We start from the raw sequence: 115,343 nt of genomic DNA, 5'->3' as shown, positions 1-115,343 counted from the left end.
CCGGCGGCGGAGCTACCGACACTGGCGCGGGCGACCGCCGACTGCACGGCCGTCAGCTTGGCCGAACGATCCGTGGCCGCAGCGGTGCCGGCGCGGTACTTGACGATGATGCGCTCTGCGCCCTGGGCGGCAGCCGGCTGGCGCACCGGCTCCTTGGCCGGCAGGCCCGCTGCATAGGCGCTGGCGCCTGCGGACAACGACAGCACGGCGGCTGCCAGCACATTGATGCGAAGGTTCTGCTTACTGGTCACGTTGACGTCCTCTTCAAGGTCATGGATCAAACGACTGTTCAGGCCAACACTCCATGCGAGCTCCCTGGCCGGCCCTGGCCAGGGTTCCCGTGACCCGCCCCCTCAGGCCTTGCATTGCGTTGCAGCGGGGCCGCGCACGGCCCCGCGTTGGAACGGCTTACCAGCCAAAGCCGGCGCCCACGCCGACCGAGCTGTCATCACTGCTGAAGGCACCGCCCAGGGTCACCGTGGCGCGATCACTGAGCGCGCGCTGGTAGCCCAGCGAGAGCGCCGATTCGCCGCCCTGGAAGCCGACGCCGACACCGACGCGGTTCTGGGTACGCACACCGGCGGCGCTGGTGGCCATGTTGAGCATCGCCGCGCTCATCGCCCCCTGGCGATCAATGCGACGGTCCTGGTGACGCAGGCGCTGATCGATCTCGCCCTTGTAGATGTCGAAGCTGTCGGCCATCGAGGTGAAGCGCTGGTCGGTGTAGCTGTTGGCGGTCGCGATGCCGCCGTCCAGCTGGCCCTTGTTGACCGCATCGGTGGCCTGGGTGCCGGCCGCCACGTTGGCGACCTGGCGCTCGTTGCCGACGCTGCCGACCGAGACCGTATCGGCCCGATCGGCGACCGAGCCCTGGCCCAGTGCCACCGAGTTGGCGGCCGAGGCGGTCGCGCCCTGGCCGATGGCCGTGGCCGAGGCCCCGCTGGCCACTGCACCGTCGCCCATCACCACCGCGTTGACGGCAGCCGGTGCGGCGGCTGGTGCGCTGAGCGGCTGGCTGCCGCCCACGCTGGCGGCGGTGGGCGTGCCCTGCACCGAGGCGATGGCGTCGTCGCTGGTGGCGCTCATGACGCTGGCGTCCGGTGCAACGCTGGCGGTTGCCAGCGCGGCGGTGCGTGCCCGTGCACCGCCACTGCTGCCACCGGCCACGCGCTGATCGAGGTCGCTGACCTTGCGGTCGAGCGCGCCCAGTGCATCGCCCACGTTGCTGTACGTCGCGCCCTGGATCACATAGTTCGGCGCAACGAATACGCCCTGCATGCCGACGCTGGCACCGCCACCGAGGAAGGTGGCGACATCGGTGAGCGATTGGAACAACTGCCCACCGTTGATGGCCTGGCGGCTGCCGGACGCGATCGAGCCGCTGCCGACGTTGTCCAGCGTGGTGCCCTGCAGACCCGACAGGGTCAGCGTGTCGCGACTGCTGTCGTCATAGGTCAGCGCATTGGCGGTGACGTTCTCGACCGAGCCGATGCGGGTGTCGATGTCGCCCACCTGGGTTTCCACCGCGCCGACCCGCTGGTTGGTGGTGTTGAGCTGGCCGCCGGTTACGGCATCCGTGCTGCCCGCGGCGATGCGACCGGCACCGACATTGACGATGCGGCGCGTGGCCGGGCCGTCCGTGCCGTTGCCGCCACCGACCGACACCACATTGGCTTCCACCGCGCGCGAACCGGCACCCAGCGCCACCGCGTTGGCACCGGAGACACCTGCCGCCGAACCGATCGCGATGCTGTTGGCCCCGTTGCTGGCGAACGCACCGTTGCCGATCGCCACACCGTTGGTCGCATTGGTCGATGCCTGGCGGCCCAGCACGGTGCTGTTGGCACCGCGTGCCGAGGCATCGGCACCGACCGCCGTGGCCCCGGTCGCCGAGGCGACGGCCGCGGTCCCCAGCGCACTGCTGCGTGTCGCACTGGCGGTGGCACCGGAGCCGGCGGCAAGTGCGTCACTGCCGCTGGCCGTGGCGACACCGCTGCCGCTGGCCTGGAAGTGCTTGCCCACCGCATCGGCAGTGGCAGCGACCGAATCGAGCTGCGACTTGGTCACCGCGTCACTGCCATTGACCGCGTCACCGACATTGGTGATGCGGCGCGTGGCCGGGGCGGTGGTGCCGTTGCCGCCGCCGACCGAGACCACATTGGCCTCGCTGGTGCGGGCACCGGCGCCGAGCGCAACGCTGCCTGCGCCACTGGCCGACGAACTGGTACCGACCGCCGTGGCGTTCAGGCCGCTGTAGGCGTAGCTGTCCTGGCCGATGGCCGTCGCGCCCTGCGAGGTTGCCCACGCCAACTGCCCTACCGCGGTGGTGCGTGCGGCGGTGGCCCAGGCGTTGGAACCGGCCGCGACGCTGTTGTCGCCACTGGCCTGAGATGCGTAGCCGATCGCATTGGCGTAGCTGCCCGACGCGGCACTGCCCCAGCCCAGTGCGGAGGCGTAATCACCACTGGCCTCGGCCCCGTAGCCCAGCGCCGTGGTGCGGACGCCACTGGCCGCGCTGAAGGTACCGACGGCGGTGCTGTAGTCACTGCCAGCCTCGGCGCTGTAGCCGAAGGCCGAGGACTGCAATCCTGCGGCAGTCGCGCCGGCGCCGGTGGCGGTGCTGAAGCTGCCCTCGGCCTGTGCGCCGGCGCCCAGTGCCGTCGCACCCACACCACTGGCGCTGGTGGCCTGGTCGAGCAGCACGTTGCCGTTCTCATCCTCGTAGTACAGCGCCCCGCCGATCGCGGTGGCCGAATCCGCCGTGGCCGAAGCGTTGAAGCCCGATGCCGAGGCATTGCGACCGGAGGCAAGCGAACCGCTGCCATAGGCCGAGGCCCCGGTGCCGAACGCGTTGGCGGCCTCACCCGCGGCGGTGGCATACGCACCGTCGACATAGCTGCCGACGTCGTCGCCGTTACCGCTGCCCGACGCCTGGAAGAAGCGGCTGGTGGTTTCGGCGACATCGGCGACTGCAGTGAGCTGATCGACATTGACCGCGTCGGTGCCTTCCGTACCCGCGGCGACGTTGGTGATCTGGCGTTGTGCGGTGGCCGTGCCGACGGAGACGGAATTGTCACGGTCGGCGACGGACCCGGCACCCAGTGCCACGCTGTTCACGCCTTCTGCGCTGGCGCTGGCGCCCAACGCGGTGGCACTGCCTGCATCGGCCCACGAGTTCCAGCCGATCGCGGTGGCGTAGTCATCGGTCGCCCAGGCGCCTGCACCGAAGGCCGATGCCCCCGTACCCGAGGCGCGCGACGGCAGCAAACCGAAGAAGGTCGTGCCACCGATCGCCACGCTCTCATCGCCGGTGGCTTCGGAGTACTCGCCGACCGCCACCGCACCCGAACCGGACGCAGTCGAGGCCGCACCGACCGCTACGGCGTAGGCATTGGAGGCCACCGCACCATAGCCCAGCGCCGACGAGAGCTGGCCGGTTGCTTCGCTGTAGCTGCCGAAGGCCGAGGCACCGGCTTCGGACGCGCTGGCGCGGAAGCCATTGGCGGTCGCCTGCTGGCCCTCTGCGGTGGCCTGGCTGCCGGTGGCCGTGGCGTAGGCGCCCGCGGCCTGCGCGCCTGCACCCGTGGCAGTGGCGCCGATATCGCTGGCGCTGGCGCCGTTACCGATGGCGACGCTGTCTTCGCCGGTGGCCTGCGCGTCGCTGCCCAGTGCTGCGGCACCTTCGGCGCTTGCCAACGCGTTGAAGCCGACCGCGGTGGCATTGTCGGCGATGGCGGTGGCGCCACTGCCGAGCGCGCTGGCGCCGTCGCCGATGGCGTTGGCGGCCTCACCGGCAGCCAGCGCGTTGTCGCCTTCCACATACGCACCGGCATCGCTGTCTGCGCTGCCGCTGGCCTGGAAGTACTTGCTGGTGGCCTCGGCGGTGGCCGCCACCTCCTTCAGCTGCGCGACGTTGACCGCATCGGTGTCGTCAGTACCGGCACCGACGTTGGTGATCTGCCGGTCGATGGCCTGATGCACCACGCCCGCCGCATCGGTCCAGGCCTGTGCGGCGCCCACCGACACCGCATTGGCACGATCGGCCAGCGAACCGGCGCCGAGCGCGACGCTGTTGTCGGCGTCCTTGGTGGTCCAGGTGTTGCTGCCGACCACGGTGGAATTCACCGCCTGCGCGTAGCTGTTGTAGCCCACCACGGTGGCACCATCTTCGGTCGCCCAGGCTTCACTGCCGATGGCAGTGGTCTGGATGCCCTGGGTCGCGCTGCCGGCATCCGCACCGGCCAGCGCATTGAAGCCCACGGCCACGCCATCCTCGGCGGTGGCGGCGTTGTTGCCCACGGCCACGCCGTACAACCCGGCGTTGGCCTGCACGCCAAAGGCGGCGCCAGCGGTATCCGCACGCGTGCCCTGACCCACGGCGGTGGCAACATCGGCGGCCTGCGTATTGCTGCCCAGTGCGGTACCGAAGAAGCCCGCGTTGGCGTTGGCACCGAACGCACTGGCCTGCCAGCCGTCCGCCGTGGCGAAGTTGCCGATCGCGGTGGACTCGCGCCCCAGCGCCCAGGCGCCATACCCCACCGCCGTGGCGGCCAGACCGCTGGCCTCGGCGCCAGCACCGACCGCGACGGCACCAAAGCCCTGCGACAGCGAGCCGCCGCCGATGGCGACCGACGCCGCACCGGACGCCGCACTCAGATCGCCGATCGCCACCGCGCCAGCGGCGCTGCTGTTGGCATTGCTGCCGATCGCCACGGCGTGGTCTGCGGTGACCGTGGCATTGAAGCCCAGTGCCGTGGCTTCGTTGGCGATCACGGTGCTGCCACTGCCAAGCGCGGTGGCACCGTTGCCGATGGCGTTGGCGGCCTCACCGGCGGCCAGCGCGTTGTCACCTTCCACATAGGCACCGGCATCGCTGTCGGCGCTGCCACTGGCCTGGAAATACTTGCTGGTCGTCGCGGCCGCATCGGCTACTGCATTCAACTGATTCACGTTCACCGCATCGGTGCCGTCCGTACCGGCAGCGACGTTGGTGATCTGGCGCTGCGCATCGGCACTGCCCACCGAGACGCTGTCGTCGCGGTCAGCGATCGAGTCGGCACCCAGCGCCACGCTGTTGGCGCCACTGGAAGTCGCTGCGTTGCCGAGTGCGGTGCTGTTCACGCCCGACGACCACGCCCCACCACCGACGGCCGTGGAGTAATTGCCTGAGGCTTCGGTGGGCAGCAAGCCGAACAGCGCGCCACCGACGGCCACGCTGTTGGTGCCGCTGGCCAGGCTGCCCTGGCCGGTCGCGGTGCTGTACGCGCCGGAGGCTTCGGCATCGCCGCCGAGCGCGACGCTGTTGGAGCCGGTCGCCTGGGCGAAACTGCCGAGCGCGGTCGCGTTGAAGGCGGAGGCCACCGCGTAACCGCCGATCGCGGTGGTGTAATTGGCGGTCGCTTCGGAAGCGAACCCGTACCCCGCGGAGAGAGTGCCGCTGACCACGCTTTCCGCGCCGACGGCCGTCGCACCCTCACCGCTGGCGCTGCTGAAGTAGCCCAGGGCCACCGACTCCTCACCGGCCGCGTCGGACAGTGCACCACCGGCCAGGCTGCCGGCGCCGGAGGCGACGCTGGCCGCACCCGTCGCGGTGCTCTGCTCGCCGGAAGCCAGACTCTCTGCACCAGTCGCCGTCGCGTACTCGGCGGTCGCCTGTGCGTTGGCGCCCGTTGCGCTTGCATTGGCAGCGCTGGCGACGGCGTTGAAGCCGACGGCACTGGCGTTGTAGGCCAAGGCGAAGGCGCCGCTGCCGATCGCCGATGCACCGGTGCCGGCTGCGAAGCTGCTCGAACCGACCGCGGTGGCGTAGTCGCCATCGGTCGCCGCGTTTGCACCGGCGGCCACACTCTCCTCGCCACCTGCGACGGCAACACCGTCACCGCTGGCCTGGAACCGGTCCGTCGCGGCGGTCAGCTGATCCAGATTGACGGCATCGCTGCCCTCGGTACCGGCGGCAACCTGGGTGATCTGGCGCTGCCGGCCATCGTTGCCAACCGAGACGGTGTAGGCACGGTCGGCGACCGAACCCGCGCCGAGCGCCACGGTATTGGATGCGCTGGCATTGCTGCCCGCACCGATACCGATCGCGCTTTCCCCGCCGGCGACCACATTGGTGCCGATGGCGATGCTGTTGATGCTGTTGCCCAAGGCTTGGAAGCCGACGGCGACGCTGTTGTCGCCGTAGCCGAAGGCACCGCGGCCAAGCGCGGTGGAACTGCTGCCGCGTGCCCAGCTGTTGTAGCCGATCGAGGTGGACCCGGTACCGCTGGCCCACGCCGACTGACCCACTGCCGTGGCGTTGGCTTCGGTGGCCCACGCACTGGAACCGAAGGCGGTGGCGCCATCGGCAGTGGCCCACGCGTACGCGCCGGTTGCCGTGGTTTCTTCACCGCTGGCGAAGGCGTTGTCGCCCTGCGCCACACTGTAATCGCCGGTGGCGCGTGCCTTGTAGCCACTGGCCAGGCTGTTGCTGCCAGTGGCCTGTGCGCCGCTGCCGAACGCATTGCTGGTGGTGCCGGTAGCCTGTGCACCGGCACCGACCGCCACGCTGTCCGGCGCCGCGGTGGCACCGATCAGGATCGCATTGCCCTGGTCATCCACCAGCGGCTGGTTGTACTCGTCATACGCCTGGCCCAGGCCACCAATGGCCACGCTGCCGTTGCCGGTGGCGCTGCTGTTGCGGCCCAGCGCGACTGTGTCATCGCCGACCGCGGTCGCACCACCGCCGACCGCCGTTGCCCCGGCCCCCAGCGCATTGCTGGCTTCACCGGCCGCCAGCGCATCCTCGCCATCGGCGAAGGCACCGACCGCACCGCTGGCCGCACCGTTCGCCTTGAACTGCGCCGAGGTTGCCGAGGCCGAGGTCGCAACCGCATCAAGCTGCGCCTTGTTGACCGCATCCGTGGCTTCGGTACCGGCCGCGACGCTGGTGATCTGACGTTCGTTGCCGACGTCACCTACCGAGACCGTGTTGTCCCGGGTGGCGGTGGAGTTGGCGCCGAGGGCGACGCTGTTCGCGCCGCGCGCAGTGCTGTAGAAGCCCACCGCCGTGCTCAGTTCACCGCTGGCCCAGGTCTCTGCGCCGAGTGCGGTGGCGCCCTCGCCCGGAGCGTAGGCAAAGTAGCCCACGGCCGTCGCTTCGGTGCCCGAGGCTTCGCTCAACGTACCGTTGGCCACGGCGTAATCGCCGCTGGCGATCGCACCGGCCCCCACCGCGGTGGCGGCTTCGCCACTGGCCTGGGTCTGCACGAAGAAGCCCAGGCCCGGCAGCAGATCCGCCGGCCCCCCGATGGCGGTACTGCTGTTGCCGGTCGCCACGCTCTGCGTACCGACCGCCGTGGAATAGTCGCCGGTGGCATTGGCCACCGCGCCGAACGCCGAGGCCTGTGCACCGGCGGCGTAAGCGCCCACACCATACGAGGACGATGCGAAGCCTGCGGCTTCCGCACTCGCGCCGACTGCGGTGCCGCCCACGCCAGCGCTGGTTGCGCCGGTATCGACCGGCACCCCGCCATTGGTGATCAGCGGGTTGCCGTCGGCATCCACCGCCGCCCCACCCACGGCCACGCTGCCCGGGCCATTGGCCTGCGCGTTGGTGCCGAAGGCTGCACTGTTCTGACCGGTGGCGCTGGCGTTGTAGCCGACGGCCGTCGCGTTCTGCGCAGTGACCGTGGCGCCGCTGCCGAGCGCGGTCGCGCCGTCGGCCAGCGCGTTGGATGCTTCACCGATCGCGGTCGCGTTGTCGCCTGCCGCAAGCGCACCGGCATCGCTGTCGCTGCTGCCGGTGGCCTGGAAGTACTTGTTCGTGTTGGCGGCGACCGCACCGACCTCATCGAGCTGTGCCTTGTTCACCGCATCGCTGTCTTCGGTGCCATCGGCAAGGTTGGTGATCTGGCGACGCAGGCCATTTTCCGCATTGCCGACCGACACCGTGTCGACCCGATCGGCGTACGAGCCGGCACCGAGTGCCACGCTACCCACCGCAACCGCCGCCGAATTCGCGCCGAGCGTCGCGCTGAAATCCGCGACCGCGACGCTGAACGCACCCACCGCCACCGAGGCTTCGCCTGCGCTGGCCGCACCGCGGCCGAGCGAGGTGCTGCCCGGCCCGATGGCCAGTGCACCGCCACCGATCGCGGTCGCACCGTCGGCGCTGGCTTCGGCCAGACCACCGATCGCCGTTGCTGCGCCGTTCTCGCTGGCGGCCACCGCCGATGCACCTAGGGCGACATCACCCAGACCAAACGCTGCGGCGCTCTGGCCGAGCGCGATGCTGGCATCACCGAAAGCCATGCTGCCCTGCCCGAACGAACTCGCCCCGAGGCCGACGGCCAAGGCCTCGCCGCCCACTGCGGTGGTCGCATTGCCGATGGCCTGGCTGCCGCGGCCCAGTGCCGTTGCGCCGTCGCCATCGGCGTTGGCACTGGCCCCAGCGGCCAGTGCACCCTCGCCATCGATCTTCGCCGCGTCGCTGTCGTTGCCGTCACCATCGGCCTTGAAATAGCGGGTCGCGCCTTCGGCAGCGACCGCAACCTTGTCCAGCTGCGCCTTGTTCACCGCATCCGTTGCCGTGGTCCCTGCGGCCACGTTGGTGACCTGCCGTTCCTTGCCTGCGTCACCCACCGAAACCGTGTTGGCACGGTTGGTCTTCGAGCCGGCGCCGAGCGCCACGCTGTTCGCCCCGGAGGCGGTGCTGTTGCTGCCGATCGCGACCGCATTCGTGCCCGATGCCGTGGCGTTGCCATCGACCACGCAGCTGTCGACGATGCCGCTGTTGAGCACCAGGCAGTTCGCATTCCCACCCACTTCCACCGACTGCGCGTGCGCTGTCAGCGTGGCGCCTGCCGTGCCCAATCCGAGCGTCAACGCGATGGCGGCCGAGAGCAGTGCGGTGTTGCGTCCGCCAGAGGTTCGGCGTTGATCGATGACGACACCCGAGGACTGGCTGCTGGCCAATTCCGAGGCGACGACCATCTGCCCCAGTGCTTTGTTCCAGACCTTGCGATAAATCCGATTCATCGATGCGGCTCCTGATTAGGCTGGTTTTAGGCAAAGCGACGCCAACGCCGGACCGCGTGGTCCAACGTCCCCTGGGGGCGTTTTTCGCTTGATTTACTGCGTTGTGCGCAATGGCTGGCAGATACCTACAGCGTGCTCGCCATCCATGCGGTTACTGTGGAACTGAACGCTGTCGAAATGAGGATGCAGTGTTAACGTACAGTTTCAATAACGTCAAGACTTTGACGTTGATTTTCATATGACCGTGTCGCGCGTCACAAAAACGCCGCGTTATTGCGCATTTTTGTTAGCTGCATGTGAGCAAACGATATAACGGATTTTCACGTTGTAACGCCGTGTAACTCATTGCTCCCGATCAGTTTGTGCCCCACACAAAAGAAAACCGCCGGACAGGCCGGCGGTTTCTTCACGCGATTTTCACTGCATCGATTTTGATGCGGTGCGCAGTATCAGCCGCACCATACTCTTGCGTTGCGGAACATCCGCAGCCACGGTGAATCACCGTTCCAGTCATCCGGATGCCAGCTGTGGTTGATCGCACGCGGGGTACGCTCCGGGTGCGGCATCATGATCGTGGTGCGGCCATCGGTGGTGGTCAGGCCGGTGATGCCGTCGGGCGAGCCGTTCGGATTCAGCGGGTACTGGGTGGCCACGTTGCCATCGCCATCGATGTAACGCAGCGATACGCGCGCCGCGGCCTGATCGATTGCATTGGCGAACACCGCCTGGCCTTCGCCGTGCGCCACCGCGACCGGCAGGCGCGAGCCGGCCATGCCACGCAGCAGGATCGACGGCGATTCCACCACTTCCAGCAACGCGGTGCGCGCTTCGAACTGCTCGCTGCGGTTGCGGCGGAACTGCGGCCAGTGCTCGGCACCGGGGATGATGTCCTTCAGCTGGCTCATCATCTGGCAGCCGTTGCACACGCCCAAGGCGAAGCTGTTCTCGCGGGCGAAGAATGCGGCGAAGGCATCCCGCAGCGCGCTGCGCTCCAGCACCGAGGTGGCCCAACCGCGGCCGGCACCGAGCACGTCGCCGTAGCTGAAGCCGCCACAGGCCACCAGACCGGTGAAATCGGACAGTGCGACACGGCCTTCGATCAGGTCGCTCATGTGCACGTCGAACGAACTGAAGCCAGCACGTTCGAAGACGTTCGCCATTTCGATCTGGCCGTTGACGCCCTGCTCGCGCAGCACCGCCACACGCGGACGCGCGCCGGTGTTGATGAAGGGCATCGCCACGTCTTCGCTGATATCGAAGGTCAGCTTGGGCTTCAGGCCCGGCGCGTTGAAGTTGCGCGCGATCGCACGCTCCTGGTCGGCGTTGTCCGGGTTGTCGCGCAGCTTCTGCATGGCGTGGGTGACCGACCACCAGGCATCGAACAGCGCTTCCCAGCGCCACTCGACCAGGCTTTCGCCCTGCAGCGAGACACGCACCACCGGGGCGGTGGTCGGACGCGCGATGCGCTGCGCGCATTCGGTCAGTGCATGACGCTCGACCAGATCAGCAAACGCGGCACGATCTTCCTTGGCGATCTGCACCACCGCACCCAGCTCTTCATTGAACAGGCTGCGGAACGGATCATCGCCCCAGGCGTCCAGGGTGATATCCAGGCCCAGGCGCGAGGCGAAAGCCATTTCGCACAGCGCGGCGAACGCACCGCCATCGCTGCGGTCGTGATAGGCCAGCAGCAGGCCGGCCTGGCGCGCATCGCGGATCAGTTCGAAGAAGGCACGCAGGCGCTGTGCATCGTCCAGATCCGGCACGGCACCGGCGAAGGCCGGCAGTGCGGAATGGTCGGCGTGCACCTGGGCCAGGATCGAGCCGCCCAGGCGCTGTTTGCCCGCCCCCAGGCCGATCAGCCACAGCTCGCTGTCGGCGTCACGGTCCAGCAGCGGGGTCAGCTGGCCGGTCGCATCGGCAACCGGCGCGAACGCCGAGATCACCAGCGACACCGGCGACACCGACTTGTGCGCCTGGCCGTCGGCCTGCCACTGCGCCTGCATGGAGAGTGAGTCCTTGCCGACCGGAATGCTCAGGTCCAGCTGCGGGCACAGCTCCATGCCGACCGCACGCACCGCGTCATACAGCAGCGCGTCTTCACCGTGATGGCCAGCCGCGGCCATCCAGTTGGCCGACAGCTTCACCGTTTCCAGTGCATCCACCGGCGCCGCACACAGGTTCGTGATCGCTTCACCGACCGCCATGCGCGCCGACGCAGCCGCGTCCAGCAGGGCCAACGGGGTGCGCTCGCCGATCGCCATGGCTTCACCGGCCACGCTGTCGAAACCGGCCAGGGTGATGGCAACGTTGGCCAGCGGCAGCTGCCACGGGCCGATCATCTGTTCGCGCGCGGTCAGGCCACCGACGCTGCGGTCGCCGATGGTGACCAGGAAGTTCTTCGAGGCCACCGAGGGATGGGCCAGCACGCGCAGACCGGCTTCATGCAGGTCCAGCCCGGCGGTCTTCAGCGCCGGCCAGCGCGGTGCCGCCGGGTGCACGGTGTCGCGATGCATCTTCGGCGCCTTGCCGAACAGCACGTCCATCGGCAGATCGATCGGGGCATCCGCCGGGGTATTGCCCACGGTGGCGCCGTACGCCACGACGAGCCGCTCTTCAGCGGTGGCGACACCAACGGCGGCGAACGGGCAACGTTCGCGCGCGCACAGCGCGGCGAACTCGGCCAGGCGTGCCTGCGGCACACCGAGCACGTAGCGTTCCTGCGATTCGTTGCACCACAACTGCATCGGCGACAGTGACGGGTCATCGGCGGGCACCTTGCCCAGATCGATCACACCGCCCACGCCGGAGTCATGCAGCAGCTCGGGAATCGCGTTGGACAGGCCACCGGCGCCCACGTCATGGAACCAGCGGATCGGGTTGTCCAGACCGAGCGCGACGCAGCGGTCGATCACTTCCTGGCAGCGACGCTCCATTTCCGGGTTGTCGCGCTGCACGCTGGCGAAATCGAGGTCTTCGGCGCTCTCACCGGAGGCCACTGAACTGGCAGCACCGCCGCCGAGACCGATCAGCATCGCTGGGCCACCCAGCACGATCACCGCATCGCCGGGCTGCAGGCGCAGCTTCTCGACCTGGTTCTGGTCGATCGCGCCGAGGCCACCGGCCAGCATGATCGGCTTATCGTAGGCGCGGGTCAGGCCCTCGCCTTCGGGCAGTTCGAAGCTGCGGAAGTAGCCGAGCAGATTCGGGCGGCCGAACTCGTTGTTGAACGCGGCGCCGCCGAGCGGGCCGTCCAGCATGATGTCCAGCGCCGGGGCCATGCGCGGGTTCAGCGCGCGCGGCGCCTCCCACGGCTGCGGCAGGGTCGGGATGCGCAGGTGCGAGACCGAGAAACCGGTCAGGCCGGCCTTGGGCTTGCCGCCACGGCCGGTCGCGCCTTCATCGCGGATCTCACCGCCCGCACCGGTGGCCGCACCCGGGAACGGGGCGATCGCGGTCGGGTGGTTGTGTGTTTCCACCTTGATGCAGAACGCCGAATCGACCACGGCCTCGCTGCGGTACTGGCCGGTGGCCGGATCCGGGCGATAGCGCGCGGCCGGGAAGCCGGCCACCACCGCAGCGTTGTCGCTGTAGGCGCTCAACGTGTGCTGCGGGGTCTGCTGGTGGGTGTTCTTGATCATCCGGAACAGCGAGTGCGACTGGTCGGCACCGTCGATGGTCCAGCTGGCATTGAAGATCTTGTGGCGGCAGTGCTCGGAGTTGGCCTGCGCGAACATCATCAGTTCCACGTCCGACGGCTTGCGGCCCAACGCGCCGAAGCGCTGGCGCAGGTAGTCGATCTCGTCCTGGGCCATGGCCAGGCCGAGGCGGCTGTTGGCTGCCTCCAGATCTTCCAGGGCGATCCGTTCCAGCTCACCACGCGCCGGGGCGCTGAACAGCGCCTGCGCCTGGGCGGTCTCGGCCAGCACGGACTGGGTCATCGGGTCGTGCAGCGCGCGGATCACCGCTTCCTGCGCGGCGGCATCGGCCGGCCAGCCGGCCAGATCGATGCGCAGGCCACGTTCGACCCGGCGGATCGGTTGCCCGGCACCGCGGACCAGCTCGGTGGCCTTGCTCGACCACGGCGACAGCGTGCCCAACCGCGGCACCACGAAGCGCGATACCGCCCCGTCCTCGCACCCGGCCAGCGCCGGCTGCGCTTCCAGGATCCGGCTCAGGATCGCCGGGTCCGGGGCCGCATCGCCCTCGGTCTGGATGAAGTAGACATGCCAGGCACCGGTGATGCGCAGATCGGCGGCCAGGGACTGCAGGCGGGATTCAAGACGTTCGCGGCGGAACGGCGAAAGGGCGGATGCGCCCTCGAGGACCATCATGTCCGGGGAACCGTGGTTGGGAACGGGGCCCACTATTGTACCCAAGTCGGCCGCCGCGGCCCGGCCCTGGGGATCGGCCGGCGTGGGGCCGCGGACGACACCGTTCACACGCGAACCATCGACTGGTTCACGGATTGCATGTCGATTACATGACAACGTTATCACCACCTGGCCCAGCGCCAGGTGCCGTCCGTCCCCCACGTCGTTGCCGGCCTCTCTCACCGGCGCCCGGACCTGCTGCACGCATGCCGCCATCCCGGCGGCATGCGCACACCACCTGATCGGAGACCGACCATGCCAGACCCGATTGCGCGCCGTGCAGTGACATCGTTTTCCTCCCCCGCCCTGCTTTCGCGCCGAAGGCGCTGGTTGCTGGCGCTGGCCTTGGCCGCTGCCGCCGGCACGCCCACACTGGTGCAGGCCGCGAACTGTACCGGGGCGCCCGAGTGGAATGGCGCGGCCATCTATCTGGCCGGCCAGACCCTGCAGAAAGGCGGCGTGCTGTACCGCGCCAACCAGGACATCTGGAATGCCCCCCCCGACCACCCGGCCGGTGCGCCCTACTACACCAACCTCGGTGCCTGCGATGGCAGCGGCAGCAACCAGCCGCCCAGCGTCGCGCTGACCTCGCCCGCCGCCGGGGCCAGCTTCACCGCCGGCAGCAGCATCACGGTCAGCGCCAATGCCAGCGATACCGACGGCAGCATCAGCAAGGTCGAGTTCTTCCGCGGCGGTACCTCGCTGGGCATCGACACCAGCGCGCCCTACAGCGTGGTCTGGAGCAATGCCTCGGCCGGCAGCCACACCTTCAAGGCGGTGGCGACCGACAACAACAACGCGGTGACCTCCTCGGCCACCGTCAATGTGACCGTCACCGCGGCCAGCAACGACACATCGCCCCCCAGCGTCCCGGGCGGACTGGCTTCCCCGTCCAGGACCGCCACGACGGTGAACCTGGCCTGGAACGCGGCCACCGACAACAGCGGCGGCAGCGGTGTGGCCGGCTACGACGTGTACCGCAACGGCAGCCTGGTCGGTTCGCCCAGCGCCACCCAGTACACCGATGGCGGCCTTACCGCGAGCACGGCCTATACCTACACGGTGCGGGCACGCGACAACGCCGGCAATGCCTCGGCGCAGAGCGGCTCGATCAGCGTGACCACGGCCGCCGGTGGCGGCGGGGGTAGCACCAAGCGGGTGATCGGCTACTTCACCCAGTGGGGCATCTACGGCCGCAATTACCAGGTCAAGAACATCGACACCAGCGGCTCGGCGGCGAAGCTGACCCACATCAATTACGCCTTCGGCAACGTGCGCAACAACCGCTGCGAAGTGGGCGTGACCCAGGCCTCCGATTCGAACACCGGCGTGGGCGGCGATGCCTACGCCGATTACGGCAAGTCCTTCGCTGCCGGCGATAGCGTCAGCGGCACGGGCGACACCTGGGACCAGCCACTGCGGGGCAACTGGAACCAGCTCAAGCAGCTCAAAGCCAAACACCCGAACGTAAAAGTGCTGATCTCGCTGGGCGGCTGGACCTGGTCGCGCGGCTTCTCCAGCGCGGCGCAGCCGGCCAACCGGCAGGCGTTCGTGGCCTCATGCATCGATGCCTACATCAAAGGCAACCTGCCGGTGGCCGACGGTGCGGGCGGTGCGGGTGCGGCGCTCGGCGTGTTCGACGGCATCGACATCGACTGGGAGTATCCGGTGGCCTGCGGGCTGAGCTGCGGGACGCCGGCCGACAACGCCAACTTCACCGCGCTGCTGGCCGAATTCCGCCGCCAACTCGATGCAGTGCGGCCCGGCCTGCTGCTGACGGTGGCCGTCGGTGCCGGCGTGGACAAGGTGCGCGTGACCGATCCGGCCAGCTACCACCCGTACCTGGATTTCATCAACGTGATGACCTACGACTTCCACGGCGCGTGGGATCCGCAGACCAACCATCACTCGGCCCTGTTCGATTCACCGGCTGATCCCTCCACCGGCGACCAGAAGCTCTACAACAGCAACGATGCGATGGAAGCCTTCCTCAGCCGCGGGGTGCCGGCCAGCAAGTTGAACCTGGGCATCGGCTACTACGGGCGTGGCTGGACTGGCGTGGCCAGCGGCAACAACGGGCTCTACAAGAGCGCCAGCGGCGCGGCACCGGGCACCTACGAAGCCGGTATCGAAGATTGGAAGGTGCTCAAGAACCTCAACTGGCCGGTGTACACCGACAACATCGCCAAGGCCACGTGGATCTCCAACGGCACCACGTTCTGGAGTCTGGATACGCCGGCCATGATCACCGAGAAGATGGGCTATGTGAAAGCACAGGGCCTGGGCGGCGCATTCTTCTGGGAGTTCAGCGGCGATGATGCGCAGGGCACCCTGACCAAGGCGATCAGTGACGGCTTGAAGTGACACCGTCGCGCGGGACGCTGCCTCGCTGATCGAGCAGGCCGCTCCTCCGCTGACAGAAAAACGCCCCGGCCTGGCCGGGGCGTTCTGTTTTCAGCGGCTGCCGCCTGCCGAGACGCGCTCCAGCGCGGCCTTGAGCTGGGCCGGCGGCAGGTAGCCACCGAGCTGGGTGCCGTCGGCGGCAAAGATGGCCGGGGTGCCGTTGACGCCCATCTGCTGGCCAAGCTTGTATTGCATGGCCACCGGATTGGTGCAGTTCTTCGGGGTGACGGCCTTGCCGGTCTTGGCGGCGGTCAGGGCCTGCTTGCGATCGGCCGCGCACCAGACCGAGATCATGTCGGTGTAGTCCTGGCTGCCCAGGCCCATGCGCGGGAACGCCAGATATTCCACGGTGATGCCGTTGCGGTTGAGCTCGGCGATGTCCTGGTGCAGCTTGCGGCAGTAGCCGCACTCGATGTCGGTGAAGACGCTGACGGTGTACTTGGCATTCGGCGCGGCAAACACGATGCGCTCGGTGTGCGGCACGCCATCGAGCAGCTTGCGGCGGTAGGTGAGCAGGCCCTGGCTGCTGACCGGCGCCTTGTTCTGGATGTCGTACGGCTGGGACTGCATCAGGTAGCGGCCGTCATCGGAGACATACAGCACCTGGCCACCGACCAGCACCTCGCGGAAACCGGCAAACGGCGCGGCCCCGATGAAATCAGGCTTGAAGGTGGGGTCCAGCTGCTGCAGCGCGGTACGCACGCGCTGGTCAGCATCACCGGCAGCGGCCGGGGTGGCGGCAGTGGTCTTGGCCGCCGGAGCGGACGGTTGCTGCGCGCAGGCAGACAGGCTGAGCGCGCCGAAGAGCGCCGCAATGGCAACACGGAGCATCGAGCATTCCGGTGTAAGGAGTCAGGCTGGATTCTCGCACAGCTGCCTGCTCACACAGCTGGACCGCAGTGGAACGGTGATGCGCGGCCGGGGTTGGCACCCTCTCAGCCGCGCGGGTGGTGCTTGGCGTGCAGCTTCTGCAGGTGCTCGCGGGCCACCAGCGTGTAGATCTGGGTGGTGGACAGCGAACTGTGGCCGAGCAGCATCTGCAGGGCGCGCAGATCCGCGCCCCGGTTGAGCAGGTGCGTGGCAAAGCTGTGGCGCAGGCCGTGGGGACTGATCCGGGCGGGGTCGATCCCGGCCAGCACCGCGTACGTCTTCACCAGCCCCCAGAACTGCTGGCGGCTGAGCGGGTGCAGCGAGGGCGCCAGGAACATCGGCACGGCGCCCTCCTGCGGCGTCGGCACGTTGCGCTTGCCGGTGAGCTGCGGGCGCGATTCAGCCAGGTAGCGCTCAAGCCAGTGCTGGGATTCTTCCCCCAGCGGAACCAGCCGTTCCTTGCTGCCCTTGCCGGTCACGCGCAGCACCCCCTGCCGCAGGTTCACGGCATTGGCCGGCAGGTTGACCAGTTCGCTGACGCGCAGGCCGGCGGCATACATCAGTTCCAGCATGGCGCGGTCGCGCAGCCCGAGCGGCGTCTCGATATCGGGGCTGGCCAACAGCGCATCGATCTGGCTTTCGGCCAGCGCCTTGGGCAGCAGCCGCGGCAGCTTGGGCGGATCCAGCAACGCGCTGGGGTCATCGCCGCGCTCGCCGCGGCGAACCGCATCGGCGAAGAAGGCCCGCAGCGCGGACAGCAGGCGGGCATTGCTGCGCGGCGACCAGCCATGGCGGGAGCGCCAGGCGAGGTAATCGAACAGCCCGGCGCGATCGAGGCCAGCCAGCCCGCCGGCGGCGCCATCACGCCAGCGCGCGAGCCCTTCGAGATCGCGCCGGTAACTGTCCAGGCTGGCACGCGCGAGGCCGTGCTCGGCCCAGGCGGTGTCGAGGAAACGCTGGATGCGGACGTTGTCATCCTCGCGCAGCTCGGGCAGGTGCTGGATGAGCTGGCGACGCAGGGCGGGGGTAGTGGCATCGGACATGCGGACAGCATACGGAGCAGACCGCGCGTGGGCCATCGAACGCGGGCGGCCGGCCGGGTATGCTCCGGGTCATGACCGATACCGCGCTGTCGCCCCCCCCTGCTGATCGCCCTGCATCGTTGCTGCTGTGGCGGTGGTTGTCGCTGTTGTACGACGTCTTCCCGGCGCTGGCGCTGTGGATGCTGCTCGGTGCGGTGTTCGTAGCGGTCTACACGTTGAGCGGTCATGCGGAGCGCGAGAACATCGCGCCGTTCAGTGCGTGGCAGTGGGCGTTGTGGGCCTGCTGCTGGGTCGTGACGGGCCTGTACGCGACGATGAGTTGGCGCCGCGGCGGGCAGACGCTGGGGATGCGCCCGTGGCGGTTGCGGGTGGTGTCGCTGGACGGCACGGTGCCGACGCGCGGGCAGTTGTGGCGGCGCTATGCGGTGGGGTCGCTGTCGGTGTTGGCGGCCGGCCTGGGGTTCTGGTGGGCGCTGCTGGATCGGCAGCGGTTGACCTGGCATGACCGGGCCAGCGGAACGCGGGTTGTCCGGCTGCCGAAGTACTGACGTACTGACGCGCTGACGTACTGACGCACTGACGCTCTAAAGCCTTCCAGAACAGCGCTGAAAGCAGCGCCTCTGTTTTCTGTGCGTTTGCGGAGAGGCGCAACCCATTTCTGGGCCCGCTGCAAGTACGTCCATGTAAGCTCGTAGTGCGCCATCCATGGCGCACTACGGCCCTGAAATGGGCTGCGCCTCTCCGCATTGACAGATTGCGAAGTGCGGTTGATCAAAGCGGATTTGTTGCGTGACCGACGTTTCGCACTCAGTACCGGCTCTCGCGATCAAGACGCGTAAGGAGCGCAATCTTCATAGCGAAGTCGTACCTTCGCTCAATCGATCAAGCCTTCGTCGATCAATTGCTCAATTGCTCAATTGCTCAGTCGCTCAGTCGCTCAGTCGCTCAGTCGCTCAGTCGCCAAGATTCAATACGAACAGCGTCACTTCGCCAATCCATCAGAACGGGTAGAGCCGGGCCATGCCCGGCTGCTCTCCCCTCCCCCACCAGCACACTGTCGGAGGCGCGGCGGGATTGCCAGGCCGGGACCGTGTGCTGCCATGGATGGCAGCACACGAGCCTTATCTGTTCGGAATCTGGCAGCTTAGGTGCCGAGAGCCGGCGTGGGCCGCCGTACGAGCCTGGATCTGAGCGATCGCCATGTAGCTTGGCGCCCACGCCGGAATCTCCCTTGATCCGCCCGAACAGTTGCTGGAGCTGACACTCGAAGCGATAAGACTGGGCAAGCGGGGGAGCTCTCGACCCTTCCAGACTATACGGAGTCGGGCGATGAACGGGATCGGGATTGATGTAAGCAAGCGCCAGCTGGATGTCGGCACGACGGACAGAGAGACCCTGCAGGTCAGCAATAGCCCCTCTGGCTTTGTTGAATTGAACGCTTGGCTGAAGAAGCGTCCAGCGATCCAGATCGTGCTGGGGGCCACCGGCGGATATGAGCAGCCCGTGCTGGATTTCCTGCACAAGGCAGGCCATCGGGTGGTGCGCGCCAATGCCTTTCGGGCGCGGAAACTAGCTCAGGGGCTGGGCCAAATAGCCAAGACAGACCGCTTGGATGCCTATGCATTGGCACAGATGGCCGCGCTGGTGAAACTGCCGGCCTACCAGCCACTAGAGCCTTGGCAGCAGAAACTGCGGGAATTTGTGCGGGCACGTCGACAGATGATGCAGGCCCTGACCGTAGCGCGACAGCAGCAGGAAATGGTGCGTGATCGTGAATTGCGACGGCTTTTGCAGACCAACATCACCCGCTTGCAGACACTGGTAGAACGCCTGGGAAAGCAGATTGCCGAGCAAGTCGCTCAACAGCCCCAGCTCACGATTCTGAAGTCGATGAAGGGCGTGGGACCGGGGCTACAGGCGGTGCTGGCCAGCTACCTGCCTGAGCTGGGCCAGATCAGCGGCAAGGCCATCGCCAGCCTGGTGGGCGTGGCACCGATGTCCCACGACAGCGGGACGATACGCGGAAAACGAAGCATCCACGGCGGTCGAGCCGAGATCCGTCAGGAGTGGCGATCGTGGCGGTAATGCGGAAGATGCTGGTGATCCTCAACGCCCGCGTGCGCGACGCTCAAAGCGGACCAATCCCGGCCTGAAGCGCGCACGGGCACATCTCCAAAGGCTGCCGGCCAGCGGCCGGCACTACCGCGTCCGTCTACTGGAGGGACCGAACTCCCTCCAGCAACAGTTGCTACAGGGACGTACTTGCGGCGGGTCCCGGAATGGCGAGCCCGTCGCGCCTAGCTCGACAGCACATGGTGGCCGCTTTGGCGTTGGCGTTGGCGTTGGCGTTGGCGTTGGCGTTGGCTTCGGCGTTTGCCGCCAGGCCGGCCGGATGAATCAGCCCGACTTACGTCGGAACAACAACCCGGACACCACCATCATCACGATCGGCGGCAACGCATACGCAATCCGGTAATCGAACTTCAGCGCACCGGCCATGCGGCCGAAGAACAACTGCAGCAACCAGAAGCCCAACGCGAACAGAATGCCCAGGAACAACCGCTTGCCCATACCGCCACTGCGCAGCGAACCGAACGCGAACGGTATCGCCGCCAGGCACAACGCCAACACATTGATCGGATAGAACCAACGGCTCCAGTACACATCCTCGTAATCGCGCGCATCCAGCCCGTTGCGCTTGCGGTACTCGATGCTGTTACGCAGATCCATCGCCGTCAGATTGCGTGGCTTGGAAATGCCGCTGGCCAGCGCCGCCGCATCCAAGCGTGAATCCCATGGCTCGGACTCGGCCGTCTCGCGCGTTGCCGAACGCTCACCGAAGATATCGCGGCGCACCTTGTTCAACACCCAGCCTCTGGCGTCATGTTCGGCGGTGGTGGCATACGTCATCGAGGCCAAGCGGCCGTCGTCGGCGATCTTGTACAGACGCACGTCGTGCAGGATCAGGCGCGTGCCGCCCCCGGCCTGCAGCTGCTCGTCGCCGCTGATCGCGTTGAGGAAGGTATCGCCTTCCCGCGCCCACACGCCCGAATAGCGGGCCGCGCTCAGGCTGCTGCCCCACCTGGCGCTGATCTTGACGTCATCGGCCTTGCTCTGGCCCCAGGGGCCCAGCGTTTCGCCGCTGAACACCATGACCGCGGTCATCAGCGACAGCGCGATCGCGACCGAGACGCTCAGGCGCTTGCGCGACAGGCCCAGCGCGCGCAGTGCGGTGAGTTCGGAGGTGGCGGCCAGCTGGCCCAGGCCCATCAGCGCGCCGATCACGGCGGCGGTCGGGAAGAAGGTATAGGCGCGGCGAGGCACGGTGTAGAGCACCCAGGCGGCCGCGTGGCCGACGGTGTAGCTGCCCTTGCCAACGTCCTTGAACTCCCCGGAGAAGGCCATCACCACGTCCAGGCCGACCAGCACCGCCCAGGTCAGCAGGACGGTGCCGAACACGGCACGGCCCAGGTACAGATCAAACCGCATGGGGCGCAACACGTTCATGCGGTCCTCCGGGGACGCGACAGTTTGCCGTCGCGGAAATACATCCATAGGGCGAGGGCAAGCAACGGCAGCGTCAGCCACCACAGGCCCGCCACGGCGGGGATCTTGCCATCGGCGATCCAGCGGGTGCCGATGAACATCAGGTTCATGCCCACCATGTAGGCCATGAAGGCCAGCATCATCCGGCCGTAGCGCTGCTGCCGCGGCGAACTGCGGGCCAGCGGCAGGGTCATCAGGGCGAAGGCGAGCGCGATCAGCGGCGGGGCGATGCGCGAGTGAAGCTGGGCCTGGGCCTCCGGGCGCTCATCGCCGAACAGCTCGGTGGTGCGCAGCAGTTCGGGGTCATCGTCTTTGCGGGTCTCGGCACCGTCGGGCATGGCCACGTCGTTGCGGGCGAAGGTCATCAGCTTGTAATCCAGCGCACCGTTGGCCGGGCCCTCGACCTGGTGGCCGTCATCCAGCTCCAGATAGCGCTGCTTGGCGCCCTCGAAGTACATCCGGCCGTGGTCGGCAGAGATCACTTCGATGCGGTCTTCCTTCTGGCGCTGCAGGAACACCTTGCCCAACTGGGTGCCGTCGGGGGAGACCGAGGCCAGGTAGACCACGCCGCCGTTGGGCAGCGGGGTGAACTTGCCGGCCTCCAGGCCGGCCATGACCACGCTGCGGTTGGCCTCGTCGATCATGGTCTCGCTGGTGCGGTCGGCCCAGGGGCCCAGCCACAGCGAGCACAGCCCGATCAGGCCGACCACCGGCACCACCAGCATCATCAGGGGCCGCAGCAGGCGCTTGGGGCCGACACCGATGGCGGTGATGACCGCCATTTCCGAGTCCCGGTAGAGCCGCGCGGTGGCCAGCAGCAGGCCCAGCATCAGCGCCAGCGGCAGGATCAGCGGCATGTAGACGATGAACTGCAGGCCCAACTGGGAGAACAGCAGGCGGGCAGGCAGACGGCCGTCGGCGATGTTGCCGAGGATGTCCACCAGGACCCCGCCGACACTCACCACCAGCAACACGATGAGGGTGGCCAGGAAACTCTGGACGAAATCACGCAGGAGATAGCGATCGAGCTTCGACATGGGGCGGTGGTTTAAACTCTCGGATTCGTTCGCGGTGCTGCCCAGTCTACTGACGGGACGTAAACAGCTCGCGATTGTACGGTTTTGCCAACGGAATCTGATCAATGGCCCTGGAATTCACCCTGAACCACGCAGCGCCGGCCTCGGCCGAGTGCGATTGCGTCATCGTCGGCGCCTATGCCGACCAGACCCTGAGCCCCGCGGCACAGGCCTTGGACACCGCGTCCGGTGGCCGTCTGTCGGCCCTGATCGCCCGCGGCGACGTGGGCGGCAAGACCGGCAATACGACCCTGCTGCACGATCTGCCCGGCGTCACCGCCGCACGCGTGCTCGTGGTCGGGCTGGGCGAGCCGGCCAAGTTCGGCGTGGCGCAGTACCTCAAGGCGGTCGGCGATGCCAGCCGCGCCCTCAAGAGCGGCGTCAACCATCAGGCGCTGTTCACCCTGACCGAGATCGAGGTCAAGGGCCGCGATGCCGCCTGGAACATCCGCCAGGCCATCATCACCGCCGACCACGCCGCCTACCGCTACAGCGCCACGCTGGGCAAGAAGAAGGCCGACGAGCCGGGCCTGACCACGCTGGCCATCGCCGGCACCGACACCCAGGCGCTGGCCCAGGGCCAGGCCATCGCCGCCGGCGTGCAGTACGCCCGCGAGCTGGGCAACCTGCCGCCGAACGTCTGCACCCCGGCCTACCTGGCCGAGTCCTCGGTCGCGTTCGCGCAGGCGCATGCAGGCGCCGAAGCGGAGGTGCTGGACGAGCACCAGATGGAAGCGCTGGGCATGGGCTCGCTGCTGGCCGTGGCCCGTGGCTCGGCCAACCGCCCGCACCTGGTCGTGCTGAAGTGGAACAACGGCGGCGACGCCAAGCCCTATGTGCTGGTCGGCAAGGGCATCACCTTCGATACCGGTGGCGTCAATCTGAAGACCCAGGGCGGCATCGAAGAGATGAAGTACGACATGTGCGGTGGCGCCAACGTCATCGGCACCTTCGTCGCGGCCGTGACGGCCAAGCTGCCGCTCAACCTGGTGGTGGTGGTGCCGGCGGTCGAGAACGCCATCGACGGCAATGCCTACCGCCCGTCGGACGTGATCACCTCGATGTCGGGCAAGACCATCGAAGTGGGCAACACCGACGCCGAAGGCCGCCTGATCCTGTGCGACGCGCTGACCTACGCGCAGCGCTTCGAGCCGGCCGCGCTGATCGACGTGGCCACCCTGACCGGTGCCTGCCTGGTGGCGCTGGGCCACCAGACCGCCGGCCTGATGAGCAAGCACGACGACCTCGCCAACGAGCTGCTGGCCGCCGGTGAGCACGTGTTCGACCGCGCCTGGCGCCTGCCGCTGTGGGACGAGTACCAGCCGATGCTGGATTCCAGCTTCGCCGATATCTACAACATCGGCGGCCGCTGGGCCGGTGCGATCACCGCCGGCTGCTTCCTGTCGCGCTTCGCCGAAGGCCAGCGCTGGGCTCATCTGGACATCGCCGGCGTGGCCAGCGACGAAGGCAAGCGCGGCATGGCCACCGGCCGTCCGGTCGGCCTGCTGAGCCAGTGGCTGCTGGACCAGGCCGCCCGCGCCTGATGCCCTGCCCGATCGCGGCCGCCTGCGGGTGGCCGCGATCCCGCCCGGCCTGGCGCCGGGTTCTCCCTCCGCTCCAGGCCCTGCCATGTCCCGTGCTGATTTCTACCTGATCGCCAAGCCCCGCTTCCTGACCGAGCCATTGCGCCTGGTCTGCGAACTGGCCCGCAAGGCCAATGACGCCGGGCTGTTCACCCTGGTGCTGGCACGCGACCAGGCCCAGGCCGAAGAGCTGGACGAGCTGCTGTGGGCGTTCGACAACGATGCCTACATCCCGCACCAGATCGCCGGCGAAGACATGGACGAGGAAGAGGCGCTGGTGCTGATCGCCGTTCCCGGCACCGAGGCCCCGGCCCGGCCGCTGGTGATCAACCTGCGCGACGATCCCTACCTGGCCGCCTGCGACCGCGTGCTGGAAGTGGTGCCGGCCGACCCGGAAGCGCGCGAACCGCTGCGCGAGCGCTGGCGCCAGTACAAGGCACTGGGCTTTGACCTGAACAAATACGACATGTAACCCGCGCGGCGCCCGTCCGGTCGCCGCCGCCCCCGGAGACCCTTGATGCGCCTGTTGATCGCCCTGATCTTTCCCTGGTTCGCCTTCTTCACCATCGGCCGCCCGATCGCAGGCATCCTCTGCCTGATCCTGCAGATCACGCTGATCGGCTGGCTGCCCGCCGCGATCTGGGCCGCCTACGCGGTCTCACAGTTCCATACCGACCAGAAGATCCGCCGCGCCTTCGGGCGCTGAGCTTCCGGCACCCCCACCTTCCGTATTCGATCCTGGTTCCCGCATGACCCAACTCGCCTCCAGCTACGACCCGAAAACCTTTGAAACCGCGCTGTACGACGCGTGGGAGAAGGCCGGCCATTTCAAGCCGTCCGGCAAGGGCGAGCCGTACACCATCCTGCTGCCGCCGCCGAACGTGACCGGCACGCTGCACATGGGCCATGCCTTCCAGCAGACCCTGATGGATGCACTGGTGCGTTACCACCGCATGCGTGGCTACGACACGTTGTGGCAGGTCGGCACCGACCACGCCGGCATCGCCACCGAGATGGTGGTGTCGCGCAACCTGGCGCTGGCCAACACCGGTGAGACCCGCGATTCGCTGGGCCGCGACGGCTTCATCGAGAAGGTGTGGGAGTGGAAGGCGCAGTCCGGTGACACCATCGAGCGCCAGATGCGCCGTCTGGGCACCTCCAGCGACTGGTCGCGCAGCACCTTCACCATGGACCCGCAGCCGTCCGAAGCGGTGGTCGAGGCGTTCGTGCGCTGGCACGAGCAGGGCCTGATCTACCGTGGCCAGCGCCTGGTCAACTGGGATCCGGTGCTGAAGACGGCCATTTCCGATCTGGAAGTGGAGAGCGTGGAGGAAGACGGCTTCCTGTGGTCGATCAGCTACCCGCTGGCCGATGGCAGCGGCACCCTGACCGTGGCCACCACCCGCCCGGAAACCATGCTCGGCGACACCGCGGTGATGGTGCACCCCGAAGACGAGCGCTACGCGCACCTGATCGGCAAAATGGTGAAGCTGCCGCTGACCGACCGCGAGATCCCGGTGATCGCCGATGATTACGTCGACCGCGAGTTCGGCACCGGCGTGGTCAAGGTCACCCCCGCGCACGATTTCAACGATTACCAGGTCGGCCTGCGCCACAACCTGCCGATGATCAACCTGTTCACCCCGGTGGCGGCAATCAACGACAACGCCCCGGAGAAATACCGCGGGCTGGACCGTTACGAAGCGCGCAAGGTGATCCTGGCCGAGCTGGAAGACCTGGGCATCCTGGTCGAAACCAAGGCGCACAAGCTGCAGGTGCCGCGTGGCGATCGTACCCAGCAGGTGATCGAGCCGTACCTGACCGACCAGTGGTTCGTGAAGATGGACGTGCTGGCCAAGCGCGGCCTGGAGCTGGTCGAGAACGGCAGCATCCAGTTCGTCCCGGCCAACTGGATCAACACCTACCGCCACTGGATGGAGAACATCCAGGATTGGTGCATCAGCCGCCAGCTGTGGTGGGGCCACCGCATTCCGGCGTGGTTCGACGATGCGGGCAACTGCTATGTCGGCCGTGATGAAGCCGAAGCGCGCGCGAAGAACAACCTCGCCGCCGACCTCGCCCTGCACCAGGACAGTGACGTGCTGGAGACCTGGTTCTCCTCGCAGCTGTGGCCGTTCTCCACCCTGGGCTGGCCGAACGAGCAGGCGATGGACGCGCGCGGTTTCGAGCGCTACCTGCCGTCGTCGGTGCTGATCACCGGGTTCGACATCATCTTCTTCTGGGTGGCCCGCATGATCATGGCCACCGACAGCTTCACCGGGAAGATCCCGTTCAAGGACGTCTACATCACCGGCCTGATCCGCGATGCGCAGGGCCAGAAGATGTCCAAGTCCAAGGGCAACGTGCTGGACCCGCTGGACATCATCGATGGCATCTCCATCGAGGACCTGGTCGCCAAGCGCACCACCGGCCTGATGAAGCCCAAGGACGCGCCGAAGATCGAGAAGGCGACGCGCCGCGAATTCCCCGAGGGCATCATCGCCCACGGTGCGGATGCGCTGCGCTTCACCATCGCCGCGCTCGCCACCCACGGCCGCGATATCAAGTTCGACATGAACCGCGCCGAGGGCTACAAGAACTTCTGCAACAAGCTGTGGAACGCCAGCCGCTTCACCCTGATGAACACTGAGGGCAGCAGCTTCACCGGCGTGCCGCAGCCGCGCACCGATGCCGAGCGCTGGATCCTCGCGCGCCTGGCCGTGGTCTCGGCCGAAGCGCAGACGCATTACGCCAACTACCGCTTCGATCTGCTGGCGCAGTGCCTGTACGAATTTGCCTGGAACGAGTTCTGCGATTGGTTCCTGGAACTGACCAAGCCGGCCCTCAACGGCGCCGATGCCGACGATGCCAACAGCACCCGCCACACCCTGCTGTACGTGCTCGAAGCGCTGCTGCGCCTGCTGCACCCGCTGACCCCGTTCGTCACCGAGCAGCTGTGGCGCCAGGTCGCCCCGCGCCTGGGCCTCACCGACGACACCATCTCGCTGCGGCCGTACCCGACCGCCGAAGAGTTCGCCGGTGATTTCGCCCGCGCCGAAGCCGACGTGGAATGGCTGAAGTCGATGGTCAACGCGCTGCGCCGAGTGCGCAGCGAGTTGAACGTGCCGCCGTCCAAGCTGGTGCCGCTGCTGCTGCAGGGTGGCAGCGACGACGACCGCGCGCGCATGACCCGCTTCACCTCCTCGCTGTCGTTCCTGCTCAAGCTGGAGCGCATCGAGTGGCTGGCCAACGGCAGCGACACGCCGCCGGCCGCCGCCGCGATCGTGGGCGATCTCACCTTGCTGGTGCCGCTGGAGGGCCTGGTCGATCTGGGTGCCGAGCGCGCGCGCCTGGACAAGGAAATCGCCCGGGTGGAATCGGAGAAGGAAAAGAGCGGGACCAAGCTGGCCAAGTTCACCGACAAGGTGCCGGCGGCTGTGGTCGAGCAGGAGCGCGTGCGCCTGGTCGAATGGACCGCCCAGCTGGACGGTCTGCGTTCGCAGCGCGCGAAGCTGTAAGCGCACGGGTAGAGCCACGCCATGCGTGGCTGCTTCTGCGGGGCCAGGGTAGAGCGACCCCATGGGTGGCTGCCTTCCGGGGCGGGATGGCGTGCAGCCACCCATGGGGTGGCTCTACCCTGGGCCGATAACGTAGGTAGGGCCCGCCTGCGCGGTTACGGGCCCGATGCCTGCCCATCTGCGGCATGATGCGGGTTCGTCCACGGATTGAATGACCGCCGACACGATGTCGCTGTCCCTCTTCTGCATCGTGCTGTTGGCCGCCCTGCTGCATGCCAGCTGGAACGCGATCGTCAAACGTGGCACCGACACGCTGCTGACCACGATCCTGGTCACCGGCTCGGCGGCGGTGATTGCCGCGATCGCGCTGCCGTTCGTGCCCACACCCGCCGCGCAGAGCTGGCCATGGCTGGCCGCCTCGACCCTGCTCCAGGTCGGGTACTACGTGCTTGTCGCGCGTACTTACCAAGTGACCGACATGAGCGCGTCCTACCCGCTGATGCGCGGCTGCGCGCCGATCCTGGTCGCGCTGATCAGCACGCTGTTTCTGGGTGAGCGCCTGGCATGGATCGCGTGGGCCGGCATCGGGCTGATCTGCCTGGGCATCCTGTGCATGACCCGCGGCACCTCGCGCCAGCATCTGTGGCTGCCGCTGCTCAATGCCGGTGTCATCGCCACCTACACCTTGGTCGATGGTTGGGGCGCGCGTCACTCGGGTGCCGTGGTGAGCTACACGTTGTGGCTGTTTCTGCTTTCCGGCCTGCCTTTGCCACTGTGGGCGGTGTGCACACGCGCCAGCGCGCTGCGTGACTATGCGCGCCGCAACTGGGGCTACGGCATCACCGGCGGCATCGGCACGCTGGTCTCCTACGGGCTGGCGCTGTGGGCCATGACGGTCGCGCCGATCGCGATGATCGCCGCACTGCGCGAAACCTCGATCTTGTTCGGCATCCTGATCTCGGCGTGGCTCCTGCGCGAACGCGTTACCCGCCAACGCTGGATCGCCGCCGGCCTGATCGTGCTCGGGGCAGTGGTGCTGCGGTTGGCGTAGCACCCCCCCACGCTGTCAGAGCGGCGGCATCACCTGGATGTCGTCGTCAACCAGCTCGATGGCCATCACCAGCGCATCCTCGCGCCCGTCGCGGGCAGGGTAATAGCGCGGCCGGCGGCCGATCTCGTTGAACCCTTCGCTGTGGTACAGCGCCACCGCCGAGGTATTGGACGGGCGCACTTCCAGGAACACCCGGTGCGCACCGTGGTCACGCGCCAGCTTCACCAGCGCGCGCAGCAGGTAGCGGCCGTGGCCGCGCGATTGGCACAGCGGGTCCACACAGATGTTGAGGATATGCGCTTCATCGGCGGCGATGCTGAGCAGGCCATAGCCCATCAGCAGACCGTCCTCTTCCATCGCCAGGCCGGGATAACCGGCACGCAGGCAGTCCTGGAAGATGCCGCGGGTCCACGGGTACGGGTAACCGCGCACCTCGATGGCCATCACCGCATTGAGGTCGCTTTCGCGCAGCGCGCGCAACGACAACGGCCGCGGCGAGCTCACCGCGCTCACGGTCGGCCCCGCTTGCGCAGGGCGCGCAGCTGCGGCCACAACGCGCGCTTGGCGGCGGCACTGCTGCGCAGTTCATCCAGGTTCCAGCTGGCCATCAAGGCCTGGGTGTCCGGCTCGGCCGGGTTGCAGCCGGAGGCGCGCAACAGGGCGATCTGCAGGCGATCGGGCATCCGGACCGCCGCGCGGCGGCCTCCGCCTCCGCGTGCCGGCGTGGCCGCCGGGACGGATGGCGGCGCGCCTTCTTCGACCGTGCGCGGCGCGCTTCGGCGTACCGGCGCGGGCGCATCCACCGCCGGTGCTGGCCGCGACTGGCGCACCGGCGCGGACGACTCGGCGAGCGGCGCCGCGCTGAGCTGGACATCAGGTACCGCAGCGGCTTCCGGCTCGACGCTGCCGTCGACGAACACCGTATAACCCATCGCCTGCAGCCAGGACTGCTGCGCCGGCGACCACAATGGCGGCAGCGCCTGCCCGCTCACGCGTTCGGCTCGACCGTCTTGCGGGTGCGCTGCCACGCCCAGTAGCACGGGCCGGACAAGGCATACACCACGCCCACCGCGAACAGCACGCGCGGCAGATCAATGACCATGATCGCGATGGCGATCGGCACCAGGGCCAGCGCCAGGAACGGCACGCGATCCGCGCGCGGTCCTTTCTCGCCACTGCCCTTGAAGCTCCAGAAGCGGATCCGGCTGACCATCAGCAGTGCCGACACCAGGGTCACGCCCAGCGCGACATAGCGCAGCTGGTTGCCGTCCCAGCCGAGGTTGCCATCAGCGAAAGCCCAGACGAAGGACATCATCAGGCCGGCCGCAGCCGGGCTGGCCAAGCCGATGAACCAGCGCTTGTCGACCACGGTTACCTGGGTATTGAAGCGGGCCAGGCGCAGCGCGGCGCAGGCGGCATACAGGAAGGCGACCGCCCAGCCAACGCGGCCGAGCACCGGGTCGTCGAACTTCAGCCAGGACAACGACCAGTGGTACATCACCAGGGCCGGGGCCATGCCGAAGCTGACCAGATCGGCCAGCGAGTCGTACTGCACGCCGAATTCGCTGCTGGTGCCGGTCAGGCGGGCCACACGGCCGTCCAGGCCATCCATGACCGCCGCGACAAACACCGCGACTGCGGCATTCACGAAGTCGCCGTTGGCCGCGGCGATGATCGCGTAGAAGCCGGCGAACAGGCCTGCGGTGGTGAACAGGTTGGGCAGCAGGTAAATGCTGCGCGAGCGCGGCGGGGGTTTCATCTGATCCATGCGGCCAGTTTAGCTTGCCAGCACCGGCGCGGGGTGCTGCAATCGCGGTTCTGCCCCGTTCCCGGAGTTGCCATGCGTGCCCTGTCCCGTCTGAGCGCCCTGCTGCTGCTCGCCAGCGCCACGGCCAGCGCCGGCACTGTCTATAAGTGGAAAGACGCCAACGGCGTCACCCAGTATTCGGAGAAGCCGCCGGCCGGGCAGAAGTACGAGGCCCGCCAGGTCGAGAACCGGGACCCGCTCCCGCGCGAGACCGCCACCGCCCCGGCCGAGAACAAGGCCTGTACCGACGCCCGCGGCAATCTCACCCTGCTCAACGGGCCGGGCAAGGTCATGCAGGACGCCGATGGCGACGGCACGGCCGATACCGCCCTGACCGACGAGCAGCGCAGCGCCCAGAAGACCTTGGCCGAGGCCGCCATCCAGGCCTACTGCACCCCCAAGGCCTGAGCCACCGGCCCCGTCGAGGCAGCCAAAACCAACGGCAACACCCATCGCGGCGGCCGGACTGGCAGAATATCGGCTTCTGCCGTTCAGCGAAGCCGACGATGCGCCTCTCCCAGTTCCACCTGCACACCACCAAGGAAACCCCCAGCGACGCGGAGCTGACCAGCCACCGCTTGATGCTGCGCGCGGGCATGATCCGCAAGCTGGCCTCGGGGCTGTACACCTGGTCGCCGCTGGGCCTGCGCGTGCTGCGCAAGGTCGAGCGCATCGTGCGTGAGGAAATGGAGCGTGCCGGCGCGGTGGAATTCCAGATTCCGACCCTCCAGCCCAAGGAACTGTGGGAAGCCACCGGCCGCTGGGAAAAGTTCGGCCCGCAGCTGCTGAAGATCAAGGATCGCAAGGAGCAGGTGTTCTGCTACAGCCCGACCGCTGAAGAAGCCGCCGCGGATTTCGCGCGCCAGGAGCTGTCCAGCTACAAGCAGCTGCCGGTCAATTTCTTCCAGATCCAGACCAAGTTCCGCGATGAGATCCGGCCGCGCTTCGGCGTGATGCGCTCGCGCGAATTCCTGATGAAGGACGCCTACTCCTTCCACCTGCACGATGACTGCCTGGTGCGCGAGTACGAGAACATGAAGGCGGCCTACAGCCGCATCTTCACCCGCCTGGGCCTGGATTTCCGCATGGTGCAGGCCGACTCGGGCGCGATCGGTGGCGATGCCTCGCAGGAATTCCACGTGATCGCCGAGTCCGGCGAAGACGCACTGGTGTTTTCCACCGGCTCGGATTACGCGGCCAATATGGAAGCGGCCATCGCCGCGGCCCCGGGCGAGCGCCCGGCCGCCAGCGAAGCGCTGCGCAAAATCGATACGCCCACGCAGAAAACCTGTGAAGCCGTGGCCGCCCTGCTTGGCCTGGGCCTGGAGCGCACGGTCAAGTCGATCGCGATCATGAGCGAAGCCGGTTTCGTGCTGGCGCTGGTGCGCGGCGATCACGACGTCAATGAAATCAAGCTCGGCAAGGTCGAGGGCCTGCAGGGCTACCGCATGGCCAGTGAGGCGGAGATTGCCACGCACCTGGGCAGCGAGCCGGGCTTCCTCGGCCCGCTCAATCCGGCCCTGCCGATCCGCATCGTGGCCGACCGCGACGTCGCCGCGCTGGCCGATTTCGTCATCGGTGCCAATGAAGCCGGCTTCCATATCGCCGGCGTCAACTGGGGCCGCGACCTGCCCGAACCGGAAGTGGCGGACATCCGCAACGCCAAGGCCGGTGATCGTGCCGCCGATGGCGGTGAACTCAAGATCGCCCGCGGCATCGAAGTTGGCCATGTGTTCCAGCTCGGCCGCCAGTATGCGCAGGCGTTGAATGCGACCGTCCTCGACGAGAACGGCAAGGCCGCGGTATTGGCGATGGGCTGCTACGGCATCGGTATTTCGCGCATCGTCGCCGCGGCGATCGAGCAGAATCATGACGACGCCGGCATTATCTGGCCCGACGCGATGGCGCCGTGGCAGGTGGTGGTCTGCATGATCAACCCGAAGCAGGACGAGACCGTAGCGGCCACCGCCGCCGAGCTGCTTGCACAGTTGCAGGCCGCCGGCCTGGATGTGGCGCTGGACGACCGCGGCCTGCGCCCGGGCGCGATGTTCGCCGACATGGAACTGATCGGCGTGCCGCACCGCATCGTGGTCTCCGAGCGCGGCGTCGCCGCCGGCACGTTCGAGTACCGCGCGCGCAATGCCGCCGAAGCGGAGGTCCTCGACAAGGACACACTGCTGGCAAAATTGACGAAGTAAAGACAAAGGCCGGGTGAATAACCCGGCCTTTTCAATGGTGGACCCGGTTTCAATATCTCCGGTTTGTTTGTGTATTTCGCAAAAGAGAATGTATGCTGTTTCCGACGCCAAGGACCGGCTCACCCTGTCCTTAATATATTGCGGAGTAGTAGATGAGCATTGACCTGAGCGGCCTGTCCGCCAAAGAGCTGGGCGCGCTGATCAAGAACGCCAAGAAGCAGCAGACCATCGTGGCCAAGCGTCCGGCGATCACCAAAGTCCGCGCACAGCTGACCAAGCTGGCCAAGGCCCAGGGCTATTCGGTGGAAGAACTGTTCGGCGGCGCTGCCCCGGCCGCACGTGGCCGCGCCGCGAGCAAGGCCACCAAGGCCCCGGCCAAGGCCGTGCGCAAGCTCGGCAAGGTCGCCCCGAAGTATCGCAACCCGGCCAACCCGAAGGAAACCTGGACCGGCCGTGGCAAGCAGCCGCGCTGGCTGGCCGCGCATACCGCCAAGGGCAAGAAGGTCGAAGAGTTCCTGATCAAGAAGTAAGCCGGTCAGTCACTGCTGCACATGAAAACGCCGGCTTCGCGCCGGCGTTTTCGTACCCGTTGATGGCGCGCGCGGTGACCGGGCGGTCAAAGATTCTTGCGCGCCGGGATCAGCAGATTACCGAACAGCAGGCCGGCCACCAGCGCCATCACCACGTTGAGCACCGTCATCAGCACGGTCTGCCCGGCGCTCATGTCCTGCTGCTGGACCAGCGTCAGCACGCCGCGCAGGCTGGTACTGCCGGGCACCAGCATGATGATGCCGGGCAGGCGGATGATCGCGCCCGGTCGCTGCGCCAGCCGACCGAACAGATTGCCGGCGGCGGTCAGCAGCATCGCGGACATGAAAATGCCGGCCGGGATGCCCCACGCCTGTCCGGCGAATTTCGATATCGCATAACCGGCGACGGCCGCCGCCATCACCCAGGGGAAATCGCGGCGGTTGGCCTTGAACAACATCGCGAACGCGAACGCGGCCAGCAGCAACGCGCCCCATTCGACCCAATCGGCCTGCGGCCGCGAAGCGCGGACCAGCGGCTCCAGCCCGACGATGCCCGACAGCGTCACCGCGATCACCGCGCCCACCGTCAGTTTCAGGATCGTGGTCACCGCACCGGCAAACCGCGCCGTGCCCGAAACCCAATGCTGGCTCGCCAGCTCATTGACCGCATTGGTCAGCGACATCCCGGGCAGCAGCACCACCAGCGAGGCGATGATCACCGTGTTGAGGTTGAGCGCGCCGATGAAGGAGGCCACCAGCGTCGCCACCGAGCCGGCCAGCAGGGCCGCCAACGCCTCGTTGGCTTCGCGCGTGGCCGGGCGACGGTCGGTATACATGCCCATGACGCCGATCAGCAGACCGATCACGCCGGCGGTGGCGATATCCAGCCACGGCAGTTTCCACAGGCCGGCCACGCCCGCTGCGCCGAGGCTGTAGGAAAGGATGGTGCGGATCTTGCCCCAACGGCCAGGATCCTTGTCCAGCTGGCGCAGCGCGGTATGGCCCTGCGCGATGCTCATGGCGCCGTTGGCCACCGCATCGGTGATCTGGTCGGCGATGCTGAGTTTATGCAGGTCGTTCTCGCCCGGTGCCAACCGGATCACACGGGTGATGTCCGATGAACCGATCGCCTTGGTCGGGTCGCTGAAACTCAGGATCAGGCCAGTCGGGTTCGACCACGGCTCGCAATCCAGGTCCAGGCGCTGCGCCAGCGCGACCACGGCTGCTTCCAGCCGCTGCGCGGTGGTGCCATAGCTGTGCAGGCGCCCGGCCATTTCCGAAACGAAGGCCACGCGCTGTGCGTAGGTGGCCGGTGGTGCAACGATGGTGGGGGCGTCGGCAGACATGCGCCGTAGTATTACCCGAACACGCCCCGGCCTGAAGAATCCCGGTGTCATCGTGCGCCTGCGTGCAGGAACGGGGCGCACTGACCGACGCGTTCAGCCCGTCCCGGCGCATACGCGAGCCATGCACCCGGACAGGGTATGCTGCGCGCAGGACGCCTACATGACCTCAGACCAAGCCCCCCATCTCGAGCAGGATGCCCAGGACCCCGGCCTGATCCGGTTGTCTGGCCATTGGACTTTACGCACCGCGCTGGACGCGGCCGAAGTGCTGCGTGGCCTTCCGGAGAACGTGACCGGCCTGGATGCCAGCGGGATCACCCTGCTCGACTCGGCCGGTGTGCTGCAGTTGCTGCGCGTGGCCCACCGCGCCGATCTCGGCGAGGATGCGGTGACGTTCCGCGAGGAACATCGTGCGCTGGTCTCGACCATCGAGGAAGTCGCCGACGACCGGCCCAAGGCCAAGCGGGACTTCGGCGTGCTGGCCGCGCTGGAGCGGCTCGGTGTCAGCGTGCACGGCATGGGCCACAACATCGTGGCACTGGCCAGTTTCCTTGGCGAGAACCTGGTCAAGGGTGCGCGCCTGATCAAGGAGCCGCGCCGTTTCCGGCTCACTGCCACGGTCGCCCAGATGGAACAGGTCGGCTTGGATGCAGTGCCCCTGGTCGCCCTGCTGTCCTATCTGGTGGGCGCGGTGATCGCCTTCCTCGGCTCCACGATCCTGCGCGACTTCGGCGCCGAGATCTACGTGGTCGAACTGGTCAGCATCGCCTTCCTGCGTGAGTTCGCCGTGTTGTTGACCGCGATCGTGCTGGCCGGCCGCACCGCCAGTGCGTTCACCGCGCAGATCGGTGCGATGAAGGCGCGCGAAGAAATCGACGCAATGAAAACGCTGGGCCTGGACCCGGTTGATCTGCTGGTGCTGCCGCGCTTGATCGCGCTGTTGATCACGTTGCCGCTGCTGACCTTCATCGCAATGATCGCCGGCCTGGCCGGTGGCATCACCGTCGGCGCCTTCGATCTGGATATCCCGCCGCAGATGTATATCGCGCGCATGCACGACACCATGGAAGTACGCAACATGCTGGTCGGCCTGTCCAAGGCGCCGGTGTTCGCGCTGGTGATCGGCCTGATCGGCTGTCTGGAGGGCCTGAAGGTGGAAGGCACCGCGCAGTCGGTCGGCGAGCGCACCACCTCCAGCGTGGTGCAGGCCATTTCGCTGGTGATCATCCTCGACGCGTTCGCCGCGCTGTGGTTCATGAAGATGGGCTGGTAACCGATGATCACCGACACCGCCCCGGCCCCTGACCGCGACGACGCCGCCACGGATGAAGGTGAACTGCTGATCCGCGTGCGCGGGCTGACCAACCGTTTCGGCGCCCAGGTGGTACACGACGGCTTGGATCTTGATGTCCGACGCGGCGAGATCCTGGGCGTGGTCGGCGGCTCGGGTACCGGCAAATCGGTGTTGATGCGCAGCATCCTGGGCCTGCGCACGCCGGACGATGGCCAGATCGAGGTGCTGGGCGTCGATGCCCGCTCCAGCGACCCGGCCAACCGCCTGCATATCGAACGCAACACCGGCGTGCTGTTCCAGGACGGTGCGCTGTTCTCGTCGCTGACCGTGGGCGAGAACGTGCAGGTACCGCTGAAGGAACATCACGGCGAGCTGCCCGAGCGCTGGCATTACGAACTGGCCCTGCTCAAGGTCAAGCTGGCCGGCCTGCCCGCCGATGCGATCAACAAGCTGCCCTCGCAGCTGTCCGGTGGCATGCGCAAGCGCGCCGGCCTGGCCCGGGCGCTGGCGCTGGACCCGCCGCTGCTGTTCCTGGATGAGCCCACCGCCGGGCTGGACCCGATCGGCGCGGCCGCCTTCGACCGCCTGATCAAGACCCTGCAGGAAGCGCTGGGCCTGACTGTCTTCCTGATCACACATGATCTGGACACGCTGTATGCGATCTGTGACCGGGTGGCGGTGCTGGCCGACAGGAAGGTCATCGCCAATGCCCCGCTGCACGAGATCGAACAACTGGACCACCCGTGGATCCAGGAGTACTTCCACGGACCGCGCGCGCGTGCTGCGCGCGATGCAAAGCACGAGAGCGAGTAAGCCATGGAAACCAAAGCCAATTACGTCCTGATCGGCGCCTTCACCCTGGTGGTGGGACTGGCGCTGCTGGCCTTCGGCCTGTGGGCCGCCAAGTACTCATCCGATCGCACCTGGACGGAATACCGCGTGGTGTTCCGCGAGGCCGTCACCGGCCTGTCGGTGGGCAGCCCGGTGCAGTACAACGGCATCGCGGTCGGCTCGATCACCGAACTGAACCTGGTGCCGGATGACCCGCGCCAGGTGGTCGCGCGGATCCGGCTGAACTCCAATACGCCGGTCAAGACCGACACCCGCGCCAAGCTGGCGATCACCAGCCTGACCGGCCCGTCGATCATCCAGCTCAGTGGTGGTACCCCGCAGTCCGCCGCACTGACCGCGGTCAACAAGGACCCGGCCCCGATCATCCCGACTACCCCGTCTGCGCTGCAGAACATCACCGACGTGGCCAACCGCATCGTCGAGCGCATGGACCAGGTGCTCAGCGACCGCAACGTGGCCAGCATCAACGCGACCCTGGCCAACCTGGAAACCATCAGCGGCGGCCTGGCCGACCGCGACCAGGGCACCCAGGCGCTGCTGCTCAGCGCGCGCGATGCCGCCCGCAGCCTGGATGTCACCCTGAAGAGCACCAATGGCACCATCCAACGCCTGGACAAGAACCTGGTGCAGCAGCTGCCGCCGATCCTGGACAAGCTGGAAACCACGCTGAGCAAGCTGGATTCGGCCGCCGGCAATGCCGATTCGATCCTTGGCGAGAACCGCGCCGCGATCAACAGCTTCGCCAACGATGGCCTGGCCCAGCTCGGCCCGACCCTGACCGAGCTGCGCGGCCTGATCCGCGATCTGCGCCGGGTCAGCGACCGCCTGGACAACAACCCGGCACGCTACCTGCTCGGCCGTGACGCACCCAAGGAGTTCGAACCCAAATGAGCCACCCGACCTTCTTCCGGCCCCTGCTGCCGATCGCCCTGATCGCCGCGCTTGGTGGCTGCTCGCTGCTGGGCAGCAACGAACGCAGCGCGGTGACCATCTATTCGCCCGTGGTCCGCATCCAGGCCGACCCGAGCTGGCCGACCGTCGATTGGCAGCTGGTGCTGGTCAAGCCCAGCGCCGCGCGCGTGGTCGACAGCCCGCGCATCAACGTGCGCCCGACCCCCTCCGAACTGGAGGTCTACAAGGGCGTGAGCTGGGCCCAGCCGGCCACCGACATGCTCGATGACGCGCTGGTGCGCGGCTTCGAGGATTCCGGCCGCATCAACGGCGTGGCCCGGGTCACCACCGGCATCCGCGCCGACTACAAGCTGGCCATGGACGTGCGTCGTTTCGAAGCGGACTACCGCGGCCAGGCCACGCCCACCGCGCTGATCGAGGTGAACGCCAAGCTGATCCACGTGATCGACCAGCGCGTGGTCGCCGACCGCACCTTCCGCCAGGAAAACCCGGTCGGCAGCAGCGACGTCGCCCAGGTCACCGCCGCGCTGGAACAGGGGCTGCAGACACTGACCACGAACGTGGTGGGCTGGACGCTGGTGACCGGCGAGCAGGATCACGCCCGCGCTGCAGTCACGCCGACCCGGGTGCGGTAATCCAGCGGAACGTGAGATTCAGGCGCTCGGCCAGCGGCCGGGCGCTCTTGGGCAGGGAATGCTGGTAATGGCGCTGGGTCTGACCGCCCATGACCAGCAGGTCGCCATGGTCCAGCAGTACCTCGGCCTTCTTGGCATGGTCGTCCCGGCGCCGCAGCAGGAACCGCCGCGCCGCGCCCAGGCTCACTGACGCGATCACCGGCGCCGGCCCCAACTCGGGCTCATTGTCGCTGTGCCAGCCCATCCCATCATCGCCATCGCGGTAGCGGTTGAGCAGCACGCTGTTGAAGGCGTGACCACAGAATTCGCCCAGCTGATCGCGCAGCGGCAGCAGCGCCGGATGCCAGGGCTGCGGCACGAATTCGGTACCGGAATAGCGGTAGCGCGCGGCCGGGTCGCCCATCCAGCAGCTCAGGCGCGGGGAATCGACCTGACGGCCGAACATGCGAATCTTGTGCACCTCCCACGGGACGTCCTCGCGGAGCGTGCGCTGGAGGGTGTCGGCGGCGTCACGGGATAGCCAGTGGCGGTGCCAGTGCACCTGGGCGTCGGGGAGGTGGAGATCCATGGGGTGACGCTAGCATTCCTTCGCCGGTGTGCGTATCCCGACCATGGCAGGACCCTGTGGATTTGCCCCCTGTCCACCAAAGATCGAAAATGACCGCCTGCCGGACCGGCATCGTTGAAAGAGCATTCCATGGCCCCACTTCGCCTCAGCGCTTCAAACACCGCGCCGGCTGCCAGCGAGGCCGTGACCAGCGCGCGCCACTTCACTGCACCCACGCCGCTCGCTGCGCGCCATCAGGATGTGACGCGATGACCTCCTCTGTGACCCGCGCGGTCCGTGCAGGCCGCCAGGCGGTCTCCCGGCATGGCGGTGGGCTGGTCGGGCTGTGGTCGGTACTGCGACGCATTTTCAAGGTCGCCTCTGCGATGGGTGTTCGTGGGCTCGTCAATCGGCTCAAGCAGGCCAGCGCGTCACGCATCCAGGTGGCACAGCCAGTCGAGCACCTGTTTCCCGCGCCGGTGCCCCTCGCCCAGCTCCAGCAGCGCGTCGGGCTCATGGCCCATGTGTACTACCCGGACCTGATAGAGGAGTTCGCTGGGCTGCTGGCGCACATCCCGGTGCCGTTCGAGTTGCTCGTGTCAGTGATGGACGACTCGGCCAAGCTCCAGGCCGAAGAACGCTTTGCAAGGGTTCCGCGTCTTTCTGCATTGCACGTCCGCGTCGTGCCCAATCGGGGCCGCGATATCGCGCCGCTGCTGGTGACATTCCGCGATGAGATCACGGCCTTGGATATCGTCGGCCATATCCACACCAAGAAGTCGCTGTACACGGGCAGCGAGCAGGAGCAGTGGCGGCGCTACCTGCTGCGTTCGCTGCTGGGCAGCGAAACGCGGGTCGCCTGGATTCTGGGCATGTTCGCTGCCGAGCCGCGTCTGGGCATGGTCTACCCGGAAACCCATGAAAGCCTCCCGCCCTGGGCACACACATGGCTGAGCAACGCCGAGGTCTGCGCAGCATTGGCGGCACGGCTGGGCCTGGAAATAGACCGCACTGCCTACATCGATTATCCGGCAGGCTCCATGTTCTGGGCACGGGTCGATGCGCTGCGCCCCCTCTTCGCATTGAATCTGACTACCAGCGATTTCCCCGCCGAAACCGGCCAGGTGGATGGCACCCTGCAACATGCAGTGGAGCGCCTTCTGGCCACCATTACGCGCCACCAAGGTCTGCTTGTCGGTGTACTTGCCCCGGGCGATACACCGCACCTGATCAGCGAAGGGCAGCGCAACTGGACAGAGGCATTCGCCACACCGGTTGCCCCCCGCATCCAGCTCTCTGCGCTGGATGCGGACCTGGTCACTACCGATGTATTCGATACGTTGGTGACCCGTCCGTTCCTGTCACCACACGCCGCGCGCGACTACCTCTCCTTCAGGGCCCTGGCCCGGTTCGGCGTCGATGATTTCTCGGCGGCGCGCCAGCTCGCCGAGGAACGCGCGCGCATTTCGAGTGGGCGCGACCCCACACTTGATGAGATCTACGCGCACTTCCCTGCACTGGCATCCACCGTGGATCCGCAGGCGCTCCTGGAATTGGAAATCACCACCGAGCAGCGCCTGCTGCGTCCGCGCAAAGGTGTGTTGGCGGCCATGCAGGCGTTGCGAGGCAAACGCGTTGTAGCCCTATCGGACATGTACCTGCCGGCCGCAGTGCTCCGGCAGGTGCTGCCGCCCGCCGTGGTGGCACTCACATCGGAATGGTGGGTGTCGTGCGAGACAGCGATGCGCAAGGACGATCCCGCCACGTGGGCGGCGATCTCACAGCGCGAAGGCATTCCGATGAAACGCTGGCTGCACGTAGGCGACAACGAACACGCGGATGTGCAGATTCCACAGTTGAGCGGCCTCCTTTCCCCCGTCCATATCGTGCGCCCTTCAGCGTTGCTGGACATGGTGCCGGCACTGCGCCCGCTTCGACATCCAGCCGGGCTCAACGCACCGTGGCCCGAGCAGTTGTGGCGGGGTCTGCTAGCCAACCATTTCGCCGCAGTAGGCGATTGGACTCCGTCCCATCTCTCGCCGCGGCCCACACTGGATGCCTACAGTGCGGGCTATACGGTCCTGGGACCTGTCGTTCTGGATTACCTGGTGTGGCTGGCGAACCTCGCGAAAGAGCGCGAGATCGGAACGGTGCTCTTCCTCAGCCGCGAGGGATTCCTGCTGCAGCAAGCATGGGACGTCCTGGCCGGCAGCGCCCCGGCTCTGCGATCGCTGAGGTCGTCCTATCTTCTGGTATCCCGACGCGCCGCGGGCATGGCCAGCCTGCGTGAAGCGAACGATCTTGAGCGGCTCCTGCATGGTACGTACACCGGCCCCCTGGTGAACCTTGTTGCCTCGCGCTTGGGTGAAGAAGCCGCGGTGGCCGTACGTGAGCAGGTGGGCACCCTGGCAGACCGCGACATCTATTTACCTGAAATGCTGGATCAGGCCATCGCGACGCTGGCGCCGGCGCTCCCCTCCTTGCTCAACATCTCAGCACGCGAATGCGACGCCTACCTGGACTACTGGCGCGAGACGGTTGGCGACGATGCTGCCCTGGTCGCGGATATCGGCTATGCCGGCACTATCCAGACCTATCTGTCGAGCATCATTGACCGCCCCGTGGGGGGAGCGTACTTCGCATTACGTGCCACTGCGCGGAAGGTGGAAGGACATGGCTGGGCCGTGGCCCGGTATCACGATGGGCGCACGGTACCGGAGGAGGCATCCCCCATTTTGGCGCATGACCTGCTGCTTGAAGCGCTGCTGGCAGCACCGTCCGGTCAGTTCTGCGGCTTCCGCGGCACCGGCAGTGGACGCGAGCCGATGTTCGCGCCGCCCGAGCTGTCCGCCACGGGCCAGGCATCCCTGGCCCAGGTCCATCAGGGCGCATTGAGCTTCATCGCCGACGCGTGCGCGGCACTGGGAGAGGATGTGCAACACCTGAGCTTGGACCCCGAAGGTGTGCTGCTGCCGCTTCAGTGCCTGGCCAATGGCCATTGGTCAGCGGGCCCATGGCTGCAGACGCTCGCCACGGAGGACAGCTTCACCGGCCGCGGCAGAGTCGCGGCCGGTGTCGCCGGATCGGTCAATCGCTGAACGCCACGCCGGTCTTTTCCTTCAACTCATCGATACCCACACCCGGGGCAGCCTCGACCAGCACCAACCCCTTATCGGTGACATCGAACACGGCCAGCTCGGTGATGATGCGATCGACCACGCCCACGCCAGTGAGCGGCAGCGTGCACTCGGGCAGAATCTTGTGCTCGCCGCTCTTGGCGGTGTGCTCCATCAGCACCACCACGCGCTGCACGCCGGCGACCAGATCCATCGCCCCGCCCATGCCCTTGACCATCTTGCCCGGCACCATCCAGTTGGCCAGGTCGCCCTTGTCGGTGACCTGCATCGCGCCAAGGATGGCCAGGTTGATGTGACCACCGCGGATCATCGCGAAGCTGTCGTGGCTGCCGAAGTAGCTGGCACCCGCACGTGCAGTCACCGTCTGCTTGCCAGCGTTGATCAGGTCGGCGTCCACCTCGGCCTCGGTCGGGAACGGGCCGATGCCCAGCAGGCCATTTTCGGACTGCAGCCACACATCCACGCCGTCGGGAATGTGGTTGGCGACCAGGGTTGGCAGGCCGATGCCTAGGTTCACGTAGGCGCCGTCGGTCAGTTCGCGCGCGGCGCGCTGTGCCATTTCATCGCGGGTCCAGGCCATCTCAGTTCGCCTCCTGGCGCACGGTACGCTGTTCGATACGCTTCTCGGGATGCGGGTTGTGCACGATGCGGTGCACGTAGATGCCTGGCAGGTGGACCTGGTCCGGGTCGATGCTGCCCACCGGCACCACCTCCTCCACTTCCACGATGCACAGCTTGCCGGCCATCGCGCAGGCCGGGTTGAAGTTGCGCGCGGTCTTGCGGAACACCAGGTTGCCGGCCTCGTCGGCCTTCCAGGCTTTGACCAGTGCGACGTCCGCGCGCAGCGCGGTTTCCATCACATAGTGTTTGCCATCGAACGCGCGGGTTTCCTTGCCCTCGGCCACCACCGTGCCGTAGCCGGTTGCAGTGAAGAAGGCCGGGATGCCCGCGCCACCGGCGCGCAGCCGCTCGGCCAGGGTGCCCTGCGGATTGAACTCCAGCTCCAGCTCACCGGCCAGATACTGGCGCTCGAATTCCTTGTTCTCACCCACATAGGACGAGATCATTTTCCGGATCTGACGGGTCGCCAGCAGTTGGCCGAGGCCAAAGCCATCCACGCCCGCATTGTTGGAGATCACGGTCAGATCCTTGGCCCCGGTATCGCGCAACGCAGCGATCAGGGCCTCGGGAATACCGCACAGGCCGAACCCGCCGACCGCCAACGTCTGGCCATCGGCGATGGCACCTTGCAGCGCCTCGGCTGCACTGGCGTACCGCTTGCCAGGTCGCACGGCGTTGTCTGGGGACTTGCTCATCTACGCCCTCACCTCGTTGATGTAAGCCGCCATTGTAGCCCCTCGCTGCCGTATGCCCCTCAGCGCGGTTGCAGGTGCGCCATTACCTGCGCAAGGCCTTCCTGCCAACTCGGCAGAGTGAGATCGAAATCTCTCTGCAGCCGCGATACGTCCAAGCGCGAGTACGCCGGCCGTGGCGCGGGCGTGGGGTACTCGGCGGTGGTGATCGCTTCCACCCGGGGAGCTCGCGGCAACACGCCCCTGGCGATGGCTTCGGCGAAGATCGCTTCGGCAAAGCCGTACCAACTCGTCTCACCGGTGGCGGTAAGGTGCCAGGTACCGGACAGGCCCCCGGCATGCCGCAACGCGTGCGCGGTGACATCTGCGATCAACGCTGCGGGCGTGGGGGTACCTATCTGGTCGGCGACCACGCGCACTACGTCGCGCTCGGCGCCCACGCGAAGCATCGTACTCAGGAAGTTGGCGCTGTGTTCGGCATATACCCACGCGGTGCGGAAGATCAGATGATGGCCGGCGGCAGCACGAATGGCGTCTTCGCCATCCCGCTTGGTCATCCCATACACGTTGAGCGGTGCGGTCGGCGCATCTTCGCGGTACGGCACGCGCGACTGGCCATCGAACACGTAGTCGGTGGAGTAGTGCACGTATGGCACGCCACGCCGCGCACACCAGCGCGCAAGCACGCCGGGTGCCTCGGTATTGGCGCGACGTGCCGCTTCCGGCTCCTGCTCTGCCCGGTCCACCGCCGTGTACGCGGCGGCGTTGACCACCACCGACGGCAGCAGGCGGTCCAGCAAGGACGCCAGCGACGCGGGCTCATCGAAGTCGGCCCTCTCGCAGGCAATGCCATCTGCGAGCAGACCGGTGCGGGTCGTCGGGATCACGGGGCCGAGCGGCGCAAGCGCGCGCCGCAGTTCCTGGCCGAGCTGCCCGTTGCCCCCCAGCACGAGCAGCGTCATGGCAGGTAGACCGGCAGACGTTCCTCCGCGACGTCGTTCAGAAACGGCGCCTGCTCATCCTTGGCTGACAGCGAAGGCGCGCTGATCGGCCAGTCGACCGCCAGGTCGGCATCGTTCCAGCGGATCGCCGCATCGGCCTCTTTGACATACACATCGGTACACAGGTAATTGAACAAAGCCGTCTCGGAGAGCACCGCAAATCCATGCGCGAAGCCGGGCGGTATCCACAACTGGCGGCGGTTCTCGCCGCTGAGCATGAACGCCTCCCAGCGGCCGAAGGTGGGCGAACCGCGGCGGATGTCCACCGCCACGTCGTACACCTCACCCTGCAGCACCGTCACCAGCTTGCCCTGCGGGCGCGGCCACTGGTAATGCAGGCCGCGCAGCACGCCTTTGGCCGAACTGGAGACATTGCTCTGCACGAACGTGCTAGGCAGCCCCTGCGCGGCATAGCGCTCAGCGTTCCACGTCTCGAAGAAGAAGCCGCGCGAATCCCCGAATACCGCCGGCTCGATCAACACGCAACCTGGCAGCGAGGATGGAATGAGTTTCAAGGCACGACGCCCCGCTGCAGCAGTTTCTGCAGGTACTGGCCGTAACCGTTCTTGATCAGCGGCGCAGCCAGCGCTTCCAGCTGCGCGGCATCGATCCAGCCCCGCCCGAACGCGATTTCCTCGGGACAGCACACCTGCAGTCCTTGGCGTGTCTGGATGGTCTCGATGAAATTCGATGCCTCCAGCAATGACTGGTGGGTACCGGTGTCCAGCCAGGCGAACCCGCGCCCGAGGGCTTCCAGGTGCAGTTGCCCATCGCGCAGATAGCGCTGGTTAAGGTCGGTGATCTCCAGTTCGCCGCGCGGCGAAGGCTTGAGCTCGGCCGCGTACTTGCTGGCGTTGCCGTCGTAGAAGTACAAGCCGGTAACCGCATAGTTCGACCGCGGCTTCTCCGGCTTCTCGACCAGGTCCACCACTTTGCCATGCTTGTCGAATTCCGCGACACCGTAGCGCTCTGGATCGTTGACCCAGTACCCGAACACCGTTGCGCCCTGCTCGCGCTGGTCAGCACTGCGCAGTACATCGCTCAGCCCGTGGCCATGGAAGATGTTGTCGCCCAGTACCAGGCAGCTCGGCTTGCCGCCAATGAAGTCCTTGCCGATCAAGTACGCCTGCGCCAACCCGTCCGGGCTAGGTTGTACGGCGTATTCGATGTTCATGCCCCACTGCGAACCATCGCCAAGCAGGCTCTGGAAAAGCGCCTGCTCGTGCGGCGTGTTGATGATCAGCACATCGCGGATCCCCGCCAGCATCAGCACGCTGAGCGGGTAATAGATCATCGGCTTGTCGTACACGGGCAGCAACTGCTTGCTGACCCCCTTTGTGATCGGATACAAGCGCGTGCCCGAACCGCCGGCGAGGATGATGCCTTTACGCTGGGTCATATTGAATCCTTGGTTCATGCGGTGGTACCGATGCGCTGCAGCCGATAACTGCCGTCGAGCACGCCGTTCACCCAGTCCTGGTTGTCCAGATACCAGTTCACGGTGAAGCCGATGCCCTGCTCGAAGGTGTACTTCGGCTCCCAGCCCAGCTGGTCCTTCAACTTGGATGCGTCGATCGCATAGCGACGGTCATGGCCGGGGCGGTCGGTCACATGGGCGATCTGGCTGGCACGCGGCTGGCCATCCTCGCGCGGGCGGCGTGCATCGAGCAGGGCGCAGATGGCCCGCACCACCTCGATGTTCTGCTTCTCCGAGTTACCGCCCACGTTGTACGTCTCGCCCACCTGGCCCTTGGCCAGCACGGTGCGGATTGCTTCGCAGTGGTCGCTCACGAACAGCCAGTCGCGCACCTGCTTGCCATCGCCATACACCGGCAGCGGCTCGCCGGCCAGGGCCTTGGCGATCACCAGCGGGATCAGCTTTTCGGGGAAGTGGTACGGGCCGTAATTGTTGGAGCAATTGGTGGTCAACACCGGCAACCCGTAGGTGTGGTGGAACGCGCGCACCAGATGGTCCGAGGCCGCCTTGGACGCCGAGTACGGCGAATTGGGGGCATACGGGGTGGTTTCGCTGAACTTGCCGGTCTCGCCGAGGGTGCCGTATACCTCATCCGTGGACACGTGCAGGAAGCGGAACGCCTGGCCCTTGTCGGCCGGCAGCGCCTTCCAGTAATCGCGCACGGCTTCCAGCAGTGCCAGGGTGCCGACCACGTTGGTCTGGATGAACGCGCCGGGGCCATCGATGGAGCGGTCCACGTGGCTTTCGGCGGCGAAGTTCAGCACGGCGTCCGGCTGATGCTCGGCAAGCAGACGGGAAACAAGCGCCTGGTCACCGATGTCGCCCTCGACGAACACATGGTCCGGATTGCCGTCCAGCGTGGCCAGGGTCTTCAGATTGCCCGCGTAGGTCAGCGCATCGAGGTTGATGACGCGCACGCCTTTGGCGACTGCTTCGAGGACAAAGTTACCGCCAATGAATCCGGCTCCGCCGGTGACAAGCCATGTGGGCACTACCCGTTCTCCTGTTCGATATGCGTGCAGGGGGCCTGCTGGCGCCCTGGCTCAGCGCAACAGGATACATGGCGGCCGTCGTCACGACTGCCCGTCCAGCGTTAACAGCAGGCGTCTTCCGTCGATTTCATGACGCGCTGCAGCACAACCATACGCATTCGCATGGTGCCCTTGCGCCAGTTAGAATCGCTGTCCCACCCCCGAACCGGTTGCTAGTCAAAGAACCGGACGTTCTCCCGTTATTGAAGGATCCAGCTCCAGATGAAAATCCTCGTCGCGTACAAGCGCGTGGTGGACTACAACGTCCGCATTCAGGTCAAGCCGGACGGTTCCGGCGTGGTCACCGACGGCGTCAAGCTGTCCCCCAACCCGTTCGATGAAATCGCGCTGGAAGAAGCGCTGCGCCTGCGCGACAAGGGCATCGCCACCGAGGTCGTGGTGGCCACGATCGCACCGGCCGATGCGCAGGCGCACCTGCGCAACGGCCTGGCCATGGGCGCCAACCGCGCGATCCATGTGGTGACCGACCAGGCCATCCAGCCGCTGACCGCTGCGCGCACCCTGCTCAAGCTGGTCGAGAAGGAACAGCCGGACCTGGTGATCCTGGGCAAGCAGGCCATCGATGACGATGCCAACCAGACCGGCCAGATGCTGGCCACGCTGTGGGGCCGCCCGCAGGCGACCTTCGCCAGCAAGCTGGACATCGCCGACGGCAAGGCCACGGTCACCCGTGAAGTCGATGCCGGCCTGGAAACGCTGGAAGTGGACCTGCCGGCCGTGGTCACCACCGATCTGCGCCTGAACGAGCCGCGCTTCATCAAGCTGCCGGACATCATGAAGGCCAAGGCCAAGCCGCTGGAGACCCTGCAGCTGGCCGACCTCGGCGTGGATGCCGCTGATACCTTCAAGACCACCCAGTACGCCGCGCCGGTCAAGCGCAGCAAGGGCGTGATGGTCAAGGACGCGGCCGAACTGGTCGCCGCACTCAAGCAGAAGGGGTTGCTGTAATGACCAAGATCCTCGTTGTCGCTGAACACCACGATGGCAAGCTCAATGCCGCCACCGCCAAGACCGTCAGTGCGGCCGCCGCGATCAGCGGCGCCAGCATCGATGTGCTGGTGCTGGCCGCCGATCCGGCCGCCGTGGCTGCCGAGGCCGCCCAGCTGGCCGGCGTCGCCAAGGTGCTGACCGTGACCAACGCCGCCAATGCCCAGGCGCTGGCCCAGGTGCTGGCCCCGCAGATCGCGCAGCTGGCCACCGGCTACACCCACGTATTCGGCCCCTCGACCACCTTCGGCAAGGACCTGATGCCGTGCGTGGCCGCCCTGCTGGGCGTCAACCAGGTCTCCGATCTGATGACCGTCGAAGGCAGCCACAGCTTCAAGCGCCCGATCTACGCCGGCAACGCCATCATCACCGTGGAGGTGCCGGCCGACCAGATCGTGGTCGCGACCGTGCGTGCGGCCTCCTGGCCGGAAGCGGCCAAGGGCGGCAGCGCTGCTGTGGAAGCGGCCAGCGTGGATGCGGCACTGCCGAGCCACACCCGCTTCGTCGGCCTGGCCGCTGGCGCGACCGACCGTCCGGACCTGCAGAGCGCCAAGCGTGTGGTCTCTGGCGGCCGTGGCGTGGGCTCGGAAGAGAACTTCAAGGTGATCTTCCAGCTGGCCGACAAGCTCGGTGCCGCCGTCGGCGCCTCGCGCGCCGCGGTCGATGCCGGCTACGTGCCCAGCGACCTGCAGGTCGGCCAGACCGGCAAGATCATCTCGCCGGAGCTGTACGTGGCCGTGGGCATCAGCGGCGCGATCCAGCACCTGACCGGTATCAAGGACGCCGGCACCATCGTGGCGATCAACAAGGACCCGGATTCGCCGATCTTCGAGATCGCCGACATCGGCCTGGTGGGGGACCTGTTCACGTTGCTGCCGGAGCTGGAAAAGGCGCTGTAAGTACTGCGTGAAGTCGGGGCCGCGCGGCGACGTGTCGCTGCGCGGCGTTTTGCTGCCGGGCCCTGGAAGGCCCTCTGCTGGAAAAAGCGACACGTTCCTCAGAACGCTGTCGCTATAATCGGCGGTCACCCCCGTAAGGATTGCATTGATGACGCTCCCCTGCTTCAAGGCATACGACATTCGCGGCCGCGTTCCGGAAGAACTGGACGCTGCCCTCGCCGAGCGCATTGGCGCCGGCACTGCGTCCCTTCTGGGACCTGGCCCCGTCGTTCTGGGACGCGACATCCGCCTCAGCAGCCCGGAGCTGCAAGCCGCGCTGGAGAAAGGCTTCACTGCGTCCGGGCGCGATGTAATCGATATCGGGCTGTGCGGTACCGAGGAGGTGTATTTCCAGACCTTCCACCGCCAAGCCGCTGGTGGCGTGATGGTTACCGCCAGCCACAACCCGATGGGCTACAACGGCATGAAGCTGGTGCGTGAGCACGCTCGGCCGATCAGCGGCGATACCGGCCTGTTCGACGTGCGCGATTTTGCCGCCGGCGATACCCCCCTGCCCTCCGGCACGGGACAGGTCCGCACCGATGCCGACAAAACCGCGTACATCCAGCACCTGCTGGGGTATGTGGATGTGAATCAGCTCAAGCCACTGAAGATCGTGGTCAATGCCGGCAATGGTGGCGCGGGCATCGTGATCGATGAACTGGCGCCCCACCTGCCCTTCGAGTTCGTCCGTATCCAGCACGAGCCTGACGGCTCCTTCCCGAACGGCATTCCCAACCCGCTGCTGCCCGAAAACCGTGCCGCGACCGCCGATGCCGTCCGCGCCCACGGCGCAGACTTCGGCATTGCCTGGGACGGCGATTTCGACCGCTGCTTCTTCTTCGACAGCCAAGGCGAGTTCATTGAAGGCTACTACCTGGTGGGCCTGCTGGCCGTGGCGCTGCTCAAGCGCGCCCCGGGCGGCAAGGTCATCCATGATCCGCGCCTGACCTGGAACACGGTGGAAATGGTGGAACAGGCCGGTGGCGTGCCGGTCATGAGCAAGACCGGTCATGCCTTCATCAAGGAGCGCATGCGCGCCGAAGATGCGATCTACGGCGGCGAGATGAGCGCGCACCATTATTTCCGTGATTTCGCGTACTGCGATTCCGGAATGATCCCGTGGCTGCTGATTGCCGAGCTGGTTTCGCAGACCGGCACCTCGCTTGGCGATTTGGTGGCCGACCGCATGAAGGCTTTCCCATGCAGTGGCGAGATCAACTTCCGCGTCGACGATGCCAAAGCAACCGTGGCACGCGTGATGGCGCACTACGCGGACCAGACGCCGGCGCTGGACTACACCGATGGTGTCAGCGTCGAATTCGACACGTGGCGCTTCAACCTGCGCAGCTCCAACACCGAGCCACTTCTGCGGCTGAATGTCGAAACCCGTGGCGACGCTGCGCTGCTGCGCGACCGGACCGAAGAGCTCACCGCCCTGATCGGCGGCCAAGCCCCCCAACACTGATTCAGGACGATTTTCATGTTGCCCATTCTCCCCGTCATCCTTTCCGGTGGTTCCGGCACCCGCCTGTGGCCGCTTTCGCGCGAGGCGTATCCGAAGCAGTTCCTGCCACTGGTGGGCGATGTCACGATGCTGCAGGCCACCTGGAACCGCGTGGCCGCCATCGCGGGCAAAGCCCCGATCGTGGTGGCCAACCAGGAACACCGTTTCATGGCCGCCGAACAGCTGCGCGAATGCAACGTGACCCCGCAGGCGCTGATCCTGGAGCCGATCGGCCGCAATACCGCACCGGCCATCGCCATCGCCGCGCTGCAGGCGCTGGCGACGGGTGAGGATGCACTGCTGCTGGTGCTGCCGTCCGACCACGTCGTGCGCGATGATGCGGCGTTCCATGCCGCGGTCGGGCAGGCCGCTATCGCGGCCGACGCCGGCAAGCTGGTCACCTTCGGTATCGTGCCGACGGCGCCGGAGACCGGCTACGGTTACATCAAGGCGCAGGCAGGCGTAGGCGTGCGCGCGGTTGATCGGTTCGTGGAAAAGCCCGATCTGGCCACCGCACAACAGTATGTCGCCTCCGGCGAATACTACTGGAACAGCGGCATGTTCCTGTTCAAGGCCTCGCGCTACCTGGAGGAGCTGGAGGCGCTGCAGCCGGCGATCCTGTCCGCCTGCCGAACCGCGCTGGACAAGGCCTCGCGCGATACTGATTTCATCCGCTTGGATGCCGATGCGTTCGCCGCCAGCCCCAATGACTCGATCGACTACGCGGTGATGGAAAAGACAGCCGATGCCGCTGTGGTTCCGCTGGATGCCGGCTGGAACGACGTGGGCTCATGGTCCGCGCTTTGGGAAGTCTCGGACAAGGACGCTGACGGCAACGCCTGCCATGGCGATGTGATCGCGCTCGACTGCCGTAACAGCTATGCCTATGGCACCCGCCTCATCGCAATGGTTGGGTTGCAGGACGTAGTGGTAGTTGAAACGGATGACGCGGTGTTCGTGGGCCACAAGGACCGCGTCCAGGACGTCAAGGAAATCGTTGGCCAGATCAAGCGTGATGGCCGCAGCGAAGCGGCCGCCCACCGCAAGGTATACCGCCCGTGGGGTGCCTACGACTCGATCGACAATGGCGCCCGTTTCCAGGTCAAGCGAATCACGGTCAAGCCCGGCGCGACGCTCAGCCTGCAGATGCACCACCACCGCGCCGAGCACTGGATCGTGGTCAGCGGCACCGCCGAGGTCACCCGCGGCGACGACGTGATCCTGCTCACCGAGAACCAGAGCACTTACATTCCGCTAGGCGTGACCCATCGCCTCAAGAATCCGGGCAAGCTGCCGCTGGAACTGATCGAAGTGCAGTCGGGCAGTTATCTTGGCGAGGACGACATCGTGCGTTTTGAAGACCAGTATGGGCGCAGCTGAGTGACTGGCCCCGTGCCGACAGTCAGGCAGGCTGACAACCAACTCGCACACGTTGCGATCATTGGGCGTGGCCTGCTTGCGCGCGCCTTCAATGCCGCCGAGCTTCAGCAGCTCGACACGACTGTGTTTGCATCCGGTGTTTCCAATTCACAGGAATCGGATCCGGCGCAGTACCAGCGCGAGGCCGACCTGCTGGCCGACGCGCTGCGGGCCTGCCCGGGGCGGTTCGTGTACTTCAGTACCTGCAGCGTCACCGATGATGACCGCGCGGGGACGCCCTACGCGGTGCACAAGCGGAAAATGGAGGCGTTGATCCAGGCGCGCGGCAACCACCTGATCCTGCGCCTGCCCCAGGTTGTCGGCAACACCGACAATCCGCACACCCTGGTCAACCACCTGGTTTCGCACATCCGCGCCGGTGATCCGCTGCAGCTGTGGTCCCACGCAGTACGCTGTTTGGTGGATGTCGACCACGTCGCCGCGATCACGATGCACCTGCTCAGGGGCGGGCTGGAGCGGGACCGTAAGCTCGACCTTGCGCCTCCGGAAAGCCTAACCTTGCAGCAACTGTTGCCGCTGGTGGAAGAAACGCTCGGTCAGCAGGCCGTATACACCCTGATAGATCGCGGCGGCGGCGCCACGCCGGATTCAGCGACCTTCTGCATCTACGCCGGGCCTGCGGGGATCGATGCCTCCCCGGGCTATACCCGCCGCCTGCTGCGCAAGTATTACGGAGCTGGACATGATTGATGTTTCGGTGGTGATTCCGGTCTACGGAAGCGCCCCTATCCTACCCCGCCTGGCCGAGCGCCTGGAACAGGCGTTGGACGCGCTGGGTCGCAGCTACGAAGTGGTGCTTGTCTACGATTGCAGCCCGGACGATTCCTGGAACGTCATCGCCGGGCTGTGCGCCAGCCGCCCGTGGCTGAAGGGCGTCCGCCTGCGCAAGAACGCAGGGCAGCACAACGCGATCATGGCGGGCCTTGGCGTCTGTGCGGGTCGCTACATCGTGACCATGGACGATGACCTGCAGCATTCGCCCAACGACATCGCCCGCATCGTCGAGGTGCTCGATGGCGGTGCCGATGTCTGCTACGTGCAGTTCAAGCGGCGCCGGCATGCGCTGTGGAAGCGCATGGGAAGCCGATTCAACGACCAAGTGGCCTTCTGGCTGCTGCGCAAACCCAAGGGCCTGTACCTATCCCCGTTCCGCGGTTTCGTCCGCGACATACGCGACGAAATGCTGCGTTACGAAGGCCCGTTTGTGTATCTTGATGGACTGATCGTGCAGAGCACGTCAAACATCGCCACGCTGCAGGCCGACCACCACGATCGCGACGACGGCAAATCAGGCTACAGCCTGTCCAAGTCGATTTCATTGTGGATGCAGATGGCGACCAGCTTCTCCATCAAGCCGCTGCGCGTGGCGTCGCTGATGGGCGTCGCAGCTTCAGGGCTTGGCTTCCTTGCCGCAGCCGGGCTCGTGGTCCAGAAGCTCATCTGGCCGCAGACTGCGGTCGGCTGGACGTCACTGATTGTCGCGGTGCTGATCATGGGCGGGATCCAGCTGCTGGCGCTCGGCGTGGTCGGTGAATACGTGGGCCGGGTGCTGCTCAATGTGAGCAACCGGCCGCAGTACGTGCGGGGCACGGTGTTGAACGGCACGGCCGATGCTGAGTCGGCCCGATGATGCAGGCCGACCGTGCGCTAGTCATGAAATTCCTGCGCTTCTGCGTGGTCGGGGGCATCAGCACTGTTGCTTTCAGCGTACTGACCTGGCTGGCGGTGAGCAGGCTCGGCATGGATCCCACCTGGGCCACCGTGGCGTGCTACCTACTGCTCGTTCCGCCGAACTTCTTCGCCCATCGCAGCTTCACCTTCGTTTCCAGCGGCCACATCAGCCGCGAAGGCATGCGTTTCATCTGCCTGCATGCGTTCAATCTCACGCTGTCCACGGTCGGCATGAAGCTGATAGCCGACGTGTTCGGCCTGGATTATCGTTGGGGCATCGCGTTCTCGGCGGTCATCGTTCCTGTGGTCGTCTTCATCGTGATGAACTATTGGGTTTTCCGGCCCCAGCGCGACGACCATGCCGTACCGCCCTCGCATTGAGCCTGCCCACTGCGCGCAGGCTGCATCACACAACCACAGGATGTATTCCATGATTTCTCCGACCGACCGTAGAGACACGATGAGGGCGGCGGGCTATTTCGCCCTCGCCTCCACCATACTTGTCTGCCTGCTATGGCTGCCCTTTGGCTTTGGCATGGTCGGCAACATCGAGGAGTGGGACATCCTTAGCCTGCTTACTCGCCATGGCGTGTTTTTCTTCGCCGGTGAAAACAGCCCGTTGGCCAGCCACCGGCTGCGACCATTGACCGCAGCACCCAACGCGGTTGCGTACCTCCTCTCGCCCGATTCCTTCGTCGGCATGCATCTGCTGCAGATGGCATCGCTGATCGTCAAGGGCACCGCTGCCGGCCTGATGGGTTATTGGCTGCTCAGGTCGCGCCTGTACGCGGTGATGCTGGCCCTGTTGGTGATCGTGCTTCCCGCAGACACCATGCAGCTTTCGTTCCGCTCGTTCCACATCAACTGTGCCGTTGCGCTTGGCATGGCGGGCGTGGCCGGACTGCTGTACGCCTATGAACGTCGGGAGGCTCTGGGCCGTGGCGGGCTGGTCCTGTCGCTGCTGTCCGCAGTCGGCCTGGGCGTTGCCATCCAGATCTACGAGGTAGCGCTAATCTTCGTGCCCTTCCCGTTCCTGATGCTGTGGGCACGCCATGGCGTTCGTGGCACCCTGCGCATCGCCTTCAAGCAGCTGCCAGTGACGCTTTGCTGGGGCTTGGCAGTCGCCGTCTGCCTCGGCTACATCTACACCGTCCTGGCGCACGGGTCGACCTACCAGAGCAGTGTCGTCGGTGGCCAAAGCACGAGCATGCAGATGGTCCAGGAACGGCTCTGGGTCCTGACGTTCACCGGGATGGGCCGGGCGCTGGTCGGTGGCTGGGTCGATGCGGTGATGATCCTGATCGAGGAGTTCAGGAACTACATCTACGTGGTCGTGACCGGGGCGATCATCGCCGCGCTCCTTGCCTATGCCGCTCGTCGTGGCCCGCCTGCCACGACCACGCCGGAACCGGCCGTGGCTATGCGTGGGTTGAGTGCGCGCGTGGTCCTGATCGGCCTGGTGATGGCGGCCTTCGGCTATCTGCCGTTTCTCTCCTCGCCCGCCCACATGGCCATTTCGCAGCGCACCTTCCTGTTTGCGACCTTTGGCGCTGGTCTAGCCACGGTTGGCCTGCTTGCGCTTTTGTTTGGCAACAGGCGTCCACGCGTCAGCCTCGCTGCGGGAACGGCGCTGGTAACGCTCGGCCTGGCGGCGCAGATGTTCCAGTTCCAGCACTACCAGAAACTCTCCGATACGGAACGTCAGGTACTGGCCAACGTCGTCACCACCGTACCTGCGATCGGTCCGGAAACCAATGTCGTGATCCTTGATGGCAGCGAACGGATCAGCAGCGTCTGGATGCTCCGCGACAACATGTTCCATGCGCTGACCTATCTTTACGGGGCGCCCGTCAATCTGGTGTACACCTGTACGGTGCCAGGCGATTACTGGCAGCGCCTGGATGCCTTCGGTCGTCCAGGCAGCTGTGCCCGATCGACCGATGGCTGGCTGTTCACCGATGGACCGACCGTCGCAGCGCCCGGACAGGGAACCCGTCAGCCGCAGGTCAGCATTAACGTCGCCGACCCCAACGCTGTCGTGGTCCGGGTCGACAAGGATGGCAATGTCGTGCCGGTTCCAGCACAGCTGGCCCGCCTGAAGCGGGGTGAGGACACCCTGTCGCGCCGCTATGCTAACGTTGTGGCTGACAGGCCGTGGCCGCTGGCATTCCATCAGTTCCGCAGCCAGGAAGGGTCTGATTCGTTCCGGTGGGACTTCGGCAGATGGTGGAGCCTGGAAGCGGCCGTGCACGGCCGAGGCTGGCAGGACAGCCAATGGACCAATGATGGGAGGTTCAAGAAGGTCTCCACGGCGTGGGCTAATATGCCCGAGGCGTCGCTGGTGTTTAACATGCAACCTCGCAAGGCGCCCTATGTCGTCAAGGGGCGCGTCCAGGCCATTGCGGGCAACACCGATCGCAACTCCCTGACGATCTCGATCAACGGCAGCCAAGAGCACCCCTTGGTGTGGATTACCGACAACGAGTTCTATACTTATATCCCCGCTGGTGAGCTGGTGAATGGGCGGAACGAGGCCGTCTTCCACGTACCGGTGGACATGAATTTCTACGGCGTCGGGGTCGCCATGGATTGGGTCCGATTCTCCCCGCGCCATTAAGCCCAGCACGCCGGACACAGATCCGACCTCATCCCTCAAAAAAAGGAACCCGCATGACCCGCAGTATCGCTTCGCTCAAGTTGGCCCTCGTCGTCGCCGTTGCTGCGGCCACCCTTGCCGGCTGCTCGTCGAACAACGAAGAAACACCGATTGGCGCCAGCCCGAAGCCGGCCGCCCCGAGCAATGACAAGGTCAACACCCCGCTCAAGCCAGAGCAGGTCAGTGCGTCGGCAAGCGTGCTGGAAGGCCCGTACTATGACGCTGCGTCTGACCAGCTGATTGTGAAGATCGCCGTCAAGAACACGGGCAGTGTGGTGTACCCGGTGACCGGCATAAACGCTGTCACCCTGGGCGTGGTTCAGAAGGTGCCGGGCCAGGGCGGCCAGCCGGATACGCGAGCGAGCGATACCCGCGCTGCCTTCAAGGAAGATATCAAGCCGGGCGCCACCGGGGAAGCAGATGTCAGCCTTCCCGCTGATTTTGCCGTTGCCCACAAGGTCGAGTTCGAGCCGCTTCAGGAGAACGTCGTATGGTTCGGCTACGACCTGAAGCAGCCGACGGCGGTAATCGGTCCGTTTGCACGCTGCGCCGATGGCAAGGGCCTGTGCGACGGTCAGGGCAACCCCGTTCCCGCCAAGTAAGCCCGTATTCCCGGCATGCAATTGAAAACGCCCGGGTCGACTGACCCGGGCGTTCTTGTTTCCGACCTTGGCCTGCAGGCTCACCGGGCCTGCAGCATCCACTCGATTGTTTCGCGCAGAGGCCGGAACGCGTAACCGCCGGTCAATTGCAGTAGATGCTCGTTTGAACCTGCCAGCCGGTTCACCTCATTATCGCGAACGAACTCTGTATCGCTGTGGATCTCGAAGCGGATACCAGACAGTTCTTCGATCAGTGCGATGACCGCACGCAGGCTGACGGAACGACCACTGCAGATGTTCACTGCCTCACCGCCCTGCTTCTGTTCGATCAGAAGACCGTAGCAGTGGACGAGGTCGCGAACGTCGGTGAAGTCGCGCTCTACGTCCAGGTTTCCCAGCCGCAGAACCCGCTCCCCGCGCAGCGCGTGGTCAACGACCTTGGCGACGAAGAAAGACAGTGCCTGGCCGATGCCGATGTAATTGAACGGGCGCGCGATCACGATCGGTAACCGGTCCGTGTACAACCTGCATACGTACTCGGCTGCCACCTTGCTGACGGCATAATCGTTGAAGGGCGCCATCGGCGACTGCTCCGAAAGCAGCGTATGGGACGACGGCCCGTACACGAGCGCGCTGCTCGCCACCAGAACACCTGACGGCGGGCGCTGAAGTTGCGCGGCCGCATCGAGCAGGTTGCGGGTTCCTACCACGTTCGACTGGTAAATCGCAGAAACGTCGCGGTGCGCGACATTTGAGATCCCGGCCAGATGCACGATCACGTCGGGCTTGACCCGTTCCACTACCTGGGCGACGTCTTCGGCATCGAGAAGGTCCACTGCGGATACAGTTGCAGTCGACTCGCCGGAACGCCGCAGACCATGAACGCGGTAGCCAAGCTGCTCGAGTTCCCGGGCCATGTACGGCCCGGTGAACCCTTCGATTCCGGTGACCAGAGCAATCGGTGTCATCGGTATGGTTCTCTTGTTGTAGTGCAGGTGCCGCCCGCACGCCAGGCTGCCCTGGGGTAGCCCACATACAGGCCCTGCATCAGAACGATGCGCCGGCTTCGTTGCGACGCAGGTCGGCCTTTACCATCATTTCGCAAAGCTCTTCCAGTGTCGTGCTCGGCTCCCAGCCCAGCTCACGCTTGGCTTTCTCAGGATTGCCAATCAACAGATCCACTTCCGCCGGGCGGTGGAACTTCGGGTTGATCTTGACCAGAACCCTGCCCGATTGGGTGCAGGTACCGGTTTCATCCAGACCTTCACCAGCCCATGCGATTGTGATGTCAGCTGCCTTGAAGGCCATCGTGACGAAGTCACGCACCGTTTCGGTCCGGTTGGTTGCCAGCACGTAAGTGTCCGGCTTGTCGGCCTGCAGCATGCGCCACATGCCCTCGACGTACTCCTTGGCAAAGCCCCAGTCGCGCTTGGCATCCAGGTTGCCCAATTCGATCACGTCCAGCTTGCCCAGCTTGATCTTGGCTACCGAGTCGGTGATCTTGCGGGTCACGAACTCACGCCCACGCAGTGGCGATTCGTGGTTGAACAGGATGCCGCTGGACGCGAACATGTCGTAGGACTCACGGTAGTTGACCGTCATCCAGTGCGCGTAGAGCTTGGCCACGCCATAGGGGCTGCGCGGATAGAACGACGTGTCTTCGGTCTGCGGCACCTGCTGCACCAGGCCGAACATCTCGGAGGTCGAGGCCTGGTAGAAGCGGATTTTCGGGTTGACCGCACGGATGGCCTCGAGCAGGTTCAGCGCGCCCAGCGCGGTGATCTGCGCGGTCAGCACCGGCTGGTCAAAGGAGACGCCAACGAAGCTCTGGGCAGCGAGGTTATACACCTCAGTTGCCTGACTATCCTGCAGCAGGCGGATCGACGAACCCAGGTCCTGCAGGTCGTGCTCAACCAGGTGGAGGTTAGGGTGCTTTTCAATGCCCAGCTCTTCGATACGCCAGAAGTTTACGGAGCTGGTGCGGCGGTAGGTGCCGTAGACCTTGTAGCCCTTCTCCAAGAGCAACTGCGCTAGGTAAGCGCCATCTTGGCCGGAGATACCGGTGATTACTGCTGATTTCATGGCTTTTCGTTCCTCGAAAAAATGCGGTGGCGGGCATGCTGTCCTGTAGGGGTTCACAGGGAAAACATGCGCTCCAGGGTGTTGGTGACGTTGGCAGCAGCCTTGCTGTTGCCGGGCAGGCCCATTCTACCCAGCTCCCGGCCCAGTTCCTGCGCATTGAACAGGTAGGGCTCGGCTGCGATGAACCCGGGAATGACCTGCTCTAGGCCGTCTACGTAATTGGATGCGGAAAACTCACGGGCCGCCCAGGCCGCAGCGGCCAAACCTATCCTGCGGGCATGCTCGCGCTCGCGGTCAACGAACTGGAGGTGGCCAAGCAGTGCGCCTTCCGGCTCGTGAGTGCCCACCTTGAGAACGTATTCATCAGGCAATTCAGCGTAAAACCCAGCGTCGCTGACAATCACCGGTGCGCCGGATTGCATGCCCTCGATAGCGGACGCGGATGCGCCCTCAAGGGCTGGGTCGCGAAGGCAGCAGATAACATCCGCCTCCGCCATGCCTTCGTGCAGGCGTTCATTGCTCACCCTCCCTTCAAAGGTAAGGCCGGTGAACCCGACTTCACTACAGACCTGCTCAAGCCGTCGGCGTTCGCCATCGTCGACCGGGCCCAGCACACGATAGTCGGTGCGCGCGGCCAGCGCAGGATCACGCGCCAACGCGCGAATGACCCGGTCGATACGCTTGTTCGGATTGACCATGCCAAAGGTGCGAACCGCCAGCGGGCCGCCAGCAGGCGTTACAGCCCGGCTATCAAGGTCAAATGCCTCGACCGGGTATGCCAACGACAGTTTGTGCACCGGACCAGCACACGAGTTCCGCACCCGCTCGCCATAGAACTCGGAGTGGATGATGCAGCCGAGCGTGTCGCTGGTGATCCATTCGGTCAGTGGAAAGTGCTGGGTGGCGCGCTCAAGGAGGTTTTCCCACGTCGCAGTTGCGCACAACTCCCCGGCCTTCTCGCCGTACATCCCGGTGATCAGGCGCGCAGCGTGATGCGAACGATGATTGGCGAGCAGCCAACCCCAGAAGAAATTGAGCACGCACCAGTCGTGTAGTACCGCAACATAAGGTCGCTTCTGCGCAAGTTCGAACAGGCCACCGTGATAGGCAAAGTGATCGCCAACATTGGCAATCACCAGGTCCGCCTCGTGCAGCCAATGGTGTTCTTCCTCCGATCCGTGCACGAGCACGCACGCATTCTCACGCGGGGGAAGCTCCGCATCGGCACCGACTTCGGTGCGGTAGATCGCAACATGGTGGCCTCGACCACGCAACTCGGTAACCACCGCCTGGCTGTAGCGTGCGATGGCCGAGTGCTCGGAGTATGGGGTGGCCCAGATGATCTTCATCGGGCAAGCGCCTCCACGGTCGTCGTCCAGTTGATGTTCTTGCCTGTCCAGTGCGCATGCGCAGCATTGCCCAGCTCGACAGTGCGCGCGCGGTTGGCGAACAGCTCAGAAAGCGCCGCAGCAAGCTGGTCGGTATCATCGTCGCAGACCCACCCATGCACGCCATCATGGATGAGTTCGGTGAGGTCGCCTGAATCGTTGACGGTGAGCACCGCCTTGCGGGCTTGGCAGGCCTCCATCGTGACGTAGCCATAGGAATCCTCCGCGAACGGAAGATAGGCGCAGGCCAGCGCATTGTTCGCGTAGTCGGCAATCTTCTGTCGGGGCAGGAAGCCGATGTCCAAGGTGACCCGATCGCCCAGCCGATGCTTCTCAACCAAGGCCCGCAGACGATCAGCGTCCCCCGGTGTATCGGCCGGACCGGCGATCACCAGCCGCCCCGTGCCGGGCAGCCGCGCCATGGCTTCAATCAAGCGGTGCTGGCGCTTGCCCGAGTTGATTCGTCCACCCGCAAAGACATAGTCGCCGTATGGTCCACCGGGATACATCGTCTCGTCGTTCAAGGGCGCGCGAAGTACCGTAGATTGCAGCCGGTTGTAGTGCAACAGCCGTTCCTGCACGGTGCGCCCAACCACGAAGATGTCCTTGACCGGCTCGAAAGCCGCGTTGTCGGCCTCGATGATGGCTGCACGGATCTGGCGCCCTTCCGGCGTGTCCGCGATGTTGCTTTGCCCCGCATCCCACAGGTCATAGGCCTGCCGATACTGGTGCGCCAGCCACAGCACTTTCTCCGGGAATGGAATCATGTATGCGGGAAACTTCATCGCAATAACACGGTCCACGTTGTTTATCTGCATGTTCCGGCACATCACCATCTCTTCGACGATGCGCTCGGCCGGCTCCCACGTGAACGGGACGCGCAACAATTCGGACTCATGGCCGGCCTTGCGCAGGTTGAGGACCAGTTGGTCCGCCAGTTCCTCCGCACCGCCACGCATGCCCGGAACCATATTGTTAACAACCAGAATCTTCATGACAGCAAGCGCTCCACCACATGGCTCCAGTCGATTTTCAGCTCGCTGACGCGGGAATGGGCCTCTTCTCCCATCGCCCGGGTTTTCTGGCGATCCGTCCACAACTGATCGATCGCCTCGGCCAAGGCCCGCGGATCCGGCTCTGCCACCAGGCCATTGCGTCCGTGCTGGACGAATTCGAGGACGCCGCCGGAGTCTGTGGTCGTCAGCAGAGGCTTGTGCGAGTGGGCCGCCTCGAGAGAGGGATAGCCGTACGAATCTTCGTCCTCGGGCAGGTACGCGGCGGCAAGCGCAGTCGACAGCCAGCCCGCCTTTTCATCCTCGGTGATCCAACGCTCAACGAACGTAACCTTGCTCTCCAGCCCATTCTCGGCAATGTACTGGCGCATAGTCTCGCCGTACGCTGGATTGCTGCCCGTTCCGCAGATTCGCAGCCGAACCGGCGTACGCACATGGGAAAAAGCCTCCAGGAGCAGGTGCTGGCGCTTGTGACCTTCGGTTCGACAGATGTAAACGATCTCGTCGCCTTGGCCGGCGTCGCTGAAACGGCGGGTGTCGTGCAGCGGCGGGTACAACACCTCCGGCTCCAGCCCGTTGTAGCGCTTGACACGGTCAGCAACGACCTGCGAGTTGGAGAACAGGCGATGCGCTTCGGACAGGCCCACGGTGTCAGCGCGAACGATTGCGTCGCGCAGGGCGCGATGGCGTGCGTCGTCCGGGAACCCGCGGTGTGGGGTTTCCCAAAGGTCGTAGAAGCGCCGGAAATGATGAATGAACCAGATCACCTTTTTGGGGTGCTGGATCAGGTGGGACGGTGGTCGCGTGGTGATGATGCGATCCACCGACTGACTCAGGTCCATCATCCGGTACGCGCTCATCTGGCGAAGCAGCGTCTCCGGACGCTCTTCGCTCATGGGCAGGTAGATCAGCTCCACTGTGTGCCCGTGCTCGCGCAGACGCTGCTCCAGCCATTCGACGATGAAACGCGCGCCGCCGTTGACGAAGGGTACGAACGATGAACAGATCGCGATACGCAACGTCAGCGACCTGCTTGGCGGATGGCCGATACCAGCGAGGCGACAATCCTTTCGATGTCCCCGGCGTCCAGCTGGGCATGAGTGGGCAGGTTCACGCCGCGCGCAGCCTGGTCATTGGCCACTGCGAATTCGGCGCCGTCCTGAAGGTAGGGAGGAAGCACGTGCATCGGGTAAAACACCGGTCGGGTTTCAACGCCATCTGCATCCATGAGGCGCATGACCTCATCGCGCTGGGCGTCGGACAGTCCCGTGAGCAGCACGGTATACATCCAGTACACGTGGTGGGCGTAACTGGCCACCACGGGGCGTTCGATGATGTTTGTGTGCGCGGCAAAGGCCTGGTCGTACCAGCCTGCGATCTTCTGGCGCGTTTCCAGCGCTTCTTCGATCCGCTCCATCTGCGCCAGCCCGATCGCCGCGGCGACGTTGGTCATCCGGTAGTTGTAACCCACCACCGGGAACCAGTAACGACGCTTGGGATCCATGCCCTGCCCACGATACAGGCGTAGGCGCGCGGCCAGATCGTCGTCATCGGTGGTTACCATCCCTCCTTCGCCGGTGGTGACAATCTTATTGCCGAAGAAGCTGAAGGTTGCGCAGTCGCCGATACCACCGACACGCTTGCCGTTGTACTCGGCGCCATGCGCCTCCGCAGCGTCTTCGATCACTTTGAGGTTGTGTCGGCGCGCGATCTCCATCACCGGGCCCATGTCCGTCGGGTGGCCATACAGGTGAACCACGATGATGGCCTTGGTGCGGGGCGTGATCTTAGCTTCGAGCTTAGCCGGGTCAATGTTCATCGTGCCCGGTTCGGAATCCACCAGCACCGGCTTCGCATTGCAGTAGGCGACAGCATTGGCGGTGGCGATATAGGTAAGGGTCGGGATCAGAACCTCGTCACCTTCGCCAATGCCCAGCGCCACCAAAGCCAGGTGAATTGCCGTGGTGCCATTGTTGATGGCTACAGCGTGGCGGACGCCGCAGAAGTCAGCGAAACTCTTCTCGAACCTTCCAATGAACTCGCCGGCCGATGAGATCCAGGTCGAATCGAGACATTCGTTCACATATTTTTTCTCGTTTCCGTTCAGACTAGGAACGGCAACGGGGATCCGCTTTGTCGACAACATTGGATCAATCCTTTTTCGAAATTTGTCGGGCCGGTACTCCCACCCACGTGCTTGGCGAGCCAATGTCCCGGACAACCACAGCGCCGGCGCCAACGATGGCACCTTCTGCAATGGTGATCCCTGGGATCGCGCGTGAACCGACCCCCATGAACACTGCGTCACCGACCGTCACGGTGCCAGCCAGCGCACTACCGGGGGCAATATGGGCGAATGCGCCAATCTGGCAATCATGATCGATTGACGCATTTGTATTGATTATAGCGAAATCGCCGATACGCGCATCCGCATTGATCACGGTCCCTTCCATGATGGCGCAGCCTTTTCCCAGCGACGCCGACGGGGAGATGACCGCGGTTTTCCCAATGGCGTTGACGATTTCAAAGCCCATCGCCTCCACTGTTGCAGCCACCTTGCGGCGCAGCCGGTTATCTCCTAGCGCGACGAAGGCAGCCGCAACTCCATCGGCGGCCAGCACGGGCAGTACGGCTGCCTCGGCACCGAGTACGGGCACCCCATTGACAACCTGGCCTTCCCGCCCGGCATCAAGGCAGGCAACCACCTCGTGCCCTCCCGCGCGCAGAAGATCGATAATGACCTTGGCATGCCCGCCGGCGCCCACCACGGCGACCCTGGTCATGTGCCCGCCCGACCGGGAATTCCGGGCCATGCCACATCGCTGCCATCACGACAGAGCAGAATGTTGGAACTTACTCGCCCCGCGAGTTCTCCGAACGCGGAGAGGCGCTGGCAGTGCCCATTCAGGTCGTCGATGAGATACAGCTCGAACCCATGCTCGGCACGCATCTGCTCCCAATGGTCGGGCGCCGTCCCCACGCGTGCGAGATGGGATTCCGCATATTCTGCAATGATGCCAACGTGTGGATTCTGCTCGATCAAACGGGTCATGCCGGCAATGACGTCCAGCTCGGCCCCTTCGACATCGATTTTGACCAACTTCACCGTACCTGCGGGCACCAATCCATCAAGGGTCCGGATGTCCACCCGTACCTCTTCGACGGTTTCCTCATCCAGGGGATACAGGGAGCTGTGCCCTGCCACAGATGCAATGTGGAATGCGTGACCAACCTCATCGCGGGCACCTGCTGCGAAGGGGAACACCGTGACCCGATCCTCCACTCCGCTCAGGCGCAGCGACGTACGCAGATGCTGGACAGTACGCGGCATCGCCTCCACCGCTACCACCCGTCCTTCCCTCCCGACGCGACGCGCCGCAACCACGGTGTGCAGGCCGATATTGGCGCCGACGTCCACGAAGAAATCGCCGGGGGCGAGCACTGCCTCCAGGAAGAGGCGAAGGCCCCGCTCCACGTCCCCGAACTCCGCCAGGCACATCGCCAAGAGGTCATCGTGCTCGTCGCATGAGAAGTACCCGAAGCCGGTCGCGATGAGCCAGCCATGCTGGGCACGCAGCACCCGCCTATTGCCTGTGGCATGGCTCGAAACCATCGCGGGCAAAGCTTCCAGCCCGCGACGCTGGGCATCGAGTTTTTCATGCGCAGCCACCAGAACGTCTACCGCTTGTGCCGTCTGCAACCCGATTGCATCCAGTTTTTCGTGGGCGGCAATGAACATCGCCGGCAGGCTGGCTGCCTCCGGGTCAGCTGCGCCACCGTGTGCAATCAGGTTGCTTAGCTGATCGGCCTGTTCCTGCAGACTCTCGCCAAGCCCCGTCTGGGCCACGGCGATTGAACGCACCAGGTCGTCCAGCCTGGCCAGTGCCGCAGCATCGTCATTCGAACGACCCTTGCTTATGGAGACATCAACCACTTTCTGCATCGAGTCGTGCAACGCCGCATGGGATTCACGCCAACGGTGGTCGACGGCATTCATGAGATCCAGAAGGTCAGCCTGGCGGGCAGTCAGCTCTCCCACACCCATCCCGAACCGCCGTTCGTGATCGGTGCGCAGCTGCGCCATACGCTCGTCCAACGTGCGCATGCGGGCATCCACGGCGTCGAAAGCTTCCACCAGGGCCTGCTGGGTCTGCTGTTTCTTGCGCAGTGTTTCGACGAACTGGTCGTAATTGCGCGCCAAGTCCGACGTACTGCTGGCAAGCGCGCCTAGCCCCTGGGCATGGTCCCCACGCGCGGTATCGATCGACATCAGGCGCGCGTGGTTCTGCTGCAGCTGCTGCATGATGGCATCGCCGCCTGACATGACGCGCTCATGTTCGGCCCGCTTGGCCGCCGCGTCGAGTTCAATCTCACTGACCCGTTGGGCCAGTTCGCGGGTCTGCCGCGCGGAATCCAGGCGAATCAGGTCCAACTGCTGCTGCATTCCCTGCAGTGAACGCGTGACGCGACGCATCCAGCGCGCGATTCGAACCAGCGGATTCCTGTCGATCAGAACCTTTCGCCATAGGGGACCACGGCTGGCCAGCGCATGGATCACCTCACCCGGCGAGCGGGGCGGCGACAGCTCTTCGACTGCTGCAGCGCTGGGAACGTCAACACCCGACGGGTTGACCACCGGCGCAGCATCCTCCTCCTCGTCCGACTCAGCACCCGCGGAAAGGCCGATGTCCACGATCCGAATGGACCTGAGCTTAAGCCCCAGCAATCGATGATCATCCCCCATGTTCAGTGCGTTGGGGGACATCGGATTGGCGATCTGAAACTCAATGGAAACGCCCGGTGACCGACCGACTTTGCCAAGTTGGCAATCGGCTTCGATCTGCATCCATCCGGCCCCGCTGCCAAGCACCTGGTTCGGCGGCCCGCCATTGACGCTGATCGCCACCAGCGCGCGATGACCGGGCACCTGGAAGAGCATGGCGCCTATCACAACGCGGTAGCGCCGATTGACCTTGGCAGCACGCATGCGGACGTCCACCCTGGCTACTGCCGCGGTTGACCATACGCCGTCTTCCTCCGGAACCGCGAAGCCGCGCATGGTCAATGCCTCCGTTCCCGAGTAGCGAGCATTGGAGATCTCGACCTCCTGCCCGGGCGCAAGGAAACCGTCGGTGGCGCGCGACTGCACCGCCTTGTCCGCCGCGGATCTGACCGCGTTACCCAGCCTGAGATTCAATGCCATAACCTTCCGTTGTCAGCTGTGAGACCGGGATTTCGCGAAGCGTGCCGTGGTTGAGCACGAATACGCGGTTGCAATATTCGGCGATTGTGTCCATCGAATGCGAGGCCAGGCAGAAGATCTGGGAGGACTTGATGAAGTTGTGCATGCGCGCCGAAGCACGCTCCTTGAACGCTTCATCGCCAACATCGAAAACCTCGTCAACGAGCAGGATATCGGGTGTGGTGCAGGTCGCCACGGCAAACATCAGGCGCATGGCCATGCCGGCCGAATAGGTGCGCACCGCCAGCTGGAGGAAATCGCCCAAGTCGGTGAACTCCTCGATTTCCGGAATGCGCGCGTTGATTTCCTTCAGGGTGAGCCCGAGCATCAAGCCCATCCGGCGGATGTTTTCATACCCGGACAGTTCCGGGTCCATGCCGGCACCGACTTCGAGCATGGTGGCGACCCGGCCAACGCGCTCGATACGGCCTTCCAGCGGGGTGTAGATGCCGGCCATGGTTCGCAACAAAGTGCTCTTGCCTGCGCCGTTGTGGCCGACGATACCAATCGCATCGCCCTGCTTGAGGGAGAAGGACACATTGTCCAGTGCGGTGACCTGGGTAATCTGACCACTGCCGGCCTGCAGGCGGCCACCGGTGGCGATGCCCATCATCTTCCGGCGCAGCGACAGGCTGTGCGAGTTGTAGATGGGATAGCGGAGGGTAACGTTCTCGAAATTGAGCTTGGCGGTCATCATCAGATCCAGAAAGGCAGGCGCAGCTTGGCTTTGTGCAGGAACCAGAACGCCACGATCCAGCCGACGACAGCGCCGACGACCAACACCACGTACGTGGTCAGGGACGGTACGTGACCCAGCATCGGGGCGCGCAGCACTTCGATCAGGTAAGTAAAGGGATTGAACTCAAGGATCATCGAGGAGAACGGAAGGTTCTCCAAGCGGTACATGACCGGACTGATCAGGAACAGCATCGGCATGATCGATGCCACGCCGTACTCGAGGTCGCGGTAACGAGCGCCCATCACGCCGAACGCGAACGAGAGCCAGAGCATGTTGGCCATGACCAGCAGCAGGCCGGGAATGAACAGCAGCGTGTTCCAGTTCACCTCGATCTTCATGAACACTGCCACGATCACGAAGACGATCAGGCTGTGCGCGAAGTTGACCACATAGCGAATCACGATGCTCATCGGATGGACCGACAAGGGCATGACCACGTTACGGATGATCGACGCCTGCCGGACGAACAGCCCGCAGCTTTCGATCAGTACCCCTGCCAGCATCTGCCAGATGATCAGGCCGGCGGTAAGGGTAGGAATGAATTTTTCCCGGTCAATGTTGAGCAGCTGGCTCCACAGCAGGCCCAGACCGACCACGCCGACGGCGGTGGCCAGCGACTGCCAGAACGGCCCTAGCACACTGCGCCGGTAGCGCGCCTGGATGTCCCCCTTGGCAATATGGAATGAAACTTTGGCCCCCTGGATACCTTCACGAAGGTCCTTGAAGGTGGCGGAATAGCTGTGCATCAGTTTGATCCTTCCTGGCGGGAGGGGGGAACGGTGGACGGGGTGGAGATCAGTCCGCGCTGCTGGTGGATCTGTTCGATCCGGGCGATAAGCGCGCGCGCTGCGCGTTCGGGCGACAGCGTCTGCAATACCGACTCACGGGCGCGTTCGCCCATGGCCAGAGCAAGCTGGGGCTCGTCGGCCAGCCGGCGCATCCAGCGCGCCGCGTCGACCACGTCCGCCGCTGCCCAGCGCTGGCCTTCATGGTGCGCATATTCGCCTTCCATGACCGGTACCAACGTGTAGTCGACCAGAGCGCTGTTCTTGGCATCCATGAACTCCATGTTGCCGGACCAGCCAGTGCCGATGACCGGCTTGCCCTGGGCCATGCACTCGGCCAGGCCGAGGCCAAATCCTTCCGCATGGTGCAGCGATACATAGACGTCGGCGCAGCGCTGCAGCGCCTGCACGTCAGCGCGGTCAAGCACCTGGTCGCGCACCACGATGCGCGGATCGCCCGACGTCGCGTCCAGCAACAGCTGCAGGCGCTCGGGGCGACGATAACCGTTGCTGGTTTTGATCAGCAGCTGCACGCCCTTGCGCTCGGCCGGGAACGCCTGCTGGAAGGCCTGGATCGCAGCGAACGGGTTCTTCCGGTGTACGTAGGAGTTGAAGTCGAACGAAGTCAGGAACACGAAGTCGCCCGACGCAATGCCGAAGTCCTCGCGCTGCAGGCCACTGTCGCCGACATCACTGAGAGGCAGCGGAACGCACAGGATGGGCTTGTCGGTAACCCGCGCGAAGGCCTCGCCGACGTAGCGCGATGCAACTAGGACTTCGTCGACCTGCTGCAGCGCCGGCAGCCAGGTCGAGGGGATGTTCTCAAGTTCCCAGAACCAGCACGCAATGATGTAGCCACCCTCCAGGCGGGCCTTGCCAATCTGATCAAGTGCAGCGTCCAGGAAATCAGGATTGATGAAGACCAGATGCACCCGATGTGGCGCCGCGTCGCTGATGTATGCGTCGAGACTGCGATCATTCCAACCGTGCGGCAAGTTGATGTCCACGTCCACCAGCGCGGCGGGATAACGTGCCCCCAGCAGCGCGCGGGAGTACAGACGCGCGCACTCGGCCAGGCCGAATTGACCGCGCAGGTAGGCGAACACGTTGACACCGTGTCCCGCCCAGGCGGGGTCGGCCTGCCCGAAGAAGTGCACCGGCGCATCGGGAACCGCGTGCCGGCGCTGTTCCCAGCGGTCTTCATTCTCAAAGCGACAGTACACCGGCTCCGGGGGCGCCATCAGCCGCCCGGTCACCCGGTTGCGCAGCGCGGCCGGCACGAGCCGGTATATCGCCCTCAACCAGGCCTGGCTGACCACCCACTGCACCAGGCGATGGCGCAGCGGAACCATGACAGTGGGATCGGCCATCTCAGCCGACGCCGCCCGATCCGGCCGACAGAGCCGTCTCCAGATCCACCTGCAGATCACCCAGGTCTTCCACGCCCACGCTCAGCCGCACCAGCGCATCACTGATGCCCAGCTTTTCCCGACGTTCCACCGGAATCGACGCATGCGTCATCACCGCCGGATGATTCACCAGGCTTTCCACGCCACCCAGCGACTCGGCCAAGGTGAACAGTTCGGTCTTCTCGCAGAAGCGCTTGGCCGCCTCGTAACCGCCCTTGAGGACGATCGAGACGATGCCGCCGTAGCCGTTCATCTGGCGGGTCGCCAGCTCGTGCTGCGGGTGCGAAGTCAGGCCGGGATAGATGACCTTCTCCACGGCCGGGTGCTTTTCCAGCCACTGGGCCAGGGCCAGCGCGTTGGCGCAGTGCGCCTTCATGCGCAGCGGCAGGGTCTTCAGGCCGCGCAGCGCCAGGAAGCTGTCGAACGGGCCCTGCACGGCGCCGATGGAGTTCTGCAGGAAGGCCATCTGCTCGGCCAGTTCGGCGTTGTCGCCGACCACGACCATGCCACCGACCATGTCCGAGTGCCCGTTGAGGTACTTGGTGGCCGAGTGCAGGACCAGGTCCGCGCCCTGCTCCAGCGGGCGCTGCAGCATCGGCGAGGCGAAGGTGTTGTCCACCACCACCAGCAGGTTGTGGCGCTTGGCGATCGCAGCGACTGCGGCGATGTCCACGATCTTCAGCATCGGGTTGGTCGGCGTCTCGATCCAGACCATCTTCGTCTGCGGGGTGATCGAGGCCTCCAACGCGGCCAGGTCGGTCAGGTCGACGAAGCTGAACTGCAGGCCGGCGGTGCGCTTACGCACGCGCTCGAACAGGCGGAAGGTCCCGCCGTAGATATCGTCCATCGCCACCACGTGGCTGCCGGCATCCAGCAGCTCCATCACGGTGGAGCTGGCGGCCATGCCCGAGGCGAACGCGTAACCGCGGCTGCCGCCTTCCAGGGAGGCCACGCAACGTTCGTAGGCGAAGCGGGTGGGATTGTGGGTACGCGAGTACTCGAAGCCCTGATGCTCACCGGGGCTGGACTGGGCATAGGTGGAGGTCGCATAGATCGGCGGCATCACCGCGCCGGTGCTCGGATCCGGCGACTGGCCGCCATGGATCGCCAGCGTGGCCAGGGCGAGCGAGCGGTCGCCGTGCCCGGAAGAAGCGTGATCGGACATGTTGTTTCCCAGCAATAGAAGCCCCCATGGGGGCTCCGCAAAAGGAGCGGAAGTCTATCAGCGGCGGCTTAATCGGCCGTTGACGCGGATAAACAGGAATTCATTGCGACGCAGACGCTTACTGTACCCGCCGGCGCAGGTAGTTCAGCAGATCGATGCGGGTGATCAGGCCGAGGAAATTGGCGCCGTCCATGACGATGGCGACCTGGCCGCGGTCGAACACCGGCAGCAGGGCCTCGATCGGGGATTTCACGTCCAGGCGATCCAGCTTGCTGACCATCGCGGTGGCAACCGGGTCGCGGAAGCGGGCTTCGTCGCCGTACACATGCAGCAGCACGTCGCTTTCATCGACGATGCCGACCAGCTGGTCGCCGTCCATCACCGGCAGCTGCGACACGTCATACAGCTTCATGCGCTGGTAGGCGGTGGTGAGTAGATCATTAGGACCGATCACGACGGTGTCGCGCTGCCCGTACGGGCGCAGGATCAGGTCGCGCAGGTCGCCCGACTGCGGGCGCTCCAGGAAGCCGTTGTCCAGCATCCAGTAGTCGTTGTACATCTTGGACAGGTACTTGTTGCCGGTATCGCAGACCAGCACCAGCACCTTCTTCGGGGTGGTCTGCTCTTTGCAGTACTTCAGCGCCGCGGCCAGCAGGGTGCCGGTCGAGGAACCGCCGAGGATGCCTTCCTTGCCCAGCAGCTCGCGTGCGGTATGGAAGCTCTCGGCATCGCTGATCGCGTAGGCCTTGGTGACGCGGCTGAAATCGGCGATCGAGGGCAGGAAGTCCTCGCCGATGCCTTCCACCAGCCAGCTGCCCGACTTGTCGTTGAGCACGCCGTCATTGATGTATTCGGCCAGGATCGAGCCGACCGGGTCGGCCAGGACCAGTTCGGTCTTCGGCGAGAGGGTGGAGAAGGCGCGCGACAGGCCGGTCATGGTGCCGGAGCTGCCACAGCCGAACACGATCGCGTCCAGGTCGCCGTCCATCTGCGCCAGGATTTCCGGGCCGGTGCCGAATTCATGGGCGGCCGGGTTGTCCGGGTTGCCGAACTGGTTGATGAAGTACGCGCCAGGGGTTTCCTCGGCCACGCGCTTGGCCATGTCCTGGTAGTACTCCGGGTGGCCCTTGGCCACGTCCGAACGGGTCAGCCGCACTTCGGCGCCCATCGCCTTGAGATTGAAGATCTTCTCGCGGCTCATCTTGTCCGGCACGACCAGGATCAGCTTGTAGCCCTTCTGCTGGGCGACCAGCGCCAGGCCCAGGCCAGTGTTGCCGGCGGTGCCCTCGACCAGGGTCGCGCCCGGCTTGAGGTCGCCACGCTGCTCGGCGGCTTCAATCATCGACAGGCCGATGCGGTCCTTGATCGATCCTCCGGGATTGGCACTCTCGAGCTTCAGGTAAAGCTCGCAGACACCGGTATCCAGGCGCTGGGCCTTGACGATCGGGGTCTGGCCAATGAGTTCGAGTACGGAGGAGTGGATTGCCATCGGTTCACATCGATTCGCGCCGCAAGGCGGCCGGACCGGTGATTATCCGACGGTTGGCGGCGAAAGTCAGGTTGCCGCGTTCATAAGCGGCGCGGACGGCACCGGTCGACGAGGAGACCGGAACCGCCCGCGACGTAGGGCGGTAAGGGGGGTCAGTGCACGGGGGAGGCGTACATCCGTTCCAGTCTCTGCTTGGCCAGCAGCTTTTCACGCTTCATCTGTCCCAGGGTGAGGCTGTCTATCGGAAGCACACCCAGCTCGGCATCCATGCACTTCTTGTTCAACTTCTGGTGCCGTTCGTAGAGCGCCTTGAATTCCGGATCCTGCTTGCGCCGTGCGTCGATATCGCTCTGGGGCTGACCTTCAAACATGATGAACCTCCTATCGCTTCTGCAGAAACAAGAACGCCCCGGCCTGACGGCACGGGGCGCTGCTTGGGGCGGAGTGACGGGCAACCCTGACCTGCGAACCCGCAGCGGCGTCCAGTACTGACTGGACCTGCGACTGCTGTGATTCGTGGCGCTGGTGCATTGCCGGCCCTCCTATCGTCCGGGCCGCGGAAGGCGACCCGGACAACTGACCCTACGCTTGCTTCGGGGCCGGTTCAACCCTTTCAAACGATATCGTCGACCCCGCCTAAGCAGGGTTCAGGCTGAACGCGCAGAACAACGAAAATTAAACAAAAACAACCAGTTGCGTCATGACCCCCGATCATGACGCAGCACCGGCCCGGCATCAGGGCGCGATGATGACCTCCGCCGAGCGGGCCTTGGTCGCGGCGGCCTTCTTGCCGCTGACCTGCAGCCGGCTGGCACTGACACCGGCAGCCACGAGCGCATCGCGCAGCGCCTCGGCGCGCTGCTGCCCGACACCGGCCGCAGCGTCGTACGCCTCGATCCGGACCCGGCCCTTCTTGCCGATGTTCAGGTACTCGGCCAAGGCCTTGGCCTGGCCCTTGGCGCCGCCGGACAGGCTGCCCTTGCCGGCTGCGAAGGCGTCGCCATTGAAGGTGAATACTTCGCCACGGCTGTCGAATTTGGAGCCCGGCAGCTTGCTGCCTGCCACCAGCTCGGCTTCTTCGCGGGCCAGCTTGGCCGCGTTCTGCTGGGCCGCGCTCAGGCGGGCGGTCTGCTTGCCGGCCACGCTGGTCAGCGCGGTTTCGGCGTCCTGGCGGGCCAGGGCTTCCTGTTCGGCCGCCTGGCGCAGGCGTTCGCTTTCCTCGGCCTGGATCTGGGCCTGCACGCGCAGGCGCTCGGCTTCCTGGCGGGCCCGCTGGGCGTCGCGGCGGCTGGCTTCGATCAGCAGCTCGCTGCGGGTGCGTTCAAGCTGATCGACCTCACGCTGGGCCAGGGCGGCGCGGACGCTGGTTTCGGCGATCTCGACCCGGCGCTCGGCCAGGTAGCGGGCCTGGTCCAGATCCCGGCGCTTGGCCTTGGCCAGATCGGCCACGGCCTGCTGGGCCTGCAGGCGCTCGAAGGCGGCCAGCTGGGCCGCATCCGGATTGGCCTGGATCGCCATCAGGCGCTGGGTCAGCTGGGCCACGGCCGGGTCATCGGCGGCCTGGACCAGCACCGGCAGGCTCAGGCTGGCGGCCAGCAGCAGGCAGGGCAGGCGCATCTTGGTGGACATCATCAGCGGTCTTCCCCGGTGGCGAGCTGGCGCTGCAGCTGGCTGACTTCATTGCGGCGCAGCTGCAGCTGGGCGGTGGCGGTGGCTTCTTCGCTGCGGGCGCGGGCCAGGTCGGCATCGACGGTGGCGCGAACGGCCAGCATCGGCGCGTTCTTGCGCTCCCGGCGGTCGCCAGCGGCACGCTGGGCCTGCTCGAGCCCTTGGCGGGCCACGGCGATCAGGTCCGGGGCGTACTGGTCGGCATCGGCCTGGGTGGCCTTGTCGACCGCCTGCCGGGCCTGCATCAGTTCCAGGGCGCCATCCTGCGCTTGTGCGGCACCAGAGAGCGCGAATGCGCACACCGTCACATACAGGGCCCGTCGTATTTGTGCGAAGCTAGGTTTCATTGGGGGTGCCGTCGCCAGAAGTTGTGTGCACGGCCATTGTCGGAAGCCTGCGGTGCGCTTGCAATGGCAAGCCGCTGATTGTTGGGGAAACATTTCGCATGGATATCGGCTATTTCCTGAAGCTGATGACCGAAAAGAACGCGTCGGACATGTTCTTGACGACCGGAGCACCGGTATACATCAAGATCGAGGGGAAACTCTATCCGCTGGGCAATACCGGGCTGCCGCCCGGGATGGTCAAGAAGATCGCCTACTCGTTGATGGATGAAGGCCAGGCCCCGCAGTTCGAGCGCGAGCTCGAGCTCAACATGGCCATTGCCCTGCCCGATGCCGGGCGCTTCCGCGTCAACGTGTTCAAGCAGCGCGGCGAGGTCGGCATGGTGATCCGTGCGATCCGCAGCAAGATCCCCAGCATCGAAGAGCTCAACCTGCCGCAGGTGCTCAAGGACGTCATCATGACCCCGCGCGGGCTGGTGCTGGTGGTCGGCTCGACCGGCTCGGGCAAGTCCACCTCGCTGGCCTCGATGATCGACCACCGCAACAGCACAACGACCGGGCACATCCTCACCATCGAGGACCCGATCGAGTACCTGCACAAGCACAAGATGTCGATCGTGAACCAGCGCGAGGTCGGGCTGGACACACATACCTTCCACCACGCGCTGAAGAACGCGATGCGTGAAGCGCCCGATGTCATCCTGATCGGCGAAATCCTGGATGCGGAAACCATGGAAGCGGCGATCGCCTTCGCCGAAACCGGGCACCTGTGCCTGGCCACCCTGCACTCCAACAACGCCGACCAGACCATCGAGCGCATCCTCAACTTCTTCCCTGAGAGCGCGCACCGCAACGTGCTGATGAACCTCTCGCTGAACCTGCGCGCGGTGGTCTCCCAGCGCCTGGTCAAGGGCAAGGACGGGCGCCGCCTGCCGGCCACCGAGGTGCTGATCAACACCCCGATGATCCGCGACCTGCTGCGCCGCGGCCAGGTGCACGAGATCAAGGCGGCGATGGAAGCCTCGCTGGAAGAAGGCATGGAGAGCTTCGACCAGTGCCTGTTCCGGATGGCCAAGAACGGCATCATCGAGCAGGAGGAAGCGCTGCGCGCGGCCGACTCGCGCGATGGCCTGGCGCTGAAGTTCCGGCTGTCCGAGGGCGGCAACGAGCACGATCCGTACGCGGATTACTCAGCCAGCTCGGCACCGGCGATCACGCACGGGTTCTGACGGTGTAGGCCCCACCGTTGGTGGGGGCAATTGACACGGCGCATCGAGCAACGGTCGATGCCTGCCCCTCACCCTGCGTCGATCTGGTTCTCCGGCCGCGCCGCGTCGAATGCCGGCAACGCCAGGCACGCCACCTCGATCCGCTGCAGGGTCGGGTACGGCGCCAGCGCCAGGCCGAACCGGTGCGCGTTGTACAGCTGCGGCACCAGGCAGGCATCGGCCAGCCCGGGCTGCTCGCCATGGCAGAACGTCCCCGTCGCGGCATGGCCGGCCAGCAGCGTTTCCATCGCCGCCAGCCCCTCCGCCATCCAGTGCAGCGTCCATTGCGTGCGCGCCTCGGCGCTGGCCTGCAAGGTGCGCTCCAGGAACTGCATCACCCGCAGGTTGTTCAGCGGGTGGATGTCACAGGCCACCAGCTGGGCCAGCGCACGCACGCGCGCCCTGCCCTCGGCATCGCCGGGCAGCAACGGCGTGGCCGGAAACACCTCGTCCAGGTAGTCCAGGATCGCCATCGACTGCTGCAGCACCCGCTCGCCATGGCGCAGCGTCGGCACCAGTTCCTGCGGGTTGAGCGCGGCATAGGCCGCGCTGTGCTGCTCCCCGCCCTCGCGGACCAGGTGCACCGGGGTGATCCGGTGCGGCAGGCCCTTGAGGTTCAGCCCGATGCGCACGCGGTAGGCCGCGCTGGACCGCCAGTAACTGAAGAGTTCGATCGGTTCCATGACGGTCTCCGCCCCCGCGATCAGGGCTTGGCCGCCTGCTCGATGCGCTGCTCGATCGCACCGAAGATGCTCTCGCCGGCCGCGTCGAACATCTCGATCCGCACCACATCACCGAAGGACATGAACGGGGTGCTCGGCTTGCCGTCGCGCAGGGTTTCCACGGTGCGCTGTTCGGCGAAGCAGGAGGCGCCCTTGCTGGTGTCTTCGTTGGCGATGGTGCCCGAGCCGACGATCGCACCGGCGCCCAGCGGGCGGGTCCTGGCCGCATGCGCGACCAGCTGGGCGAAGTTGAACTGCATGTCCACGCCTGCTTCCGGCGCGCCGAACCAGGTGCCATTGATGTGCGTGACCAGCGGCAGGTGGACCTTGCTGTCCTGCCAGGCCTCGCCCAGCTCATCCGGGGTGACGAACACCGGCGACAGCGCCGAACGCGGCTTGGACTGCAGGAAGCCGAAGCCCTTGGCCAGCTCGCCCGGGATCAGGTTGCGCAGCGAGACATCGTTGACCAGGCCGATCAGCTGGATGTGGCCGGCCGCCTGCTCCGGGGTCACGGCCATCGGCACGTCGTCGGTGATCACCACCAGTTCGGCTTCCAGATCGATGCCGTAGTCCTCGCTGACCACCTTGACCGCATCGCGCGGGCCGTAAAAGCCAGCGCTGGTGGCCTGGTACATCAGCGGATCGGTGTAGAAGCTTTCCGGCACCTCGGCGCCACGGGCGCGGCGCACGCGGGCCACGTGCGGCAGGTAGGCGCTGCCGTCGACGAACTCATAGGAACGCGGCAGCGGGGCGGCCAGTGCCTGCAGGTCGATATCGAACACGCCGTCGGCGTCGCCGTCGTTCAGCGATTCATACAGGGCGTTCAGGCGCGGCGCCAGGTGACTCCAGTCTTCCAGTGCCTGCTGCAGGGTCACGGCGATGCCGGTGGCGCGCACGCCTTGGCGCAGATCGCGCGAGACCACGATCAGGGTGCCGTCGCGGCCGCCTTCCTTCAAAGAACCAAGCTTCATGGGTGGGTATCCGGGATCGCGAAAATAGGTTTCAAGTGTAATCAAATGCGCGGTCAATCCAAGTCGCACTGCGCCAGAACGACGATAGCTCATGCGAATGATGCTGACGGTGTCGCTTGCGAAGGCCGCCCGGCCAACGGCCGGTCGCTACGGATTGCTAGGGGTCCCGGGCAGATCCGGATACGTCCGCAGATCCTCCCAAGCTGAACAGGGGGGTTTGGTATGGGTCTCAAACATCCGTTAGACTATCCGGGTCTGCAGCGGCCGTCCGTTTCCCTTCGGGATCGCCGGCGATATGGATCAAACGATCCGTCGCCCGCCCCCACTCCGACGCCATTCGTCATGCATTCCAGTCTGCGCACCGCGTCGACTGCACCCAATTCTCGCAGCGCGGTTTACGGGAACGCTCCGAGTCAGCCGATCACATTGATCTGCCTCGCGTCCGGCCATTCGGCCTGGCGTTACTTTGTCTTTGGAGCTTCCACCCGATGTCTTTTGAATCCTTGGGCCTTGCCCCGTTCCTGCTGCGCGCGTTGGCCGAGCAGGGCTACGAAACCCCCACCCCGATCCAGGAGCAGGCCATCCCGCTCGCCCTGGAAGGCCGCGACCTGCTGGCCGGCGCACAGACCGGTACCGGCAAGACCGCCGCGTTCGGCCTGCCGCTGCTGCAGCACCTGGGCACCAACCCGCAGGCCGTCGATGGCCCGCGCCGCCCGCGTGCACTGGTGCTGACCCCGACCCGCGAGCTGGCCACCCAGGTGCATGACAGCCTGCGCGGCTACAGCAAGTACCTGCGCATCCCGAGCGCCTGCATCTACGGCGGCGTCGGCATGGGCAACCAGTTCGACGTGCTGCGCCGTGGCGTGGACCTGCTGGTCGCCTGCCCGGGCCGCCTGATCGATCACATCGAGCGTCGCAGCGTCGACCTCTCCGGCATCGAAATCCTGGTGCTGGACGAAGCCGACCGCATGCTCGACATGGGCTTCCTGCCGTCGATCAAGAAGATCCTCGCCAAGCTGCCGCGCCAGAACCGCCAGACCCTGCTGTTCTCGGCGACCTTCGAAGAGAGCATCAAGCAGCTGGCGCTGGAGTTCATGCGCAACCCGGAGCAGATCCAGGTCACGCCGAAGAACACCGTTGCCGAGAACATCAGCCACCGCGTGCACCCGGTCGATGGCCCGCGCAAGCGCGAGCTGCTGCTGCATCTTCTGGCCCAGGACAGCCGTGAGCAGACCCTGGTGTTCGGCCGTACCAAGCACGGCTGCGACAAGCTGGCCATGTTCCTGGACAAGTCCGGCATCAAGACCGCGGCGATCCACGGCAACAAGAGCCAGGGCCAGCGCCTGCGTGCGCTGGGCGACTTCAAGGCCGGCCGCGTGACCGTGCTGGTCGCCACCGACATCGCCGCGCGTGGTATCGACATCAACGAGCTGCCGAAGGTCATCAACTATGACCTGCCGATGGTGGCCGAGGATTACGTGCACCGCATCGGCCGTACCGGTCGTAACGGCTCGACCGGCCAGGCGATCTCGCTGGTGGCGCAGGACGAAGCCAAGCTGCTGCGCCAGATCGTGCGCCTGCTCGACAAGGACATGGACATCCGCGACGTGCCGGGCTTCGAGCCGCAGACCCCGATCCGCTGGGGCAACAGCGCGCCGGGCAAGGCCGAACTGCCGGGTGGCGATCGTTCGCCGCGCAAGCATGCACGTCGCCCGCACGCCGAGGCCCCGCGCCACGCCCATGCCGGCCCGAAGAAGGCCGGTGGCGGTCAGCGTGATGGCGCCGGCCGCGGTGCACCGCGCGGTGGCCAGCCGCAGGGCCAGCGCCGTGGCGGTGGCAACACCGGCGGCGGTCGCAGCCAGGGCGGCGGTGGCGGTCGCGCCAGCTGATTCCTTCGGGCATCGCTGAAACGCAACAAGGGCGACGCATCTGCGTCGCCCTTTTTTTGTGTCTCTGCCTCAGAAGCTGTAGGCCACCGTGATGCGTGCATTGCGGCCCGGCTCGCTGTAGCGGCCGATGCCTTCATCGTTGACGTAGCCGTACAGCGTGTTGGTGCCCTTGTTGATGTTGCGTACGCGCTGCCAGAGGTAGTATTCCTCGTTGGTCAGGTTGTAGAAGCCGGCACTGAGCTTCCACTGTGGGGTGACGTTCCAGGTGCCGTACAGATCCAGCACGGTGTAGCCGTCGGCCTTGTCGACGAAGGCTGGGGTGGTGACCCTGCCGGTGGTGGCATCGGTGGTGTAGGCATCCTTGGCCTTCTTGGCCACGGCATGGGTCACGCTGGCGGTGAGGTTCCACACCGGCGACGGTGCATAGCGCACGCCCAGCACGGCACTGGCCGGCACGATGCTCTCCAGCGGATCGCCGTTGCGCTTCTCGCCTTCGCTGTACGAGGCGGCCAGGCGCGAGGACCAGGCATCGCTGATCTGCCAGCGTCCTTCCAGTTCCACCCCCTTGACCGTCACTTCGCCCGCGTTGGTCGGCATCGTGTAGTTGCGCGAGTACAGCACCGGACCGGTCGCCGTCGTGCGGAAGCCACCCGGCACCGACTGCGCCAGGTTGGTGTACTCGATGAAGTTCTCGTAGCGGTCGCGGAACAGCGACAGGCCCAGCTGCGCCCGATCCGTGCTCCAGCGGTAGCCGAACTCGAGATTCAGGCTCTTCTCTGCGTCCAGGTCCGGATTGGACACGGTGTCGTTGAGCAGCAGCGGTTGGCCATTCTGCGCATTGATCACCTGGGTGGCGCTGGTCGGCGAATACATGTCCGCCACGGTCGGCGCACGGAAGCCGCGACCCACCTGCGCCCACAGCGCGTGGTCGGGCAGGAAGCGATACTCGACGCCGGCCTGCCAGCTCGGCGCGGCGAAGCTCACATCGCGCACGGTGCCGGTGCGATCCACGAAGGTGGCGTCCACCTGCGGCGAATAGTCGTAGCGGTCATAGCGTGCGCCGGCACTGAGGGTGAGCCGTTCGTCCAGCAGCTGCACGCTGTCGCGCAGGTACAGGTTCCAGGCGGTCACATCGGTCTTGGGGACCTGGCGCGGATCGATCTCGACCGAGGCCACGGCGCCCGCCGCATTCCAGCGCGTATCAACCGCGGTGAAGTCGATGTCGCGCTGCTGCCAGGCCAGGCCGTAGACGACGTCATGGCGCGCGCCGGCGGTGGCGAACACCTTGCTGAAATCGGCCGCGGCGCGGTCCAGCGTCTGCTTGGTCGAGCGGTTCTCGCTGCGCAGGCAGGGCGTAGTACCGCCCGGGCAGCCGCTGCCGGCCACGATGGTGGTGATGCCACGGCTGTCGGTCACCTGGCGGTCCACCTGCGCATCCAGGGTATCGAACAGCGCGGTGTCGGCCCGCCACTGGTAGTTCACGCCGTAGCGGTCGCGATCGTTGGTGTCATGGCCTTTGCGCGACAGGTAACCCGGTGCATAGACGCGCGACAGGTTGTCCACGTCGTTGGTGGCGCGGCCACGCTCGTAGAGGAAGCCCAGCGTGTTGGCGTCGTCCAGCTGCAGGTCGAGCTTGCCGAGCAGGGTGTCGCGCGTGCTGTCGACCGGGTCCGGCGTGCGGCGGCCGACCCCGATGCGATCGTTCGTGGTGTCGTACCACGACTCGGATTCATGGCCTTCGCGACGGGTGTAGACCAGCATCGATTCGACGATGCCGGTGCGGTTGGCGAAGGTCAGCGTGCCCATGGTTTCGTCGTTGGCACCGGAGTACCCCGCCTTGAACCCGAGGTGGGTATCGTTGCCGCTCGCCTTGAGATAGTCAGCCGGGTCCTTGGTGGTGAACACCACCGCGCCGCCCAGTGCGCCGCTGCCGGCGCTGATCGAATCGGCACCCTTGATCACCGCCAGGCTCTTGAGCGTATCGATATCCACGTCGCCGCGGCCACCGCGGAAGAACTCGTAGGAGCGCGCGGTTTCCACCGATTCACCCAGGCTCAGGCCATCGACGGTGATCGCCACGCGGTCGCTTTCCAGGCCACGAATGTTGAAGCCGTTATCGCCGAAGCGGCCCATGTCTACGATGCTGACACCGGGGATGTAGCGGATCGCCTCTTCCATCGTGTTGGCCATCTCGTTGTCGAGATCGACCGCGGTCAGCACGGTGACGTTCTGGTTGGCCGAGCGCGTTTTCCTGGCGCGCTCGGCCTGCACACGCACGGTATCCAGCGTGCTGGCATCGTTGAAGGTTTCAGCGTGCACGGTAACGGACAGGCTGGCGGCAACCGCCATGGCCAGCAGGGTGAGGGACGACGTCATGATCAGGCTCCGCAGGAGAGGTAGGGAATGGCGTGAGCGCCGCGGTTGGCGGCGGGCCGTTCCTGGCTGCGGCGATCGGTGGACCGAGCGGGGCTGGGAGGCGCAAGGACGCGCGGGGAATCGCGCGCCGGAATCATCGTTGGCTGATACGTGGGACGTTCACGGCACGTCCTGGCCGCTAGCGGTTGCCGTTGGCCGAGTGTGCGCCGGCAACCGGCTCGGGATCGCGTGCGTCGACGATGCCATCGCCGTTGCTGTCGGCACGATCAAACATGCGCTTGCCCGAGAGCTGGTACTCGGCGAACGTCATGCGGCCATCGGCGTCCTTGTCCAGCGAGGCGAAGCGCACGCGTGCCTGGCGCTCGGCATCGGCGCGCACGCGCTGGCGCTGCTGGTCCAGGCGGCCTTCGAATTCGGCGGTGTACTCAGCCAGCGACAGCGTGCCGTTGCCGTCGGTGTCGGTGGCGGCGAAGCTCGCTGCACGCACCGCGTCGAACTCCTCGCGATCCACCGCGCCATCCTTGTTGCGGTCGTAGAGTTCCAGCATGCCGTTGGCGGTATGCGAGGTCGGCATCTTCAGCGGATCGCGCGAAGACGCCGCGGCGGTCTCCTGCGTGGCGTTCTGCGACGTCTCGTAGCCGGCCCAGGTCCGTTCGCCGGCGGCATCGTACTCGGCTCGGCTGACCGCGCCGTTCTTGTCGCGGTCCAACGCCTTGAAGCGGGTGTCGGTCTGGCGCAGATGGCCGGCGCGTGCGTCGGCCAGACGCACGTCGAAGCGCTGCAGGTACTCGTCGACGTATTCCTGTTCGTCGACATGACCGTCGTGGTTGCGGTCGGTCTCGGCATAACGCTGTTTACGGAAGGCCTCGAACTGGGCCCAGCTGACGCTGTCGGTCCCATCGGTGGCGAACTGCGTGAGGAAAGCGGTGGCGGTCGGCGAGGCGGTGGCGGTCTTGCTGGCCGGCTGCGCGAGGACGGCCGGGGCCAACACCAGTGCCATCAGGGCAGCGGTGAGCGGAACGATCTTCATGGTGGTTCCCCTGGAGGGACGGCTGCGGGTCGAGCCGGCGGGCGCCATCCTATGCGTATTGCGAATGATTCGCAATACGGAAATTTCACATAGGGTGTGATGGGTGTCTGACAAACGGAAACAGCCGACGTTGGTCGGCTGTTGTTTGGGGGTTGGAAGCCCCGCCATCAGGTGAGTGTGGCGGAGCGGCGCGTCGCGGTGGGAACGGTCCGGAGCCGGCCGGCGGCCGGCACTACCGGTACCCGGGGTGTCAGCCGCGCGGCTTGGTCGGGTTGAGCTGGTTGCCGAAGAAGATCGCGTTCAACAGCAGGCGCTCGGTGCCGTGCCAGTACTTGCGGTGCGCCGGATCATCGGCGAACAGCACCACATTGCCCTGCCCCTGCGGCGACACCACCAGCCACGCGGCACCGGCGACGCGGCTGCGGTTGCGCTCGGAGAGGTAACCGTTGACCTTGGGCGCCTCGTCGATGCGCACCACGGTGGAGAAGGGGTTGCGGCTGGGCTGGAAGCTCAGGCCGTTTTCCTTGTTCACCGCCAACTGCCGACGCGGTACGCCGAAGCCCAGCGGATGCGTGTTGTCCACGTCCGCGCTGAGGATGTTGCCACTCACCCGTTCGATCGCCGCGATGTCGCGCTGATCGCCGAACGCACGTCGGGCGGCTTCCGGCTCCTTCTCCTCCGGCCCCAGCACTTCGTCGCTGAGCTTCTGCTCGATCGCCCAGCGCGCGGCCGTGCCGTAGGTGATCAGCGAGCCACCGGCGTTGATCCAGCGCTTGAGCGCCGCCACGGCGGTGGCGTCCACGCCGGCATAGGTACCGCCGGCCAGGACAATCGTGGTGTAGCGGTCCAGCGTGATCTTGCCCAGTTGCGCCGGGTCGATCTTGCTGACCGGCAACTGCACGTGCTGATCAAGCAGGAACCACGCCGAGCCGATCTCGGTGGCACTGACGCCCTCGCCCATCACCAGCGCCACCGCCGGTTTGCGCAGCGCCTTGACGCTGTCACTGCCCAAGTCGATGCCACCACGGCTCTGCCCGCTGGACAGCGCCTGGATGTGCACGCCACTGCTGCGTGCCACCGCATCGACCGCGGCAAGCAGCTCGGCACCGGCCAGCGGCTGTCCGGCGACCGGCACCACCACGCTGCCATAGCCGAATGACTGCTCGCCCTGGGCGGTGGCTGCGGTGAACGGCTGGAAAGCCGCACGGGTCAATACACCCTTGGCCTGGAGCGCATACAGCGCGCGGCTGGCGTTGTAATCGCGCCAATCGAACACGTAGGCGTAGCCCGCCTGACCGCCGACCACGCCACCGTTGGCGGCCGGCACGCTGGCCACGCGCTCGCCACCGGCAATCCGGCTGCGGCTCGCGGCGAAGGCGATGCCGTAGGCCGGCGCGATCGCGTAGGAGGTGCTGCCGTAGAACACATCGCCCTTGATCGGTGGGGTGTCGGCGAAGATCGAATGCACGAGGCGGAACTGCGGCTGCGCGGCCTGGACGACGTACGCGCTGCCCGGCTCGAAGCGCAGCCCATCCACGGTGACCGGGGCGGTCAGCGCCTGCACCGTGATCTGGTGCTGCAGCAGCAGATCCAGCAGCCGCTGGGTCAAGCCCGGGTCGGCGGCATCACCAAACACGAAGGATTTCACCGGCTGCTGGTTGGCCTGCTTCAGTGCGGACTGGAAGAACTCCTTCTGCAGCTTCAGCAGCCCGTCGCGCTCGGTCACTGCGCCACGCACCGTACCCAGTCCGGTGGCGACCTGATTGCGGATGGTGAAGCCGAAGGTCAGCAGACCATTGACCGATTCCTGCACGCGGCCGCGGGAACTGGCCTGCTCCACGGTCACGCCGACCGCACCGTGGAAGTCCGGGTAGGTCGAGCCGTACACCGGCGAGAAGTTGTCGAAGTTCTCCCCGGTGTAATACAGCGAGCCCAGTGCATCCAGCGACTGGGCGTGGTATTTGGCCAGGGTCTTGTTGAAGTCATACGATGCCGCCGGAATCAGCGGGCTGTGCATGCTCGCCGGCGACGGCTCGAAGTAGTAGGTGCTGTCCTTGCCCATCTCGTGGAAATCGATCTGGACGTTGGGGTACCACTGGTGGAAATAGGCGATCTTCGGCCGCGTGTCCTGCTGGGTCAGCGCCAGCCAGTCGCGGTTGAGATCGGTGAAGTAGTGATTGGTGCGGCCCTGCGGGAACGGTTCGACATGTTCCTTGTCGGCCGGATCGGTCGAGGCAGGCGAGGATGCATAGGCGTTGTGCCAGCTCGCCGCGCGGTCGCGCCCATCCGGGTTCTGCGCCGGATCGAACAGCACCACCGCCTGCTGCAGCCACTGCGCGGTCTCCGCGCTGCGGCTGGCGACCAGGTAGTAGGCGGTGAGCATCGCCGCTTCACCGCTGGAGGTTTCATTGCCGTGCACGCTGTACCCCAGCCACACCACCACCGGGCTGCTGCCGGCGGCCGAGAGCGGCTGCGCCGGATCGGCCAGGGTGACGTGCTGGCGGCGCAGCGCGTCCAGGTTCTGGAGATTCTGCGCCGTGGTCACCGTGGCGATCAGCAGCGGGCGGCCCTCGTAGCTGCGGCCGATTTCTTCGACCTTGATCTTGTCCGAGTGTTTGGCCAGTTCGTTGAAGTAGGCCACCAGCTGGTCGTGCCGCGTATAGCGGCTGCCGATCTCATAGCCGAGGAACTGCTGGGGCGTGGGCACGGCGGGATCAAAATCACCACTGCCCGGAAAGAAGTACGCGCTCTGCGCGGAGACAGGCGCAGCGAACACAGATAGCACCAGCGCCACCCAGGCGATGGGAGAGAACAGACGACGTTGCAAAGACACAGCGATTCCCCGAAAGACGGGCCGGTTCCTTCCGGCCCTGTGGCTACGCACGCTCCGGTGCAGTGGATGAGGTCAGAAGCGGTAGTCGAAGCCGACCGTGAAGTAGCGACCACGCAGGTCGTACTGACTGAAGTCGTACGGCGCGCGGATGCCCGGGAACGAGGCGTCGTACGGCGGTTCCTCATCGGCCAGGTTCTGGATCTTCGCGTACACGGTCAGCTTGTCGATACCGGTGTAGCCCAGGTACAGATCGAACTGGTTGTACGCATCCACCCGATCCTGCACGGCAGTGGCCGCGGCGCTGGCCTTCTGGTCGTACCCGCTGGTGTAGTACCAGGTCAGCGCGGTGCGGAAGTCGCCATAGCTCCAGTCGAAGGTGGTGGTGGCCTTGTTCTTGGGCAGGGTGGCGCCGAGGTTGCTGCCGGCGTAATCCACCAGCGGGCCACCGACCACGGTGGGGCGGCTGTAGTCGCGCACGTGGGTGAAGGCGGTGCTCAGGCCGAAGTCGCCGGCCTGCGTGGTCGGGAAGCGCTGGCGCAGTTCGACATCAAAGCCGGAGGTCTTCAGCTCGCTCAGGTTCTGGTAGCGGTTGAACACCGCCAGCAGTTTGCCGCGCTCATCGCGGCTGACCGCACCCGGCACGTTGTCGGTGACCAGGGTCTGGGTGTTGTTGGTGCCCACCAGGTTTTCCAGCTCGATGCGGTAGTAGTCCACGCTCAGGCTGGTGTTGGACCACGGCGAGAGCACGATGCCGGCATTGAAGCTCTTGGTGCGCTCGGGCTTGAGATCGTTGTTGCCGACAGTGAAGAAGGTCGGGTTCTGCCGCGAGCCCGGCACGTCCGGGTCGCGCGGATCGATCACGCTGCCGTAGGCGATGCTGGTGCTGTTGGAGTTCTCCGACAGTGACGGCGCGCGGAAGCCCTTGGAGGCGGCGGCACGCACCAGCAGGATGTCCCACGGCTGCCAGCGCAGGCTCAGCTTGGGCGAGAACGCATCGCCGAAATCGCTGTAGTGATCGGCACGCGCCGCGGCCTGCAGTTCGAGGCGGTCGGCCAGCGGCACGTTCACTTCGGCATAGGCCGCGGTGACCTTGCGCTCACCGTGCACCTCGGCGATCGCCGGGCGGATCTGCAGGCCCGCGTCGATCTGCCAGGGGTTGTTGGAATCGAGCTTCTCGCGGCGCCATTCGGCACCGGCGGCGAACCCGATCTCGCCGGCCCAGGTATGGCCGATCGCACCGGAGATCTTGGCATCCACGCCCTGCAGCACCGACTCGGCCGGGCGCAGTGTGCTGATGTTGATCGCGTTGAGCACGTCCTGCGAGGTTGCCGACGGATTGAGCAGGTTGTAGCTGCCGGTGGCGAGTGCATCGGCCAGTGCATAGCGGTTGGCAAAGCCGCCGGAGACGGTCTCGCGCTCGCTGCTGCGTGCGCCGAACGCACCCACTTCCCAATCCCAGTTCTGCAGGCTGCCGCGCAGCCCGACCAGGCCGCGGTAGGCCTGCGAGCGGTTGGTCTTGATGGTTGCACCGAGGTTGAAGAAGGTGTACTCGATCGGCACCGCGCGGCCATACGGGTTGTACGGGCTGCTGGCGGGCAGATTGGACGACACCGGCTCGGCCAGCCCGGTATCGGCGTTGAGCGCGAAGCGGCCGCTTTCCAGGGTGAAGAACGGGCTGCTGCCGAACCAGGAGACGCCCTTGATGTCGCTGTAGAGGACTTCGCCGAACGCTTCGACGTTGTCGTTCACCCGGAAGGTGCCGTTGACGTAGGCCTGGTAGCGCTTGGTCGATGGGATCAGGGTGGTGTAAGGCGCCTGGTTGAAGCCGCAGGTGTTGCCGGCCAGGCCGTCGATCGGCGCACTGGCGACCAGCGTGGTGCCGTCCGGGCAGTTGCCGCTGGCATCGAGCATCGGCACCGAGGTGCCGTTGACCAGATAGCGTGCGCCCTTGGCCGACCAGCCGTTCCAGCGGCCGCCGGGCTTGTCGGTGTAGATGCCGGACTTGGTCAGATCGCGCTCGTCCTGGTCCAGGCGCTCGCGGTTGTAGCCTTCCAGGCTGACCAGGATGTTGTAGCCGTCCGTGTCCAGATCACCGATGCCGCCGATGAACTTCAGGTTCTGCTCGTCCAGCCCGCCCTGATCGGCGGTGCCCAGGCTGCCACCGAGTTCGGCACCTTCGAAATTCTGCCGGGTGATGATGTTGACCACGCCGGCCACGGCATCCGAACCGTACACGGCCGAGGCGCCGTCCTTGAGCACTTCGATGCGTTCAACCGCAACCAGCGGCAGCGCGTTGAGGTTGACGAACGTGTCCGACAGGCCGCCGGCCGGGAAGCCGTAGTTGGCCAGCCGGCGGCCGTTGAGCAGCACCAGCGTGTTCTTCTGCGACAGGCCGCGCAGGCCGATGCCGGCCGAACCGGAGGCCCACCCGTTGTTGGTGGTTTCGTTGGCGGCGTTGCCGGTGTTGGCCGAGATCGAGCGCAGCAGGTCGGCGACGGTGGCCTTGCCGGTCTCCTCCAGCTGCTGGCGCTCGATCACCTGCACCGGGTTGGCCGACTCGGTATCCGTGCGCTTGATGTTGGACCCGGTGACCCGCACGGCGGCGAGGGTCTTGCTGTCGCCGGCGGCGGCGGCATCGGGGGCGGCGTCGGCGAACGCGGTCAAAGGCGTTGCCAGAGCGACGGACAACGCCGCTACAAGAAGAGTGTGCTTGGGCATGAACTTCAGTGGGGTGGTGGACGACAAGTTCCGCAGTAGTCCATGCCTGGCTGAACCACGGCCAATAACATCTCTTCATACGGATATAAGAGAAACTAACATCTCTTCATCCGGATGGAAATGTTTTCGTTAGCAACAATTAACGCCCGACCCCTGCTGGAGCCCCGGCCCACCGCTACAATGCGGCCATGGAAATCTTCAAAGTCTTTACCCTCGAGGCCGCTCACCACCTCCCCAACGTCCCGGTGGGCCATAAGTGCGCGCGCCTGCACGGCCACTCCTTCCGGGTGGAACTCAAAGTGGAAGGCGAGCCCGGCGAGCAGACCGGCTGGATCATGGACTTCGGCGACGTCAAAGCTGCCTTCCAGCCGATCTACGACCGTCTGGACCACCACTACCTCAACGACATCCCCGGCCTGGAAAACCCGACCAGCGAGCGCCTGGCGATGTGGATCTGGGACGAACTCAAGCCGGCCCTGCCCGAGCTGAGCGAAGTCACCGTGCACGAGACCTGCACCTCCGGCTGCCGCTACCGCGGCTGATCCGATGGCACGCGGGCATCATACGGCGCGGTAGTGCCGGCCCCTGGCCGGCTCCGGGCCATAAGCTACCGCCCGAAACACTGCGCAACCCATTGATATGTAAAACATTCGACTGAATCCGCACGACAACGGTCAACGGAATGTTGCAATGCAATATTTTCGGCGTATGCTGCATTGCATCAACGTTCTCGAGCCGTCCTGACCATGGCGTCCGCGTTCACCGATTCCTTCAGCGACTACACCCGCCAGTTGGCCGCCACGGCCACGCGTGCCAACCGGCTCGCACTGGAGAATGCCGAGAGCATGTTCGGGGTGCAGTTGAAGACGCTGGAAAAGAACATCACCGCCACCAGCGGGTTCTTCGGTGAAATGGTGCAGTCACAGGATGCTGGCACGCTGCAGTCGCTGCTGCCCAAAGGCGCGCAACTGGCACGTGACAACCTCGCCCGTTGGACCAGCGCCAGCCAGGAAGTGGCCGGCCTGGGGCTGAAGGCCTCCGAAGCCTTCGGCGAACTCGCCCGGCAGCCGTTCGCGGACGCCACGCCCAGCGCAGGCAAGACCCGCGGCTGAGCCGGACAACATCGAATTTGCGTGGGTCCCTCCCCCCACGCAATCCCAGACCCGACAGAACCCTCCCTCTGTCGGGTCTTTTTTTTGGCCGGCGATCAGGCCTCGGCGATGGCGCGCCGATGGCGCTCCAGCCACGCCTGGAACATCAGGATCGGCCACAGGTGGGTGTGCCACTTGCGCCGCCCCTCACGGAATTCGGCCCAGATACGCCCGACCACGGCCGCATCGAAGTACCCCTCCCGGCGCAGGCGTTCCTCGTCGAGCAGCGCGTCGGCCCACGGAAGCAGTGGGCCGGCCAGCCAGGCCGCCACGGGGGGACCGAAGCCCATTTTCGGACGGTGGACCAGGTGCTCCGGCAGATGCCGGCACAACAGCCGCTTGAGGATGCGCTTGTGCTCGCCACCGGCGTATTTGAGCGGGCTGGGGAGCGACCAGGCAAAGCGTGCGACGGCGGCATCGAGTAGTGGAGAGCGCGTGTCCAGCCCATGCGCGGCACCGGCACGATCGATCTTGGTCATGATCCCGTTGCCGAGATCCATCATGAAATCCAGGTACTGGACGCGGTCGGCCGGATCGCCCGCAGGGAGCCAGCGCTGGCAGTCGGTAAAGAGCGTAAGAGGCTCACTTGCATGCAGCACGGCACGGCAGGGATCGCGCCAACGCGATACGCGCAGCAGGTAATGTGCTTCCAGACTGTCTGCCTGCAGCTCCGAGCGCAGCGCGGGCCATCCCCCCAGCCGGGCACGCTCGCCGTCACGCTGCGGCCATTGCTGCAGCATCCGCCGCAAGGGCGCAGGCATGCGCGCCGTCCAGGCCGCATTACGCAGGGCCCGCTGATAGGCCCCATGGCCATGGAAGAGTTCATCGCCCCCATCGCCGGTGAACACGCTGCTGTGGTCTTTGGCGACCAGCGCGCACGCGAGCAGCGTCGGCATCTGGGAGGCATCGGCAAAGGGCTCACACCAGACGTCCGGCAGGGACGCCACCAGCGCCGCAGCCTCGTTCCAACGCAGGATGTGCCGGGTATGCCGCGTCCTCAGGCGTCCAGCAACTTGATCCGCCCAGTCCGATTCGTCATGACGCGGATCATCGAAGCCGACCGTGAAGGTCTCCACCGGCAGCGTGGATTGGGACTGCAGCACGGCGGTCACCAGCGATGAATCGGTCCCGCCGGAAAGAAATGCGGCCGCCGGAGCGCCGTGAGGCCTGCATCGCGAGACAGCCTGGTGCAGGAGCAGCTCCAGTTTTCCCGTCGCATCGTCGAAACTCAGTGTTGAGTAGGCCCGCTCGTCGATCGCGGCGCACATGTCCTCTCGGGCATCCCAGTAGCGGCGACCTCCTGCGTGATCGACATGCGCAGTTGCGCCGGCTTCGCGCGCGGCCAGGTTGAGACGGACCACGCAGCCCGCTGAAACCTTGAAAATGCCCTGTTGAATGCTGTGCGGGGCGGGGATGTAGCCATAGCGAAGCAACAGGGTGAGTGCATCGCGACTGATGTGCGCCTGAAAGCCGGGATAGCCGTGCAGCGATGTAACACTGGAGCCGAACAACACGTCGCCATGGCACCACCCGTAATAGAGCGGACGGCCCCCCACCCGGTCGCGGGCCAGCCAGAGCACCTTGTCCTGGCAGTCCCATACCGCCAGCGCAAGCGTGCCATCGCAATCGTGCAGCGTACGCTGCACCCCGCGCGCCGCGATGGACAGCAACAGCAGGGTCGCATCATCCGCACCTGGATGGACGCTCGTGGCGTACTCGCGCTCAAGGGCGGTGCGCACGTTCAACCTGCCATCCATGCACAGCACGTAGCGCCCGCACCGGGACCTGCGGGGCGAGCCATGCCGCGCCGGGCCGGCGTGCAACTGGGCCAGTGCCACGCCGTCATCCTCTTCACACCAGGGCGCAGGTGGCACGCTGTCACGATGGCGTGGTGTCACACTCATGGCTTGCACGTGCTGCGACAGTTCCGCTGCGCACCGTCCAGGACGCAGGACCGCGCCACAGATACCACTCATGGGTCTTTCTCCTACCGGGATGTGAGCGCGCGGCACTGCACCCGCTCACTTTGGGAAGCCGCCACCGATCCGCACGGATCGGCGGCGGTCGCTCGAATCAGAAGCGGTAGGACATACCCACGTTCCAGGTGTTCAGGCGCATTTTTTCGTCCCCCGAGGCCTGCGTCACCTTCTTGTTGACCGACTGTGGAATGCTGTACTCCGCACGCACGGCAAGTGCCTCGGTCAGGTACACGTTGGCGCCGACGCTGGGCGTGACGCCGAACTTGCTCTGGCGGATTCGCTTGGTATCGCCCACCGCGTTCTTGGGCGGGGCCAAGCTCTGCTGGCGACTGCCGACCGCTGCCTTGCCGAACACTTCGACACGGTCGCCAATCGGCAGCAATGCAAGCCCGCCGACATTGAGCGAGCGGTTCGTCAGTCGCGACACGTCCTTGCTGCGGCTGTTCTTGAGTGTGTTCTCGAACGAAGCTTCTGCGGCCAGGAATGGCCCGAAGCGATATCCGGCGCCGCTGGCGTAGCTGGTCCCCGAATCGCTCTGCTTGCGCTTTTCACCGGGCACCACGTCCGCTGCAGGGGTCTTCGACTTGACGTGCGTCTTGCCGAGACCACCGTAAACATAGGCACCTTCGCGATCAGGGGAAGAAGCGTGGGCGGTGGTGGCGACCAGGGCGAGCGACAGGGCAATGAGGGAACGCTTGATGTACATGGGTGACTCCGTGGTTGGGAGTACACAGCGTGGATCCCTGCCGGCCGCATGTCAGTGGCGTGCGCGTGTGCCTGTCGAAACCGTTGTCGACTGTGTGTAACCGCGCGTGACAACGTGCAGAATGCGACACTGCAGCAGTGTCCGTCCCGGATCCATCGCCGCACCACTGAAGCTGCTGTATACGCCACGGGCAGTCGTTGTCTGCACCAATTGACGTCCTTTGTTTCAGCGTGGCGGCACCACGGCTCACGAACGGCCCACCGCATTGCGTGTGACGGGCGATGCCTTGCCGTACTGCTTTACGATCGCGTCAGGTCAGGCAGGCGATGCAGCGATGGTCGATATCGTACTGGTGGAGGATGACGAGCGTCTGGGCAGGCTGGTGAGCGGCTATCTGGCCAGACACGGCTATGACGTACTGCATGAACTCACTGGCGAGCGTGCCGTGGAGCGGATTCCTGCGCTGGATCCGGCCGTGGTGCTGCTCGACGTGACCCTGCCGGGCATCGATGGCTTTGCGGTGTGCGCAGCGCTGCGTCCCCGCTATCCCGGCGTGATATGCATGCTGAGCGCCCGTACCGATGATATCGATCAGGTCCTGGGGCTTGAGCTGGGTGCCGACGATTACATCGGCAAGCCGATCGAGCCGCGCGTGCTGCTGGCACGTATCCGTGCGCATCTGCGTCGCGACAGCGGCCAACGACAGACCCGCCCGACACTGTGCTTCGGGCAGCTGCGCATCGAGCGCGATATCCGCGAGGTGACCCTGCAGTCCAAACGCATCGAATTGACGACGGCCGAATTCGATCTCCTGCTGTGCCTGGCCGAGAGCGCCGGAACGATACTCAGCCGGGACGATCTGTTGCGCGACCTGCGCGGCATCGGATTTGACGGACTGGATCGCTCGATCGATGCCCGCATCTCACGGCTGCGCCGCAAGCTCGGCGACCTTGGCGAGGTGCCGGATCGCATCAAAACGATCCGCAGCAAGGGCTATCTGTTCAACCGGGCCGGGTGGGACTGACCCGATGGCGTCCTCTGGTACGGCCATTCACCACGCCGGGCATTTCCGCCTCTTCCTGCGCTATTGCCTGGGCTTCGTACTGGCCTACCTCATCCTTATCGGCTCCGGACTGTACCTATGGGCCGCGCTCACCGAGCAGGGCGAAGACCAGCAGATCCGCACACAGCTGCAAGGCATCCATCATCTCCTGCAGGCTCGCTATGCCGATACCCCGCAGGCGCAATGGCCGCAACTGACCCGGCTGCTGCAGACGCAGTTCGCCTACCCAGTGCGGGTGATACCAATGGCCGAGGCACCGCACACGCTCTATCCCCAATCGCTGCAACATCTCGAACAGGGGGGACTCGTGGTGACCGACGATGCCCATTTCAGCTATCAGCGGCTGCCTGGCTCCAGCGAGGTGCTGGTGCTGGGCGATTTCTCCAAACCCGACAAGGCCGATGTCGCCTGGTACGACAGCCCGAGCGTGGACACGCTGGTAATGGTCGGCATTTTCGTCATCGCCATCGCACTGCCGCTCTATTTTCTGGTGTATCGGCTCTGGCGTGATGTCTATGCGCTGGGCCACATGGCGCTGGCGATACAGCAGGGCGACCTCGCCGTCGGTGCACCGGCGGTCGGCACGCACCTGGTGCGACCCCTGCGCGAAGCATTGTCCAGGATGGCCACCCAACTGCAGGACGTCATGGAAGGGCAGCGGATCCTGTCCCAGGCGGTTGCGCACGAAACCCGCACCCCGCTGGCGCGGATGCGTTTCGCACTGGCCATGATGCAGGTAGGTGACGAGGACCCGGAAGGCACTGAGCTGCTCGAAGGTCTGAAAGCCGATGTCACCCGGTTGGAGCAACTTGCCTCGGCTGGCGTGACCTATGCGCAGTTCGGGCGCAGCCTGCGGATCAGCACCCAACGATTGGAGGTTGCCGAGGTGTTCGACGCGCTCGACCAGCGTCTTCCGCCCGGCGGCAGGGTGCGGCGCCTGCGCTTCCTGCCCTCGCATCAACGCACCCTCGTCGCCAACCGCGATGCGCTGCTGCTGGCACTGGGCAACCTGATCGGCAACGCGTGCCGCCATGCGGCCAGCGAGGTGGTGGTAAGCGCATCCACGGTCGAGCAATGGGTGGTCATCGCCGTGGACGATGACGGACCTGGCGTCGCCCCGGCAGACCGCGAACGCATTTTCCAGCCGTACGTGCAGCTGCAGCGGCACCCCGATGGCTTCGGACTGGGGCTGGCCCTGGTCCATATCATCGCCATCAAACACGGTGGCCGCGCGGACGTCTGCGACTCGGTTCTCGGGCGGTGCAAGGTTCCGGCTATTGCTGCCAGATGCCTGACGCGCTCCCGCGGGCGCTCAGCGCGCGGCCGGCAGCGAGAACACGAACAGCGCCCCCTCGCGACTCTCCAGCAGGCGGATATCGCGCCCATGCAGTTGCAGGATGCGATGCACGATCAGCAGGCCCAGCCCGCCGCTGTCCGGCCGCTGGCTGCCCAGCGCCGGCATGGCGGTGAACAATGTGTCGCGCCGCTCCGGGGCGATGCCCGGACCACTGTCGGCGATGCTGATCTGCACCTCGCCACTGACCGCGCGCAGGGTCACGGCGATACGGCCGCCCTCGGGCGTGTGGCGGATCGCGTTGTCGAGCAGGTTGGTCAGCACCCGCTCGATCAACGCCAGATCCGCGATCACCGGCGGCACGCCCGGCGGAATATCGGCGCTCAACGTCTGCCGACGCGACTGCGCCGCCAGCTCGAACTTCTGGAACACATCCTGCACGAGATCGGGCAGCGAGAAGGTCTGGCGGTCCAGCACCACGCCGCCGTGTTCAAGGCGGGCCAGCTCGAACAGCGCCTGGGCCAGCCGGCCGACCTTGTGGCTCTGCGACAAGGCGATGGAGAGATAGCGCTGGCGCTCCTCGGCGCTGAGCGTGGCGTCCTTGAGCGCCAGGGTTTCCAGATACCCGTGCAGCGACGACAACGGCGTGCGCAGATCGTGCGAGATGTTGGCGACCAGTTCGCGCCGCTGTAGATCCTGCTGGCGCAGCTGTTGCCACTGCTCGCCCAAGCGCTGGGCCATATGCCCGAAGCTGTGCTGCAGGATGGCCAGTTCGTCACGTTCGCCCGGACGCAGCGGCGCCGGGGGCGGCGCGGCATCCGGGGTAGCGCTATCCACATCGAAGGACTGGATGCGCCGGGTCAGCTGGCGCAGCGGGCGGGTCACCCAGCGGAACGCGACCAGGCCAGCCAGCAGCCCCACCACGGCCACGATCGCCAGCGACCACAACGTGGTGCGCAGCGTACTGTTGGCCGCGATATTGGCGGCGAGCGCCTCGCGCTGTTCACCGACCAGCACCACGTAGATGTAGCCCGCCTGATGCCCCTGCACCCACAGCGGCGCCGCGTTGAACACCTTGCGGCCGGTCGCGCTGCGTGGGTCATCGCCGAGGATCGGCAACGGCTCGTCGCGCAGCAGCGCCTGCACAGGCGCCAGATCGACACGGCTGCGCTTGAGGTGACCGTCCGGCGCGTCATGGCCAAGGATGCGGCCCTGGTCATCGAGCAGATACACCTCCACGCTCGGGTTGACCGCCATCAGCTTGCCGAACAAAGCGCGCACTTCACCATTGCGCATGCCGCGACCATCCATCAACTCGCCGCTGCGCGCGATGTGCTCGGCCAGCCCGCGTGAGAGGCGCTGCACGGTTTCCTGTTCATGCACAGTGGTGCTGCGCATCTGGATCCAGACCAGTGCGCCACAGCACAGCAGCAACAGCGCGAAGAACACCGCGGACAGGCGCTGGGACAAGGTGAGGCGGATCATGTGTCTGCCCCCTCGTGGCCATCGACCAGTTTGTAGCCGCGCCCCCACACCGTCTGGATACGCTGCGGGTTGGCCGCATCGCGCTCGATCTTGTTGCGCAGCCGGTTGATGTGGGTGTTGACGGTGTGCTCGTAGCCGTCGTGTTGATAGCCCCAGACCTGGTTGAGCAGGTCCATCCGCGAATAGACCTGGTCCGGATGACGGGCGAAGAAGTACAGCAGGTCGAACTCGCGCGGGGTCAGTTCCAGGGGCCGGCCGTCGACCAGTGCCGTGCGTGCGACCGGGTCGATGCGCAGCCCGGCCACCTCGATCTCGCCGGCGTCGATGCGTGCGTTCTGCGCCATCGCCTCGACACGGCGCAGCAGCGCCTTCACGCGTGCCACCAGTTCCAGCATCGAGAAGGGCTTGGCCAGATAATCGTCCGCACCCAGCTCCAGGCCGAGAATGCGGTGCACTTCACTGGCGCGCGCACTGGTGATGATGATCGGGGTGTAGCGCGTCATCGCCCGGGCACGCTTGCAGATCTCCAGGCCGTCCACGCCGGGCAGCATCAGGTCCAGCACCAGCGCGCTCCACGGCTGCGCCTCCAGCAGGGCCAGGCCCTCATCGCCGGTGGCGGCATGGGTGACCTCATAGCCTTCATCGCGCAGGTGCATGCGCAGCAGGTTGGCGATGTGGACATCGTCTTCGACGATCAGGACACGCTTGGCACTGCTCATCGGCTCAGGGGGCGGCAGGAGGGCATGGCGGCATTGTCGACGGATCGCGACCTGAATGTGTCACGGAAAATTTAACCCTGCGTGAGGATTCGTTGACCGGGCCGGGCGCAGCATGGCCGCATCGTCCCCGTGCCCGGAGATCGGTCATGCGCTTCACACGTCGCAAAGTGCTTGGAATGGGTGGCATGACGGCCGCCGCCGGTCTGTTTGGCCTGACCGCCTGCAGCAACCCTGCCCCGGCGGCGCCCGCCGCACCCGCACGCCAGTTCGAGGTGATGCGCAGCGATGCGCAGTGGCGCGAGCAGCTCACGCCCGCCCAGTACAGCGTGCTGCGGCGGCAGAGTACCGAGCGGCCGTTCAGCAGCCCCCTCAACAAAGAGCATCGGCGTGGCACCTTCAGCTGTGCCGGCTGCGCGCTGCCGTTGTTCTCCTCCTCCACCAAGTTCGACAGCGGCACCGGTTGGCCAAGCTTCTGGGCGCCGCTGCACGATGCCGTCGGCGAAGACCGCGACACCACCCTGGGCATGGTCCGCGTCGAGGCGCACTGCCGGCGCTGCGGTGGTCATCTCGGCCACGTGTTCGATGACGGCCCGCGGCCCACCGGCCTGCGCTACTGCATGAACGGCGTGGCCATGAATTTCGTCGCGGCCTGAGCGCCGCACTCCCCTGCGTCATAGAAGGACCTCTCCATGCTTCTGCTCGTGCTGGCCTACCTCGGTGGCGTGCTCACCATCCTCAGCCCCTGCATCCTGCCGGTGCTGCCGTTCGTGTTCGCCCGCTCGGACCGCCCGTTCCTGCGCAGTGGCCTGCCGCTGCTGATCGGCATGGCGTTGATGTTCGCCGTGGTCGCCAGCCTGGCGGCGGTGAGCAGCCAATGGGTGGCGCAGGCCAACCAGATCGGGCGCTGGATCGCGCTGGTGGTGATGGCAGTGTTCGCGCTGGCGCTGCTGTGGCCGGCGCTGGCCGACCGCCTGCTGTCGCCGTTCCAGCGGCTGGGCGCACGGCTCAGCGCCTCGGCCGATGCGGCCAGTGACGCGGGGCGGGGGGGCGTGGGCACCTCGCTGCTGATCGGCATCGCCACCGGCCTGCTGTGGGCGCCGTGTGCGGGGCCGATCCTCGGCCTGATCCTCACCGGCGCGGCGCTGCAGGGCGCCAGCGTCGGCACCAGCGGGCTGCTGCTGGCCTACGCACTGGGCGCGGCCACCTCGCTGGCCCTGGCGATCTGGATCGGCGGGCGCGTGTTCGCCGCGCTCAAGCGCCGCCTCGGCGTGGGGGAGTGGGTGCGCCGCGGGCTCGGCATCGCCGCGTTGCTGGCGGTGGTCGCCATCGCGATGGGGTGGGATACCGGCGTGCTGACCCGGCTCTCCACGGTCAGCACCGCCAAGCTGGAGCAGGGCCTGCTCGATGTACTTCCGGCGCAGCAGCCCGCGGCCGGTGCGGCGATGATGAGCACCGCCGGTGCCCCTGGGCAGCCGCTGCCGGTGGAAGGCACCCTGCCCTCGCTGGCCGGCGCGACCGGTTGGCTCAACAGCCCGCCGCTGGATGCGCAGGCGTTGCGCGGCAAGGTGGTGCTGGTCGACTTCTGGACCTACTCCTGCATCAACTGCCTGCGCGCGATGCCCTACGTGCGTGAGTGGGCCGAGCGCTATCGCGATCACGGCCTGGTGGTGATCGGCGTGCATGCGCCGGAGTTCGCCTTCGAGCGCAATCTTCCCAACGTGCAGCGGGCGGTAAAGGACCTGAAGGTCACCTACCCGGTCGCGATCGACAACGACTTCGCCATCTGGCGCGGCTTCAACAACAAGTACTGGCCGGCGCACTACTTCATCGATGCGCAGGGCCGGATCCGCGCGCATCACTTCGGCGAGGGCAACTATGCGCAGTCCGAGCAGATCATCCGCCAGCTGCTGCGCGAGGCCGGCAACACCCTGCCCGGTGACGATGCACCGGTAGCGATGACGCTGGACGGCGTGGCGCGCCAGGCCGACATGGGCAACCTCAAATCGCCGGAGACCTACCTCGGCCATGCGCGTGCCGAGAACTTCGCCTCGCCCGGTGGCCTGCACCAGGATAAGCCTGCCGACTACAGCGTGCCTGCCACCCTTCAGCACAACCAGTGGGCCTTGGCCGGGCGCTGGACCGTGGGCAACGAAGACGCCCGGCTGGAGACACGCGGCGGCCGCATCGCCTTCCGCTTCCATGCGCGTGACCTGCACCTGGTGCTGGCGCCGGGCGAGGACGGCAAGCCGGTCCGGTTCCGCGTGCGCATCGATGGGCAGGCACCCGGCGCTGCGGCCGGTGGAGACATCTCCGCCGACGGCGACGGCCGCGTGGATGACAACCGTCTGTATCAGCTGATCCGCCAGTCCGGCGCCGTGCAGGAGCGCACCTTCGAGATCGAGTTCCTCGATCCGGGCGTGCACGCCTACGCCTTTACGTTTGGGTGAGGAGCCATCGCATGAAGATCGCAGTCGACAAACTCCTTGCAGGCGGCATCGCTGTCGCCATCGCGGCACTCACCGCCAGCGTGGTGCTGGGTCTGGATCGACCGGCACACGCCGCCGCAGCCATCACAGCCGCGGCGATGCCGCCACCTGCCGGCAAGGCCGACCTGCGCCAACCCGGTGTGAAGCGTGCACAGGTGGTATTCGCCGGTGGCTGCTTCTGGGGTGTGCAGGGCGTGTTCCAGCACATCAAGGGCGTGGACAACGCGCTCTCCGGCTACATCGGCGGCAGTGCGGCGAATGCCACCTACCCGCGCGTCGGCGGCGGCGGTACCGGCCATGCCGAAGCGGTGCAGGTCACCTACGATCCGGCCCAGGTCAGCTATGGCCAACTGATGCAGGTGTTCTTCTCGGTGGCGCATGATCCGACCCAGCTCAACCGGCAGGGCCCGGACCGAGGCACGCAGTACCGCTCGGCGGTCTATGCCGACGACGCGGCGCAGCGCGATGCCACCCGCGCCTATATCGCCCAGTTGCAGCAGGCCAGGACCTACGCCGCGCCGGTGGTGACCCAGGTCGATGGCGGCAAGCCGTTCTTCGCCGCCGAGGGGTATCACCAGAACTACCTCACGCTGCATCCGGAATCGCTGTACATCCGGATCAACGACCTGCCCAAGGTGGCCGCGCTGAAGCAGCAGTACCCGGCGCTGTACCGCGAGCAGCCGCGCCTGGTGAGCACCACCATTTCGGCGCGCTGATCACGCGGGGAACCAGAAGAAAAGACGCACGGCACACATCGCTCTGCCGTGCGCGAGGGAAGTCATCGAGCCCCATGGTAGGCTGCGTCCCGAGGCGGATACAGATGCAGATGGCTGGCATCCGCACGGTTACAGATACCCGTGGATGCAGATGCCGATGGCGACCAACCTCTACCAGTCCCTGGCCGATGAAATGGCCGATGCGATCCGCAGTGGTCGCTTGCCGGTCGGCACCCGGCTGCCGTCGCTGCGCGGCCTGGCGACACAGCGCAGCCTCAGCCTCAACACAGTGATCGCCGCGTATCGGCAGCTGGAAGATGCCGGGCTGGTGCTGCCGCGGCCCAAGGCGGGCTTCGTGGTGAGCCCGCGCCTGCCCGAACCGACCCAGTCGCTGCGGCAGGCGCCCTCACCACCGACCGCACCCGCGCAGCAGGCGATGATGGCCCGCGTACTGGCCGCACAGCAGCAACCGGACATCGTCGATCTGGCGTTCGCCGGCCCGCGCGGCAAGCGTTTCTATCCCGGTGCCCAGCTGGCACGCACCACCGCGCAGGTACTGCGCCGGGCCGCCACCACGGTGGAGACCTACGCACGTCCCAACGGTGCGGCACGGCTGCTGACGCAGATCGTGCAGCGTGGGCCACGGCTGGGGCTGCACACCACCACGGACCGGCTGGTGCTCACGCATGGCGCGATGGAAGCCCTGCAGCTGGCGCTGCGCGTGGTGACCGAACCCGGCGATGCGGTGGCGATCGAAGCGCCCTCCTACTTCAACATCTACCCGCTGCTGCGCAGCCTGGGCCTGCGCGCGATCGAGCTGCCCACCCATCCGCGCGACGGACTCGATCTGGATGCACTGGAAGCGCTGCTCGCCGCCGGCGGCATCGCCGCGATCATGGCCATGCCGACCGTGCACAATCCGCTCGGCGGCAGCATGCCCGTGCCGAACAAGCAGCGCCTTGCCGCGCTGGTGAACCATTACCAGGTGCCGTTGATCGAAGACGCGGTCTACGCCGAACTGCAGTTCAAGGAACCGCTGGAGCCGTTGGCCAAGAGCTTTGACCGCGATGGCTGGATCATGGTCTGCAGCGGCTTCTCCAAAACGCTGGCGCCGGACTACCGCATCGGCTGGCTCGACGGTGGCCGCTTCGCCGCCGATATCCAGCTGCTGAAGTTCCACTCCTCCGGTGCCGAATCACGCCTGCTCGGCGACGCGGTCGCCGCGTTCCTGGAGGCCGGCAACTACGAGCATCATCTGCGGGGCTTGCGTCGGCTCTACAGCGACCAGGTCAGCCACGTGCGTGGCCTGATCGCGCAGCACTTCCCGCCCGGCACGTCGGCCACCCAGCCGACCGGCGGGTTCCTGCTGTGGGTGGAGCTGCCTGCCGCGATCGATGCCGGGGAGCTGTTCGAGCAGGCCTTGGCCGAGGGCGTGGTGTTCATGCCCGGCCAGGTTTACTCGCGCGGTGCCCGCTACCGGCATTGCCTGCGCCTGTCATGCTGCCAGGAACTCGACGCGCGTTTCCTCCGCGCGATCGCCACGGTCGGCCGGTTGGCGACCGCCCTGCAGACGCGCGCAGGCACCTGACACTCAGAACACCAGCCGGTCCGCCAGGCGGGCCGGGTCCACGCCCGGCGCATACGGCAGGCGCCCCCAACATGGCATCGGCAGCCGCGCGGTGAGCAGTGCGACGTTCTCGTCGCGGCGTGCCATGCTCGGGTCCACGTCGTTGGCAATCCAGCCGATGCAGCGCGCGCCACGGGCCGCGATCGCCTCGGCAGTCAGCCGCGCATGGTTGAGGCAGCCCAGCCGCAGCCCGACCACCATCACCACGGGCAGCGCCAGCGCGTGCACCAGATCACTCTGGTCCAGCCTGGCCGACAGCGGCGCCAGCCAGCCGCCGACGCCCTCGACCACCACCGTGTCCGCGCTGGCGCGCAGGCGCGCGAAGGCGGCCTCGATCGGCGCCAGCGACAGTTGCACGCCAGCCTCCGCCGCGGCGATCTCCGGGGCCAGCGGCTGCTCGAGCGCGAACGGGTTGAGGTCGTCATATGCGGGCATCGGCATGCTGGCGGCCAGCAGGGCCGTGGCGTCCTCGTTGCGCAGGCCCTCGGGCGTGCGCTCGCAGCCACTGGCGACCGGCTTCATGCCCACCGCGGTGCCGCCGTGGCGGCGCAGGGCATGCAGCAGCACACAGCTGCTGAAGGTCTTGCCGATGCCGGTGTCGGTACCGGTGACGAACAGGGCGGCAGGGCGCGGCGCAGGCAGGGGCATGGGGACGACCGGGGGCGGAAACGCGCCATTATCCGCCGTCCCGGCAGCGCTGCGGTGCGGTCCGCTGTGTTCGGCCGGCCCCGGGGGCACCCAACCGCTGCGCTTGGTAGACTGCGGCCATGTTCGATACCTCCACGCTCACCGGCAGCAAGCCGGAACAGTACGGCCAGCTGCTGGCCCAGGCCCGCGCCCTGGTGCACGGCGAGCGCGACCGCATCGCCAATGCGGCCAACCTGTCGGCGCTGGTCTACCACGCCCTGCCGCACCTGAACTGGGTCGGCTTCTATTTCTTCGATGGCAAGGAGCTGGTCGTCGGCCCGTTCCAGGGTCTGCCCGCCTGCGTGCGCATTCCACTCGACAAGGGCGTGTGTGGCGCCGCGGCTTCGCAGCGGGTGACCCAGCGTATCGAAGACGTCGATGCATTCCCGGGCCACATCGCCTGCGACTCGGCCTCGCGCTCGGAACTGGTGGTGCCGTTGGTCCACCACGGCGAGCTGGTCGGCGTGTTCGATCTGGACAGCCCCTCGCTGGCGCGCTTCGATGCCGAGGACCAGGCCGGGCTGGAAGCCATCGCCGCGGTGTTCGTCGAGGCTTTGGGATGAGTGGCGTCAAGCTGCGCAACATCGGCCCGAAGAGCGCAGCATGGCTGCGCCAGGTCGGTCTGCGTACGCCGGAAGATCTGGTGGCGGTCGGCGCGGTCGGTGCCTTCGTCAAAGTGCGCCGCGCCGGCTTCAAGCCCAGCTTGAACCTGCTCTACTCGCTGGAAGGTGCGCTGCAGGACTGCCACTGGCAGGAACTGCCGGAGGCGCGCCGCACCGTGCTGGTGGCCGAGTACGAAGCGATCATCGCCGACCAGCCGCTGAAGAAGGCGCCGCCCGCCTCCGGCCCGGTCTACGACCGCACCGTGGAGCATCGCGACGATGACGGCGACGAAGCGCCGCCGTTCGAGATGGACGATGACAACCGCTGATCCACGGCTACCGACACACCGTCGGTAGCCGCGCGCCTCATACCTGCTGCAGCTCCAGCAGTTCGCCCCACAGCCGGTCGTCCTCGCGCTCCACGCGCAGGCGCAGCCGCGTGCCGTGATCGATGCGCAGCGCCCAGCACATCGCCATCGGCAGGCCGCATACCTGCGACAGCACCATCCGCAGCGGTCCGCCATGGCTGACGATCAGGGTCGGGACCGGCTCGGGCTCATCCAGCAGCCGGTGCAGTCCACGCGCGATGCGGCGCTCGAAGTGGCCCCAGCTTTCGCCATGCGGCGGCGGGTTGGCGTGCGGGTCCAGATGGAACGCTGACAGCGCATCCATCGGCAGCGCCTCCAGCGCGAGCCCGTCCCAGTCGCCGAAATCCAGTTCTTCCCATTCCTCATCGACCTCCACGTCCACCGCGTGGGGCAAGGCCAATGCCTCGGCGGTCAACAGCGCTCGCTGCCGAGGCGAGGACAGCACCCGCTGCCAGGGCAGCCCGGCGTAGCGCGCGCACAGGGCGTCGGTCGCGCCCTCGTGCAGCGGCGGATCGGTGCGGCCATCAAGATGATCGTCGCGGCCCGTGCTGGCGTGGCGGATCAGATCGAGGATCATGCCGCGCCCCGTCTGCTGCCCGCTGCGTCCGGCCGGTGCGGGTCACGGGCGTCGGTGCCGGGGTGCTGCAACCACGTTGGGGTCATGGAGATCACATCGAAAAAGCGAGGCGCATTCTAACCGGTGCGCGCCATGGGCCCGGCGGATGCCTTAGACTGCGCCCACTTTCAGGTGACCTGGGGCTGCAACGCCGCCAGGTTGAAACGGGAAGCCGGTGACGCGTCAGGCCCTGTGCCACGCCGCCACTCCGGCGCTGCCCCCGCAACGGTAAGCGTGGAAACACCAGGCAACACGCCACTGTGCTCCGGCATGGGAAGGCGCCTGGCACGATGGCACCGCCATCGACCCGCGAGCCCGGAGACCGGCCTGGAAGACGACTGGTTGCGATGCGGCGGGCATGGCGGCGGCAAGCTGGCGCCTGCGCGCGCCCGCCCACCGTCGAACCTCCCTGCAGCGCGATCATCCCCACCCCTTGCCGCGCGGGCGTGCGCGGTGCATGGAGTCATCGATGAAGCTGCAAACCCGCGTTCTTTCCCTGGCCGTGCTCTCGGCCCTGCCCCTGCTGGCCGCCGCACAGGACGACGCCACCGCGCTGGACCAGGTGCTGGTCACCGCCACGCGCACCCCGATCGCCCTGCAGGACAGCATCTCACCGGCGCAGGTGATCGACCGCGCCGAGATCGAGCGCAGCCAGGCGCCGTCGCTGCAAGATCTGCTGCGCGGCCGTGCCGGCATCAACCTCAACAACAGCGGCGGCCTGGGCAAGCAGAGCTCGCTGTTCCTGCGTGGCACCAACTCGGCCCACACCCTGGTGCTGGTCGATGGCGTGCGCATCAACACGGGCGACCTCGGCCTGGCGATGATCCAGGATCTGCCGCTGGCACAGATCGAGCGCATCGAAATCGTGCGTGGCCCGCAGTCCAGCCTGTACGGCGCCGATGCGATCGGCGGCGTGATCCAGATTTTCACCCGCCGCAACGCCGGCCAGTTCGCGCCGCACCTGCAGCTCGGCGGTGGCAGCAACGGCCTGCGCGAGGCCAGCGGTGGCTTCGGCGGCAGCGGTGAGCGTGGCTGGTTCGGCACCGACATCGCCTACCAGCACACCGATGGCATCAACGCCTGCCGTGGCTCGGTGTCGCCCTTCGCCGGCTGCGGCGCCGACGAGCCCGACCGCGATGGCTACCGCAACCTGTCCATGAGCCTGCGCGGCGGCTATGCCCTGACGGACACGTTGAGCGTGGAAGGCACCGCCCTGCGCGCCGAAGGCGAGAACCATTACGACGGCTATTACAACTACTCCGAAACGCTGCAGCAGGTACTCGGCGGCAAGCTGCGCTACATACCGAGCGAGCGCTTGAACCTGACGTTCAACGTCGGCCGCGCCGATAACGAATCGGACAACTTCAACGGTGATACCTGGCTGGGCAATGCACAGACCCACCGCGACAGTGCCTCGGTGCAGGCCGACATCGGCATCGCTGATGGCCAGCTGCTGAGCGCCGGTGTGGACTGGAGCCAGGACAACCTGGACGGCAGCAGTGCCGGCTACCTGGTCGACAGCCGCGACAACACCGGCGTGTTCGTGCAGTACCAGGGCCGCTTCGGCGCGCACCACCTGCAGGCCAGCGTGCGCAACGACGACAACGAGCAGTTCGGCAACCACACCACCGGCAGCCTCGGCTGGGGCCTGGAGCTGGGCAGCGGGTTCCGCCTCAACGCCAGCTACGGCACCGCGTTCAAGGCCCCGACCTTCAGCGACCTTTACGACCCGTGGAGCGGCGTGCCGACCCTGGACCCGGAAAAATCCAAGAGCGCGAACATCGGCATCGCCCAGCAGGGCGACGGCTGGCGCTGGGGCCTGGATGTGTACGAAACGCGCATCGATGACCTGATCACCTACGATGCCACCACGTTCATGATGTCGCAGGTCGAAAAGGCCCGCATCCGCGGCGCCGAATTGACCGGTGCGATCACCGTCGCCGGGTTCGACCTCAACGCACAGCTCAGCCACACCGACCCGCGCAACCGCACCGACGGCAGCGCACAGTTCGACAACTGGCTGGCGCGCCGCGCACAGAACACCGCGCGTCTGGACGTCGATCGCCGTTTCGGTGACTTCCGCGCCGGCCTCACCGCCAACGGCGCCGGCAAGCGGTACGACAATGCGGCCAACACCGTGCGCCTGGGCGGCTACGGCACCGTGGATCTGCGCCTGGAATACGCGCTGACCCGTGATTGGTCCGTACTGGGCCGGGTCAGCAACGTGTTCGACCGCGACTACGAAACCGTCGCCTGGTACAACCAGCCCGGCCGCGAGTACCGCCTGAGCGTGCGTTACCAGCCGAAATAAGGGATCTGGACGGCGGCACTGCCGCCGCCCCCCCCCCGCTAGGTGCCGACCGTTGGTCGGCACAATCATTGAACCTGGTAGGTGCCGACCGTTGGTCGGCACACGCTCGAACGCCTTACAGCACCAGCAGTTCCCGCAGATCATCCACCACGGCAACGGCCTCGACGTGGTCCAGATCCAGCCCGCGCGGATACCCATAGCGCACCAGCGCCACCGGCATGCCTGCGTCCACTGCAGCGCGGTAATCGGTGATCGAATCACCCACCATCAACGCGGCCTCGACGGCCACGTCGAAGTGCGTCGCGATGTACCGCAGTGGCGCACCATTCGGCTTGCGCTCCGGCAAGGAATCGCCTCCCAGCACCAGTGCGAACACGTCCTGCAGACCGAAATGCTGCAGCAACGGCGCCACCAGCGCGGACGGCTTGTTGGTGCAGATCGCCAGCGTCACCGAACGTTCGCGCAAGGCGGCCAACGTCTCGCTCACGCCATCGAACAAGCGCGGGCTGCGCAACAGGCACGCTTCGTAGTGCCGCATGAAACCGGGCATCACCTCGTCCAGATCGATATCGCTGCCAGCCGCGGTAAACGCCTGCTCGACGAGCCGCCGCACGCCATCACCGATCCACGTCAACACCGTCGCCTCCGGCACGCGCGGCAACTGCCAGTCCTGCAGCGTGCGGTTGAGCGCTTCGGCGATATCGGCCGCGCTGTCCACCAGCGTGCCATCCAGATCGAACACCACCAACGGATACGGATACGACAAGACGACACTCACTTCAACGACGTGGGAGCCCCATTGTACGGCGGCACCGCAACGGCTCTGCTCATGCGCCGTTGACCCCAGGCACTCAAAGCAACGCCAGAAACTGCGGGCTGCTGAAACGCTCCACCAGGAAATCCAGGAAGCTGCGCATGATCGTCGGCAGCTGCCGGCGCGAGGCGTACACGGCGTGCAGCCCCAGCGTCTCCACCGTGTAGTCGGGCAGCACGGCCACCAGCTCGCCCGAACGCAGCAGCGGCGCGATCTGGTACATCGGCAACATGGCGATACCCGCCCCGGCGCGTACGGCTTCCAGCAGCAACGATGCTTCGTTGGCGCTGATGTTGCCACCCACCGCCACCGCGATCTGCCGTCCGTCGCGCTGCAGGTGCCACACACTCTTGCCGACGTAGTGGTGGGTCAGGCAGTTATGCGCGGCCAGTGCATCGGCCGTGCCCGGCGCACCGCGCTCGGCCACGTACGACGGCGCCGCACACAACACCGACCGGCACGGCCCAAGATGGCGCGCGATCAGACTCGGGTCGATCGCACGCGAGATGCGTACCGCGATGTCCACCCGCTCTTCCACCAGATTCACCACCCGATCGACGAGTAGCAGTTCCACCCGCGTCAGCGGATGGCGTTTGACGAACTCGGCCACCGCCGCGGCCAGGTGGAGCTGCCCGAAAGAAACACTCGCAGTCACCCGGATCAACCCGTGAGGCTCGGGGTTGTCAGTGGCCAGCTCAGCGTGCAGCTCATCGCCGATCGCCAGCATCTGCCGGAAGCGAAGCAGCGCCGCTTCTCCCGGCCCGGTCAGGCTGATCCGGCGCGTGGTCCGGTGCAGCAGACGCGCGCCCAGCCAGCGCTCCACCTCGGCCAGATAGCGCGTCACCATCGCCCGCGACATCTCCAGCGCCTCGGCCGCAGCGGTCAGGCTGCCACGATCGGCCACCTCGACGAACACGTTCATCGCCGTCATCCGGTCCATTTGATCGATCCGTGCAACAAATTAGGCCGTTATACGCGGTTTTTCGTTCGATTCCAGGGGCATACGCTGGCCTTCCTTCCTCAACGGACCTTCCCCCATGAAAGTCGCTCTCGTTGGTGCCACCGGCAACATCGGCCGTGAAATCACCCGCCAGGCCCTCGCCCGCGGCCACCAGGTCACTGCCATCGTCCGCCGTGAAACCGACCTCCCGGCGGAACTGGACGGCGCCCAGCTGGCCGTGGCCGCGCTGGATGACACCGACGCACTGGCCGCCGTGATCGCCGGCCATGACGTCCTGGCCAGCGCCTTCGGCCCGCGCCCGGGCGATGCCCCGAGCAAGGTGACCACCACCAGTGCCGCCCTGGTCGCCGCCGCCCGCCAGGCCGGCGTGCCCCGCTTCATCATGGTCGGCGGTGCCGGCAGCCTGGAAGTCGCCCCCGGCGTGCAGCTGGTGGACACCGAGGGCTTCCCCGACGCCTACAAGCCGGTCGCCCTGGCCGCCCGCGAGACGCTGAAGCAGCTGCGCGCCGTCGACGACCTCGACTGGACCTTCTACTCCCCGGCCGCCGAAATCGGCCCCGGCCCGCAGCGCGGCGGCTTCCGCACCCAGGCGAAGAACTTCCTGGTCGGCGATGACGGCCACAGCCGGATCAGCTACCCCGACTACGCCGACGCCTTCGTCAGCGAGATCGAAACCCCGCAGTACCTGCGCCAGATCGCCACCGTCGCCTACTGAGCCCTGCCCGCCCCGGCGATCCCCGCCGGGGCCCTGGATGGAACCGCCCCCAATGCCCACGCTCTCCCGCACCACCCTGGCCCTCAGCCTGGCCCTGATCACCGGCCTCACCGCCCTCACCCCGGTCACCAGCCCTGCCCGCCCCGCCGCGAACGCACCCGCGCAGGACGCCCCCTTGGCAGTGCAGCCCTACCACCCCGGAGACGACGCCCTCTTCGCGGTTTCCTCCACCCTGATCACCGGCCGCCATGACGCCATGCTCGTGGATGCCCAGTTCGCCGCCACCGATGCCGCGCAGCTGGTCCAGCGCATCCGTGACTCGGGCAAACGCCTGACCACGATCTACATCAGCCACGGCGACCCCGACTACTACTTCGGCCTGGCCACCCTGCAGGACGCCTTCCCCGACGCCCGCATCCTCGCCACCCCCGCCACCGTCGCCCACATCAACGCCACCCAGGCCGCCAAACTCGCGTTCTGGGGCCCCCAGATGGGCGCAGGCAAGCCGAGCCGCATCGTCATCCCCGCCCCACTGGACGGCGACACCCTCACCCTCGAAGGCCAACCGATCAAGATCATCGGCCTCACCGGCCCCACCCCGGACCGCACCGTCCTGTGGATTCCCGCCCTGCGCACCCTCCTCGGCGGCATCCCCATCGTCGCCGGCGAACACGTCTGGATGGCCGACACCCAAAGCGCCCAATCGCACGCGCACTGGCTGCAGACACTGGCCACGATCAAAGCCCTGAACCCCACCCGCGTCATCCCGGGCCACTACGCAGCCGATGCCGCCCTGGACATCAGCGCCGTGGATTTCACCGCCAACTACATCCGCGCCTTCGACGAAGAAACCGCACGCAGCAAAGATGCCAACGCACTGATCGCCGCCATGAAAAAACGCTATCCGAACCTGGCCGGCGAGAGCTCATTGGAACTGAGCGCGAAAGTAGCCAAGGGAGAAATGCAGTGGCCGTAATCGCGCATTCGTAGAAGCCAAGTCATTGCGCACATTGAAAAGCGCGACGCGTTTCCTCTCTGCGCACCGACCTGTGTCGGAGGGACGGCGCGGGTGGGGTATCGGGACCGTGTGTTGCCATGGATGGCAACACACGAGCTTACAGGGACGTACTTGCAGCGGGTCCCGATACCCCACCCGCGTCGTCCCAAACCCTCACCACCCGCACACCAGCGCATCAGTTGTTGACGTTGCCGTTGCCGTTGCCGTTGCCGTTGCCGCAAACAGTAAAGCCGTCAGCCATCACCCAGATGATCAAACAACCCCGGCTGGCGAACCACCTCCCGCTCCCGGAATCCCCCCAACCCCACCCCCACCAACCGATACCGCGTCTCCAACGGCAACTCCACCCGCGCCCGCAACCCCAACGCAATATCGCGCAGCGCCTCCAACGAATCCGGCGGCGACTCCGGCGTAAAACTGCGCGTAATGATCCGGAACTGCGACGTCTTCAACTTCAACACCACCGTATGCCCCACGCGGTCCGTCCTGCGCGTCGCCAGCCACGTCTTCTCCGCCAACTGCACGATCGCCGGCGCCAGATCCTCCAGCAGCAGATCCTCGGCGAACGTATCCTCCGACGAGATCGACTGCACCGGCTGATCCGGCTCCACCGGCCGCTCATCCACACCGCGCGCACGATTGAACAACCGTCCCCCAAACGTCCCGAACCGCGCCTCCAGTTCCTCCAGCGGCAGCGCACGCAGATCACCCACCGTCGCCACGCCCAGCTCTGCCAGCTTCGCTGCCATCACCTTGCCCACGCCCGGCACACGGTTCACCGGCAACGGCGTCAGAAACTGCTCGATACGATGCGGTGGCACCACGAACTGCCCGTCCGGCTTGCGCCAATCCGAGGCGATCTTGGCCAGGAACTTGTTCGGCGCGATCCCCGCCGACGCCGTCAGCTGCGTCTCCTCGCGGATCTGCGCGCGGATGATCTGCGCGATCTCCGTCGCCACCGTCATCCCGCCCTTGTGCTCGGTCACATCCAGATAGGCCTCATCCAGCGACAACGGTTCCACCAGATCCGTATGCCGCAGGAAAATCTCGCGTACCTGGCGTGACACCGCCTTGTAGCGGGCGAAATCCGGCGGCACGAACACCGCATCCGGACACAGCCGCTCCGCACGCACCGCAGGCATCGCCGAACGCACGCCAAACACACGCGCCTCGTACGAGGCTGCGCACACCACCGAGCGCATGCCCCGCCACGCCACCACCACCGGTTTGCCCCGCAACGAAGGGTCGTCACGCTGCTCCACGGACGCGTAAAACGCATCCATGTCGACGTGAATGATCTTGCGGGGGCGGGACACGGGCGTTGGCACTCGAATTCAGATGAACAAGATTACAGCCACACGCCGCAGTATGGTTGTTGGATAACAACAACATGCGTTTTTGAACCTGAAAACACTACGGCGGCGTACGGTTAAAACGTTTGATTGAATCACTTTTTCTCATGCACTCTTGAGCACTTGCTTCATGCAAGAGCAGTCGACCTGTGGTCGGCTCACCCCGATGACAACTTCCTCAGGATTGCGTTTTCCATGACTCGTCTCAACGCGTTCTCGCGCGACCAGCTGCTGGCCAGCGCCCGCGGTGAACTGTTCGGCCCGGGCAGCGGCCGCCTGCCCAATGATCCGATGCTGATGTTCGATCGCATCACCGATATCCGCGAGGACGGCGGCCCACACGGCAAAGGCATGGTACGCGCGGAACTGGATATCCGCCCTGACCTGTGGTTCTTCGACTGCCACTTCCTCGGCGACCCGGTCATGCCTGGCTGCCTCGGCCTGGATGCCATGTGGCAGCTGACCGGCTTCTTCCTGACCTGGATCGGTGCGCCCGGCCGTGGCCGCGCCCTGGGCTGCGGCGAAGTCAAATTCACCGGCCAGGTACTGCCGAGCGCCAAGCGCGTTACCTACGAAATCGACATCTCGCGCGTCATCAACCGCAAGCTGGTGATGGCGCAGTCCGACGCCCGCATGCTCGTCGACGGTCGCGAAATCTACTCTGCCAAAGACCTGCGTGTAGGTCTGTTCACTTCCACTGAGAACTTCTGATGCGTCGCGTCGTCATTACCGGAATGGGCATCACCTCGTGCCTGGGCAACGATCTGGACACCGTGTCCTCGGCACTGCGTGAAGGCCGCGCCGGCATCCGCCACCTGCCTGATCACGCCGAAGCCGGCCTGCGCAGCCACGTTGGCGGCAACATCGAGCTGGACCTGGACGCGCAGATCGACCGCAAGGTGAAGCGCTTCATGAGCGATGCCTCGGCCTACGCCTACATCGCCATGCGCGATGCGATCGCCGATGCCGGTCTGGACGAGGCGCAGGTCGCCAACCCGCGGACCGGCCTGATCGCCGGCTCCGGCGGCGGCTCCAGCCAGTGGCAGGTGGAATCGGCCGACATCCTGCGCGCCCGTGGCGTGCGCAAGGTCGGCCCGTACATGGTGCCGCGCACGATGTGCTCCACCGTGTCGGCCTGCCTGGCCACCGCGTTCCAGATCAAGGGCCTGAGCTACTCGCTGTCGGCCGCCTGCGCCACCTCCGCCCACTGCATCGGCGCTGCCGCGGATCTGATCCGCCATGGCGCACAGGATGTGATGTTCGCCGGTGGCGGTGAAGACCTGCACTGGTCGATGAGCGTGATGTTCGATGCGATGGGCGCCCTGTCGACCCGCTTCAACGAGACCCCGGCCTCGGCCTCGCGCCCGTACGACAAGGACCGCGACGGCTTCGTCATCGCCGGTGGCGGCGGCATGCTGGTGCTGGAAGACTACGACCACGCCGTGGCCCGTGGCGCACGCATCTATGCCGAGCTGGTCGGTTACGGCGTCACCTCCGACGGTGCCGACATGGTCGCCCCCTCCGGTGAAGGCGCGGTGCGCTGCATGAACATGGCGATGGAGCACATCACCGCCCCGATCGACTACCTCAACACGCATGGCACCTCGACCCCGCTGGGCGACGTCACCGAGCTGAAGGCGGTGCGTGAAGTGTTCGGCGAGAGCATTCCGCCGCTGTCCTCGACCAAGGCGCTGTCGGGCCACTCGCTGGGTGCGGCGAGCGTGCACGAAGCGATCTACTGCCTGCTGATGATGCGCGATGGCTTCATTGCCGGCTCGGCCAACATCGGCGAGCTGGACCCGCTGGTGGAAGGCTTCCCGATCGTGCGCGAGACGCAGCCGGCACAGCTGAACACCGTGATGTCCAACAGCTTTGGCTTTGGCGGCACGAATGCGGCGCTGGTGTTCAGTCGCCTCTGACTGCAGCCCGTGTCCGCATGAAAAAGCCCGGCCATGTGCCGGGCTTTTTCGTGGTCCAAACGGGCAACGCCGTTCGTTACCGCGCGCCGGTCACCGGCAGCAGCGGCACCAACAACTGCCGTGCATCCAGCAGCGAATCCACGATGCGGTGCCCCAGCGCACGCAGTTCCTCATCCGGATGCACCAGGTCCGGCACCTGGATGGCGGTCATGCCCGCACCCACCGCCGCGCGGATGCCCGCCGGGGAGTCTTCCAGCGCCAGGCAGCGCGCCGGGTCCTTGCCCAGCTTCTGCGCGGCCAGCAGGTAGATGTCCGGGGCGGGCTTGGGATGGGACACATCGCTGCTGGTCACCACCACCTCGAAGAACGGCAGCAGCCCAGCGGCGGCCAGCTTGCGCGAGGCACGCGGCTGGCGGGTGGAGGTCGCCACCGCACGCGGAACGCCGTGCTCGTGCAGCAGCTGCAGGATCTCCAGGATGCCGGGGCGCAACGGCAGCCCCTGCTGCGTGCGCGCTTCGTACAGGTCGTGGCAGCGCGCGAACAGCGCGGCGACCTGCTCGGCATTCACCGTCTGCAGCAGCAGACGCTCGCAGTCGCGATCGCCCAGGCCCACCATGCGCAGCCAGAACCCCTCCGGGAACGGCAGCGCCAGTTCCTGTGCGGCCTGCGACCAGCACGCGATCGAGACCCGTTCGCTGTCGATCATCAGACCGTCCATGTCGAAGATGACGGCGTCGGGCAGGAACGGCAGCGCGGCGAAAGCACTCATGGGACGTTGAACAGCGTCTCGAGATCGGCCGCATCCAGCCTGCGCCACTCGCCTTCAGGCAGTTCGCCCAGCGACAGCCCGCCGATGCGGCTGCGGTGCAGCGCCTCGACGTGGTTGCCGACCGCCGCGAACATCCGGCGGGCCTGGTGGTAGCGGCCCTCGTGCAGGACCAGCTGCGCCTGGCGCGGGCCGTTCACGTGCAGCTCGGCCGGCAGCAACGGCTTGTCGTCCGATTCCAGCAGCAGACCGCCGCTGGCGAAGCGCGCGGCTTCATCACCGCGCAGGTCTTCGGCCAGGGTGACCTCGTAGGCCTTGTCCAGGCGCGACTTGGGCGACACGATCCGGTGCAGCAGCGCGCCATCGTCGGTCATCAGCAGCATGCCGCTGGTGTCGCGGTCCAGGCGGCCCACTGAAGACAACACCGGCGCGCGGTCGCGGTAACGTGGTGGCAGCAGGTCGTAGATCAGCCGGCCTTTGTCCTTGGTCGAACAGGTGTAGCCGCGCGGCTTGTGCAGCAGCAGGGTCAGCCCCTGCGGCGGGTCCAGCGGCTCGCCTTCGACCCGGATCGCCTCATGCGCGACCGCGTCATCGGCGTACAGCACCTCGCCCTCGGCATCGGTGATCAGGCCGGCACGGAACATCCCCTGCACCTGCTTGCGGCTGCCATAGCCCAGGTTGGCCAACAGCTTGACCAGCTTCATGCGCGGCCTCCGCGGCCCCACTTCGGCTCGGTGCTGCGCGGCGTGCGGACCGGCGTGGCGCTCTTGCTGGCCTTGGTGGCTTCGATCAGCTTGAAGCCATCGCGCTCGGCGGCCACGCGGACCTGGCCGAAGCTCTCGTTGAGGATCTGCTCGTACGGCAGGTGGCGGTTGGCCACCAGCCACATCCGGCCCCCGGGGCGCAGCGCCTGCGCGGCCACGGCGATGAAGCGCTGGCCGATGTCGGGGCGATCCGCGCGCGACGGGGTGTGGAACGGCGGGTTGGTCACGATGAAGTCGTACTCGCCCTCGATCCCGGCGGTGACGTCCTGCCAGTGATAGGCCAGCGCGGCCGGCTTGCCGAGCGCGGCGAGGTTCTCGCGGGCCAGCGCCAGCGCGCGGCCTTCGGCCTCATACAGGTCCAGCGCGGTCACGTTCGGGCAGCGCGCCAGCACTTCGGCCGAGAGATAACCGAAGCCAGCGCCCAGATCGGCGCCACGCCCGGCCAGATCGGCCGGCAGCTGCTCCACCAGCAGCGCCGAGGCGGGGTCGATGCGGTCCCAGGCGAAGATGCCCGGGCGGCTCTGGAAGCGGCCGCCAAGGATCGCGCGCGGCGCGTCCAGGGTTGCCCAGCGCTGCGCGAGCGCGGCGTCGTGCTGGCCGTTGAGCGGCGCCGTCCAGTAGGCACGGCAGTGGTTCTTGGTCAGCTTGCCGCCGAGGCCGGCCAGCTGCTGCAGGTCGCCTTCGCCGGAGCGGGCGCCTTCGTTGTTGTGCTGGCAGGCCACCACGATGCCGCCCGGGGCGGTCAGGGCCAGCGCACGGGCGAACAGGGCCTTGGCTTCCTCGCGCTGGCGCGGCGGCAGCACCAGCACCACGGCGTAGCGGGTGGCATCACCGGCCAGCTGCTGCTCGTCACGCACGGTCCAGCCGCTGGCTTCCAGGGCGTCGGCAAACGGACGGAAGCTCTGCTCGCAGACCAGCTGCGCCGGCTGGGCGTGCTCGCGCAGCGGTGCGCCATCGCGGGCGCGCAGGAACAGCACGGGGCCGGCCGGCCAGGCCAGTGCGCCACTGGCGAACGGCAGGAACAGGGTTTCCAGGGGAGCGTCGTGCTGGGCAGCCATGCGGGGGCACATCTTGAAAAGAGGCCGCCATTCTACCGGTTCGCCCCGCCCCACCCGGATTTGCGTTTATTCAACGTCCTGTTGATGCCCTGACAACATCCAAACCGGCAGGGTGGAGCCTCACTTCCCGTGGAGATGGCTCATGCGTGCATTGTTTGTCGGTGGCGTAGTCGACAACAGCGAGATGGACATGGAGGGCAGCCAGCCACCGGTGCATTACCCCGAAGACACCGGCGGCGGCCATTCCCGCTACCGCCTGCATCAGGTCGGCAAGACCGCCGATGGCAGCGTGGCCTATGCGGTGTATGGCGCCCCGGACCTGGCCGATGAAGAGGTAGCCCGGATCGCCGATGAACGGGCCTACGCGCGCCGCTTCGAGGCCGAACCCAGCGAATTCACCCACTGAGCCCTGCCCCACCCGCACCTGCCCGCCGCGATCACTCGCGGTAGGGCAGCTGCCGGATGGCGGTGATCTGGTCCAGCCACACCACGTGCTGCTGCACAGGGGTATCCAGATCGTCCAACCGCAGTTGGCCATTGCTCCCTTCGTTCTCCTCGGCGTCGCGGTACTGCTGCAGCGTCGGCTGCACCGCGACGGTGCCCAGCAGGCGGCTGCCATCCTCAAGCGTGAGTTCGACCTGGGTCTGGCCGT

General features: G+C 66.2%; 93 protein-coding genes, 3 pseudogenes and 1 riboswitch (2 of these 97 cut by a window edge). Of the genes and pseudogenes, 43 read left to right on the top strand and 53 right to left on the bottom strand.

Translation table 11 applies throughout. The features are described 5' to 3' along the window. From AC06E9_RS09610 to purL, 3 genes are all read right to left on the bottom strand, one after another. On the bottom strand, positions 1-251 hold the 5' end (the start) of the coding sequence (locus AC06E9_RS09610; protein ID WP_478055968.1) for a S8 family peptidase. The gene continues 1,603 nt to the left of window position 1, outside the view; 251 of the gene's 1,854 nt are visible here — the first part of the coding sequence; its start codon is at positions 249-251; the stop codon falls past the left edge of the window. Positions 252-408: 157 nt separating this feature from the next. Next, on the bottom strand, positions 409-9,018 hold the full coding sequence (locus tag AC06E9_RS09605; RefSeq protein ID WP_478055967.1) for an ESPR-type extended signal peptide-containing protein: 8,610 nt from the start codon (positions 9,016-9,018) through the stop codon (positions 409-411). Positions 9,019-9,467: 449 nt separating this feature from the next. After that, positions 9,468-13,352 carry a phosphoribosylformylglycinamidine synthase gene (gene purL, locus AC06E9_RS09600; protein WP_478055966.1) on the bottom strand — a complete coding sequence of 1,295 codons (3,885 nt, stop codon included), beginning with the start codon at positions 13,350-13,352 and terminating at the stop codon, positions 9,468-9,470. 294 nt (positions 13,353-13,646) lie between these two features. Here purL and AC06E9_RS09595 point away from each other — a divergent pair, with 294 nt between their 5' ends. Further along, positions 13,647-15,755 carry a glycosyl hydrolase family 18 protein gene (locus AC06E9_RS09595; RefSeq protein ID WP_478055965.1) on the top strand — a complete coding sequence of 703 codons (2,109 nt, stop codon included), beginning with the start codon at positions 13,647-13,649 and terminating at the stop codon, positions 15,753-15,755. A 90-nt stretch (positions 15,756-15,845) separates the two neighbouring features. Here AC06E9_RS09595 and AC06E9_RS09590 read toward each other — a convergent pair whose 3' ends face one another. Further along, positions 15,846-16,625 (bottom strand): thioredoxin fold domain-containing protein, encoded by a 780-nt coding sequence (locus tag AC06E9_RS09590; RefSeq protein ID WP_121042615.1) that lies wholly within the window; start codon positions 16,623-16,625, stop codon positions 15,846-15,848. Positions 16,626-16,729: 104 nt separating this feature from the next. Then, entirely contained in the window at positions 16,730-17,707 is a 978-nt protein-coding gene (gene xerD, locus AC06E9_RS09585; protein ID WP_121042613.1) for a site-specific tyrosine recombinase XerD, read from the bottom strand. A gap of 59 nt (positions 17,708-17,766) precedes the next feature. On the opposite strand from xerD, the gene AC06E9_RS09580 reads away from it, so the two are divergent. Together AC06E9_RS09580 and AC06E9_RS09575 are read left to right on the top strand one after the other, a co-directional pair. After that, complete coding sequence (locus AC06E9_RS09580) at positions 17,767-18,255, top strand: RDD family protein (protein ID WP_152152439.1); 489 nt, start codon at positions 17,767-17,769, stop codon at positions 18,253-18,255. Positions 18,256-19,036: 781 nt separating this feature from the next. Then, a pseudogene (locus AC06E9_RS09575) lies at positions 19,037-19,860 on the top strand (IS110 family RNA-guided transposase). 244 nt (positions 19,861-20,104) lie between these two features. Here the strand turns inward: AC06E9_RS09575 and lptG are convergent. Then, on the bottom strand, positions 20,105-21,214 hold the full coding sequence (lptG, locus tag AC06E9_RS09570; protein WP_428999466.1) for an LPS export ABC transporter permease LptG: 1,110 nt from the start codon (positions 21,212-21,214) through the stop codon (positions 20,105-20,107). Beyond that, the gene (lptF, locus tag AC06E9_RS09565; protein WP_121042609.1) at positions 21,211-22,290 is read right to left on the bottom strand and encodes an LPS export ABC transporter permease LptF; all 1,080 of its coding nucleotides are present in this window, start codon (positions 22,288-22,290) and stop codon (positions 21,211-21,213) included. Before lptF ends, lptG begins: the two co-directional genes overlap by 4 nt. A gap of 104 nt (positions 22,291-22,394) precedes the next feature. Between lptF and AC06E9_RS09560 the strand changes: the two genes are divergently transcribed. The 5 genes from AC06E9_RS09560 (at position 22,395) to AC06E9_RS09540 (ending at position 28,481) form a co-directional block, all read left to right on the top strand. Continuing rightward, a complete protein-coding gene (locus AC06E9_RS09560; RefSeq protein WP_121042607.1) occupies positions 22,395-23,873 on the top strand; it encodes a leucyl aminopeptidase in 1,479 nt (492 codons plus the stop codon). 85 nt (positions 23,874-23,958) lie between these two features. Beyond that, positions 23,959-24,384, top strand: a complete 426-nt coding sequence (locus AC06E9_RS09555; RefSeq protein WP_019182556.1) for a DNA polymerase III subunit chi — start codon at positions 23,959-23,961, stop codon at positions 24,382-24,384. A 45-nt stretch (positions 24,385-24,429) separates the two neighbouring features. Continuing rightward, on the top strand, positions 24,430-24,618 hold the full coding sequence (locus AC06E9_RS09550) for a YqaE/Pmp3 family membrane protein (RefSeq protein WP_121042605.1): 189 nt from the start codon (positions 24,430-24,432) through the stop codon (positions 24,616-24,618). Positions 24,619-24,661: 43 nt separating this feature from the next. Further along, positions 24,662-27,430 (top strand): valine--tRNA ligase, encoded by a 2,769-nt coding sequence (locus tag AC06E9_RS09545; protein ID WP_478055964.1) that lies wholly within the window; start codon positions 24,662-24,664, stop codon positions 27,428-27,430. A gap of 226 nt (positions 27,431-27,656) precedes the next feature. Continuing rightward, positions 27,657-28,481, top strand: coding sequence for a DMT family transporter (locus AC06E9_RS09540; RefSeq protein ID WP_121042851.1), 825 nt, complete (start codon positions 27,657-27,659; stop codon positions 28,479-28,481). 15 nt (positions 28,482-28,496) lie between these two features. Here the strand turns inward: AC06E9_RS09540 and rimI are convergent, their stop codons facing one another. Genes rimI through pssA form a run of 3 tightly spaced genes read right to left on the bottom strand, consistent with a single transcriptional unit; the run spans position 28,497 to position 30,249 of the window. Continuing rightward, entirely contained in the window at positions 28,497-28,994 is a 498-nt protein-coding gene (gene rimI / locus AC06E9_RS09535) for a ribosomal protein S18-alanine N-acetyltransferase (protein ID WP_121042847.1), read from the bottom strand. After that, positions 28,991-29,473, bottom strand: coding sequence for a hypothetical protein (locus AC06E9_RS09530; RefSeq protein ID WP_226956622.1), 483 nt, complete (start codon positions 29,471-29,473; stop codon positions 28,991-28,993). Before AC06E9_RS09530 ends, rimI begins: the two co-directional genes overlap by 4 nt. Next, positions 29,470-30,249 (bottom strand): CDP-diacylglycerol--serine O-phosphatidyltransferase, encoded by a 780-nt coding sequence (pssA, locus tag AC06E9_RS09525; RefSeq protein ID WP_121042601.1) that lies wholly within the window; start codon positions 30,247-30,249, stop codon positions 29,470-29,472. Before pssA ends, AC06E9_RS09530 begins: the two co-directional genes overlap by 4 nt. A gap of 72 nt (positions 30,250-30,321) precedes the next feature. On the opposite strand from pssA, the gene AC06E9_RS09520 reads away from it, so the two are divergent. From AC06E9_RS09520 to AC06E9_RS09510, 3 genes and pseudogenes are all read left to right on the top strand, one after another. Next, positions 30,322-30,696 carry a DUF4124 domain-containing protein gene (locus AC06E9_RS09520; protein WP_121042599.1) on the top strand — a complete coding sequence of 125 codons (375 nt, stop codon included), beginning with the start codon at positions 30,322-30,324 and terminating at the stop codon, positions 30,694-30,696. 98 nt (positions 30,697-30,794) lie between these two features. Continuing rightward, positions 30,795-32,486 carry a proline--tRNA ligase gene (locus AC06E9_RS09515; protein ID WP_121042597.1) on the top strand — a complete coding sequence of 564 codons (1,692 nt, stop codon included), beginning with the start codon at positions 30,795-30,797 and terminating at the stop codon, positions 32,484-32,486. Positions 32,487-32,638: 152 nt separating this feature from the next. Then, positions 32,639-33,013 (top strand): annotated as a pseudogene (locus AC06E9_RS09510) (H-NS histone family protein); the annotation flags it as partial. Positions 33,014-33,102: 89 nt separating this feature from the next. On the opposite strand, the gene AC06E9_RS09505 reads toward AC06E9_RS09510, so the two are convergent. Next, positions 33,103-34,362, bottom strand: a complete 1,260-nt coding sequence (locus tag AC06E9_RS09505) for a threonine/serine exporter family protein (RefSeq protein WP_121042593.1) — start codon at positions 34,360-34,362, stop codon at positions 33,103-33,105. 121 nt (positions 34,363-34,483) lie between these two features. Between AC06E9_RS09505 and AC06E9_RS09500 the strand changes: the two genes are divergently transcribed. The 4 genes from AC06E9_RS09500 to AC06E9_RS09485 are packed head-to-tail and all read left to right on the top strand — an operon-like array spanning position 34,484 to position 38,055. Next, positions 34,484-35,635: an ABC transporter permease gene (locus tag AC06E9_RS09500; RefSeq protein WP_428999465.1), complete on the top strand. Its 1,152-nt coding sequence runs from the start codon at positions 34,484-34,486 to the stop codon at positions 35,633-35,635. 3 nt (positions 35,636-35,638) lie between these two features. Next, positions 35,639-36,469 (top strand): ABC transporter ATP-binding protein, encoded by an 831-nt coding sequence (locus tag AC06E9_RS09495; RefSeq protein ID WP_152152444.1) that lies wholly within the window; start codon positions 35,639-35,641, stop codon positions 36,467-36,469. Between the two features lie 3 nt (positions 36,470-36,472). Next, a complete protein-coding gene (locus AC06E9_RS09490; RefSeq protein ID WP_121042588.1) occupies positions 36,473-37,399 on the top strand; it encodes an MlaD family protein in 927 nt (308 codons plus the stop codon). Continuing rightward, complete coding sequence (locus tag AC06E9_RS09485; protein WP_121042586.1) at positions 37,396-38,055, top strand: ABC-type transport auxiliary lipoprotein family protein; 660 nt, start codon at positions 37,396-37,398, stop codon at positions 38,053-38,055. The genes AC06E9_RS09490 and AC06E9_RS09485 overlap by 4 nt, the downstream gene beginning before the upstream one ends. On the opposite strand, the gene AC06E9_RS09480 is transcribed toward AC06E9_RS09485, so the two are convergent. After that, positions 38,033-38,623 carry an alpha-ketoglutarate-dependent dioxygenase AlkB family protein gene (locus AC06E9_RS09480; protein ID WP_121042584.1) on the bottom strand — a complete coding sequence of 197 codons (591 nt, stop codon included), beginning with the start codon at positions 38,621-38,623 and terminating at the stop codon, positions 38,033-38,035. The genes AC06E9_RS09485 and AC06E9_RS09480 overlap by 23 nt on opposite strands. 248 nt (positions 38,624-38,871) lie before the next feature. Between AC06E9_RS09480 and AC06E9_RS09475 the strand changes: the two genes are divergently transcribed. After that, positions 38,872-41,700 (top strand): rhamnan synthesis F family protein, encoded by a 2,829-nt coding sequence (locus AC06E9_RS09475; protein ID WP_282259150.1) that lies wholly within the window; start codon positions 38,872-38,874, stop codon positions 41,698-41,700. Here AC06E9_RS09475 and AC06E9_RS09470 read toward each other — a convergent pair. From AC06E9_RS09470 to rfbB, 6 genes are read right to left on the bottom strand one after another with little or no spacing between them, the layout of a single operon-like run. Beyond that, on the bottom strand, positions 41,690-42,319 hold the full coding sequence (locus tag AC06E9_RS09470; protein WP_121042580.1) for a CoA transferase subunit B: 630 nt from the start codon (positions 42,317-42,319) through the stop codon (positions 41,690-41,692). The genes AC06E9_RS09475 and AC06E9_RS09470 overlap by 11 nt on opposite strands. A 1-nt stretch (position 42,320) precedes the next feature. Continuing rightward, a complete protein-coding gene (locus AC06E9_RS09465) occupies positions 42,321-43,055 on the bottom strand; it encodes a CoA transferase subunit A (protein ID WP_121042578.1) in 735 nt (244 codons plus the stop codon). A gap of 59 nt (positions 43,056-43,114) precedes the next feature. Further along, the gene (rfbD, locus tag AC06E9_RS09460) at positions 43,115-44,014 is read right to left on the bottom strand and encodes a dTDP-4-dehydrorhamnose reductase (RefSeq protein WP_461770661.1); all 900 of its coding nucleotides are present in this window, start codon (positions 44,012-44,014) and stop codon (positions 43,115-43,117) included. Next, positions 44,011-44,568, bottom strand: a complete 558-nt coding sequence (gene rfbC / locus AC06E9_RS09455) for a dTDP-4-dehydrorhamnose 3,5-epimerase (protein ID WP_282259158.1) — start codon at positions 44,566-44,568, stop codon at positions 44,011-44,013. The genes rfbD and rfbC overlap by 4 nt, the downstream gene beginning before the upstream one ends. Further along, positions 44,565-45,452: a glucose-1-phosphate thymidylyltransferase RfbA gene (rfbA, locus tag AC06E9_RS09450; RefSeq protein WP_121042571.1), complete on the bottom strand. Its 888-nt coding sequence runs from the start codon at positions 45,450-45,452 to the stop codon at positions 44,565-44,567. Before rfbA ends, rfbC begins: the two co-directional genes overlap by 4 nt. Positions 45,453-45,466: 14 nt before the next feature. Next, the gene (gene rfbB / locus AC06E9_RS09445) at positions 45,467-46,522 is read right to left on the bottom strand and encodes a dTDP-glucose 4,6-dehydratase (RefSeq protein ID WP_478055963.1); all 1,056 of its coding nucleotides are present in this window, start codon (positions 46,520-46,522) and stop codon (positions 45,467-45,469) included. 261 nt (positions 46,523-46,783) lie between these two features. Here rfbB and AC06E9_RS09440 point away from each other — a divergent pair, with 261 nt between their 5' ends. The 9 genes from AC06E9_RS09440 to AC06E9_RS09400 all read left to right on the top strand — a co-directional run bounded on the left by AC06E9_RS09440 (position 46,784) and on the right by AC06E9_RS09400 (position 56,383). Then, on the top strand, positions 46,784-47,530 hold the full coding sequence (locus AC06E9_RS09440) for an electron transfer flavoprotein subunit beta/FixA family protein (RefSeq protein ID WP_121042567.1): 747 nt from the start codon (positions 46,784-46,786) through the stop codon (positions 47,528-47,530). Beyond that, positions 47,530-48,468, top strand: coding sequence for an electron transfer flavoprotein subunit alpha/FixB family protein (locus AC06E9_RS09435; protein WP_121042565.1), 939 nt, complete (start codon positions 47,530-47,532; stop codon positions 48,466-48,468). Before AC06E9_RS09440 ends, AC06E9_RS09435 begins: the two co-directional genes overlap by 1 nt. Before the next feature lie 148 nt (positions 48,469-48,616). Then, positions 48,617-49,975 (top strand): phosphohexomutase domain-containing protein, encoded by a 1,359-nt coding sequence (locus AC06E9_RS09430; protein ID WP_121042563.1) that lies wholly within the window; start codon positions 48,617-48,619, stop codon positions 49,973-49,975. A gap of 15 nt (positions 49,976-49,990) precedes the next feature. Then, a complete protein-coding gene (locus AC06E9_RS09425; RefSeq protein WP_121042561.1) occupies positions 49,991-51,394 on the top strand; it encodes a mannose-1-phosphate guanylyltransferase/mannose-6-phosphate isomerase in 1,404 nt (467 codons plus the stop codon). Then, a complete protein-coding gene (locus AC06E9_RS09420; RefSeq protein ID WP_259462190.1) occupies positions 51,395-52,144 on the top strand; it encodes an NAD-dependent epimerase/dehydratase family protein in 750 nt (249 codons plus the stop codon). Beyond that, positions 52,083-53,084, top strand: coding sequence for a glycosyltransferase family 2 protein (locus AC06E9_RS09415; RefSeq protein ID WP_478055962.1), 1,002 nt, complete (start codon positions 52,083-52,085; stop codon positions 53,082-53,084). The genes AC06E9_RS09420 and AC06E9_RS09415 overlap by 62 nt, the downstream gene beginning before the upstream one ends. A 23-nt stretch (positions 53,085-53,107) precedes the next feature. Continuing rightward, positions 53,108-53,506 (top strand): GtrA family protein, encoded by a 399-nt coding sequence (locus tag AC06E9_RS09410; RefSeq protein WP_183073798.1) that lies wholly within the window; start codon positions 53,108-53,110, stop codon positions 53,504-53,506. A 49-nt stretch (positions 53,507-53,555) separates the two neighbouring features. Further along, a complete protein-coding gene (locus tag AC06E9_RS09405; RefSeq protein ID WP_147433914.1) occupies positions 53,556-55,742 on the top strand; it encodes a hypothetical protein in 2,187 nt (728 codons plus the stop codon). 53 nt (positions 55,743-55,795) lie between these two features. Beyond that, positions 55,796-56,383, top strand: a complete 588-nt coding sequence (locus AC06E9_RS09400; protein WP_121042551.1) for a hypothetical protein — start codon at positions 55,796-55,798, stop codon at positions 56,381-56,383. 80 nt (positions 56,384-56,463) lie between these two features. On the opposite strand, the gene AC06E9_RS09395 is transcribed toward AC06E9_RS09400, so the two are convergent. The 16 genes from AC06E9_RS09395 to AC06E9_RS09320 form a co-directional block, all read right to left on the bottom strand. Then, positions 56,464-57,351 carry an NAD-dependent epimerase/dehydratase family protein gene (locus AC06E9_RS09395; protein WP_478055961.1) on the bottom strand — a complete coding sequence of 296 codons (888 nt, stop codon included), beginning with the start codon at positions 57,349-57,351 and terminating at the stop codon, positions 56,464-56,466. A 79-nt stretch (positions 57,352-57,430) separates the two neighbouring features. Beyond that, complete coding sequence (gene gmd / locus AC06E9_RS09390; RefSeq protein WP_121042547.1) at positions 57,431-58,465, bottom strand: GDP-mannose 4,6-dehydratase; 1,035 nt, start codon at positions 58,463-58,465, stop codon at positions 57,431-57,433. 53 nt (positions 58,466-58,518) lie between these two features. Further along, positions 58,519-59,814, bottom strand: a complete 1,296-nt coding sequence (locus tag AC06E9_RS09385) for a glycosyltransferase family 4 protein (RefSeq protein ID WP_121042545.1) — start codon at positions 59,812-59,814, stop codon at positions 58,519-58,521. Then, positions 59,811-60,848, bottom strand: coding sequence for a glycosyltransferase family 4 protein (locus AC06E9_RS09380; protein ID WP_282259177.1), 1,038 nt, complete (start codon positions 60,846-60,848; stop codon positions 59,811-59,813). The genes AC06E9_RS09385 and AC06E9_RS09380 overlap by 4 nt, the downstream gene beginning before the upstream one ends. After that, positions 60,845-61,885: a glycosyltransferase family 4 protein gene (locus AC06E9_RS09375; protein ID WP_121042541.1), complete on the bottom strand. Its 1,041-nt coding sequence runs from the start codon at positions 61,883-61,885 to the stop codon at positions 60,845-60,847. Before AC06E9_RS09375 ends, AC06E9_RS09380 begins: the two co-directional genes overlap by 4 nt. A gap of 2 nt (positions 61,886-61,887) precedes the next feature. Next, positions 61,888-63,012 carry a DegT/DnrJ/EryC1/StrS family aminotransferase gene (locus tag AC06E9_RS09370; RefSeq protein ID WP_282259180.1) on the bottom strand — a complete coding sequence of 375 codons (1,125 nt, stop codon included), beginning with the start codon at positions 63,010-63,012 and terminating at the stop codon, positions 61,888-61,890. Positions 63,013-63,016: 4 nt separating this feature from the next. After that, positions 63,017-63,649, bottom strand: a complete 633-nt coding sequence (locus AC06E9_RS09365; protein WP_121042537.1) for an acetyltransferase — start codon at positions 63,647-63,649, stop codon at positions 63,017-63,019. Further along, positions 63,646-66,069, bottom strand: coding sequence for an FkbM family methyltransferase (locus tag AC06E9_RS09360; protein WP_121042845.1), 2,424 nt, complete (start codon positions 66,067-66,069; stop codon positions 63,646-63,648). Before AC06E9_RS09360 ends, AC06E9_RS09365 begins: the two co-directional genes overlap by 4 nt. Beyond that, positions 66,044-66,802, bottom strand: coding sequence for an ABC transporter ATP-binding protein (locus AC06E9_RS09355; RefSeq protein ID WP_121042535.1), 759 nt, complete (start codon positions 66,800-66,802; stop codon positions 66,044-66,046). Before AC06E9_RS09355 ends, AC06E9_RS09360 begins: the two co-directional genes overlap by 26 nt. A 2-nt stretch (positions 66,803-66,804) precedes the next feature. After that, positions 66,805-67,593: an ABC transporter permease gene (locus AC06E9_RS09350; RefSeq protein ID WP_121042533.1), complete on the bottom strand. Its 789-nt coding sequence runs from the start codon at positions 67,591-67,593 to the stop codon at positions 66,805-66,807. Beyond that, positions 67,593-68,951: a glycosyltransferase family 4 protein gene (locus AC06E9_RS09345; RefSeq protein WP_282259190.1), complete on the bottom strand. Its 1,359-nt coding sequence runs from the start codon at positions 68,949-68,951 to the stop codon at positions 67,593-67,595. Before AC06E9_RS09345 ends, AC06E9_RS09350 begins: the two co-directional genes overlap by 1 nt. 52 nt (positions 68,952-69,003) lie before the next feature. Beyond that, complete coding sequence (locus AC06E9_RS09340) at positions 69,004-70,206, bottom strand: cystathionine gamma-synthase (RefSeq protein WP_461770666.1); 1,203 nt, start codon at positions 70,204-70,206, stop codon at positions 69,004-69,006. A gap of 118 nt (positions 70,207-70,324) precedes the next feature. After that, positions 70,325-71,695 carry a pyridoxal-phosphate dependent enzyme gene (locus AC06E9_RS09335; protein ID WP_102788976.1) on the bottom strand — a complete coding sequence of 457 codons (1,371 nt, stop codon included), beginning with the start codon at positions 71,693-71,695 and terminating at the stop codon, positions 70,325-70,327. Between the two features lie 152 nt (positions 71,696-71,847). Then, on the bottom strand, positions 71,848-72,066 hold the full coding sequence (locus tag AC06E9_RS09330) for an HP1242/YdcH family protein (protein ID WP_121042527.1): 219 nt from the start codon (positions 72,064-72,066) through the stop codon (positions 71,848-71,850). A 364-nt stretch (positions 72,067-72,430) separates the two neighbouring features. Next, positions 72,431-73,312: a coiled-coil domain-containing protein gene (locus AC06E9_RS09325; RefSeq protein ID WP_282259245.1), complete on the bottom strand. Its 882-nt coding sequence runs from the start codon at positions 73,310-73,312 to the stop codon at positions 72,431-72,433. 14 nt (positions 73,313-73,326) lie between these two features. After that, positions 73,327-73,710, bottom strand: a complete 384-nt coding sequence (locus AC06E9_RS09320) for a DUF4398 domain-containing protein (protein WP_183073797.1) — start codon at positions 73,708-73,710, stop codon at positions 73,327-73,329. Positions 73,711-73,808: 98 nt separating this feature from the next. Here AC06E9_RS09320 and AC06E9_RS09315 point away from each other — a divergent pair, with 98 nt between their 5' ends. Next, on the top strand, positions 73,809-74,936 hold the full coding sequence (locus AC06E9_RS09315; protein WP_121042525.1) for a PilT/PilU family type 4a pilus ATPase: 1,128 nt from the start codon (positions 73,809-73,811) through the stop codon (positions 74,934-74,936). Between the two features lie 68 nt (positions 74,937-75,004). Here AC06E9_RS09315 and maiA read toward each other — a convergent pair whose 3' ends face one another. Continuing rightward, positions 75,005-75,658, bottom strand: a complete 654-nt coding sequence (maiA, locus tag AC06E9_RS09310) for a maleylacetoacetate isomerase (protein ID WP_282259203.1) — start codon at positions 75,656-75,658, stop codon at positions 75,005-75,007. A 20-nt stretch (positions 75,659-75,678) separates the two neighbouring features. Continuing rightward, complete coding sequence (locus tag AC06E9_RS09305) at positions 75,679-76,668, bottom strand: fumarylacetoacetate hydrolase family protein (RefSeq protein WP_121042521.1); 990 nt, start codon at positions 76,666-76,668, stop codon at positions 75,679-75,681. Between the two features lie 488 nt (positions 76,669-77,156). On the opposite strand from AC06E9_RS09305, the gene AC06E9_RS09300 reads away from it, so the two are divergent. After that, positions 77,157-78,557, top strand: a complete 1,401-nt coding sequence (locus AC06E9_RS09300) for a DEAD/DEAH box helicase (protein WP_259261745.1) — start codon at positions 77,157-77,159, stop codon at positions 78,555-78,557. 69 nt (positions 78,558-78,626) lie between these two features. Here AC06E9_RS09300 and AC06E9_RS09295 read toward each other — a convergent pair whose 3' ends face one another. The 4 genes from AC06E9_RS09295 to AC06E9_RS09280 form a co-directional block, all read right to left on the bottom strand. Next, a complete protein-coding gene (locus tag AC06E9_RS09295) occupies positions 78,627-80,933 on the bottom strand; it encodes a TonB-dependent hemoglobin/transferrin/lactoferrin family receptor (protein WP_478055960.1) in 2,307 nt (768 codons plus the stop codon). 178 nt (positions 80,934-81,111) lie between these two features. Continuing rightward, the gene (locus AC06E9_RS09290) at positions 81,112-81,963 is read right to left on the bottom strand and encodes an EF-hand domain-containing protein (protein ID WP_478050290.1); all 852 of its coding nucleotides are present in this window, start codon (positions 81,961-81,963) and stop codon (positions 81,112-81,114) included. Between the two features lie 250 nt (positions 81,964-82,213). Beyond that, the gene (locus AC06E9_RS09285) at positions 82,214-84,796 is read right to left on the bottom strand and encodes a M14 family zinc carboxypeptidase (RefSeq protein ID WP_478055959.1); all 2,583 of its coding nucleotides are present in this window, start codon (positions 84,794-84,796) and stop codon (positions 82,214-82,216) included. Between the two features lie 72 nt (positions 84,797-84,868). Continuing rightward, entirely contained in the window at positions 84,869-87,514 is a 2,646-nt protein-coding gene (locus AC06E9_RS09280) for a TonB-dependent receptor (RefSeq protein ID WP_478056046.1), read from the bottom strand. Positions 87,515-87,702: 188 nt separating this feature from the next. Here AC06E9_RS09280 and queD point away from each other — a divergent pair, with 188 nt between their 5' ends. Beyond that, positions 87,703-88,056 carry a 6-carboxytetrahydropterin synthase QueD gene (gene queD, locus AC06E9_RS09275; protein WP_152153074.1) on the top strand — a complete coding sequence of 118 codons (354 nt, stop codon included), beginning with the start codon at positions 87,703-87,705 and terminating at the stop codon, positions 88,054-88,056. A gap of 204 nt (positions 88,057-88,260) precedes the next feature. Continuing rightward, the gene (locus AC06E9_RS09270; RefSeq protein WP_152153072.1) at positions 88,261-88,626 is read left to right on the top strand and encodes a phasin family protein; all 366 of its coding nucleotides are present in this window, start codon (positions 88,261-88,263) and stop codon (positions 88,624-88,626) included. 95 nt (positions 88,627-88,721) lie between these two features. Here the strand turns inward: AC06E9_RS09270 and AC06E9_RS09265 are convergent, their stop codons facing one another. Next, positions 88,722-90,641: an asparagine synthetase B family protein gene (locus AC06E9_RS09265; RefSeq protein WP_478055958.1), complete on the bottom strand. Its 1,920-nt coding sequence runs from the start codon at positions 90,639-90,641 to the stop codon at positions 88,722-88,724. A gap of 97 nt (positions 90,642-90,738) precedes the next feature. Then, a complete protein-coding gene (locus tag AC06E9_RS09260) occupies positions 90,739-91,350 on the bottom strand; it encodes a porin family protein (protein ID WP_152153068.1) in 612 nt (203 codons plus the stop codon). 334 nt (positions 91,351-91,684) lie between these two features. Between AC06E9_RS09260 and AC06E9_RS09255 the strand changes: the two genes are divergently transcribed. Together AC06E9_RS09255 and AC06E9_RS09250 are read left to right on the top strand one after the other, a co-directional pair. Beyond that, on the top strand, positions 91,685-92,374 hold the full coding sequence (locus AC06E9_RS09255) for a winged helix-turn-helix domain-containing protein (protein WP_121042503.1): 690 nt from the start codon (positions 91,685-91,687) through the stop codon (positions 92,372-92,374). After that, positions 92,262-93,605: pseudogene (locus tag AC06E9_RS09250) on the top strand (ATP-binding protein); the annotation flags it as partial. The gene AC06E9_RS09255 and the pseudogene AC06E9_RS09250, both read left to right, overlap by 113 nt. Before the next feature lie 120 nt (positions 93,606-93,725). Here AC06E9_RS09250 and AC06E9_RS09245 read toward each other — a convergent pair. Together AC06E9_RS09245 and AC06E9_RS09240 are read right to left on the bottom strand one after the other, a co-directional pair. Next, positions 93,726-95,192: a sensor histidine kinase gene (locus tag AC06E9_RS09245; protein WP_478055957.1), complete on the bottom strand. Its 1,467-nt coding sequence runs from the start codon at positions 95,190-95,192 to the stop codon at positions 93,726-93,728. After that, a complete protein-coding gene (locus AC06E9_RS09240; RefSeq protein ID WP_282259226.1) occupies positions 95,189-95,911 on the bottom strand; it encodes a response regulator transcription factor in 723 nt (240 codons plus the stop codon). Before AC06E9_RS09240 ends, AC06E9_RS09245 begins: the two co-directional genes overlap by 4 nt. Positions 95,912-96,057: 146 nt before the next feature. Here AC06E9_RS09240 and msrB point away from each other — a divergent pair, with 146 nt between their 5' ends. From msrB to AC06E9_RS09220, 4 genes are all read left to right on the top strand, one after another. Further along, positions 96,058-96,564: a peptide-methionine (R)-S-oxide reductase MsrB gene (gene msrB / locus AC06E9_RS09235; protein WP_121042494.1), complete on the top strand. Its 507-nt coding sequence runs from the start codon at positions 96,058-96,060 to the stop codon at positions 96,562-96,564. A gap of 36 nt (positions 96,565-96,600) precedes the next feature. After that, a complete protein-coding gene (locus AC06E9_RS09230) occupies positions 96,601-98,358 on the top strand; it encodes a cytochrome c biogenesis protein DipZ (protein ID WP_478055956.1) in 1,758 nt (585 codons plus the stop codon). 11 nt (positions 98,359-98,369) lie between these two features. Beyond that, positions 98,370-99,113 (top strand): peptide-methionine (S)-S-oxide reductase MsrA, encoded by a 744-nt coding sequence (gene msrA / locus AC06E9_RS09225; RefSeq protein WP_478055955.1) that lies wholly within the window; start codon positions 98,370-98,372, stop codon positions 99,111-99,113. A 157-nt stretch (positions 99,114-99,270) separates the two neighbouring features. Then, a complete protein-coding gene (locus AC06E9_RS09220; protein WP_259462189.1) occupies positions 99,271-100,701 on the top strand; it encodes an aminotransferase-like domain-containing protein in 1,431 nt (476 codons plus the stop codon). Between the two features lie 3 nt (positions 100,702-100,704). Here AC06E9_RS09220 and bioD read toward each other — a convergent pair whose 3' ends face one another. Then, the gene (gene bioD, locus AC06E9_RS09215; RefSeq protein WP_121042486.1) at positions 100,705-101,388 is read right to left on the bottom strand and encodes a dethiobiotin synthase; all 684 of its coding nucleotides are present in this window, start codon (positions 101,386-101,388) and stop codon (positions 100,705-100,707) included. A 119-nt stretch (positions 101,389-101,507) separates the two neighbouring features. On the opposite strand from bioD, the gene AC06E9_RS09210 reads away from it, so the two are divergent. Together AC06E9_RS09210 and AC06E9_RS09205 are read left to right on the top strand one after the other, a co-directional pair. Continuing rightward, a complete protein-coding gene (locus tag AC06E9_RS09210) occupies positions 101,508-101,990 on the top strand; it encodes a GAF domain-containing protein (RefSeq protein ID WP_121042484.1) in 483 nt (160 codons plus the stop codon). Then, positions 101,987-102,358 (top strand): TfoX/Sxy family protein, encoded by a 372-nt coding sequence (locus AC06E9_RS09205; protein WP_121042482.1) that lies wholly within the window; start codon positions 101,987-101,989, stop codon positions 102,356-102,358. Before AC06E9_RS09210 ends, AC06E9_RS09205 begins: the two co-directional genes overlap by 4 nt. 37 nt (positions 102,359-102,395) lie before the next feature. On the opposite strand, the gene AC06E9_RS09200 is transcribed toward AC06E9_RS09205, so the two are convergent. Then, positions 102,396-102,974 (bottom strand): histidine phosphatase family protein, encoded by a 579-nt coding sequence (locus tag AC06E9_RS09200; RefSeq protein ID WP_478055954.1) that lies wholly within the window; start codon positions 102,972-102,974, stop codon positions 102,396-102,398. Positions 102,975-103,126: 152 nt separating this feature from the next. Further along, positions 103,127-103,358: riboswitch (cobalamin riboswitch) on the top strand. A 124-nt stretch (positions 103,359-103,482) separates the two neighbouring features. On the opposite strand from AC06E9_RS09200, the gene btuB reads away from it, so the two are divergent. Then, positions 103,483-105,324, top strand: a complete 1,842-nt coding sequence (btuB, locus tag AC06E9_RS09195) for a TonB-dependent vitamin B12 receptor (protein ID WP_478055953.1) — start codon at positions 103,483-103,485, stop codon at positions 105,322-105,324. A gap of 115 nt (positions 105,325-105,439) precedes the next feature. Here the strand turns inward: btuB and gph are convergent, their stop codons facing one another. Both gph and AC06E9_RS09185 read right to left on the bottom strand, forming a co-directional pair. Further along, complete coding sequence (gene gph / locus AC06E9_RS09190; RefSeq protein WP_282264308.1) at positions 105,440-106,090, bottom strand: phosphoglycolate phosphatase; 651 nt, start codon at positions 106,088-106,090, stop codon at positions 105,440-105,442. An 85-nt stretch (positions 106,091-106,175) separates the two neighbouring features. Then, the gene (locus AC06E9_RS09185) at positions 106,176-107,078 is read right to left on the bottom strand and encodes a LysR family transcriptional regulator (protein ID WP_478055952.1); all 903 of its coding nucleotides are present in this window, start codon (positions 107,076-107,078) and stop codon (positions 106,176-106,178) included. A gap of 97 nt (positions 107,079-107,175) precedes the next feature. On the opposite strand from AC06E9_RS09185, the gene AC06E9_RS09180 reads away from it, so the two are divergent. Together AC06E9_RS09180 and AC06E9_RS09175 are read left to right on the top strand one after the other, a co-directional pair. Further along, positions 107,176-107,814 (top strand): NAD(P)-dependent oxidoreductase, encoded by a 639-nt coding sequence (locus AC06E9_RS09180; protein ID WP_478055951.1) that lies wholly within the window; start codon positions 107,176-107,178, stop codon positions 107,812-107,814. A 52-nt stretch (positions 107,815-107,866) separates the two neighbouring features. Next, positions 107,867-108,790 (top strand): MBL fold metallo-hydrolase, encoded by a 924-nt coding sequence (locus AC06E9_RS09175; protein ID WP_478055950.1) that lies wholly within the window; start codon positions 107,867-107,869, stop codon positions 108,788-108,790. Between the two features lie 275 nt (positions 108,791-109,065). On the opposite strand, the gene dinB is transcribed toward AC06E9_RS09175, so the two are convergent. Beyond that, the gene (gene dinB, locus AC06E9_RS09170) at positions 109,066-110,148 is read right to left on the bottom strand and encodes a DNA polymerase IV (RefSeq protein ID WP_478055949.1); all 1,083 of its coding nucleotides are present in this window, start codon (positions 110,146-110,148) and stop codon (positions 109,066-109,068) included. Between the two features lie 231 nt (positions 110,149-110,379). Between dinB and fabA the strand changes: the two genes are divergently transcribed. After that, positions 110,380-110,895: a 3-hydroxyacyl-[acyl-carrier-protein] dehydratase FabA gene (fabA, locus tag AC06E9_RS09165; protein ID WP_070471641.1), complete on the top strand. Its 516-nt coding sequence runs from the start codon at positions 110,380-110,382 to the stop codon at positions 110,893-110,895. After that, positions 110,895-112,103 carry a beta-ketoacyl-ACP synthase I gene (gene fabB, locus AC06E9_RS09160; RefSeq protein ID WP_121042466.1) on the top strand — a complete coding sequence of 403 codons (1,209 nt, stop codon included), beginning with the start codon at positions 110,895-110,897 and terminating at the stop codon, positions 112,101-112,103. Before fabA ends, fabB begins: the two co-directional genes overlap by 1 nt. 76 nt (positions 112,104-112,179) lie before the next feature. Here fabB and AC06E9_RS09155 read toward each other — a convergent pair whose 3' ends face one another. Genes AC06E9_RS09155 through AC06E9_RS09145 form a run of 3 tightly spaced genes read right to left on the bottom strand, consistent with a single transcriptional unit; the run spans position 112,180 to position 114,691 of the window. After that, positions 112,180-112,872, bottom strand: coding sequence for an HAD family hydrolase (locus tag AC06E9_RS09155; RefSeq protein ID WP_121042464.1), 693 nt, complete (start codon positions 112,870-112,872; stop codon positions 112,180-112,182). Further along, the gene (locus AC06E9_RS09150; RefSeq protein WP_121042462.1) at positions 112,869-113,573 is read right to left on the bottom strand and encodes a pseudouridine synthase; all 705 of its coding nucleotides are present in this window, start codon (positions 113,571-113,573) and stop codon (positions 112,869-112,871) included. The genes AC06E9_RS09155 and AC06E9_RS09150 overlap by 4 nt, the downstream gene beginning before the upstream one ends. Beyond that, on the bottom strand, positions 113,570-114,691 hold the full coding sequence (locus AC06E9_RS09145; protein WP_478055948.1) for a class I SAM-dependent methyltransferase: 1,122 nt from the start codon (positions 114,689-114,691) through the stop codon (positions 113,570-113,572). The genes AC06E9_RS09150 and AC06E9_RS09145 overlap by 4 nt, the downstream gene beginning before the upstream one ends. Positions 114,692-114,833: 142 nt before the next feature. Here AC06E9_RS09145 and AC06E9_RS09140 point away from each other — a divergent pair, with 142 nt between their 5' ends. After that, positions 114,834-115,097: a hypothetical protein gene (locus AC06E9_RS09140; RefSeq protein WP_121042458.1), complete on the top strand. Its 264-nt coding sequence runs from the start codon at positions 114,834-114,836 to the stop codon at positions 115,095-115,097. Between the two features lie 31 nt (positions 115,098-115,128). On the opposite strand, the gene AC06E9_RS09135 is transcribed toward AC06E9_RS09140, so the two are convergent. Then, positions 115,129-115,343, bottom strand: partial view of a DUF3247 family protein gene (locus tag AC06E9_RS09135; protein WP_121042456.1) — the 3' portion only. Its footprint extends 76 nt past the window's final position; the window shows 215 of its 291 coding nt (coding positions 77-291); the start codon falls outside the window, past its right edge; the stop codon is at positions 115,129-115,131.

It is taken from the genome of Stenotrophomonas sp. Steno-Z10-BAI (assembly GCF_056393115.1).
The sequence above is the reverse complement of the archived record's forward strand: the minus strand, read 5'-3'. Positions and strand labels throughout refer to the sequence as shown.

What these genes read in the sequence shown, in the direction of transcription:
- AC06E9_RS09605 (WP_478055967.1), bottom strand. Translation starts at nt 9,018, where the DNA reads ATGAATCGGATTTATCGCAAGGTCTGGAACAAAGCACTGGGGCAGATG.
- purL (WP_478055966.1), bottom strand. Translation starts at nt 13,352, where the DNA reads ATGATGGTCCTCGAGGGCGCATCCGCCCTTTCGCCGTTCCGCCGCGAA.
- AC06E9_RS09595 (WP_478055965.1), top strand. Translation starts at nt 13,647, where the DNA reads ATGCCAGACCCGATTGCGCGCCGTGCAGTGACATCGTTTTCCTCCCCC.
- AC06E9_RS09590 (WP_121042615.1), bottom strand. Translation starts at nt 16,625, where the DNA reads ATGCTCCGTGTTGCCATTGCGGCGCTCTTCGGCGCGCTCAGCCTGTCT.
- xerD (WP_121042613.1), bottom strand. Translation starts at nt 17,707, where the DNA reads ATGTCCGATGCCACTACCCCCGCCCTGCGTCGCCAGCTCATCCAGCAC.
- AC06E9_RS09580 (WP_152152439.1), top strand. Translation starts at nt 17,767, where the DNA reads ATGCTCCGGGTCATGACCGATACCGCGCTGTCGCCCCCCCCTGCTGAT.
- lptG (WP_428999466.1), bottom strand. Translation starts at nt 21,214, where the DNA reads ATGAACGTGTTGCGCCCCATGCGGTTTGATCTGTACCTGGGCCGTGCC.
- lptF (WP_121042609.1), bottom strand. Translation starts at nt 22,290, where the DNA reads ATGTCGAAGCTCGATCGCTATCTCCTGCGTGATTTCGTCCAGAGTTTC.
- AC06E9_RS09560 (WP_121042607.1), top strand. Translation starts at nt 22,395, where the DNA reads ATGGCCCTGGAATTCACCCTGAACCACGCAGCGCCGGCCTCGGCCGAG.
- AC06E9_RS09555 (WP_019182556.1), top strand. Translation starts at nt 23,959, where the DNA reads ATGTCCCGTGCTGATTTCTACCTGATCGCCAAGCCCCGCTTCCTGACC.
- AC06E9_RS09550 (WP_121042605.1), top strand. Translation starts at nt 24,430, where the DNA reads ATGCGCCTGTTGATCGCCCTGATCTTTCCCTGGTTCGCCTTCTTCACC.
- AC06E9_RS09545 (WP_478055964.1), top strand. Translation starts at nt 24,662, where the DNA reads ATGACCCAACTCGCCTCCAGCTACGACCCGAAAACCTTTGAAACCGCG.
- AC06E9_RS09540 (WP_121042851.1), top strand. Translation starts at nt 27,657, where the DNA reads ATGTCGCTGTCCCTCTTCTGCATCGTGCTGTTGGCCGCCCTGCTGCAT.
- pssA (WP_121042601.1), bottom strand. Translation starts at nt 30,249, where the DNA reads ATGGATCAGATGAAACCCCCGCCGCGCTCGCGCAGCATTTACCTGCTG.
- AC06E9_RS09520 (WP_121042599.1), top strand. Translation starts at nt 30,322, where the DNA reads ATGCGTGCCCTGTCCCGTCTGAGCGCCCTGCTGCTGCTCGCCAGCGCC.
- AC06E9_RS09515 (WP_121042597.1), top strand. Translation starts at nt 30,795, where the DNA reads ATGCGCCTCTCCCAGTTCCACCTGCACACCACCAAGGAAACCCCCAGC.
- AC06E9_RS09505 (WP_121042593.1), bottom strand. Translation starts at nt 34,362, where the DNA reads ATGTCTGCCGACGCCCCCACCATCGTTGCACCACCGGCCACCTACGCA.
- AC06E9_RS09500 (WP_428999465.1), top strand. Translation starts at nt 34,484, where the DNA reads ATGCACCCGGACAGGGTATGCTGCGCGCAGGACGCCTACATGACCTCA.
- AC06E9_RS09495 (WP_152152444.1), top strand. Translation starts at nt 35,639, where the DNA reads ATGATCACCGACACCGCCCCGGCCCCTGACCGCGACGACGCCGCCACG.
- AC06E9_RS09490 (WP_121042588.1), top strand. Translation starts at nt 36,473, where the DNA reads ATGGAAACCAAAGCCAATTACGTCCTGATCGGCGCCTTCACCCTGGTG.
- AC06E9_RS09485 (WP_121042586.1), top strand. Translation starts at nt 37,396, where the DNA reads ATGAGCCACCCGACCTTCTTCCGGCCCCTGCTGCCGATCGCCCTGATC.
- AC06E9_RS09480 (WP_121042584.1), bottom strand. Translation starts at nt 38,623, where the DNA reads ATGGATCTCCACCTCCCCGACGCCCAGGTGCACTGGCACCGCCACTGG.
- AC06E9_RS09475 (WP_282259150.1), top strand. Translation starts at nt 38,872, where the DNA reads ATGACCTCCTCTGTGACCCGCGCGGTCCGTGCAGGCCGCCAGGCGGTC.
- AC06E9_RS09470 (WP_121042580.1), bottom strand. Translation starts at nt 42,319, where the DNA reads ATGGCCTGGACCCGCGATGAAATGGCACAGCGCGCCGCGCGCGAACTG.
- AC06E9_RS09465 (WP_121042578.1), bottom strand. Translation starts at nt 43,055, where the DNA reads ATGAGCAAGTCCCCAGACAACGCCGTGCGACCTGGCAAGCGGTACGCC.
- rfbD (WP_461770661.1), bottom strand. Translation starts at nt 44,014, where the DNA reads ATGACGCTGCTCGTGCTGGGGGGCAACGGGCAGCTCGGCCAGGAACTG.
- rfbA (WP_121042571.1), bottom strand. Translation starts at nt 45,452, where the DNA reads ATGACCCAGCGTAAAGGCATCATCCTCGCCGGCGGTTCGGGCACGCGC.
- AC06E9_RS09440 (WP_121042567.1), top strand. Translation starts at nt 46,784, where the DNA reads ATGAAAATCCTCGTCGCGTACAAGCGCGTGGTGGACTACAACGTCCGC.
- AC06E9_RS09435 (WP_121042565.1), top strand. Translation starts at nt 47,530, where the DNA reads ATGACCAAGATCCTCGTTGTCGCTGAACACCACGATGGCAAGCTCAAT.
- AC06E9_RS09430 (WP_121042563.1), top strand. Translation starts at nt 48,617, where the DNA reads ATGACGCTCCCCTGCTTCAAGGCATACGACATTCGCGGCCGCGTTCCG.
- AC06E9_RS09425 (WP_121042561.1), top strand. Translation starts at nt 49,991, where the DNA reads ATGTTGCCCATTCTCCCCGTCATCCTTTCCGGTGGTTCCGGCACCCGC.
- AC06E9_RS09415 (WP_478055962.1), top strand. Translation starts at nt 52,083, where the DNA reads ATGCCTCCCCGGGCTATACCCGCCGCCTGCTGCGCAAGTATTACGGAG.
- AC06E9_RS09410 (WP_183073798.1), top strand. Translation starts at nt 53,108, where the DNA reads ATGAAATTCCTGCGCTTCTGCGTGGTCGGGGGCATCAGCACTGTTGCT.
- AC06E9_RS09405 (WP_147433914.1), top strand. Translation starts at nt 53,556, where the DNA reads ATGATTTCTCCGACCGACCGTAGAGACACGATGAGGGCGGCGGGCTAT.
- AC06E9_RS09400 (WP_121042551.1), top strand. Translation starts at nt 55,796, where the DNA reads ATGACCCGCAGTATCGCTTCGCTCAAGTTGGCCCTCGTCGTCGCCGTT.
- AC06E9_RS09395 (WP_478055961.1), bottom strand. Translation starts at nt 57,351, where the DNA reads ATGACACCGATTGCTCTGGTCACCGGAATCGAAGGGTTCACCGGGCCG.
- gmd (WP_121042547.1), bottom strand. Translation starts at nt 58,465, where the DNA reads ATGAAATCAGCAGTAATCACCGGTATCTCCGGCCAAGATGGCGCTTAC.
- AC06E9_RS09385 (WP_121042545.1), bottom strand. Translation starts at nt 59,814, where the DNA reads ATGAAGATCATCTGGGCCACCCCATACTCCGAGCACTCGGCCATCGCA.
- AC06E9_RS09380 (WP_282259177.1), bottom strand. Translation starts at nt 60,848, where the DNA reads ATGAAGATTCTGGTTGTTAACAATATGGTTCCGGGCATGCGTGGCGGT.
- AC06E9_RS09370 (WP_282259180.1), bottom strand. Translation starts at nt 63,012, where the DNA reads ATGTTGTCGACAAAGCGGATCCCCGTTGCCGTTCCTAGTCTGAACGGA.
- AC06E9_RS09365 (WP_121042537.1), bottom strand. Translation starts at nt 63,649, where the DNA reads ATGACCAGGGTCGCCGTGGTGGGCGCCGGCGGGCATGCCAAGGTCATT.
- AC06E9_RS09360 (WP_121042845.1), bottom strand. Translation starts at nt 66,069, where the DNA reads ATGGCATTGAATCTCAGGCTGGGTAACGCGGTCAGATCCGCGGCGGAC.
- AC06E9_RS09355 (WP_121042535.1), bottom strand. Translation starts at nt 66,802, where the DNA reads ATGACCGCCAAGCTCAATTTCGAGAACGTTACCCTCCGCTATCCCATC.
- AC06E9_RS09350 (WP_121042533.1), bottom strand. Translation starts at nt 67,593, where the DNA reads ATGCACAGCTATTCCGCCACCTTCAAGGACCTTCGTGAAGGTATCCAG.
- AC06E9_RS09340 (WP_461770666.1), bottom strand. Translation starts at nt 70,206, where the DNA reads ATGTCCGATCACGCTTCTTCCGGGCACGGCGACCGCTCGCTCGCCCTG.
- AC06E9_RS09335 (WP_102788976.1), bottom strand. Translation starts at nt 71,695, where the DNA reads ATGGCAATCCACTCCTCCGTACTCGAACTCATTGGCCAGACCCCGATC.
- AC06E9_RS09330 (WP_121042527.1), bottom strand. Translation starts at nt 72,066, where the DNA reads ATGTTTGAAGGTCAGCCCCAGAGCGATATCGACGCACGGCGCAAGCAG.
- AC06E9_RS09325 (WP_282259245.1), bottom strand. Translation starts at nt 73,312, where the DNA reads ATGCGCCTGCCCTGCCTGCTGCTGGCCGCCAGCCTGAGCCTGCCGGTG.
- AC06E9_RS09320 (WP_183073797.1), bottom strand. Translation starts at nt 73,710, where the DNA reads ATGAAACCTAGCTTCGCACAAATACGACGGGCCCTGTATGTGACGGTG.
- AC06E9_RS09315 (WP_121042525.1), top strand. Translation starts at nt 73,809, where the DNA reads ATGGATATCGGCTATTTCCTGAAGCTGATGACCGAAAAGAACGCGTCG.
- maiA (WP_282259203.1), bottom strand. Translation starts at nt 75,658, where the DNA reads ATGGAACCGATCGAACTCTTCAGTTACTGGCGGTCCAGCGCGGCCTAC.
- AC06E9_RS09305 (WP_121042521.1), bottom strand. Translation starts at nt 76,668, where the DNA reads ATGAAGCTTGGTTCTTTGAAGGAAGGCGGCCGCGACGGCACCCTGATC.
- AC06E9_RS09300 (WP_259261745.1), top strand. Translation starts at nt 77,157, where the DNA reads ATGTCTTTTGAATCCTTGGGCCTTGCCCCGTTCCTGCTGCGCGCGTTG.
- AC06E9_RS09295 (WP_478055960.1), bottom strand. Translation starts at nt 80,933, where the DNA reads ATGACGTCGTCCCTCACCCTGCTGGCCATGGCGGTTGCCGCCAGCCTG.
- AC06E9_RS09290 (WP_478050290.1), bottom strand. Translation starts at nt 81,963, where the DNA reads ATGAAGATCGTTCCGCTCACCGCTGCCCTGATGGCACTGGTGTTGGCC.
- AC06E9_RS09280 (WP_478056046.1), bottom strand. Translation starts at nt 87,514, where the DNA reads ATGCCCAAGCACACTCTTCTTGTAGCGGCGTTGTCCGTCGCTCTGGCA.
- queD (WP_152153074.1), top strand. Translation starts at nt 87,703, where the DNA reads ATGGAAATCTTCAAAGTCTTTACCCTCGAGGCCGCTCACCACCTCCCC.
- AC06E9_RS09270 (WP_152153072.1), top strand. Translation starts at nt 88,261, where the DNA reads ATGGCGTCCGCGTTCACCGATTCCTTCAGCGACTACACCCGCCAGTTG.
- AC06E9_RS09265 (WP_478055958.1), bottom strand. Translation starts at nt 90,641, where the DNA reads ATGAGTGGTATCTGTGGCGCGGTCCTGCGTCCTGGACGGTGCGCAGCG.
- AC06E9_RS09260 (WP_152153068.1), bottom strand. Translation starts at nt 91,350, where the DNA reads ATGTACATCAAGCGTTCCCTCATTGCCCTGTCGCTCGCCCTGGTCGCC.
- AC06E9_RS09255 (WP_121042503.1), top strand. Translation starts at nt 91,685, where the DNA reads ATGGTCGATATCGTACTGGTGGAGGATGACGAGCGTCTGGGCAGGCTG.
- AC06E9_RS09245 (WP_478055957.1), bottom strand. Translation starts at nt 95,192, where the DNA reads ATGATCCGCCTCACCTTGTCCCAGCGCCTGTCCGCGGTGTTCTTCGCG.
- AC06E9_RS09240 (WP_282259226.1), bottom strand. Translation starts at nt 95,911, where the DNA reads ATGAGCAGTGCCAAGCGTGTCCTGATCGTCGAAGACGATGTCCACATC.
- msrB (WP_121042494.1), top strand. Translation starts at nt 96,058, where the DNA reads ATGCGCTTCACACGTCGCAAAGTGCTTGGAATGGGTGGCATGACGGCC.
- AC06E9_RS09230 (WP_478055956.1), top strand. Translation starts at nt 96,601, where the DNA reads ATGCTTCTGCTCGTGCTGGCCTACCTCGGTGGCGTGCTCACCATCCTC.
- msrA (WP_478055955.1), top strand. Translation starts at nt 98,370, where the DNA reads ATGAAGATCGCAGTCGACAAACTCCTTGCAGGCGGCATCGCTGTCGCC.
- AC06E9_RS09220 (WP_259462189.1), top strand. Translation starts at nt 99,271, where the DNA reads ATGGCGACCAACCTCTACCAGTCCCTGGCCGATGAAATGGCCGATGCG.
- bioD (WP_121042486.1), bottom strand. Translation starts at nt 101,388, where the DNA reads ATGCCCCTGCCTGCGCCGCGCCCTGCCGCCCTGTTCGTCACCGGTACC.
- AC06E9_RS09210 (WP_121042484.1), top strand. Translation starts at nt 101,508, where the DNA reads ATGTTCGATACCTCCACGCTCACCGGCAGCAAGCCGGAACAGTACGGC.
- AC06E9_RS09205 (WP_121042482.1), top strand. Translation starts at nt 101,987, where the DNA reads ATGAGTGGCGTCAAGCTGCGCAACATCGGCCCGAAGAGCGCAGCATGG.
- AC06E9_RS09200 (WP_478055954.1), bottom strand. Translation starts at nt 102,974, where the DNA reads ATGATCCTCGATCTGATCCGCCACGCCAGCACGGGCCGCGACGATCAT.
- btuB (WP_478055953.1), top strand. Translation starts at nt 103,483, where the DNA reads ATGAAGCTGCAAACCCGCGTTCTTTCCCTGGCCGTGCTCTCGGCCCTG.
- AC06E9_RS09185 (WP_478055952.1), bottom strand. Translation starts at nt 107,078, where the DNA reads ATGGACCGGATGACGGCGATGAACGTGTTCGTCGAGGTGGCCGATCGT.
- AC06E9_RS09180 (WP_478055951.1), top strand. Translation starts at nt 107,176, where the DNA reads ATGAAAGTCGCTCTCGTTGGTGCCACCGGCAACATCGGCCGTGAAATC.
- AC06E9_RS09175 (WP_478055950.1), top strand. Translation starts at nt 107,867, where the DNA reads ATGCCCACGCTCTCCCGCACCACCCTGGCCCTCAGCCTGGCCCTGATC.
- fabA (WP_070471641.1), top strand. Translation starts at nt 110,380, where the DNA reads ATGACTCGTCTCAACGCGTTCTCGCGCGACCAGCTGCTGGCCAGCGCC.
- fabB (WP_121042466.1), top strand. Translation starts at nt 110,895, where the DNA reads ATGCGTCGCGTCGTCATTACCGGAATGGGCATCACCTCGTGCCTGGGC.
- AC06E9_RS09155 (WP_121042464.1), bottom strand. Translation starts at nt 112,872, where the DNA reads ATGAGTGCTTTCGCCGCGCTGCCGTTCCTGCCCGACGCCGTCATCTTC.
- AC06E9_RS09150 (WP_121042462.1), bottom strand. Translation starts at nt 113,573, where the DNA reads ATGAAGCTGGTCAAGCTGTTGGCCAACCTGGGCTATGGCAGCCGCAAG.
- AC06E9_RS09145 (WP_478055948.1), bottom strand. Translation starts at nt 114,691, where the DNA reads ATGGCTGCCCAGCACGACGCTCCCCTGGAAACCCTGTTCCTGCCGTTC.
- AC06E9_RS09140 (WP_121042458.1), top strand. Translation starts at nt 114,834, where the DNA reads ATGCGTGCATTGTTTGTCGGTGGCGTAGTCGACAACAGCGAGATGGAC.